This window comes from Streptomyces sp. NPDC002779 (assembly GCF_042888685.1).
Lineage (GTDB): Bacteria > Actinomycetota > Actinomycetes > Streptomycetales > Streptomycetaceae > Streptomyces.
Genome location: NZ_JBIAQC010000004.1, coordinates 113822 through 225747 on the forward strand (window position 1 = coordinate 113822; position 111926 = coordinate 225747).

Consider the following 111926-nt stretch of genomic DNA (forward strand, 5'->3'; position numbering starts at 1 on the left):
TGTGGAAGGCGTCGGCGAAGGCCTGCCCGCCCGGCAGGGTGTATCCCGCGCCGATGCCGCCCGCGCCGGAGTAGCCGGGGCCGTGGATCGTGCCGTGGACCGTGGAGGGTTCGAAGCCGACGTTCTCCATGATGTCGATCTCGCCCGAGTCCGGCCAGTTCACCGGGGTGCCGAGCATCCAGAACGCGGGCCACATGCCCTGCCCGCGCGGCACCTTGATGCGCGCCTCGATGTGCCCGTACTGCGCGGTGAACTTCCCCGCGGTGTTCAGCCGGGCCGAGGTGTACTGGCAGGTCCCGTACCAGCACTGGTAGTTGGCGGGGTTCTCGCGCCGGGCCGTGATGACCAGGTTGCCCTGGCCGTCGAGGGCGGCGTTGCGGTTGCCGGCCGTGTAGTACTGCCGCTCGTGGTTGTTGACGTTGTCGCCGGTCTCCATCTGCCACTTCGAGGAGTCGACCGCCGATCCGGCGGGCCCGTCGAAGGTGTCGGAGAACGTCACCGCGGTGACACCGGCGTCCGCGTCGGTGTCGGCCCGGGCGGGGCCGGTCGCGGCGGTCGCGACCAGTACGGCCGACAGGGCAGCCGGCAGCCAGGCGCGTGGGCCGCGGGTTCTGCGTGATTCACGGGATCTACGGGAAGAGGGCACGACTCTCCCTTCTGTCGGCACCCCAGGGGGAAAGGGCGCCGAACCGAGGTGGGGGGGTGAAAGTGTCGCCTCTTGATTTAAGGAGTGAGGTAACGGGGCGTCAATACCTTGGTACGGACCAGGAGTTACCGTTACCGACTAGCGAGCGTGCACCGCCCGGCCCATCCGTCGGCCCAGCAGCAGGTAGCCGATGAGCGCGCCCGTGGTGTTCAGGATGACGTCGTCGATGTCGAACGCGCGGCCGGTGATCATGGCTCCCTGGGCGAACTCGACCAGGAGCATCACCGTCGCGGTGAGCAGCAGCACCCGGATCACCCCGCGGGTCTTGGGAGCGACGACCGGGGCGAGCACCCCGAAGGGGATGCCCAGGAGCAGGTTCCCGCCGATCTGCTTGACCGCGTCGCGCAGTTCGGGCTGGTCCAGATAGGCCCTGAGCGACCGGCCCGGACGCAGGTTGGTGTGCGTCAGGGACTCCGAGGCGGGGGACGGTTCGAGCGTCAGCTTGGCGAGCACCACCGCGAAGCCCACCATGAGCGTGAACGCGCACAGCATCGCAAGCAACCGGCCGAGGAAGCGGAGTGGGTGGGCGGAGCGGGGTGTCTTCTCGGGTTCGGTCACCGGCGGGGGCTTGCGCGGGCGCGGCCGGAACATCTCGGCGCGGGATCGAAAGGCTGCACGGGCCATGCGGTTGGTCCTCCGGTCTTCCATGTCCCTTTGTCGCAAGGCGGTTACCCGCTGACTGCCCGAGGATGCCGCCGAGCCCCCTCGAACCCGAGGCCGCCGCCCGCGTCCTGAACGGCCGACTGCTCACGGCGGTCGCGGAGGGCCCGCCCGGACCGGCGGCTTGCCGCGGCGGTCCGGGCGGTTCCGCTCAGGCGTCTTCAGGTCCGCCCCGGTGTGGACTGCTTGGCCTGGCTGATCGGCGCTCCGCACAGGGCTCGGGTGTCCGGTCACGTGGTGCCGAAGACGACCTTCACCTCCTTGAAGCCGAGCGAGCGCAGCAGGCCCTTGAGCATGCCCGTGGTGTTGCCCTCGGCGCGCCGGGTCAGCTCGCTCTCCTTCGCGGCGTCGCCGATGTGCTTCGCGGCGAGCTTCTGCACCGCCTGCTCGCTGTTGGGGTTGTCCGAGAACAGGTCGCCGAACCGGTCGAGCAGCCCGCGCTGCTTGGAGACGGCGTAGGAGCGGTCGGGGTCGAGCGCGGGCTCGCCGAGTTTCGCGTGCGGCAGCCGGATCGTGGCCGACGTCCGGTCCTCGTTGACCTTGACGTCGTTGTCGCCGACCTTGCCGAGGTCGACATAGGCGTCCACGCTGCCCGCCCCGACGTACAGCGTGCGCGAGCCGCGGATCGCGTCGGGCAGGTACTTGGCGTCCTTCTCCAGGTCCACCACGACCTGGAAGTTGCCCGAGGCGGCGTCGTAGCGGCTGATGTCCTGGATGGACTGCAGCAGCGCGGGACCCGATCGGTCGTGGGTCTCGGTGCCGAAGAGGTCCTTCAGCCCCGGGAGCACGGTCAGCCCGATCCCGGCGAACAGCACGGCCAGCACCAGCACTACGGCGCTCACGGCCTTCGCCCAGCCGGGCATGCGCCTGGGGAGGCGTCTGATGGGAGTCGACATGGCGACGGCCCTCCTTCCTACCGTTCGAATGCCCCCCAAAAGCCGTGCGAGACCCGGGGCTTGTCCGAAGGGCACACCCGGCGGAGGCAGGCGGGGGCGCAGGGGCGTGAAGCCGGTCAGTAGCATGAGGCGCGCCAGCCGGAGTGATCATGCGAGGAGCGGTTCGTGCGAGACATCGCGGTGTTCAGCGGTAGCGCCCACCCCGACCTGGCGGCGGAGGTCTGCGCGCACCTGGGCGTGCCGCTCAGCCCCACCCGGGTCAGCCGGTTCGCCAACGACTGCCTGGAGGTGCAGCTCCAGGCCAACTGCCGGGAACGGGACGTCTTTCTCGTCCAGCCGCTGGTCGCCCCGGTCCAGGAACACCTCGTGGAACTGCTGCTGATGTGCGACGCGGCCCGCGGCGCGTCCGCCGGCCGGATCACCGTCGTCATGCCGCACTACTCCTACGCCCGCTCCGACAAGAAGGACGCGCCCCGGATCTCGCTCGGCGGGCGCCTGGTCGCCGACCTGATGGTCGCGGCCGGGGCGAGCCGCGTGCTCGCCATGACACTGCACTCGCCCCAGGTGCACGGCTTCTTCTCGGTGCCCGTCGACCACCTGCACGCGCTGCGCGAACTGGCCACCCACTTCCGCCACCACGACCTGTCCCGCACGACCGTCGTCTCGCCCGACCTCGGCAACGCCAAGGAGGCCGCCGCGTTCGCCCGGATGCTCGGCGCCCAGGTCGCCGCGGGCGCCAAGCAGCGCTTCGCGGACGACCGGGTCAGCATCAACTCCGTGATCGGTGAGGTCGCCGGCCGCGACGTCATCGTGCTGGACGACGAGATCGCCAAGGGCAGCACGGTCCTCGAACTCCTCGACCGGTTGCGGGAGCTGGGGGCGCGGTCCATCCGGGTGGCCTGCACCCACGGCCTGTTCACGTCCGGCGCGCTCAAGCGGATCGGTGAGCAGCCCGACGTACTGGAGATCGTGTGCACCAACACCGTGCCGGTCCCGGACGAGGAGCGCACCGACAAGCTGCGGGTGCTGACCGTCGCCCCGCAGCTCGCCGAGGCCGTACGGCGCATTCACAACGGTGAGTCCGTCAGCGCCCTGTTCGACGCGCCGCGGAGCGAATAGACAGGGGACAGCGGGTATCCGGCGATCCGCGAGGGCGGGCGGACCGTGGGCGCCGGACAGGTCACCAGGGTCGTGACGTAGCCGCCGGGTCACACCGAGCCGGACGCGGCCTCGGGCCGGCCCAGGGCCGCGTCCAGCGTCGGATGCGGAGGCAGCAGCCGGGAGAGCCCGGTCAGCCGCAGCACGCGCAGGGTGAGCGGATGGACGCAGACCAGGAAGAGCTGGCCGCCGTGGTCGAGGACCCGGCCGCGCGCCCGGTACAGCAGCCGCAGCCCTGAGCAGTCGAAGAACTCCGCGGGCCGCAGGTCGATCACGATCCGCGGGTGCGGGCCGGCCGTCAACCGGTCGAGCCAGGGAAGGAGTTCGACCGCCGCGGCGATGTCGATCTCGCCGTGGAACTCCAGGACCGTGTGCCCCCGGTCCTGGCGGACGCGCAAGTGGCGGGTGAGCGGCGCAGGCTCCTGCTGCACGACGACATCGCCTCCAACTTGCGGCCAGGGCGGCGGGGTTGTGGGTGGAACGAAAGCGTTCCCGCACTGCAAGTTACCCTCGATGGCGTGCATTTGAGCATGTTCGATTGACATATGTCTTTGAATCGAGCGCCGGAGTGCGCCGGGTGGCGCGGTCGACGACTCGAACCGCACCGCCCGATCGGCGGCCGTCCGTTCGCGGACCTCGATCAGGCGGTGCGGGAGACGAGCGCGCGGGCGGCGCCGGTCGAGCCGGCGCCGCTGGTCCGGGCCCGGTCACTCGCCGAGCAGGACCAGCTTTCCGGTGGTCCGGCCCGTGTCGCCGAGCCGGTGCGCCTCGGCGGCGTCGGCCAGCGGGAAGGTACCGGCGATCGTGGCCCGCAGGGCGCCCCGCTCGACCAGGTCCGCGACGGCCCTCATCCCGGAGTGCGAGGCGTCGACGAGCATCCGCAGGGCACGCACGCCCAGCCGCTCGGCCTCCTGGTACAGCTCGTCCGAGCCGACCGGCAGGATCGACACCAGCAGCCCGCCGGGGCGCAGCACCCGCAGCGAGCGCAGGCTGTAGTCGTCACCGATGGTGTCCAGGACGACATCGACGTCCCGCACGGCCTCGGCGAAGTCCGTCGACCGGTAGTCGATCAGCTCGTCCGCGCCGAGCTCGCGCAGGAAGTCGTGCTTGCCCTCGCTCGCCGTGCCGATGACGTAGGCGCCGCGCGCCTTGGCGATCTGCACGGCCACGTGCCCCACCCCGCCGGCCGCCGCGTGGATCAGCACCCGCTGCCCGGCCTGCAGGTCGGCCGTCTCGGCCAGCGCCTGCCACGCGGTCAGCGAGACCAGCGGCAGCGCGCCCGCCTGGACGTGGTCGATCACGGCGGGCTTCAGGGCGAAGGCGCGGGCCGGACCGGTCACGAACTCGGCGTGCGAGCCATGGCCGAAGGGGTACGGCAGCATGCCGAAGACCTCGTCGCCGGGCTGGAAGCGGGCGACGCCGATGCCGACCTCCTCGACCACTCCGGAGACGTCCCAGCCGAGGACGAAGGGCGGCCGGCCCAGGAAGCCGCCGTGGGCGCGGTGCTTCCAGTCGGTGGGGTTGATCCCGGCCGCCCGCATCCGGACCAGGATCTCGTTGGGGCGTGGCGACGGCCGCTGCAGCTCGACTTCCTTGAGGACCTCGGGACCGCCGAGGACGTCCTGACCGATGGCGCGCATGGTGTTCACAGTGTTCATGGTCATCCAGCCTGGCGGGTGCCGCCCATCCGGACAATGGCAAGATTGCCACCGTTCGATAGGATCGTGCCATGCAGCGAGAACATGCGGAGCGGGGAGTGGAGCGGGTCGTCGTCCTGGCGCTGGAGGGTGCCTACCCCTTCGAGCTGGGCATCCCGGCCCGGATCCTGGGCGCCGCGGAGGGCCGGTACGAGGTGCTGACGTGCAGCGTCGACGGACAGCCGGTGCGCACCAGCGCCGACTTCACCATCGGCGTCGCCCACGGTCCGGAGATCCTGGCCACCGCCGACACCGTGGTGATCACCGCGATCGAACCGGCGCACATCCCCGACGAGCTCCCGGACGAGATCGGCGTCGCCCTGGCGCTGATCCGCCCCGAGGCGCGCGTGGTCTCCATCTGCACCGGCGCCTTCGTGCTCGCCGCGGCCGGACTGCTCGACGGCCGCAGGGCCACCACCCACTGGCAGGTGACCGACTGGTTCCGCCGCAGATTCCCGCGGGTCGACGTCGACCCCGATGTGCTGTTCGTCGACGACGGCCGCATGCTCACCTCGGCCGGTGCCGCCTCCGGTGTCGACATCTGTCTGCATCTGGTCCGCAAGGACCACGGCAGCGAGCTGGCCAACCGTGTCGCCCGCCGCTGTGTCGTGCCGCCCTTCCGGGACGGCGGCCAGGCCCAGTACATCGAGCAGCCGGTCCCCGACCAGGGCGCCGCCGGCACCGCGGCCACCCGGGCCTGGGCCCTGGAGCGGCTCGGCGAGCCGCTGACGCTGGCCGACCTCGCCGCCCACGCCCGGATGAGCCGGCGCACCTTCGCCCGTCGCTTCAGCGACGAAGTGGGTCTCAGCCCCGGCCGCTGGCTGATCCAGCAGCGGATCGTCCGGGCCCGTCATCTGCTGGAGGCCAGCGACCTGCCGGTGGACCACATCGCCGGCGAGGTCGGCTTCGCCACGGGCGCCTCCCTGCGCCAGCATCTGCACGCGGCGATCGGCGTCTCACCCCAGGCGTACCGGCGCACGTTCCAGGAATCGCGCCGCGCCTGAACGTTCCCGGTGCGGCGTGCTTCGAGACCGAGCAGCCGAATGTGCCTCGCACCGGCTGCCGCGAGGGCGGCAGGGTGCTGCACTCGAGCCGGTTCCTGCTTACTCCCCTTGAGCTGCGTAGACCCGCGCGCCCCCCACATAGGTCCGTGCCACCCGGGCCTGCGCGATCTCCTCCGGCGGCCCGGCGAACGGGTCGCGGTCCAGGACCACGAGATCCGCCAGCGCCCCCGGCCGCACCGCACCGGTGTCGTCGAGATGGTTCACGTACGCCGATCCGGCCGTGTAGGCGGCCAACGCCTCGGCGAGCGCGATGCGTTCGGCGGGCAGGAACACCGGCCCGGTGCCGCCGGGCGCCACCCGGTTCACCGCCACATGGATGCCCTCCAGCGGGTCGGGGCTGCTGACCGGCCAGTCGCTGCCCGCCGCGAGCCGGGCACCGGAGCGCAGCAGCGCGCCGAACGGGTACTGCCATCCGGCCCGTTCGGGCCCGAGGAAGGGAATGGTCAGCTCGTCCATCTGCGGTTCGTGCGCCGCCCACAGCGGCTGGATGTTCGCCGTGGCCCCGAGCGCCGCGAACCGCGGTACGTCATCGGGGTGCACGACCTGGAGATGGGCCAGGTGCGGCCGTGTGTCGCTCGGCCCGTTCGCCCCGCGGGCCGCCTCGATCGCGTCCAGGGCGTCGCGTACCGCCCGGTCGCCCAGCGCGTGGAAATGGCACTGGAAGTCGAGCGCGTCCAACTCGGTCACGTACGCCGGGAGTCGGCCGGGGTCGATGAAGCTGGTGCCCCGGTTGGCGGTGGCGCAGCCGCACCGGTCCAGGTAGGGGTCGAGCAGGGCCGCGGTGCCGTTCTCGGCGACCCCGTCCAACATCAGCTTCACGGTGCCGGCCCGGAATCGGCCGTCGCTCAAGGCCCGTCGGCGCTCGACGAGTTCGGGGATCTGCTCGGCGCCGCGTCCGCGGTCCCACCACAGGGCACCGACGACGCGCGCGGTCAGTGAGCCGTCGCGGGCGGCCGCCAGATACGCCCCGGCCGGGTCGTCCATGCCGGGGAAGTCCCCGACGAGCGCGTCCTGCCAGGCGGTGATGCCGAGGGAGTGCAGATGGCGCTGGGCGTGCAGCAGCGCGGCGAGCCGGTCCCCGGGCGTGGCGGGCGGGGTGAGCCGGCCGACCAGATGCATCGCCCCCTCCTGCAAGGTCCCGCTCGGCTCGCCGGAGGCGTCCCGCTCGATCCGCCCGTCGGCCGGGTCGGGCGTGTCACGGGTGACCCCGGCCAGTTCCAGGGCGCGGCTGTTGACCCACGCGCCGTGGTGGTCGCGGTTGGGCAGATACACCGGCCGGTCGGGCACCACCGCGTCCAGCAGCTCCTTGGCCGGCGTACCGCCCTCGAACGCCTCCATGGACCAGCCGCCCCCGGTGATCCACTCCCGCTCGGGGTGCGCCTCGGCGTACGCGCGCACGGCGGCGACCGACTCGGCCGCGGTCTTCGCCCGGGTCAGATCGCACTGAGTCAGTTCGAGCCCGGCCGGCACCGGATGGACGTGCGCGTCCTGGAAGCCGGGCAGCAGCAGCCGTCCGGCCAGCTCCACCACCTCGGTGCGCGGCCCGGCGAGTTCCAGGACCTCGTCCCCTCCTACGGCGGTGACGCGGTCGCCGGTGACGGCCACGGCGGTGGCGGTGCGGCCCTCGGGGGTGAGGACAGGGCCGCCGGTGAAGAGCAGATCTGCGTGCATACGGGGTTCCTTGCAACTAGGAGGGTGACAGCGCCGCCTCAGGCCCGGTGACCGCACATGAAACTGGCCGCCCGCTGCACAAGTCAACAGTGTTGTCATAAGGTGCGCCCACCAGGCCACAGGGCATCCGGCCCCCCGGTCCCCAGGAGGCACCCATGAGCGACCGCGTCGTCCCGGCCGGCGGCCGTCGGCGTCGGCGCCCCACCAAACAGGGCGTCGTGCTGTCCGAGGAGCTGATCGTCGCCACCGCGCTCCGGCTGATCGAGGAGCACGGCGCCGACGCGCTGTCCGTACGCCGGCTCGGCCGTGCCCTGGGCGCCGACCCCAGCTCCCTGTACCGCTACTTCCGGCACACCGACGACCTGATGCTCGCCATCGCCGACGAGTTGATCGGCCGCACCCTGCGGACCTGGCGGCCGACCGGCGACTGGCGCGCCGACCTGCGCGACCTGGGCCTGCGCATGCACGCGGGGGCGCTCGCCCACCCCCGGGCCGCGGTGCTCAGCGCCTACCGGGTGACCGGGCGGGTGCACGAGATCCGGGCCGTGGAGACGATCCTCGGCGTGCTGCGCGGAGCCGGCTTCCCCGACCCCGACGCGGTGCGCGTCTACCACGCCTTCGTCGACCAGGCCCTCGCCTTCGGCGCCCTGGACTCGGCGAGCACCGCCCTGCCGAAGGCCGCCCGGGACGCCGAGAGCGCCGTCTGGGAGGCCACGTACGCCCGGCTGCCCGCCGACACCCACCCGCACATCGCCGCGACCGCCCGCCATCTCGTCGCCGACATGCGCCGCAGCTCCTATCCGGCCGCGCTGGACCTGCTGCTCGGCGCGGCGGCGGCCCGGCTCGCGGAAACCCGGGGACGTACGTGATCACCCGCTGTCACACTGGTCCGCACCGACCGACGTCCCGCCAGGAGGCTGTCCCCGATGACCCCGCCGCCCGCACGTCCCGCGAAGCAGCGCAAGCTCGACACCCTGCGCCGCCTGGAGCACGACGAGGATCTGTGGGTCGCCACCGCCGGCACCGGCGGAGGAGCGCCGTACCTCGTGCCCCTGTCCTTCCTCTGGGACGGCGAGACGCTGCTCCTCGCGACGCCCGCCGCCAGCCCCACCGGCCGGAACCTCAAGGCCACCGGCACCGTGCGGATCGGCCTCGGGCCGACCCGGGACGTGGTGATGATCGACGGCACTGTCGACGCGCTCACGGCCGACGGACTCCGGGCGGGTGAGGGGGACCGGTTCGCCGCCCGGACCGGCTTCGACCCGCGCGAACTCACCGCGGAGTACCTGTACTTCCGGGTGCGGCCGCAGCGCGTGCAGGCCTGGCGCGAGGCGAACGAGCTCGCCGGGCGGGAGCTGATGCGCGACGGGGTGTGGCTGGTCGCGGACTGATTTCCGCGGGCGGGGATATCCGAACGGGTAAGGGCGGCGGGGCAGTTCGGCTCCGCGCCCGCGACCGTACGGAGGAGACATGACGCTGGTGAAAGCGGGGGTCTTGGTGCTCGACTGCGCCGAGCCCGAGAAGCTCGCGGTGTTCTACAAGGAGCTGCTGGAGGCCGAGCAGACCGAGGCGAACGCCAACCGGGTGGAGATCAGGGGCGCCGAGGGTACCCGGCTGGCCTTCCGACGCGACGTGAACGCGACGCCGCCGAGCTGGCCCCGCCCGGAGAACTCCCTCCAGACGCATCTGGACTTCGTGGTGGAGGACCTGGACGAGGCCGAGCGCAGGGTGATCGGCCTGGGCGGCCGTCCGCTGGAGACCAAGGACGCCTCGGGCCCCTTCGAGGAACGCGGATACGCCGACCCCGCCGGCCACTCCTTCACCCTGCGCCTGGTGACGCCGACGGCGCCGAAACAGGGCTAGGGGTTGTTGCCGTCCTTGTTGACGTCGGACGGCCACACTCCAGTGGTCCGTTCGACGGCCTTGGCGCCCGTGCGGTTCAGGGCGCTGCGCACCACCGCGAAGATGGCGCCCTGAAGCGCGGAGGCGAGCAGGATCTCGCCCCAGCCGCGCTCCCGGTCCAGGGCGTCGGGGGCGTCGTCCTCGTCCCGGATCGCCTTCCACGTCTTCTGGAAGGCGAGGCCCGCGAGCGCGCCGCCCGCCCAGCCGATCGCGAATCCGAAGGGCTTGTAGGCGAGCGGAAGATTCAGCTTCTGTGCCTTCTTCTTGGCCACGTGTGTCTCCTAAAGGGTCAGGTCCGGAACCTGCTCGGCCGCGGGCACCGGCCCGGGCGGGGTGCCGGTGCCGAAGGGCCGGCCGCCCAGCCTCTCCCGGCCGTGCGGGGCGTGCCAGCCGGACAGGTCCGGGCCGAGCGGCACGATGCCGGTCGGATTGATGCCGGTGTGCACCTGGTGGTAGTGCCGTTTGATGTGATCGAAGTCGACGGTGTCACCGAACCCGGGCGTCTGGTAGAGATCGCGGGCGTACGCCCACAGCACCGGGTTCTCCGCCAGCTTCCACAGGTTGCACTTGAAGTGACCGTGATAGACCGCGTCGAAACGCACCAGCGTGGTGAACAGCCGGATGTCCGCCTCGGTGATCGTGTCGCCGACCAGGTACCGCTGCCCCTCCAGCCGCCGGGACAACAGCTCCAGCCGCCGGAACACCCCCGCGCAGGCCGCCTCGTACTCCTTCTGGTCCGTGGCGAACCCGGCCGCGTACACGCCGTTGTTGACGTCCCGGTAGATCTCCGCCATGACCGTGTCGATCTCGTCCCGCGCCTCGCGCGGGTACAGGTCCGGCGCCCCGTCCCGGTGCAGGGCCGTCCACTCGGTGGCGAGGTCCAGGGTGATGCGCTGGTAGTCGTTGGTGACCAGCTGCCCGCTCGGCACGTCCACGAGCGCGGGCACGCTCACCCCGCCGGGAGCGTCCTTCTCGCGCGCGTCGTAGGCCTCCGCGAGGAAGCGGATGCCGAGGACGGGATCGCGGTCGTCCGGGTCGAGGGTGAAGCGCCAGCTGCGGTCGTCCTGGATCGGGTCGGTGACGGCCATCGACAGGACGTCCTCCAGGCCCAGCAGGCGCCGGGAGATCACCGCCCGGCCAGCCCACGGGCAGGCACGGCTGACGACCAGTCGGTAGCGGCCCGCCTCCACCGGCCAGCCGTCCCGGCCGTCGGCGGTGACCCGGTCGGCGAAATGGCTCGCGGACCGGGTGAACGACTTGTGGCCGTAGGCGGCGTTGCCGTCGTCGGGCATCGCGCCCCTCCTCTCCTGTCGGACCTCCACCAAGTCCTCCACCGGGTCCCCCGATTTCACCGGACGGCACCGTGTGACCGGCCCGGTCCCGGGCATCCGCCGAAGCATGAGTGGCACGACTACAGAAGCGGACCGCAGGACTACGGATGCGGACCACAGGACGCGGGTCACGGTGCTGGTGGCGCTCGCGGCCAATCTCGTCATCGCGGTGGCCAAGGCGCTGGGCGGGCTGGCCGCGCAGTCACCGGCGCTGCTGTCGGAGGCGGCGCACTCGGTGGCCGACAGCGTGAACGAGGTCTTCCTCCTGGCCGCGCTGCGCCGCAGCCGCCGTCCCGCGGACCGCCGGCACCCCTTCGGCTACGGCAAGGAACGCTTCTTCTGGTCGCTGCTCGCCGCCGTCGGGATCTTCGTCATGGGCGGCTGCTTCTCCTTCTACCAGGGCGTCGAGGCCCTCCGGAGCGGCACCGAGGAGAAGCTGGAGGGCTATGTGGCCGGCCTGATCGTGCTGGCCCTCGCCCTGCTCGCCGAGGGTGCCTCGCTGGCCCGGGCGCTGTACCAGGCGCACCGGCAGGGCGGCCTCGACGGCGGGCTGCGCGACCCGGCGCTGCGCACGGTCGTCGCCGAGGACGGCACCGCGGTGCTCGGCGTGACCCTCGCCCTGACGGGCATGGCCCTGCACATGGTCACCGGCCAGGTCGTCTACGAGGCGGCCGCCTCCCTCGCCATCGGCGCCCTGCTGGTCTACGTCGCCTACCGGCTGGGCCGCGAGGCACGCGACCAGCTGATCGGCGAGGCGGCCGACCCCGAGGCGGCCGAGCGGATCCGGGCGCTGCTGTGCGAACAGCCCGAGATCGACAGCGTGGAGGCGCTGTTCACCATGAAGACGGGTCTGGAGAGCGCGCTGGTCGCCGCGCGGGTCGACCTGGTGCCGGGCCTGGACAGCGAAGAAGTGGAACAGGTCGCCGTACGGATCAAGCGGGCCGTCGGCGAGGCCGTGCCGGAGGCGGAGCAGATCTTCCTGGACATCACCGACCGGGCCGCCCAGGAGGCACGGCAAAGCCCCGCCGCGACGGGGGAGCGCGGCGGGGCCTGACGCTCGGGTGCCCGGCGGACGGGGGTTCATGCGCCCCGGAGGAAAAATCTCCCGCGAGGCCCGTCAACCACCCGTCAGCCGCCCGATAGCCGCCCTGGAGATGCCGGAACCCCCGACCTGTACAAGGCTGACGGGCATGCACATCGACATCGACAAGGACGTCTGCATCGGCGCCGGCCAGTGCGCCCTGGCCGCGCCCGGCGTCTTCACCCAGGACGACGACGGCTTCAGCCTCCTGCTCCCCGGCCACGAGACCGGCTCGGGCGACCCGGTGCTCCGCGACCCGATGCTCCGCGAGGCGGCCCGCGCCTGCCCGGTCGGCGCGATCACCGTGTCCGGCTGAGCCGCGGCGGACCGAGCACACCCACCTCCACCCGGCTGAGCCGGTCCGGGCCGGCGATCACCTCGTAGGAGCCGATCCGCTCGTCCTCGACGGTGACCCGCAGGGCCAGCAGCAGCCGTCCCTGCGGGGCGACGACGATCCCGGCCCGCCCGTCGACGAGGGCCACCGCCGCGTACCGGGAGCGCTCCCGCAGCAGTACGGTCCCCTCCGCCACGGCCCGGGCGCCGCGCAGCTCGGGTGCCGCCCCGGGCGGCAGGGCCGCGGGGTCGGCGCGACGCACCACGTCGGGGGCCAGCACATCGAGCAGCGCATCCATGTCCCCGCCCCGTGCGGCGGCCAGGAACGCCTCGACGACCCGTCGGTGCCGGTCGAGTTCGGCGCCGGACACCGCCGGTGTGCCGCGCACCTTGTGCCGGGCCCGGCTGGCCAGCTTCTTCGCGGCGGGTCTGGACCGGCCGACGACGGGGGCGATCCGGTCGAAGGGCACGCCGAAGAGGTCGTGCAGCACGAAGGCGACCCGCTCGGCCGGGCCCAGCCGGTCCAGGACCACCAGCAGGGCGAGCCCCACCGAGTCGCCGAGCAGCGCCGTGTCCTCGGGGCCGTCCGCGGCGCGGTTCCGCTCCGGCGGCTGCTGCCCGTACGGCTCCTCCCGCCGGGCCGAGGGCGCCCGCAGCATGTCGAGGCAGATCCGGGAGACGACCGTGGTCAGCCAGGCCGGGAGATTGTCGATGCCGTCGCCGCCGGTGCGGAACAGCCGCAGCCAGGCCTCCTGCACGGCGTCGTCCGCCTCGTCGGGCGAGCCGAGCATCCGGTGCGCGATGGCCCGCAGCCGCCCGCGCTCCGCCTCGAAGCGCCGCGCCAGCGTCTCGTCCCCGGCCATGGGTCACCTTTCCTCGTCGTGTGCCGTCACCCCTGTGACGCATCCCAGCCCACAGAGGTGACCGACATGAACCTGCTGCACATCGACTCCAGTGCCGACACCGCCGACGACTCGGTGACCAGGCGGCTGACCGCACTGTTCGCGACGACCTGGCGCACTGCCCACCGCACCGGGCACCACCGTCACCGCGACCTGTGCGCCGACCCGGTGCCCCCGCTCACCGCGGCCCAGGCCACCCTCGGCCGACGCGTGGAACTGGCGGGATTGGTCGCGCCGGAGAAGGTTCCCGCGCTCGTCGAGAACCCCGCCGAGGAACACGCGTGGGCGCTGACCCGCCCCCTGATCGAGGAGGTGCGCGCCGCGGACACCCTGCTGCTCGGCGTGCCGATGTACAACTTCTCGGTGCCCGCCTCGCTGAAGGCGTGGATCGACCGCGTCACCTTCCCCGGCGCCTTCACCGAGCCCGACACCGGCGAGAGCCTGCTGCGGGAGCTGCGGGTGGTGGTGGTCATGGCCCGCGGCGGGGGCTACGGCCCGGGCACCCCGCGCGAGCACGACGACTTCCAGACGCCGTACCTGCGGGCCTACTTCGGCCATCTCGGCGTACGACCGGAGAACCTCCACCTCGTCGCCGCCGAGCTGACCCTGGCCGGGCTGCTGCCGCACCTGGCCCCGTTCGCACCCCTCGTGCAGGACTCCCTGGCCCGGGCCCGTGATGCGGTGACGGCGCTCGCCGCCGCCTGACCTCAGCGGGACTCCAGCAGCCGCCACGCCGCCTCGCGGGCCTCGGCCGCGGGCTGTGCGCCGCCCGTGATGCCCGCCGTCACCATGGCGCCCTCGGCCAGCAGGAACAGCGGCCCCGTCAGCTCGTCCGGCAGGCCCGCGTCGGCCACGAGGGCGCCCAGGTAGTCGCGGAACGCCCGCTTGTGCGCCCGGACCTGCTCCGCCACCCGGTGCGAGCCGGCGCCGAGTTCGCCGTAGGCGTTGATCCAGGCGCAGCCGCGGAAGCCGTCCTCGGCGAACCACCGTGCCAGCCAGTCGAAGACGGCGAGGACCCGCCGGGCGGGATCCGGCTCGCGTTCCACCCAGGCGGCGAGACGGCCGCGCCAGCGTCCGTCGCGGCGCTCCAGGTAGGCCTCGACCAGCTGCTCCTTGGCGGGGAAGAGCTGGTAGAGCCGCTTGAGGGAGACGCCCGAGGCGCCGCGCAGCTCGTCCATGCCGACCGACTGGATGCCCCGGCGGTAGAACAGCTCCTCCGCGGCGTCCAGGGCCCGCTCCCGGGCGGTCGTGCTGTCCATGTCCGGCCACTCCCCGTCCGACGGCTCCTTGACGCGAGAACGTGCGTTCTCCTACCGTGCCGAGCGTAGCGGAGAACGCTCGTTCTCCCGTAGTCAGGAGGCCCCGTGCCCGACCGCCCGCCCCTGCCCCCGTTCACCCGCGAGAGCGCCGCGCGGAAGGTGCGCGCCGCCGAGGACGCCTGGAACACCCGCGACCCGCACCAGGTGGCGCTCGCCTACTCCGAGGACTCCGTCTGGCGCAACCGCGACACCTTCCTCACCGGCCGGGCGCAGATCGTCGAGTTCCTCACCGCGAAGTGGGCCCGGGAACACGCGTACGCCCTGCGCAAGGACCTGTGGGCCTTCGACGGCAACCGCATCGCGGTCCGCTTCCAGTACGAGTGCCAGGACGCCGACGGCCAGTGGTGGCGGTCGTACGGCAACGAGCTCTGGGAGTTCGACGCGCACGGTCTGATGACCCGGCGGGAGGCCAGCATCAACGACCTGCGCATCGAGGAGCACGAGCGCCGGATCCCCGGCCCGCGCCGCGAGGAGCCGCTGCCCGTTCAGTAGGGTTCCGGGATGACCGAACAGGCCGGGACACCCTTCCTCTACGTCGTCGTCTGTGCCGCCGGAATCGCCGCCGGCGTCGGTGAACTCGTCCTCGCCGCACGGCAGCGGGACTGGGAGGTCGGGGTCATCGCGACGCCCGTGGCCATGAACGGCTTCTTCGACACGGCCGCCGTGGAGACGCTCACCGGCCGCCCGATCCGCTCCGCCTGGCGCACTCCCGGCGATCCGCGCCCCTTCCCGCCACCGGACGCGATCGTGGTCGCGCCCGCCACCTTCAACACCGTCAACAAGTGGGCGCGGGGCCTGGCCGACACGCTCGCCGTGGCCACCCTGTGCGAGGCCCCCGGCCTGGGCGTCCCGGTCGCCGCCCTGCCCTGTGTGGCCGACGCGCTCGCCGCCCATCCCGCGTACCAGGAGAGCCTGGACCGGCTGCGCGGGATGGGCGTCCGCTTCGGCGAGCCGTACACCGGCGACCCCCGACCGGACGGCAGCCGGCCGGAGTTCGGGTGGGAGCGCGCCCTGGACCTGCTGGACCAGGTGTAGCACGGCAAGCAAGTTGCCGAAATTTGCAGCAAGTTATTGCAGTCCCGGGTGCCGGGCTGTTTGACTCGCCTCTCCGAGCCGAGAGGAACGACGCAACGCCATGAGCACCGAGACCGACGTCCTGGTCCTGGGCGGCGCGGGCGTGGACACGATCGTCCACGTCCCCGAACTGCCCCTGCCCTACGCCGACAGCTACATGATCCGGCCCGGCATCACCAGCCGCGCGGGACAGAGCGGGGACTTCGTCGCGCTCGGCCTGACCGCCCTGGGCCTGCGCACCCACCACCTCGACATGCTCGGCGAGGACCCGGAGGGTGACCTGGTCCGTGCCCTCCACCGCGACCACGGCATCCCGCTGACCGCCGTACCGCAGCCCGCGGGCACCAAGCGCGCGGTCAACCTGGTCGACCCCGACGGCCGCCGGCTGTCCCTGTACGACGACACCCGCTCCCGGGACGCCGACCGCTTCCCGGCGGAGACCGTGCGCTCCTTGGCGGCCGCCGCCCGTCACGCGCACGTCGTCATCACCCACCCGTGCGCCCACGCCCTGTCCCTGCTGCGGGAGTCGGGCCTGACCCTCTCCACCGACCTGCACAACTGGGACGGCGCCAACCCCTATCACGAGCCCTTCGCCCTCGCCGCCGACGTCGTCTTCCTGTCGACCACCGCCCTGCCGGACCATGAGCGCGCGATGCGGGACATCGCCGCCCGCGGCCGGGCCAGGGTCGTCGTCGCCACCGCCGGAGCCGACGGCGCCCACCTGCTGAGCGCCGGCACCCTCACCCACATCCCCGCCGTGCCCCCGCCTGCCCCGGTCGTCGACTCCAACGGCGCGGGCGACGCCTTCGCCGCCGGCTTCCTGCTCGGCTGGCTGAACGGCGAGGACCCCGTCCGGTGCGCCCGGTACGGAGCCGTCGCCGGGGCGTACGCCTGCACCGTGCCCGCCACCCGCGCCGACGCCATCGGCCGCGCCGAACTCCTCGCCCGCGTCGAGGAGTTGGCCGCGGACCCGGTATGACGCCGGACGGTCAGACGCAGTCGACCGTCGGCCCCGCCAGCATGCCGCCGGTGTAGAGGGCCTGCCCCTGCGGCATCCAGTAGCCGAGCTTGGAGACGACCGTGGAGCAGGTGTCCCGCAGGGCGACCCGGACGACCACGGTGGCCGGGTGGCCCGGCTGCAGGTCGGTCAGCGCGCAGTCGAGGGCGTACCGGTTGCGGCTCGTCGAGGGGTGCCGGCCGACCAGCGGGTTGACGCAGCGGGCGTCGTTCGTGGTGAGGACCACCCCCGAGGCCTCCTCACCGATCAGCCCGAACCGCGCGCTGCCGTCGCCCCGTTCACTGTCCCGGTGCACGGTGTACGTCAGCGTCGTCGCCGCACCGCGCCGCAGCGTCGACCGGTCCACCTCGACGCGGTGCGTGGGCGCCGCCTTGGGCGCGCTGAGCGTGAGGGTGGCCCGGACCGTGCCGGTCAGATCCACACCGGCGGGATCGGAACGGACCCGGACCTCGGCCTCCATGTCGTAGGTGCCGGGACCGGGGTACTCCCGCGACCCGGGCAGCGTCCCGGAGGCGACGGTCGCGCCCTTCCGCCGGGCGGTCCAGGAGCCCGAGGTCAGACAGGCCGACCGCGCGGACGAACCGGCCCGCCGGCAGGTCGCGGGCGCCGAGACCGACATCATCGGCGTACCGCTGCCCAGGCACAGGGACACCGAGGCCCGCTGCCCCTCCGGGCCGTGCAGCATCCCGGCGGGCGCGCACAGCGTGGCCGGGCCCGTGACGGCCGGCGCCGGGGGCGGGTCCGGCAGGCCCCACGCGGGTGCCACGAGCCCCAGCGGCAGCACCAGGGCCGCTCCGAGCAGAGTCCTCAGCCTGTCAAGACGCACCGCATTCCTCCCGCAGGGCCGTGACCGGCCGGTGGCCGGTCCTCTGCGCCGAGAATGCGGGAGCGATCCGGCCCGCGAGCCGCTCCCACGCCGCACGGTCACCTGCGGGCAGCAATGCGCGGCCCGTCCGCGTCGTACGCTCCCCCTGATACCGACCCCGAAAGCAGGAGCAGCAACGATGCAGTACGTGAAGCTCGGTTCGACGGGCCTGGACGTGTCGCGGATCTGTCTGGGCTGCATGACCTACGGGCTGCCCGACCGAGGCGTGCACGAGTGGACACTCGACGAGGAGGCGTCCCGCCCGCTGATCCGGCAGGCGCTCGAGGCGGGCATCAACTTCTTCGACACCGCGAACGTCTACTCCGACGGCACCAGCGAGGAGATCGTGGGCCGGGCGCTCGCCGACTTCGCCCGGCGCGACGAGTATGTGCTGGCCACCAAGGTGAACGGCCGGATGCGGCCCGGCGCCAACGGCGCGGGCCTGTCCCGCAAGGTGATCATGACGGAGATCGACCACAGCCTCAGCCGCCTGGGCACCGACTACGTCGACCTGTACCAGATCCACCGCTTCGACCCGCACACCCCGGTCGAGGAGACCATGGAGGCGCTGCACGACCTGGTGAAGGCCGGCAAGGTCCGCTACATCGGCGCGAGTTCGATGTACGCCTGGCAGTTCTCCAAGATGCAGTACACGGCGCAGCTCAACGGCTGGACCAGGTTCATCTCCATGCAGAACCACTACAACCTCCTCTACCGCGAGGAGGAGCGCGAGATGCTGCCGCTCTGCGCGGACCAGGGCGTGGGTGTCCTGCCCTGGAGCCCGCTGGCCCGCGGCCGCCTCACCCGCGACTGGGGCACCGTCACCGACCGCAGCGCGGCCGACGACTTCGGTGGCCGCCTGTACCGGGAGAGCGACCGCACGATCGTCGAGGCGGTCACCCGGGTGGCGAACGACCGGGGCGTCCCCCGGGCCCAGGTGGCCCTCGCCTGGCTCCTGCACCGGGAGACGGTGGCGGCCCCGATCATCGGCGCGGCCAGGCCCGGGCACATCGAGGACGCGGTCGCCGCGGTCGAACTCAGGCTGAGCGACAAGGAGATCGAGGAACTGGAACAGCCGTACACGGCCCGGGACATCGTCGGTCACTGACACCGTGCGGTCCGTGCGGGACGCCGGTTCCGGTTCCGCACGGGCCGTTCCTTTTTCACTGCAACAGAGTGTTCAACGCCTTTATTGACGCGTATTCGATTGCCGCGGAGCGCGCGCAATGCACAAAACCGCGGGAACTCTTGTTCCCTGTCGCTGACCTGTGCAAAGGTGAACCCCGCCCCCTCACCTCGCATGATGCCGCATGCCCTCCGGAGGAATGCCGCGTGCACGACGCAGGCTTGCCGAATTCCCCAGGAAACGCCCGCCTCCTCGAATTGACCGACGCGCAACTGAGCGCCGAACTCAAGAAGTGGACGGGCGCGTCACCCGCGCTCCAGCCCGTGGGTGAACTCCTCGACCGGCACTGGGCGGCGGGCTTCGCCTACGCGCGGCTGTGCACGAGTACGGCCCGCGCCGCCGGCATGCTCACCACCGCGGCGTTCACCCGGCTCTTCGGACAGACCCTGCGGCAGACCGGTCCGACCTCCGCCTGGCGCCCTCATCTCCTGGTCACCGTGCGTCAGGTGGCGGGGGAGTGGGACACCGACCAGCGGCGCGAACTGCTCCACCCCGAGCTGCGCTCCGATGCCCCCGGCGGCGAGCGCGTCGCCGCCCGGCTGCTGCCGCCGGCCCACCGCCGTCTGCTGTCCGGCGCCTTCCAGCGGCTGCCCCAGTCGGCCCGTTGCCTGCTGTGGCACACCGAGGTCGAGGCCGAGCCCCTGGAGACACCCGCGGGGCTGCTGGGCCTGGACGTGGAAGGCGCCCGCGTCGAACTCGGCCGCGCCCGCGAGCGGTTGCGCGAGGAGTGCCTCCAGCTCCACCGCGAACTCGCCCCCGACCAGGACTGCCGCCGCTACCTCCGGCTGCTCGACGTCACCTACCGTCGCGGCGGTGTCGACGTCGACCCCGATCTCCGTGCCCACCTGGACGGGTGCAGGCACTGCCGGGACACCGCCGGCCAGCTGGCCTGCTTCCCCCACGGACTCGGCCCGGCGCTGGCGGAGGCGGTCCTCGGATGGGGAGCACGGGAGTACGTCGAGTCCCGGGCGCGCAGCGCGGACGACGAGAGCGCGCCGGTGGCTCAGGCGGCGACCGTCCTCGGCGAGGACTTCGGCGCCGGACCGGCACCCGAGACACCTGCCGGACCCGCACCCGAGGCGCCCGCAGGGTCCGCACCCGATTCCTCCCCGGCGGTCTCGCGGCCCGGGTGCAGCCGTCGGGCCCGCAAGGCCGCCCGCCGTGCCGTGCGCCGACGCCATCTCACCGTCGCCGGGGCGGCCGTGGGCGCGCTGGTCGTGGTCCCCGTGGTGCTGTGGTCCGCCCTGGGCCCCAAGGACGGCACCGGCTCCACCGGCCGCGGCTCCGAGCCCGCCGGCTCCAAGGGCCCGACCCCGACGACCGGGCCCTCGTGGGCCGGGGCCGAGGAGGCCGCGCAGGGCACGCTGACCGGGCGGCTGCGCAACCTCGCCTCCGGGCTCTGTGTCGGCATCGTCGGCGGCACGGCCCTCAAGGGCGCCGAGACCGGGCTCGCGGAGTGCTCCGCGCAGGCCGGCCAGCAGTGGGTGTACGAGACCGACGGCCGGCTGCGCAGCGCCGCCGAGCCCGATCTGTGCCTGGACTCCCGCCTCGGCTACTCGGTACGGCTCGCGCCCTGCACGCACACCGAAGAGGTCCGCTACGACTTCACCCTCCAGGGCACCCTCGTCCCGCGCCGGGACCAGGAGCTGGCGCTGACACCCGCCGCGACCGACGGCTCCGGCGCACTGGTCCTCAAGACCCGCACGGACGACCCGGCCCAGCGCTGGGTGATCGACACCTCCACGCCCGAGCTGCAGCTGAAGGCCGTCAACTGGGCCGAACCCACCACCCCGGCGGCGCCCACGCCGAAGCCGTCCCCCACCCCGTCGAAGCCCCCGAAGGCAACCGCATCCCCGGCTCCCTCGCCCACCCCGACACCCTCCGCCACGGACGACTGCACCGCGGACCCGTACGCCTGCCGGGGCGACGACGACCACGACGGCCGGGGCGGTCACGGTTACGGCGGCGGACGCCGCTGACCCTCGGGACGGCCGGGCCGTCAGGGCCCCGAGCCCGGCGCGAGCACCGTCAAAGACACCGACGACGCGTTCCCGGCCACGGCACCTCGATCGGCCCCGAGCGTCCGGCGGGGGCACCAGCAGTGCCGCCGGACGAGCGGTGCGCGCCCCGCTGACCTCCGGACTGGAGTACGACAGACCCGCCGAGGCACTCTCCCCGGGCGCCATCGTCACCCGCGCCGGTGAACCGGGAGCGCGCTCGGGGTCAGGCCGAGCTGCTCACCGGACGCGTCGACGAAGGCGGCGCCCGGATGGCCGTACACGGTGCAGGTGCGCGCGGAGGTGTTGGTCAGGACGACCGGGAAGTTCCGCTGGCCGGCTCAGGGGTCCATGCGGCCGACCTCGCGCGCAGTTCGCCGGTGCGGCAGCGGCCCGACCGCCGCGCGTCTGCGGCCGTGGAGGGCGCCGGTTCAGTCGTGGTGGCGGTTTGTTCGCCGGGAGCGGTTCGGTCGCTCCGGTCGGGCGGCTGCCGGGGCGCGGTCGCCGCGCCGTCCGTGTTGGCGCAGGCGGTCAGTGCGCCGAGCGTCACGACCGCACCGGCGGAGGAGGAGGTGTTCGCCATGGCCTGCACGCTCCTGAGGGCTCGTCATCTACCCGGGTGCCCGCCGTGCGTAGGGGAAAAGCGGGGAGCCCGCGGCCGCTCAGCCCTCGCCCTCGTCGAGCAGGGCGATGTCCGCCCAGATCGTCTTGCCCTGCGCGGTGTGCCGGCTGCCCCAGCGCTGGGTGAGCTGGGCGACCAGCAGCAGCCCCCGGCCGCCCTCGTCCCAGGTCTTGGCCCGGCGCAGATGCGGGGCCGTGTGACTGGAGTCGGACACCTCGCAGATCAGCGTGGCCGCGTCATGGATGAGCCGCAGCCGGATCGGCTTCGAGCCGTACCGGATGGCGTTGGTGACGAGTTCGCTCACCACCAGTTCGGCCGTGAACGACGCCTCGCTCAGCTGCCAGGAGCCGAGCTGGTCGACGACCTGCTTGCGGATCGGCGCCACCAGTGCCGGATCGGCCGGGATGTCCCAGGTGGCGACCTGGGAGGCGGGCAGGCCCCGGGTGCGGGCCAGCAGCAGGGCCACGTCGTCGGAGGCCCCGCCGGGCGGGAGCAGCGTGCGCAGGACCCGGTCGCAGATGTCGTCCAGCGAGTCGTCGGCGGTCGTGAGCGCGTCGAGCAGCAGGGCGTGACCGGCGTCGACGTCGCGTCCGCGGTGCTCCAGCAGACCGTCGGTGAAGAACCCCAGCACACTGCCCTCGGGAAGATCCAGCTCGGCCGGTTCGAAGGGCAGTCCGCCCAGGCCCAGCGGTGGCCCGGCGGGCAGGTCGACCGACCGGGGCGCACCGGTCGGCGGGACCAGCACGGGCGGGGGATGGCCGGCCCGGGCCAGGGTGCAGCGCCGCGACACCGGGTCGTAAACGGCGTACAGGCAGGTGGCGCCGACCTCACCGGGGCTGCCCTCGCCGCCGGCCTCCTCGGAGAGCCGTACGACCAGGTCGTCGAGGTGGGTGAGGAGTTCGTCCGGGGCCAGGTCGATGTCGGCGAGGGTGCGGACGGCGGTGCGCAGCCGGCCCATGGTCGCCGACGCCTGGACGCCGTGGCCGACCACGTCCCCCACGCACAGGGCGACCCGCATCCCGGACAGCGGGATCACGTCGAACCAGTCGCCGCCCACACCGGAGCGGGCGGCCGGGAGGTAGCGGGAGGCCGCGTCCACCGCGGGGGTGCGCGGGAGCCCCTGGGGGAGCAGGCTGCGCTGGAGGGCGAGGGCGGTCTCGCGTTCGCGGGAGTAGCGGCGGGCGTTGTCCACGCACACGGCCGCGCGGGCCGTGATCTCCTCGGCGAGCAGCACATCGTCGGGGGTGAAGGGGTCGGGGCGCCGGAACCGGGTGAGCACCGCGACGCCGAGGGTCACCCCGCGGGCCTGGATCGGCACGGACATCGTGGAGTGGATGCCGTGCTCCCTGACCCGGTCGCTGCGCTTGCGGTCCCAGCTCAGCCACGCGTCGAGATCGCCGGAGGGCACCGAGGCGACGACGGTGCGGCCCGCGGTGAGGGAGGCGGCCTGCGGGGACTCGGCCGGGTACAGCTCCAGACGGCCCGGCTCGACCACGGCCTCCGGGTTGCCGGGGCTGATCGACCGGTGCGCGGCGCGGCGCAGCCCTACCGGCGCGGCGATCGGCGCGGGCGCGGTCGTGCCCTCGTCGTCGGGGTCGAGCAGGTCGACGCTGACGAAGTCGCCGAGCGCGGGCACGCACACATCGGCGAGTTCCTGTGCGGTGCGGGTGACGTCGAGGGTGGTGCCGATGCGCACGCTGGCCTCGTTGACCAGCTGGAGCCGTTCCCGGGAGAGGTAGTTCTCGGTGAAGTCGTGGGCGGCCAGGCACACTCCCCGCACCCGGCCCTCGGCGTCGGTGACGGGCGCCATCCGGGCCAGCCAGGCGTGCGCGCGGCTCTCGCCGCCGGTGCGCATGTACGTCTGCACGTCCCGGGGCCGGCCGGTGGCCAGCACGCCGGCCATGTGCTCCTCCAGCTCCTCGCTCTGCGCCCGGCCGCCGATCTCGGAGATCCTGAGCCCCTGGATGCGTTCCTCGGGCAGGCCGAGCACCTCGGCCATGGCGTCGTTGATCCGGCTCAGCCGCAGCCGCTCGTCGTAGACGGCGACGGCGCACGGCGACTGGGTGAGCGCGGCCGTGGCCAGCGGGTCGTCGGGGGAGCGGGGACCTTCCGCCTCCAGCGGGGTGACCACCAGCCAGTGCGCCGCGCGGTCCTCGCCCGGCGGCCGGTGGTGGGCCAGCAGCCATACCCGGACCCGGTGGCCGTCCTGGTGACGCAAGGCAAGCGTGCCGTCCCAGCGCGGGCCCGCCGGGACGGGCACCGAGCCGTCGGCCAGCAGCTCGGCGGCCGGGCGGCCCACGACGTCGGCTGCGGACCAGCCCAGCAGCCGCCGGGCACCGGCGTTCCACTCCACCAGGGTGCCGTGCTCGTCGATGACGGCCCGAGCCGTCGCGGCGTCGTCGATCGGGTCGTGCGGGGTCATCGTCGCCACTCCAACGCGGACACTCACAGTGACCGGTGGTCACATGCGTTCCAGCGTAGTGCGTCCGCGCCCGGGACGGACCAGGATCCCCGGCGCGGGCGGCCGGAACCGTCAAGGCCGCATTCCGGCCCTTGTCCGGACAGCCCCGCGGGGCAGGGCAGTTGCACGAGCTCTGTCCGGACCGTTGACGGGATCCCACGGCTGCCACAAGCTGTCCTCCGACCGTTTTGGGAGCGCTCCCATGGGAGCGCTCCCGCACCTCCGCCGAGGAGCCCAGACGTGAAACCACGCAGAACCGCCGTGTTGTCCCTGACGACCCTGCTCGGAGCGGCCCTGGTCGCGCTGCCCGCCCCCGTGGCCGGCGCCGAGGAGATCGAGCAGGTCAAGAACGGCGCCTTCGACACCACCGCGGAACCGTGGTGGACGAACAATGTCACCGCGGGCCTGTCCGACGGACAGCTCTGCGCGGACGTGCCCGGCGGCACCACCAACCGCTGGGACGCGGCCATCGGCCAGAACGACATCACCCTGGTCAAGGGGGAGTCGTACCGCTTCTCCTTCACCGCCTCCGGGCTGCCCGACGCGCATGTGGTGCGCGCCATCGTCGGCCTCCAAGTGGCCCCGTACGACACCTACTTCGAGGTGTCACCGCAACTCAGCGTCTCCGGGAACCGTTACTCGTACACCTTCACCGCACCCGCCGACACCGCTCAGGGCCAGGTCGGCCTCCAGGTCGGCGGCAGCGACGACCCGTGGCGGTTCTGCCTGGACGACGTCTCGCTGCTGGGCGGGGTGCAGCCGGAGCCGTACGAGCCCGACACCGGGCCCCGGATGCGGGTGAACCAGGTCGCCTATCTGCCCGCGGGGCCCAAGAACGCCACCCTCGTCACCGACGCGACCGAGCGGCTGCCGTGGCAGCTCCGCCGGGCCGACGGCACCGTGGCCGCCCGCGGCTGGACCGTGCCGCGCGGCACCGACGCCTCCTCCGGGCAGAACGTCCACTCCCTGGACTTCGGCTCCTACCGCACCCGCGGCACCGGCCTCACCCTGGTCGCCGACGGCGAGACCAGCCGCCCCTTCGACATCGACGCGAGCGCCTACGAGCGGCTGCGCCTGGACGCGGCGAAGTACTACTACACCCAGCGCAGCGGCATCGCGATACGCGACGACCTGCGGCCCGGTTACGGCCGCCCCGCGGGCCATGTGGACGTCGCGCCGAACCAGGGCGACGGGGACGTGCCCTGCCAGCCCGGCGTGTGCGACTACACCCTCGACGTCACCGGCGGCTGGTACGACGCCGGCGACCACGGCAAGTACGTGGTCAACGGCGGCATCTCGGTCTGGGAGCTGCTCAGCACCTACGAGCGCGCGCTGCACGCCCGCACCGGGGACCCGGCGAAGCTGGGCGACCGCACCCTCGCCATCCCCGAGAGCGGCAACAGGGTGCCCGACCTCCTCGACGAGGTCCGCTGGGAGCTGGAGTTCCTGCTGAAGATGCAGGTGCCGGAGGGGCAGCCGCTGGCCGGCATGGCCCACCACAAGATCCACGACGAGAAGTGGACGGGCCTGCCGCTGCTGCCGAGCGACGATCCGCAAAAGCGCGAACTGCACCCGCCGTCGACCGCGGCGACCTTGAACCTCGCGGCGACGGCCGCGCAGGCCGCCCGCCTGTACAAGCCCTACGACCGGGAGTTCGCCGCCGAGGCGCTGGCCGCCGCGCGCAAGGCATGGGCGGCCGCGCTCGAGCACCCCGACCGGTACGCCTCGGAGAGTGACGGCATCGGCGGCGGCGCCTATGCCGACAACAACGTCACCGACGAGTTCTACTGGGCCGCCGCCGAGCTGTACCTCAGCACCGGCGAGGCGAAGTTCCGGGACCGCGTCCTCAACTCCCCGGTCCACACCGCCGACATCTTCGGCCCCCTCGGCTACGACTGGGCCCGGACGGCGGCAGCGGCCCGGCTCGACCTGGCGACCGTGCCGAGCGCACTGCCCGGCCGGGACAAGGTGCGCCAGTCCGTCCTCAAGGGCGCGGACGCCTACCTGGCCACGCTGCGGGCACACCCCTACGGCATGCCGTACGCCCCCGAGGACAACCGCTACGACTGGGGCTCCAACCACCAGCTCCTGCACAACGCGGTGGTCATCGCGACCGCGTACGACATATCGGGCGCCTCGAAGTACCGGGACGGCGCGCTGCAGAGCATGGACTACGTGTTCGGCCGCAACGCGCTGAACATCTCGTACGTGACCGGCTACGGCGAGGTCAACGCCAAGAACCAGCACGCCCGTTGGTACGCCAACCAACTCGACCCGAGCCAGCCGAACCCGCCGGCCGGTACGCTCGCCGGAGGGCCCAACTCGAGCATCCAGGACCCCTTCGCGCAGAGCAAACTCCAGGGCTGCGTCGGCCAGTTCTGCTACATCGACGACATCCAGTCCTGGTCGACCAACGAGCACACCATCAACTGGAACTCGGCGCTGACCCGGATGGCCTCCTTCGTGGCGGACCAAGGATGACCCGCTGAGGCCGCTCGGGCGGCACACTGGGCGCATGAACCCGCCCGCACCGCAAGCCGATCCCCGTCGCACGACCGTCGTCGTGGTGGGCGTCGACGCCTACGAGGCGGGGGCGCGCTGGGCACTCGACGGACCCGTGTCCGACGCGCTGCGGTTCGCGGACTGGTTCCTCGCCCGGGGTGTGCCGCCCGAGCGGATCACCGCGCTGCTGTCCGCGCCGCCCGAGCGGACCGGCGCCGCGCGCGAGGTGCCGTACAGCGTCCTCCGCGCGGACCGGGCCACCGTGCACCAGACCCTCCTGCGGACCGTCGCCGCCGGGCAGAGCGAGCTGCTGTGGGTGGTGTGGGGCGGGCACGGCGTGGTGGACGCGGAGGGCAGACGGCGGCTCTTCTACGCGGACGCCACCGCGGAGGACCCGCTCAACCTGGACTTCGACGCGCTCCTGACGTACTACCGCGCCGTGCCCCGCCACCCGCGCCAGATCTGGCTGGTCGACGCCTGCCAGCTCCTGCACAACCCCTGGCGCGGCCGGCGCCATCTGCCGCGCGAGGACTACGGCACCCCGATGCCGCGCACCGCCCGCGACCAGGCGGTGCTCTTCGCGGCCCGCCCGGGAGAGGCCGCGACCAATCTGAGCGGTACCGGGACCGGCCTGTTCAGCCGGGAGACGCTGGCCGTGCTCACCGGCGACACGACGCTCGGCACGGGCTGGCCACCGGACCCCGGCGCGGTCATGGACCGCCTGCGGGAACGGTTCACCCACCTTCGCGCCGAGGGCCGCGCCTCCCAGACCCCGACCTACCTGTGGTCCCGCACCTGGGACGGCGACGAGGGCCAGCTGCTGTCCCGCGGCGGCCCCGACCCCACGAGCCCCTTCCACCCCGACCTGCCCCCCGAACGGCTCCGTGCCCTGACCGACGCGCTCCTGGCGGTGGAGGAGTTCGTGGAGCCGCAGGGCCGCGAGGAGATCCTCGGCCTGCTCAGAATCGGCGTCCGCGCCGCGATCCCCCGGCACAGCCGCCCCCGCATGGACACCATCAGCATCCTGCGCACCTGCGCCCGCCGCCCCGGCGCGCTCCGGGAGTTGGCGGAGGCGGTGCTGTTGTGCGCGGGGGGGAGTCCGCAGGCGGAGACGGCACACGAGCTGATCGTCCAGGCGTCTGCGTGAGCCGTCCCGCTTCCCTTACGATCGGGCCTCATGTACGAGTCCTGTGCTGCGGCGGAGTCCGCGAGCGTCGAGTCCTGGCTGCCCCGCCTGTCCCACCTGTCGCTGGACGAACTCCCTCGCGTCGGCCATGCCGCGCTGCGGCCCGCGGTGGACATGCTCCTGGCCGGCGTCGACCGGCCGTTCAGCACCAGGGGCGGCAGCGAGCCCAGTTGACCGAGATCCGACTCACCGTGAGGAAGCGTTCGTGGGCACGTCATGTGAAGCCGCCGAGGAACCCGAGAACTCCGCGCATCCCTTGCGGCCTCACCGTCTGGACGACGTCTCGTTCGGCATGCTCTGCTCGGCCGGGGAAGCGCGCCCAGCCACCCGGACCCTGCTGGACGCCGAGTACAGCCGGCGCCTTCTGCTGCTGCGTGTCCTGGTCGACGAGGTCTGCGCGCACCCGGCGTCCGTCGGGGACCTAGATCCGGCGCGCGAGGCGTGGGACCTGCTCGCGCGGGCCCAGCGGCAGCGCCCGGAGGCGGTGCACCGGCTGCTGATGGCCCCGCAGACCGGGCTGTGGGCCGCCCATGCGCTGCGTCGGCTGCGCGGCGCGCAGGACGAGGAGGCCCCGCTCTGGTCGGACGTTGGCGGGCTGCACGCATTGGCGGCCGCCGGTGCCGTCCTCGCCGGCCTAGACTTCCGGATTCGGGTCCCGGCCCGCGAGGGCGCCGTACTCCTGCCGTGCCTGGGCCAGGCGCAGTGGGACGCCCGCGAGCCGTGGGGCGTGGCCGAGGTCGGCGCGCACGACGGGACGGCGCGCGTGCGCACGCAGGGCGAGGGACCCGTCGTCCAGGTGCCGACGGACGCCGCCCAGGACGGGCCCGGCTGGACCGGCCTGCGCCGGCTGTCCCTGAGCCACCGAGGACTGACGCTCACCCTCACCGTCGACGACCTGGCCCGCTACCCCGTCATCGCCGGTACCGCCGGTCCCGGCCGGCTGGACGAGACGGCGCTACGGCGCTGGCGGCGCGGCCTCGACCGGGCGTGGCGGCTGCTGGTCGAGGACCACCGGGACAGCGCCGAGGCCCTCGCCGCGGGACTGTTCTCGCTCATCCCGCTGCCGCCCGCCGAGCGCTTCCGGCCGCGCAGCGCTTCCGCATCCGAGGCGTTCGGCTGCGTGATGCTCTCCGCGCCCGAAGCTCACGTGCCGGACGCCGAGGCCGCGGTGGAGCTGGCGGTCACCCTGGTCCACGAGTTCCGCCACACCCTGCTCAACGGCCTCATGCACCTCACCCCGCTGGCCGAGGACTGCCCCGACCTCTTCCACGCTCCCTGGCGGGACGACCCCCGACCGCTCAGCGGGGTGCTGCACGGGGCCTTCGCGTTCTCCGGCGTCGCCCGCTTCTGGCGCGAGCGCTGCGCCCGCGACAGCGGCAGCGCCCGCGAACGCGCCCACTTCGAGTTCGCCCTGTGGCGGCGGGAGGCGCGCGCCACGCTGGAGATCCTGCACCCCCACCCCGCCTTGACCGCGACCGGCCGCCGCCTGGTCCGCGCCCTCCTCGCGGACATCCGGTCCTGGGACGCCGATCCGGTGCCCGAGACGACGCTGCGGCTCGCCGAGCGGGCCGCCGCCCACCAGCGTGCCGCCTGGCGCGCCCACCATGTCGTGCCCGCGGAGCCGACGGTGCGGGCCGCGGCGGACGCCTGGCTGCGCGGCACGCGACCGCCGCTCGCGGTGACCGACGAGACCGGCGGGGACGTCGTCACCGACCCCGCGGGCTGTCGTCTGGACGCGTTCGCGCACCTTGTCCGCCTGCGGATCACCGACCCGCAGGCCTTCGCCGGGGCACGAACCGGCGGCCCCCGGCCGAAGGACGTCACCCCGGCGGACCTGGCCTGGGTGGCGGGCGAGCGGACCGAGGCCGCCGCGCTGTACGCCGAGGAGACCGCACGGCCCGCCGCCTGGGGCGGGCTCGGGCTGCTCCACGGCCGGCGCGGGGTGGCCGAGCGACCCGAACTGCTGCGCGCCGTCTCCGCGGCGATCGCCCGCGGTTCGGGGCGGATCCCGCCACCGGCCGAGCTCGCCGACTGGCTGGCCGCCGCCTGGGACGACGACGGCGGTCACAGCGGCAGCGGGTCGATGTCGCAGTCCGCGCGATGGTCCCAGTCCACGGCCTGACGCACGGCGGGATGGTCCGCCCCGAGCGCGCGGTTGAGCCGCTCGGCGGTGGCGCTGTGCAGACGCTCGGCCTCCTCGTGCCTTCCCAGCGCGCTCAGGTCCATCGGCAGGTTGGCGGCGCAGGCCAGGGTGGAGGGGTGGTCCGCGCCGAGCACGTCAGTGGAGAGCGCCAGGGTCTGTTCGTCCAGTTCGCGGGCGGCTTCGTAGTCGCCGAGCGCGTAGAGATCGCTGGCCAGGTTCGTCGCGCAGACCAAGGCCGAGGGGTGGCGCTCCCCGAGGTCGCGGCCTAGGACCCCGAGCACCCGCTCATCGATGGTTCGTGAGGCCTCCTCGTCGCCCAGGAGCCGGTGCGTGACAGCGAGATCGATCTCCGCCGACAGGGTGTGCGGATGCGCGGGCCCGTACAGGTCGGCGTACTGCCGGTGGATGCGTGTGCCGAGGTTCCGGGCGGTGATGAGCTCGCCCGCGTGCCGGAGGTCGATCGTCAGCTCCAGCGTCGCCGCCATGGTCTCCGGGTTGTTCTCCCCGTACCGGTTGACCAGATCGGCCTGAACGCGCTCGGCCGTGGCGCGGGCTTCCGCGTGGTGGCCCGCCTTGCGCAGCGCCACGGCCAGGTGACGGTGGTTGGCCAGGGTGAACGGCTTGTCCGGGCCGAGCAGTCTCAGGACCCTTTCGGTCACTTCACGTTGGTAGGAGAGGGCGGTGTGGTAGTCGCCCAGCTCGCGCATGTCGAGGATGAGGCTGACCCACGTCACCAGGGACACCACGTGGTCCTGGCCGTATTGCTGCTGCTTGGAGTGCAGGGTGTGCTCGTCCAGCTCCCGGGCCCGGGCGAAGTCCCCCACGAGCCTGAGACTGACACCCAGGTTGTGGGCCGCGCGCAGGGTCTCGGGATCCTCGGCGCCGAGCAGTCGCACATAACGCTGATGCACCGACTCCGACAACTCCAGGGCAGCCGCGAAATCACCCTTGATCCGCTGGTCGACGGCCACGTTTCCGAGCGCGTCAAGCGTGTCCTCGTGGTCCTCGCCGACCGCGCTCCGGCAGGCGTTCAGCACCTGGTCGTTGACTGTCGACGCTTGGCTGTACCGGCCCATTCTGAACAGCACCACCCCGAGCCACCGGCCCGCCGCCAAGGTCTGGGGATCAGCCTCCCCGGTGTCCCTCGCCCACGTGGTGTAGGCGGACTCGGCCAGTTGCAGAGCCGCCTCGAAGTTCCCCCAACGCGTCAGGTACCTCACCTCGTTGACGATCAGGCCGCGCACCCATGAGTCGGTGGAGTTGACCGCGTCGGAGACGATCAGGTGCGGGTACAGCTCTCCGTAGCGCGGCCAATGACTCGCATTGTGCGGGTCGACGGGATCGTTGGCCGCCAGCAGCAAGTGCGTGCCGTGCCGCATGCGCTGCCTTTCGGCCTCCGTCATCCGGGAGACCAGTGCCGCCTGGACGAGCCGGTGCATCTGGAGGCAGTTGGTGCGCAGGTCGAATCGGGCCAACGAGAACCGGCCGATCTCCCGGATGGCCTGTGCGAGGCGAATCGGATCGCGCAGCACGGTGTCGAGTTCAGGAGTGATGGCGGCGCCCCGGCGGCCTGCGAACAGATTGCGGGGGATCGACTCGGGCGCGCAGAAGGCGCACAGCTGCAACAGCTGCATGGCCGCGGGGTTCTTCGTCTCCAGCTGGTCCAGTGAGACGTTCCAGGCCGCGATGACCGGCAGCTGGTAGTCGACGGGCGCCGCGAGGCTCAGCAGATCGACCTGCTTCTCGTCCAGCAGCCGCAGGTACTCGTCCGTGGGCATTCCGGTCTCGGCCCGCCAGGCAGCGGCCTGTTCGACGGCCAGCGGCAGATCGCCGAGGGCCTCCGCCAGCCGGTCCGCCTCGTCGTCGGTGATGACCGGACCGCGCCGGCGCAGCAGCTCCATGCTCTCCTCACGCCGGAAGACGTCCACCTCCAGCGGCTTGGCCACGCTCGCCCACTGCGGATTGCGTGAGGTGACGAGGATGTTGCCGGGCCCGCCGGACGGGAAGTAGGGGCGCACCGCCTCCGGGCTGTCGGCGTTGTCGAAGACCAGCAGCCAGTTGTCGTACGGCTCACCGCGGCGCAACGCCTCCAGGACCGCCGTCACCGACCAGGTCGCGTCGCTGCCCGCCTCCAGGCCGAGCCGTGGCGCCAGCTCGACCAGGGACAGCGCGATCTGGGCCGTGCGTTCGGCGGAGATCCACCACACGAGGTCGTAGTCCCCGAGGTGGCGGTAGAGGTACTCCACGGCGAGCAGTGTCTTGCCGACCCCGCCCATGCCGTGCAGCGCGTTGGGCAGCACGGCCGTCGCCTGCTCCTTGCGGAGCCTGCGGTGCAGAGCGTCCAGCAGCTCTGTGCGGCCGGTGAAGTTGGGGTTGCGCGGTGGCACGTTGCCCCACACGGCCGGGGTGCCGCGGCCGGTGCGGCGGTCGGCCGGATCCGGGGGTGTGCCCGGCGGGATGTCGGTGCGCGGCTGCGGCGGTGTGCTCGGCTGGTTCACCAGGTCCTCCTGCTTCCGCAGGTGTGAAGGGGCTCGGACGGAGTCCTGCCGGATGGCGGCATGCGGGCGGGATACGGCGGTCATGCGCTCCAGGGCCCGCGCCTGGGCGGCGTGCGGGCCCGACAGGGCGTGCAGTACGGCGATCTGCGGCGCGGCCCAGGCGCGGGTCTCGGGGTCGGTGCCGAGCGGGCGGGGGAGCTTGCGCCCGGCCAGTAGTTCGGGGACCTGCCACAGCCGGTGGGCGGACGGGTCGAGGGCCTCGCCGACCAGGCCGACGACCCGCCGCAGCTCCTGCGTCCGTCCGGCGGCCAGGAGCTCACCGCGGACGTCGGGGGCGAAGTCGTAGGCGATGCCGGGTCCGGTGACCGGGTGGATCAGCCCGTGGGTGAGCAGGTGGGTGAAGTCGGAGATCCGCGCCTCGGGGCACAGCCGGGTCAGCACCCGCTGGATCACGGGGACCGTCAGCGGGGCGGCGGCGAGCAGGGTGGCGAGGCCCGACACCCGGGGCGACACCGAGCGGCGGAAGGACGCGACGCGCTCGGCGGGTCCGGGCCCGGGGTCGGTGGGTGCGGGACGGGTGCCCTCCGGGCGCGGGGCGGCGAAGGTGAGCGGGAGCCGGGTCCAGGTGCCCCGAGCGGCGGTGACCAGCCGGACCCAGGACTCCAGGCCGCGGGGGGTCAACTCCAGTACGGGAACGGGCAGGTAGGGGCCGCCCTCCTCGGGTGCGCCGAGGCCGAGCTGCCGTGGCCGGGTGCCGTGCCGGCGGTTCGGCACGCCGGGTCCCGCCGAGCGCAGCGACAGCGGCCAGGTCGGGACACCGGACTCGGGCCAGGCCGGATGGGGCAGCAGATGGACGAGGGCCAGGGTGCCGGAGGCCGCCCAGCGGTGCAGGGTCTGGCCGAGGGCGCCGGTGCGCCAGCCGGGCGCGTTGCCGTCGGTGACCGCCAGCGTCAGGCGCCCGGGGGAGGGGTGACCGGGTGGCAGGGCGCGCAGGGCGCACCGGTCCACCCGGCCGAAGGCGCGTGAGCGGCGCAGCAGTTCGGTGAACTCCCGGACGGTGTCCCGCCAGACCGCCATGCCGGGGTCGGGGTCGACCGCCACGACCACGTCCCAGGAGCGGTGCCCGCGCAGTCCGCGCAGCGCGTGCAGGACGCCCTGCGGGTCGGTGATGTCCGTCCAGCGCGCGGACGGGGCGTCCCGGCGGTCTTCGGACGTCGTCATGGCCCCTCCATGGCGACCCGCCGCCACAGGGTGTCGAGGGCCGCGCTCCCTTCCTCGTCACCTTCCCGGCTTCCGCCGAGGGCACCCGTCCGCACGAGGTGCAAGACGTCGAGGAACCGGCCGGCCCCGGAGGGTTCCCGCTCGGCGCGGTCCAGGAGGGCGTCGAGCCATCCGGCCGGGATGTCGGGGAATCGGGTGCGGGCGAGTTCGGCCAGCCGCTGCCGTGTCATCGGGGGCAGTTCGAGCCGGACGCAGTGGCGCCCGAAGGCGGGTGACAGGTCGCGCTCGCCGCCGGTCGTGACGACGACCAGGGGCGGCTCGTGGCACCGGACGAGTCCGTCGCGGACCGTTGCGGTACCGCCCGGCTCGCAGGTGTGGACGAGGGCGTTGTCCTGGCCGGCGAGTCCCGGGATCGTGAACTCCCCGTCATACAGGACCGCCAGCAGCTCGTCGGGGAGGTCGAAGCCGCCCCGGTCGAGGTCGTCGACGAGGACGACACGCGGTAATCGGCGCGGGAGCAGAGCGGTGCCCAGCGGCCCCAGGCGGACCGGGCCGGGCCCGGCCGGACCGTACAAGGCCTCGGCGAGGGAGGTGGCGCCGGTGATGCGCCAGCGCAGGACCGCGCCCAGGCCGAGTTCCCGGGCGATCCGATGGGCGATCGCCGACTTGCCGGTGCCCGGTGCGCCGCCGACCAGCAGCGGACGGCGCAGGTACAGCGCGGTGTTGACCGCCGCCACCTCGTCGGGGTCCGGCGTCCGGGCGGTACCGATGGCTCCGAGGATCCGGGTGGCGGCCTCGTCCGGGGGCGCCGGTGGCTCGTCCGGGCCGCCGGGGTAGGTGCGCCAGGGCGGCGGGGCGGGCCATCGGCGGTCCCGGTCGCCCGGATCGAGCGGGATGCCGGTGCCCCGGTAGAGCCACCAGGAGTCCATGGGCGTTTCCTCTCTGCGCAGCGCGATCACAGCGGTTTGCGGTCGGGGTCGTCCCACAGCACCGCGAGATGCCGGCCGATGTGGTGCTCAGGGGCGCCCGAGCCGAGCGCGGCGGCCTGCCGGCGGAAGCGGGTGATACGGGGCAGCAGATCCGCGAAGCCACCGGCGAACAGCTCGCTGAGCACCTGCCGGAACTCCGTCGTCGACTCGCTGGTGCGATGCCACACCACCACCGGATAGCCGGTGCGCAGTGCCGTCCTGAACTCCAGACAGCCGTGCGGACGGCCCTCCTCGGGCGGTTCACTCAGGACGGCGGCGACATGCTCCTCGTCCAGCAGGCCGGCCACCACCCGGCGCGGATCCTGGGGGCCGGTGTTCGGGATGCTCATGTAGACGGAGCCGGTCTGCGGCTCCTGCCGCAACTTCTGCCAGCGCAGCCGCCACCAGCCGTGCCAGCGCTGATCCAGCAGCCGGTCCAGACTGCGGATCACCACCGCCGGATAGGTCATGCCGAGGGGCAGATGCGGATCCTCGGCGGCGTCCAGGGGCCAGGACTCGACGGGCAGGTTGATCAGTTCCAGCGGCAGCACGAACTCCAGCCGCAGGTGCCCCGGACGGTCCCCCTCGGCCCGCTCCACCTCGGAGATCACCTCGCTGACCGTGCGCTGGAGCTCGGCGAAGGGGATCACCGCGCCGTCCCGCCGTCCCTCGAAGTCGGGCCCCCGGGCGTCGGAGTGGAACCAGTACGACACCGTGTAGTGGCCCTCGTCTAGGGGCGCCGGCATGATCCGGATGGCCAGGTGCTCGTCATGGACGGGCGGCTGCCGCTCTGCCTCCCGGCCGTAGCGTCTGCGGTCGAGGGTCTGCGCCAGCTCCCAGTGCACGGCGCGCCGCCGGTTGATCGCGCGGATCTCCTGGCGGTGCGGGGCGTCCATCCAGGCCGAGACCTCATCCAGGTACGCCATCCAGGGCGGCACCTGGCCCGGTGCCGTGTTCTGGCCCACCAGGTAGAGGAAGTCCGACCAGGGGGTGGTGCAGTGGTCGGGCGGGGTGCGTAATCGGGACAGTGTCGCCCGCGCCAGCAGACGGCGGCGCTCGTCGTCGGGCAGCCGGAGCGCGGCCAGGCAGTCCCCCAACAGGGCCCAGGATGTGGTGAATTCGGGTGGCAGCGTGCGCGCGGCCCGCCACTCGTCGCAGAGCCGGGCCATCAGTAGGGACTCCGCGGAACCGGGGTCCAGCAGGTCCAGGACCGCGGCTAGACAGGCCAGGCCGTCCGGGGCGGGGCCGCCGGGGGTGTCCTTCATGCAGAACAGCAGCAGGGCGACGTACTGCTTGCGCGGGATGGAGTGGCGGGGGAGCCGGCCGTTGCCGCCGAGCCGGTCGAGAACCAGGGCCAGGAACTGGTCTCGGTCCTCGGTCGAACGCAGACCGTCGCAGTCCACCAGGACGTCCACGGCGGCGCGCCGTATCCGGTCCTCGATCTCCTCGCGCAAAGGAGGCCCCCCTCCGACGCCCCGCCCGGGGGCGCGCTTCCTCGCCCTGTGCGACGACTCGCTCGTACCGCCAGTGACACAAGATTAGGGGTCACCGCCGCTGACGGAAGGGGATCGGCGAACAGGGCGGGGGAGGGCTAGGGAAGCTCCACCCGGGACTCGTGCTCGACGAATTCCCGGGGCCGTTCGTGGGCGGTCAGGGTGTGCAGGCGGGCCTGGGTCAGGGGCTCGTGGAGTTCGGCGTACTCGCCGTGCGGGAGGCGTTTGACGATGCCTGTTTCGCGGCCGTGTTCGATCAGTTCCCGGTCCCTCAGCTGCAGGCCCAGGCAGATGCGGCGGGTGAGGGCGAAGACCGCCACCGGGAGGACGAAGACCGCGATCCGGATGACCCAGGTCACCGTGTTGATGGACAGGTGGAGTTGGGTCGCCACGATGTCGTTGCCGCCGCCCGCCAGGAGGATCAGGTAGACGCTGATCCAGGCCGCGCCGAGGCCGGTGCGGACCGGGTGGTTGCGCGGGCGGTCGAGGAGGTGGTGCTCGTGCCGGTCGCCCGTGACCCAGGACTCCAGGAACGGATAGACCCCGATCAGGATCAGCAGCAGCGGGAAGACGAGGATCGGGATCAGGACGCCGAGGACCAGGGTGTGTCCCCACAGGTTGATCTCCCAGCCCGGCATCACGCGCACCAGGCCCTCCGCGAAGCCCAGGTACCAGTCGGGCTGGGCGCCGGTGGAGACCTGGTCGGCGCGGAACGGGCCGTACGCCCAGACCGGGTTGACCGTGGCGATCGCGGCGAGGAGGGTGAGGGCGCCGAAGACCAGGAAGAAGAAGCCGCCCGCCTTGGCCAGGTACACCGGCATGAACGGGGCGCCGACGACGTTGCGTTCGGTCCGTCCGGGGCCCGCGAACTGGGTGTGCTTGTGGTGGACGACCAGCACGACGTGCGCCACGATCAGGGCCGCCATGATGCCGGGGATCACCAGGATGTGCAGCGCGTAGAAGCGCGCCACGATGTCGTCACCGGGGAACTCCCCGCCGAACAGGAACATCGACAGGTACGTCCCCACGATCGGCACCGCCAGCAGGGCGCCGTTGACGAACCTCAGCCCGGTGCCGGAGAGCAGGTCGTCGGGCAGCGAGTAGCCGAACAGGCCCTCGAACATGCCGAGGAAGAGCAGCAGCCACCCGAAGAGCCAGTTCACCTCGCGGGGTTTGCGGTACGAGCCGGTGAAGAAGTGCCGCATCATGTGCGTGAGCATCCCGGCCACGAAGACCAGCGCCGCCCAGTGGTGCACCTGCCGGATGAGCAGTCCGCCGCGCACCTCGAAGCTGATGTCGAGGGTGGAGGCGTACGCCTCCGACATGCGCACGCCGTTGAGCGGGACGTAACTGCCCTGGTAGGTCACCTCGTTCATGGACGGGTGGAAGAAGAAGGTGAGCCAGACGCCGGTCAGGATCAGCACCGCGAAGCTGTACAGGCAGATCTCGCCGAGCAGGAACGACCAGTGGTCGGGGAAAACCTTGCGCAGGTACGTGCGGCCGAGCGCGTGGCTGCCGAGGCGGCCGTCGAACCAGTCGGCGACGCGTTCGCCGCGGGACGCCTGCTTCATGCCCCCTCCTCCGCTTCGCCCCGCTCGACGTGTGCGAGCTTGTCGGGGTTGCTGACGATGTAGACGCCCGAGATCCGGTCGCCCTCCGGGGTGAGGTCCATGACCATCACGGCGAACGGCGAGTCACCCTCGAACAGCACCGCCGCGTCGTCGCCGTTGACCCGCCGGTAGCGCACCTCCAGGGCGCTCACGTCCGGCCGTGCCCCGTGCCCGGTGAGCAGCCGGACCACCTTGTCCCGGCCGTGCACCGGGCGCAGTCCCGACGGTTTGCGGTTGCCGCCGCCGTCCGACCACACCGTGACGTCCGGCGCGAGGATCTCCATCAGGGCGGCGATGTCCCCGCCGAGCGCGGCCCGCACGAACCGCTCCGTCGCCTCCCTGCGCACCCGTGGATGCGCCTGGTAGAGCGGCCGCCGCGCGTGCACATGGGCGCGGGCGCGCCGGGCCAGCTGCCGTACCGCCGCCGGGGTGCGGTCGAGGATGTCCGCGATCTCGGTGTGCGGGTAGCCGAACACCTCGTTCAGCACGAACACCGCGCGCTCCAGCGGGGACAGCGACTCCAGCACCACCAGCAGCGCCAGGGACACGGACTCGGTGCGCAGCGCCGGGTCGTCCGCGCCGTCGTCGGACGCGACCAGCGGCTCGGGCAGCCATGGGCCGACGTAGGTCTCCTGGCGGCGGCTGATCGCGGCGCGCCGGCGCAGGGCGTGGTTGACGGCGACGCGGACGAGGTACGCCCGCGGATTGTCGACCCCGGCAAGCGGGTCGCCGCCGCCCCGGGCGGTCCAGGACAGCCAGGTCTCCTGAAGGACGTCCTCGGTGTCGGCGACGCTGCCCAGGACGTTGTAGACGACGCCGAACAGCAGCTCGCGATGGTCGACGAAGACGCCGGTCGCCTGGTCCAACCGGTCGTCGGTGTCGGGAAGGGGTGCCTCGGACATGACGGTGGCCTCCGCTGCGGTGCGCTCACCCCTGGGAGGCCATGAGGGGGTCCGTTTGTGACACCCGAGCGGGGTAATGTGACCCAGCTCTCACGCCGCGCCATGGCAGACGATCCCGAGCGCGTGCCGACGGCCCGGGCGGACGGTGCTCACCCGTGCGGTGTACTGCACCCCACCAGGTACCGTTGCACACCACATCTGACCTGGCCGTATTTACGGGTAAGTACCCGCGCGGTACCGTGAAGTCATGCCAGCTCTCAACGTGGAGTTCAGCGACCGCGAACTTGAGGATCTGCGGCAGATCGCCAAGGAGCGGGGTACGTCGATGAAGGCGCTCGTACGGGAGGCCGCGACGGCCGACATCGCCCGGCACCGGGCACTCCAGGAGGGTGCGGAGGCCTTCCGCCGGTTCTTCTCCGCGCACGCCGACGAGTTCGCCGCCGCATTCCCGGAGGACGAACCACCCGCCAAGGGCGAGGGGCGGGCCGCCTGAGCGATGGCAGCCGTCATCCACATCGACGTGCCCTGGCTGCTCCAGCGGCACGAGGAGGTCCTGCCGGACCAGCCCGTCATCAACGACTTCTCCGCGCTGGTCGCCGCCGTGGCCCGGCACCGTGTCGACCCGCCGCGGCTCGGCGTGGACTCCGACCCGGCCTGGCGGGCGGCCGCGCTGCTGCACACCCTGGCCCTGCTCAAGCCGCTGCCCTCGGCCAACGCCCGGTTCGCCTGCGCCACGGCCGTGGCCTACATGTTCGTCAGCGGCGTCGGCATCGATCCGCCGTACGGCGCGTTGGTGGACCTCGCCCGGGATCTGATCGACGGCAGGGTGGATGTGTTCGGCGCCGCCGACCGGCTGCGGTCCTGGCAGATCTGAGGTTCAGGGGCCGCCGGCCGGGCCCGTCCCCCTCGGGGCCGCCGACCCAGGGCGGGAGGATCGAGGTCGGCGGCCCCTGCGCACAGGAGCCGCTGTCCTGCGCGGGGCCTTCCTACGGGCCGCTCCCAGTTCACCGCGCGTTCGTGCGCGCCGGGAGCGTGCGTGGCGCTCCGGCGCGGGTGCGTGATTCACACGGGGTGCGGGGCAAAGCCGAAAGCCGGTGCGGGTGACGGGAGTTGCCACTGTTTCTGACTTTCTTTCAACGGTGCGGATGTTGCCCGAGTGCCTTGTTGGGCGTGAGTGGGTTGTGCGAGGGTTAAGTGCCCGTGCGGGGGGTTAAAAGCCGGGTCGCATTCGTACCGATGGGGGATCGGGACCGGATGAGAAGTGGTGAATTCACGCTCCCCGCGCTGTTCTCCGCGCGTGGGAAGGAATCCGCTCAGTGCCCACCCCCCACCCCCCTCGCCCCCCTTACCCCCCGCCCGCCGGCGCCCCCGAGGAATCGGACGACGGTCTCGCCGCCCGCCTCAGAGGCAGACCGGACGGCGAGACCTCCCCCGCGGTCGCCCTGCTGATGGCGCGCCACTGGCGCACGGCCCAGGAATACGCGGTGATCTGCCTGGCCTCCCGCGCGGAGGCCGCCGCGATGGTCACCTCCGCCGCCTTCCACCAGCTCCTCGACCGGCTGGCGCGCGGCGAACCGGGCACGGCTTTGCGGCCCCGGCTGCTGGTCGCCGTACGGGACACGGTCCGGCTGTGGGCCGCCGAGGAACGGATATCGGCCGTTCTGCCGGACCTCGGGAAACCGGCCGGCGGTCGCGGTATACGGACCGCGAAGTCGATGACCGCGGAAAATCGGAAGTTGGCCGGACGTTCATTCCACGCCCTTCCGGGACCGGCCCGGTGTCTGCTGTGGCACACCGAGGTGGAGGCGGAGGCGATAACCGTGCCCGCGGGACTGCTGGGCATGGATACCGACACCGCGTCGGTCGCACTCGAACAGGCGCGTGAAAAATTCCGGGAAGGCTGTGTCCTCGCGCATCGGGAACTCGCCCCGACGAAAGACTGCCGCTTCTACAACCGTCTGCTCGACGTCCCCATGCGGCGCGGCGGAGCCCTGCTGCCGGACGTCCAGCAGCATCTCGCCCAGTGCCGATACTGCCGTTCCGCGGCCGAACAACTGAGCCATTTCGAGGGCGCTTTGGGCACCCTGCTCGCCGAATCCGTGCTCGGCTGGGGCGCCCGCCGCTATCTGGACTCCCGCCCGGGCCGCACCCGGCCGAGCCCCCGTCCCCGCGGTCCCGCCCGGCACGGCGGCGGACGCCGGCGCCTGCTGCCCAGGGTCCCCCCGCAACTGCGCGGGGCGGCGGACGGACCGCGTCCGTCCCGGGCGCTGCTCACCGGCGTGGGGATCGCCTCCGCCGGGCTGCTCGCGTCCGTCCTCGCCGCCAGTGTCTGGTCCGACGACGACGGCTCCGCTCCGCCCGGCTCCGCGGCAGACGGCGGCACCGGCACCCAGGCCCCGCCCACCGTCTCCACCGCACCCCCGGGCACCGCCCGACTCCCCGTCCCGCCACGGCGGACCGGTCTGCGCAACGCCGCCGCCGACCTGTGCCTGGACATCCGCGACACGCCGAAGCCCGGCGCCGGCACCGAGCTGGCGGCCTGCTCGGCGGCGGACACCCAGCAGTGGTCGTACGAGGAGGACGGGCTGCTGCGCAGCGCGGCGCAGCCCGGCCTGTGCCTGGACTCGAAGGTGGACGCCGGGGTCGTCGTCCTCGGGCGGTGCGCCGACGAGGACGACGACCGGGCCGACGACGTGCGCTACGACCTGACCGTGCAGGGCGAGTTGCTGCCCCGCTGGGACGAACGGCTCGCCCTCACCTCCACCAACGGCACGGCGGGCGCCGACATCGTCGTCAAGGTCCGGGACGGCACCGATACCCAGCGCTGGCTCGCCGATCCGGGCCGGTCGGCGCCCGCGGACCCGCTGTCGGTCGCCGCGCCTCCGGCTAGGGCTGACTGACCACGTCCCGGGGGGGGCTCCCCCGACAGGAACCCGGTCACGTTCTGCACGGCGGCCAGGGCGATCCGCACCAGGGTCTCCCGGGTGACGCCCCCGGCGTGCGGGGAGAGCACCACGTTCGGGGCGCGCAGCAACCGCAGCGCCGGAGTGGGTGGTTCGGGCTCGAAGACATCGATGCCCGCCCCGGCCAGGGTGCCCTTCTCCAGGGCGTCGGCGAGGGCGTCCTGGTCGATCAGGGCGCCCCGCGCGGTGTTCACCACGAACGCCGTCGGCTTCATCAGCGCCAGCCGCGAGGCGTCCAGGAGATGCCGGGTGCCCTCGGTGAGCGGAGCGTGCAGGGAGACGTAGTCCGAGGTGCGCAGCAAATCCTCCAGCGGGAGATGGCGGGCGCCGCCGAGCCGGGCCTCCGTGCCGGGGTCGGCCCGGGTGCGTCCGGCGTAGACGACGGTCATGTCGAAGGCCACCGCGCGGCGGGCGACTTCGCGGCCGATCCCGCCGAGGCCCACGATGCCGAGCGTCTTGCCGGACAGTTCGGTCAGGGAGCCCTGGAGGCGGGGGAGGGCCCAGTCGGCTTCGGTGAGCGCGGTGTGGGCGGGGATCAGCTGTTTGGCGAGGGCGAGCATCAGGGCGAAGGTCTGCTCGGCGACGTTCTGTGCCTCCGCGCCGCTGGAGCCGATGGTGCACACCCGCACGCCCCGCTCCCGGGCGGCGGCCAGATCGACGTAGTCGAAGCCATGGCTCGCGCACTGAACGAGCTGCAACTCCGGTGCGGCGGCAAGGTGTTCGGCGGTCACCGGGGCAAGGCCGGTGATGATCGCATGGGCCGCGCGCAGGGCGTCCGGGTCCTCGCCCGTGCTCTCCACGACGGTGACGTTCGCCTCGGCGGGGAAGAGCGTGGCGAGCCCCGCCCCGGTCCTGCGGCCCCCGACGTGCGCGGAGATGACGGCGAGGACGTTGCGCGGGGCGGTCATGCGGACTCCTCGACGAGGTCGGCCGGGCTCAGGGAGGCCGGGCCCGCGTGTCCCGACAGCGCGAGGGTGAGGTCGAGTTCGGCGAGCAGACAGCGGATGACGTGCTCGACGCCGGCCTGTCCGTCCAGGCCCAGCCCGTACACGTACGGCCGGCCGACCAGTACCGCCCGCGCGCCGAGGGCGAGCGCCTTGACGATGTCGTCGCCGGTGCGGATCCCGCTGTCGAAGAGGACGGTGAGCCGGTCGCCGACCGCCGCCACCACCCCGGGCAGCGCGTCGGCCGCCGCGACGGAACCGGCCACCTGCCGGCCGCCGTGGTTGGAGACGACGACCCCGTCCATCCCGGCGTCGGCCGCCGCTCGCGCGTCGTCGGGGTGCAGGACGCCCTTCAGGACGACCGGGCCGTCCCAGTGCTCCCGCAGGAACGCCAGGTCCGGCCAGGTCTTGCCGGGGTCGGCGAACATGCCCACGAAGTGCATCACGGCGGCGTTCGGGTCCTCGTGCACCGGCTTGGCCAGGCCCGCCAGGAAGGCCGGGTCGGTGAAGTAGTTGGCGGTGCCCACCCCGTGCAGGAACGGCAGGTACGCCTGGTCCAGGTCGCGAGGCCGCCACGCCAGCAGCGGGGTGTCCAGGGTGACGACGAGGGCGGTGTACCCGGCCGCCTTCGCCCGGTCCAGGAAACTCCGGGCCACCTCGGGGTCCTTGGGCCAGTACAGCTGGAACCAGCGCTCGGCGTCCCCCATCGCCTCGGCGACCTGTTCCAGGGGCGTGCTGGAGGCCGAGGACAGGATGTACGGCACGCCCTGCGCTGCGGCGGCCCGGGCGGCGGCCGGCTCGGCGTCCGGATGCATGATCGACAGCACGCCGACCGGGGCCAGCGCGAGCGGCGCGGGCAGGGCGCGGCCCAGCACCTCGACGGACAGGTCCCGTTCGTGCACGTCCCGCAGCATGCGCGGCACGATCCGGCGGCGCTCCAGGGCGGCCCGGTTGGCGCGGGCGGTACTGCCGTCCCCGGCGCTGCCCGCGACGTAACCGACCGGACCCGGGCCGAGGCGCTGCTCGGTCAGCTCCTCCAGCCGGGTCAGATCGGTGGGCAGCCGGGGTACGGCACCGGTCATGCCGTTGAGATAGATCTCGTACTGGAAGTCCGCCCAGTGCTTGGCCATGTCGTCCATCCCGCCTCTCGTCGCTGAGAACGCGCAGTACGCAGACCATACCGACCAGTAGGGAGGCGTGACCGGTCAGGCTCCCCACGCGGACTGCGCCGGGATTACGGCGAGTTGGCGGGGGCGCCGTGACGGTTCATCCATCTGTCGTTACGTCAGTGGATGAATCCTCCACGGCTTCGAGGGGCCGTTTCGATGTCAGGAAGTGATCGAGCGAGGGCAGAATCGGAATGTTTCAGGCCTATTGCAGAGCGCGGGGTATTCGGCCAGTTGGCTGCTTCGGGCGATCAAGATCCGGCCGTTGCAAGGGTTGGAACGTTCGAATTCCGTTACTTCACGCCACTGATTCAATACGCAAGGTTACTGAAACACATGGGGTCGATGTGTGTTCCGGCGGCGGACTCGGCAGACTCGCGGTCGCCGGTTCCGGTCCGATCGGGCGGGCTCCGGCACACCCCCGAATCGAGCGGAAGGATGCACACAATGCGGAACACCGCGCGCTGGACAGCAACCCTCGGCCTGACGGCGGCAGCCGTCTGCGGCCCTCTCGCCGGAGCCGCCCCCGCGGCCCCCGGCAATGCGACCGGCTCGCTCTACGCCCCCTCCGCGCTCGTGCTCACCGTGGCCCACGGCGAGAGCGCGGCGCTCACCGCCCCGGAGCGCGCCGTGACCCTCGTCTGCACGCCCGCGCCCTCCGGCACGCACCCGGCGGCCGGCCGGGCCTGCGCCGAACTGCGCGCGGCCCAAGGAGACTTCGACGCGCTCGCGAGCGACGACGACATCATGTGCACCAGGGAGTACGACCCCGTCGTCGTCACCGTCGACGGTGTCTGGCGCGGAGAGCGCGTCTCCTACGAGCGCACCTTCTCCAACGAGTGCGTGAAGAGCTCCCTCGGAGCGAGCGTCTTCGCGTTCTGAGGGACCGGGATCGCATGGCCGGCGTGATCATGTGCAGCGGCCCGTGACTGGGGAGTGCGAGTCCTGTCACAGTGGCCTGCGATCTCGTATCGGGGGCCGGCCGGGCGGAGTGGGGCCGCCCGGCCGGCACCTCGTGTGTTCAGCTCTTGACGGGGGTGAGCACCACGAAGTCCGCGCCCGCCGGGTCGACGCACACCGCGAGCCGGCCCACGCCCTCGGCGTCCTCGGGGCCCATCTGCACACTGCCGCCGTTCCCGGTGACCCGGGCGACCGCGGCGTCGCAGTCCTCGACGTCGAAGACCGGGTGCCAGTACGGCTTCCCGCCCGCCAGGGCGAGGGCCTCCTGCGGCAGGCCCATGATGCCGCCCTGCATCCGCTCCTCGGGCAGGTCCGCCGGGGTGATCAGGGAGTACGTGCCCCCGCCGCCCGGCAGTTCCATGTCGCTGTACCACCAGCCGAAGACATCGCCGTAGAACTTCTTCGCGCCCTCGGGGTCGCTCGTGTACAGCTCGGTCCACGACAGCGCGCCCGGGGCGTCCACCAGCTCCACACCGCCGTCCGTGCCGGGCTGCCAGATGGCGAACTGGCCGCCGAGCGGGTCGCTGAGCTGTGCCATCCGGCCCCACTCGCCGAGGTCCCGGGGTGCCACCCGGACCGTGCCGCCCGCCTTCTCGACCGCCTGGGTGGTGGCGTCCGCGTCGGCGACGTTGTAGTAGATCATCCAGGCCGAGCGGGCGCCCTCCTCGGTGAGCTTGCCCAGGCCGGCGACGACCTTGCCGTCCTTGCGGAACATGCCGCCTTCCATCTCCTCGGCGCCTTCCGTCTCCTCGCCGCCCTGCATGGCCTCGTAGTCCCAGCCGAGCACGCTGCCGTAGAAGGCCGCGGCGGCCCGCACGTCAGGGGCGCCGAGGTCGAGGAAGCACGGCACGCCGTGGACGGGGTCCGTGGTGATCATGAGGATTCCCTTCGCAGGTCCGTTCCCGTCAGCCTGGCACCGGCCCGTCGGCCGCGCACGGCGGACGGGTGGCCAGGCTGACGGGTGCCTTACGAAGGGATGGACCCCGCGCGCCCGCAGAACTCATCGGCGGGCGGGAAAGTCAGGCCTTCTTGCGGTGACTGGTGTCGCACCAGGGATAGCGCCGGCTGCGCCGGCAGGTGCACAGGGCGACCCGGAAGCGGTCGGAGACGACGGTGCTGCCGTCCTCCAGCTCGATCTCCACGGGCCCTTCCAGCATCAGCGGACCCGCGCGCTGGACCTTCACCCGGCGGGGCGGCTCAGACGGTGCGTTCGGCACGGACGACCACCAGCTCTTCCTTCTCGTCGGCGGCGGACAGCAGCCCTCGCTGCCGCAGCCACTCCTCACGGGCACGCATCACCGGCCCGAACGGGATCCGGCACCGCCGGGACACGGCGGCCTTCAGCCCGGCCGCCCGCAGCCACTCCACGGTCCGGTCGGGACCGCTGAGCGAGGAGTGCACCAGCAGCAGGACCCCGCCGGGCCGCAGCAGCTCGGGCCCCTCCCGGCAGATGCGGTCCAGGACGAGCCGGCCGTCGTGGCCCGCGTCCCAGGCCCGGGCGCTGCCGCGCGGCTCGGTGTCCGCGGCGGGCGTCGGCATGTACGGCGGATTGGCCAGGATGAGGTCGTACGACCGTCCGCGCACGGGCTCGAAGAGGTCGCCGTGCAGGAACCGCACCGGAAGGCGGGTCCGCCAGGCGTTCAGCCGTGCCGTGCACACCGCCCGCCGCGACACGTCCACGGCGGTCACGCGCGCGCCGCGCCGTGCCGCCTTCAGGGCCAGTGCGCCGGAGCCGGTTCCCACTTCGAGGACCTCGGCGCCGGTCGGCAGCGGTTCGTCGGCCAGGGCACCGGCCAGCAGCTCGGTGTCCTCCTGTGGGGCGTAGACGCCCGGTAGCACCAGAAAATTCACAGCGCTCGAGTACCCCGACATTCAGGAAATAAGGGAGGTTTCAGAAGTTTGCGGGCGCCCTTCGGCGTCCAGGGGCTCGCGCAGCGCCGACCGGCCGGCCCGCCAGTGGGTGAGCAGGCGTTCGCCGAGCCGGTCCTCCAGATAGCCGGTGACGTCGATGCCGAAGGCGATGTCCGGCGCCAGATGCGGCTCGTCGGTCAGCAGGCCGTCGATGACCTCGTGCCGGACGACCTGCTCGTGCACCGCGTCCGCCTCGACGTGCTCGTCGTAGAAGTGCTCGGCGGCGGGTCCGGCGCCCGTGCGGCGCATCGCCTCGGCCAGCCGCCGGGAGCCGGGCGAGGAGGTGATCTCCACGGCGGCGAAGTGGCCGACGAGCGCGCCCCGGAGCCTTCGGTGCAGACCGAACAGGGACATCATGTTGACCGTGGCCAGCGTCTCGGCGTCCGCCGCGTCCAGGTAGTGGCCGTACGTCGTGTCCAGGCCGAGGTCGGTCATCAGGTCGGCGAAGAGACGGGCGTGCACCCGCTCGGGGCGTCCACCGCCGAACTCGTCGAACTCCACCGCCGCCATGGCCGCCTTGGCCCGGCCCGACAGCCGGGGCAGCACCCAGGCGTGCGGGTCGGCCTCCTTGAGGTGGTACAGCGAGCGCAGTGCCGCGTATTCGCGCAGCTGCCACAGCTCGCCCTCGTCGCGCAGGAAGTGGGAGACGCCCGTGCCGTCGACCGGCTCGACCAGCAGGTCGTCGATCGCGTCCGGTACGCCGTCGTGGGCGGGGGTGTCCGCGCGCAGGGCGGCCTCGAAGCGCTGCTCCAGCGCCGCGCGGGTCCGCAGCAGGTCGGGGTCCCATTCACGGTCGGCGGACAGGCCGGCGAAACCGCGGTAGTGCAGCTCGTAGCAGACGTACAGGGCGAGCTGGAGATCGTCGCCGTAGACGTCGGCGCTCGCCAGGTCGTCCTCGCCGGGCAGGGGGCCCGTCCCCCGCAGATACCGGATCACCGCTGCGGAGACCGGGCCGCGGGCAGCGGGCAGACGTGGTGTGTCGTGCTGGTGTGGCATGTGGGCCCGGGTACCCGCGTGGGGCGCGGCCATCCGTGCCAGAACCATTACGGCGTGGCGCGCCCCGCGCGGAGCGGTCCCTCAGCCGCCCTCGGATTCCTCCTGGGCCCGGGTGCTGGGGGTGATGGCGTCGGCGGCCTCACCCTCACGGCGGTGCCGGCGCGCCGGATCACCGGCGTCGCCGGGGCGCTGCTGCGCCTCGGACATCTCGCGCAGGACCTCGTCCAGCGCCGTCTCGGACTCCTCCGGAGAGTCGTGCCGGTTGTCGCTCACGGGATTCTCCTCTCTCCGGTCCTCATGCTCAGCTGCTCGCGCCCGCCATGCCGTTCGATCCCGCGAGGCGCAGCGGCACCGGTTCGGGCGGCGTCGGCTCCTCGCCGGCCCGGGCGACCCGCGTCCACCAGGACGCGCCGTCCTCGATGTGGCGCAGCAGGATTCCCTCCCGGATCGCCCAGGGGCACACGGTGACCGTCCGCAGCCCGGTGAGCTTCATCGCGGTGTGCGCGACGACCGCCCCGGCCAGGCTCTGCGCGGCCCGGGGCGCGGAGATGCCGGGCAGCCGGGAGCGCTCGGCCGCGGGCAGCGCGGCCAGCCGTTCCACCGCACCGCGCAGGTCGCGGCTGTGCAGCGGCCGTTCCACGAAGGGGCCGTTGCGGCCGGGCGCCGCCCCGCACAACCGGCCCAGCTGCTGAAACGTCCGTGAGGTCGCGACTGCCGTACGCGGTCCCTCCCAGCGGATCCGGGCCGCGACGTCCCGCAGCTGATGCCGCACCCGGCGGCGCAGCGCCCGTACCTGCTCGGGCGAGGGCGGGTCGTCGTCGCCGAAGAACTCATGGGTCAGCCGTCCCGCGCCGAGCGGCAGGGAGGCCGCGAAGTCCGGCAGCCGGCCCCGGCCGAAGGCCACTTCCAGCGAGCCGCCGCCGATGTCCAGCAGGGCGAGCGGTCCCGCCCGCCAGCCCATCCACCGCCGTGCCCCGAGGAACGTCAGCTCGGCCTCCAGCTCGCCGGGCAGGGTGCACAGATCCACTCCGGTGCGGGACCGGACCGCGCCCAGTACCTCGCGCCGGTTCGGGGCGGCCCGCACCACGGCCGTGGCGAAGGCCACGGGGTCGGTCGCCCGCCACCGGGCGGCGGTTCTGCTCGCCTCGGCGACCGCGTCGACCAGCCGTTCGACCGCCTCGTCCGGTATCGCGTCCCCCGGTCTGACGTGCTGGGACAGCCGTAGTCGCCATTTTGCGGTGTGCACCGGGAGCGGTACGCCGTCATTGGCGTCGGCCACCACCAGACGGACCGTATTGGAGCCCACATCCACCACGCTGATTCGCATGGCGGCGTGAGTACCCGTTTTCCCCGCGAACGAACGGGGAAACGCCGTCTCCCGGCGGACGGGGGTCGCACTTCGGCCAGTGCCGCGCACCCGTCAGGCGAGCTGGCGCCGGACCAGCTCGTGCAGCCGTCCGCCGGTGTCCGCCAGGAGCTGCGCGGGCGGCCCCTGCTGGGCCACCTTGCCGTCCTCCATCACGATCACCCGGTCCGCGTCCAGCACCGTCGACAGCCGGTGCGCGATCACGATCCGCGTCGCTGCCAGCGCCTTCGTGCTCTCGATCACCGTGCGCTGGGTCTCGTTGTCCAGCGCGCTGGTCGCCTCGTCGAAGAACAGGATCCGCGGGCGGCGGATCAGCGCCTGCGCGATCATCAGGCGCTGGCGCTGGCCGCCGGAGATCGCGCCGCTGCCCGAGACGATCGTGTGCAGTCCCATCGGCATCCGCTTGATGTCCTCGGCGAGCCCTGCCAGCTCGGCCGCCGCCATCGCCTCCTCCGGGGTGTACGGCTCGGTGCCGCAGATGACGTCCAGGATGGAGCCGGTGAACGGCTGCGCGTGCTGGAGCACCACCCCGCACTGGCGGCGTACGGCGGACTGGTCCAGCGCGGCCAGGTCCTGGCCGTCGTAGAGGACGCTGCCGGAGAGCGGCTTGTCGAAGCCGATCAGCAGGCGCAGCAGCGTCGACTTGCCGCAGCCGCTCGGGCCGACGATCGCCACGAACTCGCCCTGCCGGACCGAGAAGGAGACGTCGTCCAGGACCAGCGGGCCGTCGTCGGAGTAGCGGAAGGACAGGCGGCGGGCCTCGATCGCGCCGGTCAGCGGGCCGGGGCGGGTGCTCGCCGTGCGGACCTCCGGGGTCGCGTCCAGCACCGGCTTGATCTCCTCGAACAGCGGCAGCGCGGCCACCGCCGAGACGAACGCGCCGGTGAGCTGGGTGACCGAGGTCAGCAGCATCGTCACCGAGGTGTTGAAGGTGAGGAACGCCGCCGCCGACATCGAGCCGCGCGCCGGGCCCGCCAGCAGCATGAACATCAGCAGGGTGCACAGCGGGAGATAGACCGCGCCCAGCACCGCGGTGAGGTTCTTGATCCGGCCCACCTTCTGCTGGAGCTCGCGGCTGCGGGCGAACTGCGCGGCCCAGGCCGCGTACGCGTAGTTCTCGGCGGCCGCCACGCGCAGCTTGGGCAGTCCGCGCAGGGTCTGGAAGGCCTGATTGTTCAGCTTGTTGCCGAGCACCACGAGCCGCCGCTGCCAGCGCACCTGCCACAGCCCGAGCCCCAGGAACACCACGGCGATGACCACCAGCATGCCGATCGCCGCGAGCGCCATCGGGACGCTGAACCACAGCAGCAGCCCCAGGTTCATCGCGCCGACGGTGACCGACTGGGCGACCGTGGGACCGACCCCCGCCAGCAGCCGCCGGATCGCGCTCACGCCCATCGCCGCGCTCGCCAGCTCGCCGGTGGACCGTTCGGTGAAGAACTTCGTCGGCAGCCGCAGCAGCCGGTCCCAGACGGCCGGCTGGAGAATCGCCTCGATCCGGCCCTCCAGGCGCAGGATCGTCAGATTCTGCAGCAGCATGAAGGCGGCGGCCACCACACTGCTGACCAGCACCGCCAGACACACCTGCACGATCAGATCCGTCTGCGCCTTCGGCACGAACTGGCCGAGCACCTTGCCGGTCGCGACCGGCACCAGCGCCCCGATCGCGACCGTCACCAGGCCGCTCAGCAGCAGGTTCGTCAGATCCCCGGCGGTGCCGCGCAGGCAGAACCTGACCAGCCGCAGCGGGCTGAGCGCACGATCGGGCAGGGGCCGGTAGAACATCACCGCACGCGGCTCGAACTCCTCCGCGTTGGCCTTCTCGATGGGTGTCTCGCGGCCCGTCGCCGGGTGCACGGCGACATACCCGCCGCGCCGCCACAGCAGTGCCACCGGCGCCCCGGACAGGGCCCGGCGGCCCACCAGCGGGCCGGCGTCCTCCCGCCACCAGCGGCCGTCGAGACGGATCGCCCGGGTGCGGACACGGGAGGCGAGGGCCACCCGCTCGACCGGGTCGAGCCGGTCACTCTCGGTGCCGCTGTGCGCGGGGTCGGCCAGCGTGATCCCGGCCGCCTCGGCGACCAGCTTGCAGGCCGCGTGAGTGGCGTCCGCGTCGGCGGCCGTGGCCCGCGTGCCGCCGCGCTTGCCGATCGAGGCCAGCAGCGTCCGGTCGGCCTGGGCGCGCACCGCCTCACCGGCTCTGATGCCCTCCGCGGTGCGCGTCTCGTGGGTGCGCTCCAGCTGCTCGATCCAGCGGTCCAGGGTGGTCAGCAGGCGGTACTGCTGGTCGACCATGGACTGCCAGACCGCCGGGTCGATGAGCAGGTCGGCGGCGGCTTCCTGGCCGTACAGGGAGCCGTACTGGACGCTGCCGGGCGGGACCTGCATCCAGAGGACGTCGTCGTCGCTGATCTCGGCGGCGCGTTCGGTGGCCATCGGGGCCTGGAAGAGGATGGACAGGCTGCGGCCGACGCCGAGGGCGAGGGCGTACTCCAGCGGGCTCGTTGTCGGCGGGACGTACTGCGGGTTGCCGTACTCGTCGTAGGACCAGGTCTGGGTGGGGGCGGGCTGGTACAGCTCGCGCAGGCCGATGCGGTGCACGACACAGTCGCGCAACGGGCGTGCCACCAGGGTGTGTTGCGGGCCCACGACCGGGCCCAGCAGCACAGAGCCCGCCTCCAGGCGGCCCAGGTGGTGCCAGTGGCCCTGTTGCCCGGCGTCCACCGCGAACAGGTCCACGGCCCCGGACGCCACCAGCCACAGCACCTGCGGGCCTTCGAGGTCGAGCCGGCTGAACCCGGCGCAGTCGATACGGCTGCCCATCGAACCGAGGGCGCTCAGGACGAGGTCGCCCTCGTGCACGGAGGTCATCTCACCGCTCCCTGACCAGGGTCGCGTAGGCGCCGCCGCGTGCGACGAGGTCCGCGTGCCGGCCGCGCTCCACGATCGTGCCGTGCTCCAGTACGACGATCTCGTCGCTGTCGCGCACGGTGCTCAGCCGGTGCGCGATGACCACACAGGCGCAGCCGCGCTTGCGCAGGTTGTCCATCACGGTCAGCTCGGTCTCCGCGTCCAGCGCGCTGGTCACCTCGTCGAGGACGAGGATGCTGGGCCGGCGCACCAACGCCCGAGCGATCTCCAGGCGTTGGCGCTGGCCGCCGGAGAAGTTGCGGCCGTCCTGCTCGACCCTGCTGTGGATGCCGCCGGGGCGGCGCATGACCACGTCGTACAGGGCCGCGTCCCGCAGGGCCTCGGTCACCGCGTCGTCCGGGACGGAGGGGTCCCACAGCGCCACGTTGTCGCGGACGGTGCCCTCGAAGAGGAACACCTCCTGGTCCACGAAGGAGACCGAGGACGCGAGCGCGCCGCGCGGGATGTCCTCCAGCCGCTGTCCGTCGATACGGATCACACCCTCCCAGGGCGTGTACAGGCCCGAGATCAGCCGGGACACGGTGGACTTGCCGCTGCCCGAGCCGCCGACCAGGGCCACCTGCTGACCGGGACCGACGGTGAGGTCGAACCCCGTCAACAGCGGCTTGTCCAGCGGGTTGTAGCCGAAGGTGATGTTCTGCAGCTCCACGTGCCCGTGCAGCCTGCGGGTGGAGTCGGCGCCGCCGGGGCGGTCGTAGAGCGGGTCCGCCCGGAAGTTCTCCACGTCCTTGAGGCGGGCCACGTCGGCCGCGAAGTCCTGGATGCGGCCCGCGACGCCGTTGAGACGGGTCAGCGGGGCGGTGAACCGGGTGACCAGGGCCTGGAAGGCGACGAGCAGGCCGACGGAGATATGGCCCTCGACCGCGCGCATGCCGCCGATCCACAGGATCAGCGCGCTGTTCAGGGTGGCCAGCGTGGGCGCGACCACACCGAGCCAGGCGCTCGGCACCCCGAGGCGCTGCTGCTCCTCCAGGGTGGTGGCGTGCTGTCCGGCCCACTTGCGGAAGTAGCCGTCCTCGCCGCCGGTCGCCTTCATCGTCTCGATCAGCTGAAGGCCGGTGTAGGCGGTGTTGGTGAGCCGGGCGCTGTCGGCGCGCAGCTTCGCCGTACGCGTCGCGCGCAGCCGGATCACCACCCGCATCGCCACGATGTTCAGCAGCGCGACCCCGATGCCGACGACGGTGAGCTGGGGGTCGTAGGTGTACAGCAGCAGCGCGTACAGGACGACGACCACCGCGTCCACGCCCGCCGCCGCCAGGTCGCGGGCCAGGGTCTCGGCCACCGCGTCGTTGGACTGCAGGCGCTGCACCAGGTCGGCCGGGCTGCGCTGGGAGAAGAAGGTCACCGGCAGGCGCAGCAGATGACGCAGGAAGCGGGCGCTGGAGAGGGTGGAGGAGATGATCCGGCCGTGCAGCAGATTGGCCTGTTGCAGCCAGGTCAGCACCACCGTGAGCAGGACGGACGCCCCCATCGACGCGAACAGCACGTCGAGCAGGGAGGTCTGGCCCCCGATCAGGAACATGTCGATGTAGGTACGGCTGAGCGCGGGCACCGCCGCGCCGACCACCACCAGCAGCAGGCTTGCCAGCACCGCCGCGGGCAGCGTGCCCGCGGTGCCGCGCAGCCGGGCCGGCATGGCGCCGAGGACACCCGGCTTGCGGCCGCCCCTGCGGAAGCCGTCGCCGGGCTCCATCACCAGCACGACTCCGGTGAAGCTGCCGTCGAAGTCCTCCATGGGCACGAAACGGCGGCCCTTGCCGGGGTCGTTGATGTACACCCCGCGGCGGCCGAAGCGGCGGCCCATGCCGTCGTAGACGACGTAGTGGTTGAACTCCCAGAACAGTACGGCCGGGGTCCGCACCTCGGCGAGGGCGGCCGTGTCCATCTGCATGCCCTTGGCGGTGAGGCCGTAACTGCGGGCGGCCTTGAGGAGGTTGCTGGCCCGTGAGCCGTCGCGGGAGACACCGCAGGCGATGCGCAGTTCCTCCAGCGGGACGTGCTTGCCGTAGTGGCCGAGGACCATGGCGAGCGAGGCGGCGCCGCACTCCACGGCCTCCATCTGGAGCACCGTGGGCGTACGGACCGTCTTCGCCCCGCCCTTGGGCACGGGTCTCTTCGGCGGGGCGGCGCGGCGGCGGCCCCGGGTGTCCTGGGCGGCGCTCACGGCAGCAGCCAGTCGACGGGACGCTCGTCGGCGAGCCGGACGGAGGCGTCGGCCAGGGTCATCGAGGTGAGGGAGAAGGGCGGTCCGTCCGCGGACGACCAGCGGTAACCGCTCTTCGTCCGACGGGACTTGTCCAGCTTCACGAGTACCGCCACCGGCCTGCCGTCCTTCGTGAACTGTTCGCCGAGCTGGCTGTCCCCGAGGAAGGAGGTGATGGACTGCGCGGACTGGGCGCCGCGGTCCACCGACGCCACCCGGCCGCGCAGCACGCCGTACTCCTCGGTGGGCACCGACTGGACGGTGAGGTCGACGGCTGCGCCGTCGGGGACGGCGGCCGCGTTCTCGGCGGGCACGTACACCGTCGCGTACAGCGGATCCTTGGCGTGGGCGACCTTCTCCACCGCGGCGACGTTGGCGCCGGTCCGGATGATCTGCCCGATGGTGGCGGCGAGCGCGGTGACCCGGCCCGCGGCGACCGTGCGCACGATCGTGTCGCCGTCGGCCGTACGGACCTTCAGGACAGGGGAGTCGGCGGGCAGCCGCTCGCCCTGCTCGGCGAGGACCGCGGTGACCTGGCCCGCGACCGGGCTCTGCAGGAGGTAGCTGCCCTGCCCGTGGGTGAGGATCGCGGGCGCGCTGACCGTGGAGGCGACCGAGCCGGTCACCGCCCACACGGAGGCCGCCGCCATGACGACGATCGTCACGGACAGCGTGAGCCAGCCCTGCGGACGGGCGAAACGCACCGGAAGATCGAGCTCCTCCGGCGACTGGAGCCTGGCGAGGGCCTGTTGGCGGAACTGCAAGGAACTTCCCTCACCTGTGCGGGAGAGCTGTTACGGCATACGGGAGAGCTGTTACGGCATTTACGGGAGCGCTGTGGCACCCGAAGAGCCCGGAGCCGGGGGGAGGCTCCGGGACTCGACGTCACAAAAAGGCGCGATCAGAGACCGGCGACCAGGTTCGTGACCGGGGCGGTGTTCAGGCCGGTGGCACCCTCGACCGTGCCGACGACCGTGTTGACCAGGCCGGAAACCGGGGCGATGCCGTCCACCAGGCCGGTGACGGTGCCGAGGGCGTTCACGGAAAGGCCGCCGGAGACGTTGTCCAGCTCGGCGTCGGAGATCTCGACGGTCTCAACCTGGGGGGTGGAGTTCATGATGGAACTTCCCTTCGTATGGGTATGTCACAAGGGGGGGCGGCCCCCTCTGGGGACAGATGACGGCCGCGACCGCAGGGCGCCCGGCGCCCGTTTCCGGGTGCCGTAGCGGCCCCCGCGGTGCGATGGATCAAAGCACGCGGCCGGTGCGCGCTTCCAATCAACGCACGCCCTCACCTGGGCACTTGAGCCTCAGGGGCGGTAATCCGTGACGGTGCGGGCACGGCTTGTCGGCGACTTCTTCACATCGGTCACGGCATCGGCTCGTGTGCGCTCTTGCGGGGCGGGAGGCGAAAGCGACACTCCCGCCCCAATGGTGTGACCGGCGGTAGCGGGTTGTGGGGGAGTGCGGTCCCCGGTGACGTGGTTGGGCATTCGATGTGCAGATTCGCTGAAGCAAGGATTCCGCTCCTTGGCCGCAGCGGAGCGTCACTGTCCGGATGCGGTGCGTGTCAGCCCAGGATCGCGTAGATCGTGCTCGCGTGGGCCGCGATCTCGCCCGTGCTGCCGTCGGTCATCGTGATGTCGGCGAACGCCATCCGGCGGCCCAGCTTGGTGACCACCGCCTCGATCAGGACATCCGAGCCGGACACCGCCCGCTGGAACGACGTCGACTGCTGCACCGTCGTCATCGGCCCGTAGGCCCCGCGCGCCGCCGACACGGCGATCACCGTCGCGGTGTCGGCCGCCGCCATCAGGGCCTGCCCCGACATCGCCCCGCCCTCCCGGGCCAGCCGGTCCGACCAGGGCAGCCGCAGGACCGCGCGCCGGTCGTCCAGCCCCTCCACGGTCAGACCCAGTTCGAGGACCCAGGCAGCGAAATTGTCGGCGAGGATCTTGTCGGCTTCGGCGGTGGTCATCGTCATGGGGGGAGTGTTCCCGGACCCGGCCGCCGGGACGCGGACCGTGGCCGAAACGGCGTTTCGAGCGGTGCGCGCGGCAACGGAATTGAACGCCCCGAGTGACCCGTGCGTACCACTGGCCATCCAGGCGCCCCGAACAGCCGTCGCACGCAAGGCGGCACGGACCCCGTCCCCCCAGGAGGTCGAGAAGGTTGAGTCACAAGCGAATGCCGAAGCGGAAGGCCGCGATAGCGGCGGGCGGTGTGGCGGCGCTCGGAGCGGCGGCCATCCTGCTGCCCCACGCCAACGCGTCCCAGGACGGCGCCTCGGACGACTCCGCGGCGCCCCGGACCCTGAAGGCGGCGGACGCCTCGGACCTCGCCTCACAGCTCGCCGGACTGCTCGGCGACGCCTTCGCCGGTTCGTACTATGACGCCGGCAGCCGGCAGTTGGTCGTGAACGTCGTCCCCGGTGACAACAACAACGTCATCGTCCAGGCGAAGAAGGCGGGCGCGAAGGTCCGCGAGGTCGACAACAGCCTGGCCGAACTGGACGCCGGGGCGCAGACCCTGAAGTCCGAGGCGACCATCCCGGGCACCGCCTGGGCCGTCGACCCCCGCACCAACAAGATCCTGGTCACCGCCGACAGCACCGTCACCGGCGCCAAGTGGGACCGGCTGGAGTCGACCGTGCAGAGCCTCGGTTCCGGCATGGCGACCATCAAGAAGTCCCAGGGCACCTTCAAGACCTTCCTCTCCGGCGGCGACGCCATCTTCGCGGGCGGTGCCCGCTGCTCGGCCGGCTTCAACGTCACCGCGGGCGACGGCGCCCCGGCCTTCCTGACGGCGGGTCACTGCGGGGTCGCCGCCGCCGAGTGGTCCGACGCCCAGGGGGGAGCGCCGATCGCCACCGTCGACGCGGCCACCGCCACCTTCCCCGGCACGGGCGACTTCGCCCTGGTCACGTACGACGACCCGGCCACCGAGGCGCCGAGCGAGGTCAACGTCGGCGGCGGTCAGACCGTCCCGATCAGCCAGGCCGCGGAGGCGGAGGTCGGCCTCCAGGTCTTCCGGATGGGCAGCACCACCGGGCTGAGCGACGGTCAGGTCCTCGGCCTCGACGCCACCGTCAACTACCCCGAGGGCACCGTCACCGGGCTCATCCAGACGAACGTCTGCGCCGAGCCCGGCGACAGCGGCGGTTCGCTCTTCACCCAGGACGGACTCGCGATCGGCCTGACCTCGGGCGGCAGCGGCGACTGCACGGTGGGCGGCGAGACCTTCTTCCAGCCGGTCACGACCGCGCTCGAAGCGGTCGGCGCCACCCTCGGCGCGGGTGACGCGGCAGGCGGCGACGCCGGGGCGGGCGAGGAGGCCGGTGCCGGTGAGGAGGCGGGAGCCGGTGAAGACGCCGGTGTCGGCGAGGAAGCGGGTGTCGGCGAGGACGCCGGTGTCGGTGCCGGTGGAGCCGATGACTCCGGGCTGACCGAGACCCACTGACCCCCGTCACCGTACGACCCCGGGTGGCCGGCCCTTCGGCGGGAGGGCCGGCCATCCGGATATGACGTAATCCTTACGCCCACCCCGAGGGACTGACGTGGACGGATCCAGCGGTGTGAACTCTTGATCGACACGATCGTCGATCTTGCGATGGAGCACTCATGAGATGGATGCGTTACGTGGTCGCCGTGGCCGCGGGCCTGGCCACCGCCCTCCTCGGTCTTCCGGGCGCCGCGTGGGCCGCCACCCCCGACGTCCCCGAGGCACTGCGGATATCCAACGGCCCCTACGCGGGCTTCCAGCAGTGCGGCGCCCCGACCCCGCCGACCTTCAGCACCACCAACGGTTCCGCTCCCCTGTTCGCGGCCTCGGTCAAGGGCCTGGACCCCCAGCCCCACCTGGCCGGGACGCTGGAACTCGCGCGCCCGGGCGAACCGCCGCTGCGCACCTACCCCCTGACCACGGGCCCGGTCGGGCACGAGTGGGGCATACAGATCCCGACCAGCACCTTCACCCCGGGTGACTACCAGTGGCGGATCCGCGCCGAGAACGGCGACGGCCCCTCCGCCTGGTCCGCCTGGTGCGCGTTCACCGTGACCGGCCCCGCCACGCCCACGGCGTACACCTACAGCCCCGACGGCGGCGCGCACTGCCTCGATGTCAGCGGCGCGAGCAAGGAGAACGCCGCCAGGGTGCAACTGTGGGACTGCAACGGTTCGCTGGGGCAGACCTGGCGGATCACCCCCGAGGGCACCCTGGTGAACCCGAACTCGGGCAAGTGCCTGGACGTGGCCAACGGGGGCACCGCCAACGGCACCAAGGTCCAGATCTACACGTGCAACGGCACCACCGCCCAGCAGTGGCGCTACGACGCCCCCGGCCCGGCCGCCTTCACCAACCCCCGGTCCGGCAAGTGCCTGGATGTTCCCCACAGAGACTTCCGCAACGGCGTCCAGCTCCAGATCCACGACTGCAACGGCACCGGCGCCCAGCTCTGGAAGCAGCTCACCCCGGCCTGACCACGCGCGCACCCGGGTCCGCACGTCGTCCGCTTCATCCCCGGGCCCGGGCGCGCAGCAACAGCACCGCCACGTCGTCGATCCGGCCCCGGGGTGTCGCGCAGGACTCCACCAGATGGTCGGCCAGCTCCTCCAGCGGAAGATCACCCGCCTCCGCCAGCACCCGCCCGAGATCGGCGAGCGCGTCCTCGATGTCGGTGCCCGGCGACTCGATCAGCCCGTCGGTGTACAGGACGAGCACGGATCCGGGCGCGAGATCGACCTCCGTCGTCTGGTACGTGGCCGAGCCGTCGATGCCCAGCAGCGGACCCCCGGCCAGGTCCAGCACCCGTACCCGCCCGTCCGGCCGTCTCAGCAGCGGCGGCGGATGACCCGCCCGGGCCATCACGGCCCGCCCGTGCTCCGGGTCCAGCCGCAGATACAGACAGCTCGCGAAGAGATCGGCGCCCAGATCGATCAGCAGCCGATTGGTGCTGCGCATGACCTCCCCGGGCGACTGCCCGACGGTCGTGTACGCCCGTACGGCCGTGCGGATCTGTCCCATCAGACCGGCCGCCGTCACGTTGTGTCCCTGCACGTCCCCGATCACCGCCGCGGCCTGCCCCTGCGCGGGCATCAGATCGTAGAAGTCGCCGCCGATGTCCATGCCCTGAGTGGCCGGCAGATAGCGGGCGGCCGCGTCGATGCCGGGCAGCGGCGGCAGCGAGTGCGGCAGCAGCGCCGCCTGGAGGCCATGGGCGACGTGGTGCTTGGCGTCGTAGAGCACCGCCCGCTCCAGGGCCTGCGCGATCAGCCCGCCCAGACTCGTCAGCACGGCCCGCTCGTCGGCGGGGAAGGGATGCGGCTCGGCGTAGGCGAGCACCAGCGTGCCCACCGGACGGCCGGAGGCGATCAGCGGCAGATAGGCCCAGGCGGCGAACCCGTCGGGCGTGGCCTGGCGGGCCGGGTACAGCCGCTGCAACTCCTCCTCGTCCTCGTAGAACGCGGGCACCCCGGTGGTCAGGGCCTGGGTGCCGGGGGTCCGTTCCTGCAGCGGCAGCCCGTCGAACCGCTCGACCACGCGCGGGTCGGGATAGCCCTGGTGGCCCAGCACATGAAGGCGGCCCGCCCGGGAACCGAGCATCACCAGGGCCTGGCTGCCCACCGCGGGGGCGATCTGGTCCGCGACCAGCTGGACGACATCCTGCACACTCACCGCCTCGGTGAGCGCGCCGGCCAGGCTCAGCACCTGGGAGATGGTGACCAGCCGGGTCGGGGTGCCGCCGCCCGTCGGGCGGTGCGCGCGGTTCATCTCGGTCACCGCCCGCGCCCGGGTGACCCGGACGGTGAGCCCGCTGGTGCTCGGGTACAGCCGGAACGACAGCCAGTCGCCCGGCGGACGCAGCGCCACGAACGAGGTGGACTGCTGACTGAACAGCGCGGCCCGGTAGCGGTCCTCGTAGACCGGGTCGTTGAGCCACGGCACCGACGCCCACAGCTGGGTGCCCAGCAATTGGCTCACCGGTACGCCGATCAGCTCGGCCGCCGCCGCGTTGGCGAACGAGATCCGGCCGTGCAGATCGAGCGAGCAGAGCCCGTAGGGCAGCCGTGCCACCATCCGCGCCGACTCGACCGTGCCGAGGGTGCCGGCGGCGCCGGTCAGGGCGGGGGCGGCGAGCAGATCGGGCTCCGGCAGCAGCGGGACGCTCTCCTGCAGGGCCCGGGACAGCCGGGCGGCGAGCCGGTCGCAGGCGGCGCTCAGCGTGGTGCGCTCCCGGTCCGACAGCTCGGGCGGGTGCGATCCCGGCCAGGTCACGAAGACCGCGCCGTACGCCGTGGACTCGGTGGCCACCGGCAGCGCCGCGAGCGAGAAGGGGTAGGGCAGCACCACGGAGATCCGCGGATACAGGCGGGCCATCTCCTCCTCGCCGCCCACCCAGACCAGCCGCCGTTCGCGCAGTGCGTCGGCGACCGGGATCGGCGCGCTCAGCCCCACCCGCTCCCAGGGCGCCGCGAACGCCCGGGGGAGTCCCGCCATCACCGCCATCTCCAGGACCGGCTCCTGGGGCGCCAGCAGATAGACCGCGCCGGAGTGCGCGTGGACCTCGTCCATCATCGAGGCCAGCGCGAGCGAGAGCAGCGGCCGGCCGACCCGCGTCCTGGCGGTCGCCGGTGCCTGGTGGGACGGTTGCCCGTCGGACACGTCGACCACCTCCTCGCACGGCTGGCGACGGGTCCCAGAGGTCAAATCTGCCCCTTTGCGGCTCATCGCGCACGGCGAGAGCCGTCGGGGGCCGGGATTCGGGGCGGGCATGGACGCCCGTGCCGGGGGAGGCGCGCGTGATACCCCGTTGCCGTGAGCCCATGCCCCTACATTCGATGCGCGCGGTGGGGCGCGTGAGCCGGGTGTGCGCCCCCGCGCACCCCGATGGCCGGTTCTGCGCGCACGGGAGGTGTGAGGGCCGCTAAGAATGGGACACGCGCTCAACACCGAGAACCGGCGACACATGTTGAAGGGGCGGTAGTGATCACGGTGCTTCTGGTGCACGACGCGTGTCTGGTGCGGTCGGTCCTGGCGGAGTGGCTGTGCCGGGAGCCGGACCTCAGTGTGTTCGACAGTCCTTGGGGGAGCGCTCCCACGCATGTGAAATCCCTGCGGCCGGACGTCTGCGCGGTCGATCTGGAGTGCGCGGACACGTACGGCATCCCGCCACTCGGCGAGTTATGCGTGCGTGGCTCCGACCCGGTGCACCCGAGGCTGCTGGTCCTGGCCACCGCGAACCGGCCCGGGCTGCTGAAACGGGCGGTAGAGGCGGGGGCGCTCGGCTACGTCGACAAGGCGGGCTCGCCGGAGAACCTGGTCGACGGCATACGCCGGGTCGCCAAGGGTGAACGCTTCGTCAACGACTCGCTGGGCTACGGGTTCCTCAAGGCCGCGGAGATGCCGCTGACCAGGAGAGAACTGAGCGTGTTGTCCCTGGCCGCCGGGGGCGCCTCGATCGCCGAGATCGCCGGGAGCCTGCATCTGTCCAGCGGGACCGTGCGCAACTACATGGCGGCCATCACCCGCAAGACCGGGGCCCGCAACCGCATCGAGGCCATCCGCATCTCGCAGGGCGAGGGCTGGCTCTGAGCGCCCGGCGGGCACGGCGGTCCAGTCGCCGACGAGGTCCCGCTACGGTGCCGGGCGGGCCATCAGCTCCTCGGGTTCCGTAGGCCGTGTGCCGGCCGTCCAGGACGAGGACCCGGTCCGCGCGGCGCGCCGAGCTGATGCGGTGCGCGACGACCACCAGCGTGCCGCCGGGACGGGCCGCGAAGGCCCGTTCCGCCCGTGCCTCCGCCGTCGCGTCCAGATGGCAGGTCGCCTCGTCGAGCAGTACCAGGGGCGCGGGCGACAGATAGGCCCGGGTCAGCGCGATGAGTTGCCGCTCACCCGCCGACAGGGCCGCCGGGTCGACCGTCGCCCGCAGCCCGCATTCTGCCGCCCGCCGCCCGCCGCCCGCCGCCCGCCGAGCGTCTTCAGCAGCGGGGTCGGCCCCACCGCCCGCCCGCGCCGCGGTGAGCAACTCCGCCTCGGGTACCGGGTCAGGGCTCCCCGGTGTTCGGGGAAGGCCAGTCGGCCCCGGCAGGGCATGGCGAACCAGCCGCGCCCGGTGATCTGCTCGGCGAGCGGCTGGTCGCCGGTGCCGGGGCGGTGGTGCGGGCCGGACGGAGGATCATTCCGGCGCGGCCCCGGAGGAAACGAGGCTTCGCGCCGGCACCAGCCCGAGGCCGACGAGGCCGCCGTGCAGGTCGGAGGCGAATTCTGCCGGCGCTCGCTCGGGGTCGTCTCGACCACGTCGGGGCCCGCTGCCGGTGGCCGAGCCGTTCCAGGACGTGGGCGACGCCCGTGAGACCGCCGTAAGGGCCGAGCGGGGTGCCGACAGGTGGCGACGCGGTACGGGCCGGCGGCCGGTCGCTCGCCCTCCTCCTACCGCTCGGCGCTGACCGCGTCCAGCGCGAGCCGCACACCCGACGCCGAACGACCCTCCCGGGTGCACGCGGCCTCGGTTACCCGTGCGTACTGCATGGGCGAGAGGTGACAGCGGCGACTGTTGGGGCCCTCCCGGCCCGTGACAACGTCGTTCCGTCACCGACCGAGGGAGTGCGTTGTGAACAAGGGGTACGCGGTCTTCTGCGACGCCGACCGTCACTTCTACGACGCGCCGCACCGTCTCGTCTTCGCCGACGGAGCGGGCGAGTCCCTCTACCCGGCCGCCACCCTCCCCGTGCCCGAAGGGTGGACCAGCCATCGCACGGGTGACTGGCTCGCCCTGCGTCCGGTGGGCTGCACGCTCCCGTCGCAGGGCTGGAAGATCCACGTCGCGGCCTGTCTCGACAACGCGGAGCGGGTCCTCGCAACGGTCCGGGAGTACTGTCTGCGGCACGAGGTGGCGTTCAAGTTCGTCCCGAGCCGGTACCTGCTGCACCAGCGGAACGCCAAGTACGCCGACCGGGCGGCCAGTGGCAAGTTCATCACGGTCTACCCGGCCGACGACGAGCAGTGCGAGCGCCTGGCGACCGACCTCGCGCGGCTGCTCGACGGCGAGCCGGGCCCGTACATCCTTAGCGACCTTCGCTGGGGGAAGGGCCCCGTGCACCTGCGGTACGGCAGCTTCACCCGCCGCCACTGCTACGACGAGCACGGTGAGCTCCGGCCGGCCATGGAGGACGGCTCCGGCACCCTCGTACCCGACCGGCGCGGGCCCGTCTTCCGCGTGCCCGACTGGGTCACTCCTCCGCCGTTCCTGCGACCGCACCTCGATGCGAGAGCCGCGGTGACGGTGCGGGAGATGCCGTACGAGATCGACAAGGCCCTGCACTTCTCCAACGGCGGGGGCGTGTACGAGGCGCGGCACCGCGAGACCGGACGGCGGGTCGTCCTCAAGGAGGCGCGTCCGTACGCCGGCCTGGCCGCCGACGGGGCGGACGCCGTGACCCGGCTGCACCGCGAACGTACCGCGCTGGAACAGCTGTCCGGGCTCGCCTGCACTCCGGAGGTCCTCGACAGCTTCAGCGTCGGCGACCATCACTTCCTGGTCCTCGAGTTCGTGGAGGGCAGCCCGCTCAACACGTTCTTCGCCCGCAGGCATCCGCTGATGGAGTCCGACCCCCCGGCGGAGCGGCTCGCCGAGTACACGGACTGGGCCCTGCGGATCCACGGTCTGGTCGAGCAGGCCGTCGCCGCGGTGCACGCCCGGGGGATCGTCTTCAACGACCTGCATCTGTTCAACATCATGGTCTCCGAGGACGAGAGCTCCGTGGTGCTCCTGGACTTCGAGGCGGCCCAGCCGGCGGCGGAGGGCGGGCGGCAGACCGTCGCCAACCCGGCGTTCGTCGCACCCGCCGACCGGCGCGGCTTCGACGTGGACCGGTACGCCCTCGCCTGCCTGCGGATCGCGCTGTTCGTCCCGCTCACCAGTCTGCTCGCCGTGGACCGCGGCAAGGCCGCCCACCTGGCCGAGGTCGCGGCCGCGCAGTTCCCCGTGCCCCCGGGCTTCCTGGACGAGGCGGTGCGGGAGATCCTGCGGGAGCCCGTCGTCGCCTCCTCCCGCGTCCCCGCACGTCGCGCGACCGCGCCCGGCAGCGGTGTCCCGTTCCTGCCCGTGGAGCCGGGACAGTGGCCGGACAGCCGCGACTCGATGGTCCGCGCGATCCTCGCGTCCGCCACGCCCGACCGGGAGGACCGCTTCTTCCCCGGCGACATCGCCCAGTTCGCCACGGCCGGGGGCGGCATGTCCGTCGGCCACGGCACCGCCGGGGTCCTCCATGCCCTGCACGAGAGCGGGGCGGCGCGGATCCCCGCGGCGGAGGAAAGGCTCCTACGGTTCGCCAAGCAGCCCGAGTCCGGCACACCGCTCGGCTTCTACGACGGGCTCACGGGCATCGCGTGGACCCTCCAGCGACTCGGGCACACGGCGTCCGCCCTCGAACTGGCCGAGCTCGTCCTCGCAGAGGACCACGACGCGCTCGCGTCGGACCTTTACGGCGGTACGGCCGGAATGGGCCTCGCCCTGGACGCCCTCGCCGACTCCACCGGCGAGTCCGGCCTGCACGCGGCGGCGCTGAGGTGCGCCGAACTGGCGGCCCGGCCGCCCAGTGCGCCGACGAGGTCCGCCCTGCCCGCGTCGCAGGGCCGGGTGCGTACCGGGCTGCTGCACGGTGCGGCGGGTCGAGCCCTGCTGTTCGTACGGCTCTACGAACGCACCCGGGACACCGCGCTCCTCGACCTCGCCGCCGAAGCGCTCCACGACGACCTCACCCGCTGCGTGCGCGGAGCCTCCGGCACCTTGCAGGTCGACGAGGGCTGGCGCACGATGCCGTACCTCGGCGCCGGCAGCGTGGGCATCGGCATGGTGATCGACGACTACCTCCTCCACCGCCACGACGAGGATCTCGACCGGGCCCGGCGCGACATCGTGCAGGCGGCGCAGGCCACCTTCTACGCCCAGCCGGGCCTCTTCCGCGGCGTCGCGGGCATGGTCCTGCACCTCGCCCGCACCCACGCCGACGGGCCCGGCACGGCGCCCGAGGACGTACGCCGTCAGGTCGGCTGCCTGACCTGGCACGCCATGTCCTACGACGGCCACCTCGCCTTCCCCGGCGAACAGATGATGCGGCTCTCGATGGACCTCGCCACCGGCACGGCGGGCGTCCTGCTGGCCCTCTCGGCAGCCCTGGGCGACCGCCCGGCGCAGCTGCCCTTCCTCCCGCCGCTCCGGCGGGCCCACGAACCGGCCCCACTTCGGGGTCGCACCGCACCACCGTCCCCTAACGAAAGGAAACGATCATGAACCTGTTCGACCTGCAGTCGCTGGAGACCCCCAAGGACGAGGCCATCGGCGACGTCGAGTCCGGCAGCCGCGCGAGCCTGCTCCTCTGCGGCGACAGCAGCCTCAGCGTGACGACCTGTAACTGACCTGATCCGACTCCGCGAACGGCCCGTCGAGGCGCCGGCGCGTAGTCACGGTGCCCCGGGAGCCCAGCTCCCGGGGCACCGGTCATCGCGCCACCGGCCGCCGTGGCGGGCGGCGCGGGAGCCCGGGCCGGGCCGCCCGCGACGATCGTGCCTGGCGCACTCGTCAGGAGAAAGGGCATCGGATGGCCTCCCCGACCGGGTCCGACCGGCTGCTGCGCGGCGCCGCACGTCACACCGCCGGCAGCACAGCGGCGCTTCTCGTCTGCTCGGTCGCCGGTGCGGCCTGCGCGCTCGCCCTACCGGCGGTGGTCGGCCGCACGCTGGACCTGCTGCTGCATCACCATCCCGCCGGGGGTACGTGGCTGGCCTGGGCCGCCGTACTGCTCGCTGCGGAAGTCCTGCTGGAGACCGCTTCGGTCCTGCTGACACAGCTCACCACCGCCCGCGCCGCCGCCTGGGTCCGCCTCCGCGCGCTGACCGGTCTGCTGGGCACGGCCCCCCACCGGGCCGCACCGTACTCGGGCGGCGACGTCGCCGCCCGGCTGTGCGTCAACGCCTCGGACAGCGGCGCCGCCCCGGCCGCCCTCGCGACCTCGGCGTCCTCCGTCCTCGTCCCGGCCGGCGCCCTCGTCGCCCTGGCCCTGATCGACCCCTGGACCGCCGCCGTCTTCGCGGCCGGCCTGCCGCTGCTCCTGATGCTGCTGCGGACGTTCGCGCACCAGTCGTCCGACTCGGTCGGCCGGTACCAGCAGGCTCAGGGAGCCATCGCCGCCCGGCTCACCGAGGCGCTGAGCGGCGCGCGTACCATCGCCGCCGCCCACACGGCGCGCCGCGAGGAGGAACGCATCCTCGCCCCGCTGGAGGACATGACGCGGTACGGCACGCGCATGTGGCTCGTCCACGGCCGCGCGGTAGCACGCAGCGGCGTCCTTCTTCCGTTGCTCACCACGGCCGTCGTGGCAGTGGCCGGGGCCAGGCTGGCCGCCGGACAGCTCAGCGTCGGCGATCTGCTCGCCGCCTCGCGGTACGCCGCCCTCGCCGCGGGAATCGGAGGCATCGCGGCACCGCTCGGCACGCTGGTCCGCGCCCGCAACGCGGGCCGCCGTACGGCCGCACTCGCCGATCTGCCACCCATGGCCCACGGCCTCGCCGCCCTGCCGGCCGACGGGCCCGGCCGGCTGGAACTGAGGGGGGTGGGGGTGGTGCGCGACGGCGTCCCGCTGCTCACGGACGTGACGCTCGCGATCGACGGCGGCTCGACGGTCGCCGTCGTGGGCCGCTCCGGCGCCGGGAAGTCCACCTTGGCCGCTGTCGCGGGCCGGCTGACGGACCCCGACGAGGGGCGCGTTCTCCTCGACGGGACGGACCTGGCCGAGCTGGCCCGCGCGCAGCTGCGCGGGGCGACGGCCTACGCCTTCGCGCGTCCCGCCTTCGACAGTGGCGCCACACCAACGGTCCGCCGCGCGATCGCCGCAGGGCGCGGGCCCACCGCGCGCACCGCCGAGGACGGGGCGGAGGAGGTCCGTCACGCCGCGGTCGCGGCGAGCGCCGACTCCTTCGTCGGCCTTCTCCCCCAGGGGTACGACACTCCCCTGGCCGACGCGCCGCTCTCCGGCGGCGAGAGTCAACGCCTGGGCCTGGCGCGGGCGTTCATCGGCGCCGGGCGGCTGATGATCCTGGACGACGCGACGTCGAGCCTGGACACCGCGACGGAGCGGCAGGTGGAACTCGCGCTCGCCTCGTCGCTGCGGCCGTGCACCAAGCTCGTCGTGGCCCACCGGGTCTCCACGGCGGCCCGCGCGGACCAGGTGGTCTGGCTGGAGGCGGGACGAGTACGCAGATGCGCGCCGCACCGCCTGCTCTGGGAGGACCCGGACTACCGCGCGGTGTTCCTGGCCGAGTCGTCTCCGGTGCCCCCGGGGAGGGCCGAGAGTGAGGCGGTGGCTCCAGGAGCGGCGGTCGCGCAGGACACCCCTCGTGCCGGGCGGCCCGACGACACCGGGAGCGGCACATGACGTCTGCTGCGGAGAGGGGCCGGACGACGACGGGCCCGAAGCCCCACCCGGGCACGGAAGGAAGCGGACCGGCTCCCCGCCCGAAGCCTCAGCCGGCCACGGGAGGCCCCGGGCCGGCGCCGGGCGGACCCGGGACGGGGGCCGGCGGGCCGGGGCCGGGCCCGGTAGCGGCCGAGACGACCTCCGCCGACCCGGGACCGGTCACCGGCCGGACGTCCCGGCGGGTCATGGCCTCGGGGCGTACGTTCCTCGGGCGCCGTAAGCGCGTCCTGGCCAGACTGGCGGCATGGTCCGCGGCCGAGTCGGCGCAGACCTTCCTCGGCGGCTACTGCGTGGCCCGGTCACTGGACGACGGATTCCTGCGGGGCAGCACCGCCACCGGTCTGCTGTGGCTCACGGCGGCGGCCGTGGTCATCCTGCTCGGCGCGCCGGTCGTCCGTGGAGTCTTCGCCCAACTCCCGCATCTCACCGAACCGTTGCGGGACCACCTGGTCCGTCGCTCGGTCGTGCGCGCGCTGCGCATGGCCACCGCCGGGGGCGGGACCGTGGACACCACCGCGGTCTCCCGGCTGACGAGCCAGACGGAGATCGCCCGGGACAGCTTCGCCGGACTGGTGCTCGCGGCCCGCTCCTTCGTCTTCGTCGCCGCCGGAGCCCTGGTCGGCCTGGTGTCCCTCGCCCCCCAGTTCCTCCTCGTGGTCCTCCCGCCGCTCGTGCTGGGCGTCGCCCTGTTCATCGCTTCGCTGCGTCCCATGGCACGGGCCCAGCACCGCTACCTCGACGCGGACGAGGCCGTGGGACGGCGCGCGGAGATCACCCGTACCGCCCTGCGCGACATCGTCGCGTGCGGCGCCCAGGAGCCGACGGCCGCACGGAACCGCCGTGCGGTCGAGGAGGCCGCCGCCGCCCAGCGCGCCCTGGCCCGCTGGGCGGCGGTCCGTACGCTCTCCGTGGCGACGGCGGGGCAGTTGCCCGTGTTCCTGCTCCTGGCCGCGACACCGTGGCTCCTGCGCCAGGGCGTGACGGCCGGGGCGCTCGTGGGCGCGCTCACCTACGTCCTCCAGGCGCTGCTGCCGGCCCTGCACACGCTGATGACCGTCCTGGGTGCCGCGGGGGCGCGTCTCTTCGTCATCCTCGACCGGCTCACCGGGCCGCTCCCCGTCCCGTCGGCCACCCTCGCGGCACCTCCCGCCGCCGCGCCCGGCGAACACGGCCACACCCCTGCGGCTCCGGCGACGGCGGCGCTGCGGCTGCGCGGCGTCCGAGCCGCGTACGGCCCGGGCGCCCGTGCCGTCCTCGACGCGCTGGACCTGACCGTCGAGAACGGGGAGCACATCGCGGTGGTCGGTCCGAGCGGCATCGGCAAGTCGACTCTCCTGCAGGTCGCGGCGGGCTTGCTGGCGCCGGACCGGGGCAAGGTGCTTCTCTCCGGCCGGCCCGTCGGCTGCCTCCCGCCGTCCGAACTCGCCGCCCTGCGCATGCTGATCCCCCAGGAGGCGTACGTCTTCACGGGCAGCCTGCGGGACAACCTCCGCTACCTGCGACCTGACGCCCGCCCGTCCGATGTCGACGACGCCGTACGGGCCCTCGCGCTCGAACGGCTGGTCGAGCGCGTCGGCGGGCTCGACGGACAGGTCCGGCCGGACGCCCTGTCACTCGGCGAACGGCAGCTCATCGCCCTCGCGCGCGCCCACCTCTGCGCCGCCCCGCTGCTGCTGCTCGACGAGGCGACCTGCCACCTGGATCCGGTCGCGGAGGCACGGGCCGAACACGCCCTGCGCACCCGGCCCGGGACCTTGGTCGTCGTCGCCCACCGGTTGTCATCGGCGTTGCGCGCGGACCGGATCCTCGTCCTGGACGGCACTCGCGCCCAGTACGGCACCCACGAGGACCTGCTCGTACGGTCGGCTCTCTACCGCGATCTGGTAGGGCACTGGAACGACGTCCAGCGCTGAGGCGGGGATCCGTGCCCGCGGAGACGTCACACGGCGGCGGTCACGTCCCCCCGGCTCCCTGGGCGATCCGGATGGCGTCCACCCGGTTACGGGCGCCGACCTTGCGGATGACGCTCGCCATGTAGGTCCGTACGGTCCCCTTGGAGAGGTACAGCGGCGTGGAGCAGCCGGACCTTCGAACCGTTCTTGTCGACGAAACCGGTCGCCCCCGCCGCGTGCGCCCGCCGCAGTACGCCGGGCCGCTGGGCGGGGATCAGAGCCGGCAAGGGCCGAACCGCCGACCGCGAGCGACGCCGGCACCGCTGTGGTCACCGTGCCCGACTCCGCCCCGGAGGGCGGCAGACACTCGGCATCGGCGACGTACACGTCCGGCGCCGGTTCGACGGCATCCGAACCCGGTGGCCGGTGGGAGACCGAGGAGACGACCAGGACCTCGTCGTCCGACCGCAGCAGATCCACCAACGCGGCACGCAGAAGCTGCGCCTCGTACACGACCGTCACTCTGATCATTCCCAGCCCTTCGGTCTGCGTCGTGCGCAGGCCACCCGGGTGCGGGGCCGGCAGTCGCGACCCGGAAATGTCCAGCTCCCATCTCACCCACGTGGGCGTCTCCGGGCCGGGGTGCCGGGGCGTCGAGAAGGGGCCCCGCCGACGTCCGAGTCCTGGGACCGTACGGCCGTCGAGCGGTCACAGGGGCTGCGCCGGTGTCTCATTAGCGCTGTAATGGCCAACGTGGGCGGTGAGGACGGGACGGGACGCAGATCGCGAAGGCAGCGTGCCGACGATGCCCTCATCACGGTCGGCGACGCCCCCGACGCCCCTGACCGGCTGCGCCGCATCCTGGAGCAGGCGCTCGTCTTCGCCCACGCGTCCCTCGCGGCCGTGTACACGCTGACCGAGGACGGCGAGCTGCTGTGCCTGGTGGAGTGGGCCGGCGCCCCGCGCACCCAGTACGGCCTGCGCGACAGCTACGCCGCCACCGGTGGCTCCGTGGTCGCCGACGCGCACCACACCGGGCGGCCCGCCTTCCTCGGGCCGAAGGAACTCGCCGAGCGGGCCCAGTCCCGGCGGGCGACGGCGGGCGACTTCCAGCTGGCGGTGCTGCCCGCGCGGGGCCAGGACGGCGGCGGCTGTCTGGTCGCAGTGAGCGAGCACCCCGACGGATTCGACGCCGAGGACCGCCGCTGTCTGGATCTGATCGCCCGCGCCCTCGCCTACCCCGTGCCCGTCGCGCGCGCCGAGGGCGGTGAGCTGCCCTCCAACGCCTTCAGCCTCGCCATGGACACCGGCCGCGTGGAGGTCGGCGACGACATCCTGGACCTGTTCGCGATCACCCCGGACGCCTTCGACGGCAAGGTGGAGACCCTGCTGGGCCTGACCGTGCCCGAGGACCTGCCCTCGCTGATGTCCGTGGTGGAGGCCGACCACATGTCCATCGGCGACCGGGAGCTGGAGTTCCGGGTGCTGCAGCCGGCCGGCCCGCCGAAGTGGCTCAGGCTGCACGGGCGGCTGGTGCCCGGCGGCGAGGGGCGGCCCGCCCGGCTGGAGGGCACCGTCGCCGACGCCTCCAAGCTGCGCTCCGACGTCACCGACGTGGCCCGCGTCCAGCGCCTGGCCGCCGCCCTGGCCACCGCCGGCACCGTCCGCGACGTCAGCCATGCCGTCGTCGCCGCCCTGCGCGCCCCCCTGCGCGCCGACCGGATCGCGCTGGCGGAGCTGGAGAACGACCGGCTCGTCGTCACCGTCCTCGACCCGCCCGCCCCCGAGTCCTGGCCCGAGCTGTGGCGGCTGGAGTGGCGCACCGAGTGGCCCGACGCGCCGCTGCGCGCGATGCCCACCCTCGCCACCGCCCTGCGCGAGGGCCGCGCCCAGATCTGGCCCGCCGGCGCCACGCTGGAACCCGCCCTCGCCGAGGTCGGCCCCGGCGGCCTGGCCGTCCTGCCGCTGCCCGCCGGGGGCCGGATGGCGGGCGCCTGCCTGATCGGCTGGGACGCCCCGCACCACTTCGGCCCCGACGAACGCGCCCTGCTCACCGCCTCCGCCGGACTCGCCGGGCAGGCCCTGATGCGCGCCCACGCCTTCGACGCCGAGCACGAGCTCGTTGGCATGCTCCAGCGCCAGCTGCTGCCGCGCAGACTGCCCCGGCTGCCCGGCGCGAAGGCCGTCGCCCGCTATCTGCCGAGCACCGCGGGGCTCGAACTGGGCGGCGACTGGTACGACGTGATCCCGCTGCCCGACAATCACGTCGCCCTCGTCATCGGCGACGTGCAGGGCCACAGCGCGGCCGCCGCCACCCTGATGGGCCAGATGCGCACCGCCCTGCGCGCCTACGCCGCCGAGGGCCATCCGCCCGACGTGGTGGTCTCGCACGCCAACCGGCTGCTGATGGAGCTGGAGACCGACCTCTTCGCCACCTGCGCCTATGTCGACGTCGACCTGGAGGAGGGCACCGCCTGGGCGGTGCGTGCCGGACACCTGCCGCCGGTGCTGCGGCATCCGGACGGCAGCACGGACATCGCCGAGGCCGAGGGCGGCCCGCCGCTCGGTGTGATGACGCAGGCCGATTTCCCGATGAGCCCGCTCAGGCTCCAGCCCGGCACCCTGATCGCGCTGACCACCGACGGGCTGGTGGAGTCCGTCGAGGCCGACATCGACGCGGGCATGGACCGCTTCGCCCGCGAACTGGCCGCCGCCGACCCCGCCCACCTCGGCCTGGTCGCCGACGCCCTGCTCGGCAACGCCCGCCGCAGCGACGACGTCGCCCTGCTGCTGATGCGCTACGACGGGATGGCGCTGCGCCCGCTGCGGGAGAGCTGGACCGTGTGGCGGGTGCCCGAGGCGGTCGGCCACGCCCGCCGCTTCACCCGGCGCGCCCTGCGCTCCTGGGGCCTGGCCGGTGACCGGGACGCCGTCCTGCTGGTGGTCTCCGAACTCGTCACCAACGCCCTGGTGCACACCGAGGGACAGGTCCGCCTCGACCTCACCCTGATCAACGGCCGGCTGCGGGTCGCCGTCGCCGACACCTCCCCGCGCAGCCCGGTCAAACCCACCAGCATCGGCTGGGAGGCCACCGGAGGCCGCGGCATCCTCCTGGTCGAGGCCATGTCGGATTCCTGGGGCACGCTCCCGGTCAGCGGCGGCAAACAGGTCTGGAGCGAGATTCAGCTGAACCGCTGAAGGGCGGGTACTCGGAGGTTCACGTCCCTTCGACGAAGGAGTACGTCATGACCCAGCACGTCCGCGACATCATGACCGCCGCCCCGGCGACGGTGGAACCACAGGCCTCCGTGGCGTCGGTGGCCCGCCTCATGCGCGACGAGGACCTCGGAGCCGTCCTGGTGGTGGACGACGACCGGCTGCGCGGCCTGGTGACCGACCGCGACCTGGTGGTCAGGTCCGTCTGCGAGGGCGGTGACCCCGAGCAGACCACCGTGGCCGGAGCGTGCAGCGACGACCTCGTGACCGTCGGGCCCGACGAGGACCTGGACATCGCGGTGGGGCTCATGCGCGAGCACGCCGTACGCCGTATCCCGGTCGTCGACGACGGCCGCCCCGTGGGGATCGTCTCGCTCGGGGACCTGGCCATGGAGCGCGACCCGGAGTCGGCGCTCGGCGACATCAGCGTGGCCCGGCCCAACATCTGACCGTTCGGTTACGCCGGATCGGCGCTAAGGTGAACCAGATGAAGGCTCTCGTGCTGTCCGGCGGAGCCGGCACACGGCTGCGGCCGATCACCCATACATCGGCCAAACAGCTGGTCCCGGTCGCCAACAAGGCTGTGTTGTTCTACGGGCTGGAATCCATCGCCGAAGCCGGCATCACCGATGTCGGGGTCATCGTCGGCGACACCGCCGCGGAGATCGAGGACGCGGTGGGCGACGGCTCGAAGTTCGGTCTCCGGATCACCTACATCCCCCAGGAACACCCCCTGGGCCTGGCCCACGCGGTGCTGATCGCCCGGGACTACCTGGGTGACGACGACTTCGTGATGTACCTCGGCGACAACTTCATCGTCGGCGGCATCAGCGCCCTGGTGGAGGAGTTCCGCCGCCATCGCCCCGACGCGCAGATCCTGCTCACCCGCGTCCCCGACCCCCGCGCCTTCGGCGTCGCCGAACTCGACGGCGCGGGGCAGGTGGTGGGCCTGGAGGAGAAACCCGAGCACCCCAAGAGCGACCTCGCGCTGGTCGGCGTCTACCTCTTCACGCCCGCGATCCATGAGGCGGTGCGCGCCATCGAGCCGTCCTGGCGCGGCGAGTTGGAGATCACCCACGCCATCCAGCACCTCATCGACGCCCGCGCCGACGTCCGGTGCACCGTCATCAAGGGCTACTGGAAGGACACCGGGAACGTCGACGACATGCTGGAGGTCAACCGGACGGTCCTGGAAGGGCTCGACCGGCGGATCGACGGCGAGGTCGACGAGGTGTCCGAGACGGTCGGCCGGGTGATCGTCGAGGAGGGCGCCCGGATCGTGAACTCCCGCATCGTCGGGCCCGCCGTCATCGGCGCCGGGTCGCTCGTCGCCAACTCCTACGTGGGACCGTTCACCTCCATCGCCGAGAACTGCCGGATCACCGACAGCGAGCTGGAGTTCTCCATCGTGCTGCGGGACTCCTCGATCGCCGGCGTGGGCCGCATCGAGTCCTCCCTGATCGGCCGGCACGCCGAGGTGACCCCGGCGCACCACGTCCCCAGCGCCCACCGTTTCGTCCTCGGCGACCACAGCAAGGTGCAGATCCATACATGAACCTCCTCGTGACCGGTGCCGCCGGGTTCATCGGCTCGGCCTACGTCCGCATGCTGCTCGCCGCCGACGCTCCCGGCGCGCCGCGGATCACCGTGCTGGACAAGCTGACCTACGCCGGCAGCCTCGACAACCTCCCCCTGGACCATCCGCGCCTGGAGTTCGTGCAGGGCGACATCCGCGACGCCGAACTCGTCGGCAAGCTCACCTCCCAGGCCGACCAGGTGGTGCACTTCGCCGCCGAGTCCCATGTGGACCGTTCGATCACCGGGGCGTCCGACTTCGTGCTGACCAACGTGGTGGGCACCCAGACCCTGCTGGAGGGCGCGCTGCGCGGCGGCGTCGCGACCTTCGTGCACATCTCCACCGACGAGGTGTACGGCTCGGTCGACACCGGCTCCGCCACGGAGGAGGACCTGCTGCGGCCCAGTTCGCCGTACTCCGCCTCCAAGGCCTCCTCCGACCTGCTCGCCCTGGCCTACCACCGCACCCACGGCCTGGACGTGCGGGTCACCCGCTGCTCCAACAACTACGGCCCGCGCCAGTTCCCCGAGAAGGTCATCCCGCTCTTCGTCACCAACCTCCTCGACGGCCACCCGGTCCCGCTCTACGGCGAAGGCCTCAACGTCCGCGACTGGCTGCACGTCGACGATCACTGCCGCGCTGTCGAACTCGTGCGCACCAAGGGCCGGTCCGGCGAGGTCTACAACATCGGCGGCGGCACCGAGCTGAGCAACAAGGACCTCACCGGACTGCTCCTTCAGGCGTGCGGGGCGGACTGGGACCGGGTGACCCGGGTCGAGGACCGCAAGGGGCACGATCTGCGCTACTCGGTCGACTGGAGCAAGGCCCGCACCGAACTCGGCTACCGTCCCCGGCACGACTTCCGCGCCGGGCTGGCCGCGACCGTCGACTGGTACCGGGACCACCGGGCGTGGTGGGAGCCGCTCAAGCGACGCGTGGGTGAGGAGCACGGATGAGGTGGCTGGTCACCGGAGCGGGCGGGATGCTCGGTCACGACGTCGTCGGCGAACTGCGCGGGCGCGGCGCCGACGTGACCGGTCTCGGCCACGCCGCCCTGGACATCACCGAACCCGACTCCGTGGAGCGGGCGTTCACCGCGCACCGCCCGGAGATCGTCGTCAACTGCGCCGCCTACGCCGCCGTGGACGACGCGGAGTCCGACGAGGGCACCGCCCTGCGCGTCAACGGCGACGGCCCTCGCCTGCTGGCCCGCGCCTGCGCCGCGCACGGCGCCCGCCTGATCCACGTCTCCACCGACTACGTCTTCTCCGGCAAGGGCCGCACCACCCCCTACCCCGAGGACCACCCGCCCGCCCCGCGCACCGCCTACGGCCGCACCAAACTCGCCGGCGAGCGGGCGGTGCTGGAGGAACTGCCGGGCGCGAGCGCGGTGGTGCGCACCGCCTGGCTCTACGGCGTCCACGGCCGCAACTTCGTCCGCACGGTGATCGGCATCGAGGCGAGCCGCCCCACCGTCGACGTCGTCGACAACCAGACCGGCCAGCCCACCTGGTGCGCCGACGTCGCCGCCCGCATCGCCGACCTCGGCCCGCGCGTCGGCCCGGACGCGCACGGCGTCTTCCACGCCACCAGCTCCGGTGAGGCCACCTGGTGCGAGCTGGCCCGGGAGGTGTTCCGGCTGCTCGGCGCCGATCCCGAGCGGGTGCGCCCCACCGACACCACGCCCTGGCCGCGGCCCGCCCCGCGTCCCGAGTACAGCGCCCTCGCGCACGACCGCTGGCAGAGCCTCGGCCTGCCCCCGCTGCGCGACTGGCGTACCGCCCTGCACGAGGCACTTCCCCGCATCCGCAAGGAGTCCCCTGCGTGAAACGCCACGAGTTCCTGAAGGAACTGCACAAGGTCACCGCCAACCGCAACTACCTGGAGATCGGCGTCAACGACGGCCGCAGCCTGAGGCTGTCCCGGGTGCCCAGCATCGCGGTCGACCCCGCGTTCAAGGTGGTCACGGAGATCCGCTGCGACGTCCACCTGGTGAAGGCCACCAGCGACGACTTCTTCGCCCGCGCCAACCCCCTGGCTCACCTCAAGGGCGGCCGCCACCCGGTCCGGAACCTGCGCCGTGGCCGCAGCCCGGTCGGCCACTGGCGGCGCACCACCCTCGACCTGTCGTTCATCGACGGCATGCACCTGTTCGAGTACGCGCTGCGGGACTTCATCAACGTGGAGAAGTACTCCGACTGGGCCAGCGTGATCGTCTTCGACGACATGCTGCCCCGCAACCTCGACGAAGCGGCCCGCGACCGCCACACCGGCGCCTGGACGGGCGACGTCTACAAGCTCACCGAGATCCTCGCCCGCCACCGCCCCGACCTGGTCACCGTCCTGGTCGACACCCAGCCGACCGGTCAGCTCGTGGTGTTCGGCGCCGACCCGCACAACACCGTGCTGCGCGACAAGTACGACGAGATCGTCGCCGAGTACGACGTGCCCGACCCGCAGAAGGTGCCCGAGACGATCCTGGACCGCACCCGAGCGGTACGGCCCGAGACGCTGCTGGGCGCCAGCTTCTGGCGTCCGCTGGCCCGCGCCCGGAACATCGGCGTACGACGCTCCCGGGGCTGGGAGCCGCTGCGGCGCGCCCTGGCGGATGTCACCGGCCGCTGACCACCGGGAACTGCGGTGGTGGGCCGGTGCTAGGCGCCTCGCAGCGACCTGTAGTGGGCGGCGCAGTCCTCGTACGACGGCAGGAGCCCGGTGCGCAGGGCCTGGGCCAGGGACGGCGACTCGGCGTCCTTGGGGGAGAGCACCGGCTCCACGTCCTCGGGCCAGGGCAGGGCCAGGCCGGGGTCGAGCGGGTGCACGCCGTGCTCGCGGTCCGGGGCGTAGCCGGTGGAGCACAGGTAGATGACGGTGGCGTCGTCGGTGAGGGCCATGAAGGCGTGTCCGAGGCCCTCGGCGAGGAACACCGCGTGCCGGGTGTCGTCGTCGAGGCGGACCGCCTCCCACTGCCCGAACGCCGGGGAACCGGTGCGCAGATCGACCACGACGTCCAGGACGGCACCCCGCACGCAGGTCACGTACTTGGCCTGACCGGGCGGCACGTCGGAGAAGTGCACGCCGCGCACCACGCCCCGCCGGGAGACGGAGCAGTTGGCCTGCGCGAGGGTCAGGTCGTAGCCGGTGGCTTCGCGGAACTCCTCGCCGCGGTACCACTCGTGGAAGGTGCCCCGGTCGTCCGGGAACACCTTGGGCTCCAGCAGCCAGGCACCGTCGATCCCCAGTGAGCGCACTCCGTCACCTCCGTCGGGCCCTGAGCAGGGCCTTCGCCTTGCGTCCCAGGCGGCGCAGCACCCCGGGCCGGGGAGTGCGCCGCACCCGCACCCCGTGCGCCCCGGCGCGCAGCGCGAACGGCAGCGCCAGCAGCCGCTGTTCGGCCGCGTCCGGGGCCGGGATCAGCGCGGTCCGCCAGGTCGTGCCGCCCATCACCAGGGCGGGCAGCGCCGCCGTCAGCAGCGCCCCGGAGCCGTCGGGCGCCGCGCGGAGCGTGCCGTTGGCGTCCAGTGCCTTGCCCCGCGCGGTCAGCCGCACGAGTACGTCGGTGTCGTGCGGCACGTACAGCGGCACCGGGGCGCTGAGCCGGTCGTCCGTGACCGTGACCGACTCCGGCGGGATCCGGCCGAGCCCGAGGCTGCGGCTCGCGCGGTCGACGTCCAGGGCGAGCGAGAGGTGCCGCGCGGTCCAGTACGGCAGCACCACCCGCCCGGCGACGACTCCGGCGGGCACCGTGGGGCGTTCGGCGCGCGGGGCCGGGGCGAGCCGGCACTCCTTGGTCCAGCCGCCCAGCTTGACCCGGACCACGGCGTCCCACAGTCCGCCGGCCGGCGGGGCGCCCTCGGCGGCCCGCGCCGGGTCCACGTCGGCCGTGGCCCGCAGCATCAGCCGGAAGCGTCCCGGGTCCTCGGTCGGCACGGTCTCCCGGGTGAACTGCACCGGCTGGAAGTACTGGGCGGCGTCGGAGCGCCGACGCAGCAGCAGGTCCGCGGTCGCGGCACCGAACCGGGAGACGGTGTCGGCGCTCACCCAGGCGATGGCCTCGGTGACGTCCTTCGGCGGGGCCTGGAGCGGATCGCCGCCGCCCGGGGCGCCGAACGTCAGCGGCGCCCCGCCGAAGTGGTACTCCGCGGCGAAGGAGACCCGCAGCGTGCCGTCCGCCCACTGCAGCCCTTCCGGGACGGCCTTGAGGACGATGCCCGCCTCCCACTCGGCGAACGCCTCCACGTCGTCGTAGCGGTCGGCGGCGATCAGCGCCGCCACGACCTGCTGGGTGGGCTGCAGTCCGGCCGCGACACCGGGCGCGAACCGCTCGACGACGACGGAGTGGATCTCCCGGAACAGCTCCTTGCGGTAGTCGGGGGGCAGGGCCAGCAGCCGCTTGCCGCGCATCCGTTCGACCATCTCCACCCGCAGCCAGCGGCGGAAGAGGCGGTCGCGCAGCGGTCCCGGCTCGGTGTGCCGCTCGACGACGTCCAGGGCCTCGCGCAGGTTCTTGAAGTAGCCGACCGGGTCGAAGCGCTGGAAGCCCGCGTTGGCGTCGTCGTCCCGGCGCACGTGGTAGTAGCAGACGTAGTCGCTGAGCACCGAGACGTTGTCCGCCCGCAGGAAGGCCTCGGTGACGAAGACATGGTCCTCCAGGCGCCGCCTGCCCTCGGGGAAGCGCAGGCCGATGCGGTCCAGGAAGGCGCGGCGGAACATCTTGTGCGGGGTGAGGCTGTCGATCAGCGGCGCGCTCTCCACGGTGGCCCGCGGATGGTTGCGGCGGAACAGCTCCACCGGCACGCCACGGCCCTGGCCGGCCATCTTCCCCACGACGACGTCGGCGGCGTTCGCCACGCCGTAGTCGTACATCCGCTCCAGGGCCTCGTCGCCGAGGTGGTCGTCGTTGTCCACGAACATCACGTACTCGCCGCGCGAGGCGGCGATGCCGACGTTGCGGGGCTTGCCCGCCCAGCCGGAGTTCTCCTGGTGCACGACCGTCACCCGGGGCTCCTCGGCGGCGAGTTCGTCGAGCCGACCGGGTGTGTCGTCGGTGGAGCCGTCGTCGACGAAGATCACTTCGTATTCGTCGGGAGGCAGGGACTGTCGCAGCAGCGAGGAGATGCAGTCCTCGATGTACGCCCCCGGGTTGTACACGGGAACGATGACGCTGACCTTGACCGGCATCGCGCTCCAAGTCCCCTCGGGTCGTCGCCTGCGTCTGCTGGGTGCGGCACGGTGCGCCTCCCGATGCTAACCCGCTCCCCGGCGCTTGCACCTTCCGCCCGGCCCGAGTCGTAGCCTGGCAGGGTGCGTCTGCTGCTGATGTCCGACACCCACCTGCCCAAGCGCGCCCGCGCCCTCCCCGGTCCGCTCCTCGCTCAACTGCCGGACGCCGACGTGGTGATCCACGCCGGGGACTGGGTCGACACGGCCACCCTCGACCTGCTGGAGGGCCGCAGCCGCCGGCTGATCGCGGTGTACGGCAACAACGACGGCCCCGAACTGCGCGCCCGGCTCCCCGAAGTGGCCCGTGCCGACCTCGGCGGCCTGCGCTTCGGCGTCGTCCACGAGACCGGCCCCGCCCAGGGCCGTGAGGCGCGTTGCGCCGCCCGCTTCCCGGACCTGGACGTGCTGGTGTTCGGGCACAGCCACATCCCCTGGGACACCACCGCGCCGACCGGGCTGCGCCTGCTCAACCCGGGCTCGCCGACCGACCGCCGTCGCCAGCCGCACTGCACCTATCTCACCGCGACGCTCGCCGACGGCTCCCTCACGGACGTGGAACTGCACCGCCTGCCACCGCGCTGACGGGGGCGGCTCCCGGGCGGGACGTCAGGGCGCCGTATGGATCGCCCCTTCCGTGGCGGTCAGCGGGGCGCCGGTGCCGCCCCAGCGCAGGGCGACGATCTCGGCGGCGACCGACACGGCGACCTCCTCGGGCGTACGGGCCCCCAGGTCGAGTCCCACCGGTGAGCGCAGCCGGGACAGCTCGGCCCCGGTGAGCCCGGCCGCGGCCAGCCGCCGCATCCGGTCGTCGTGGGTGCGGCGGCTGCCCATCGCCCCGATGTAGGCGGCGGGTCTGCGCAGGGCCTCCTCCAGCAGGGGCACGTCGAACTTGGGGTCGTGGGTGAGGACGCAGATCACCGTGCGGGCGTCGGTGTCCGTGCCGTTCAGATAGCGGTGCGGCCAGTCCACGACGACCTCCACGCCCTCGGGGAAGCGCTTCGGGGTGGCGAACAGGGGGCGGGCGTCGCAGACGGTGACCCGGTAGCCGAGGAAGTCGCCGATCCGGGCGACGGCGGCCGCGTAGTCGATCGCGCCGAAGACCAGCATCCGCGGCGGCGGCGCGAAGGAGTGCAGGAAGACGGCGACGGCGTCCTCGCGGCGCTCGCCGTGCGGCCCGTAGTGGCGCAGTCCCGTGACCCCGAGGGCGAGTTCGCCGCGCGCGTCCGCGGTGACCGCCGCGTCGAGTCCCGCCGTGCCCAGGGTGCCGAGGACCCGGTCGGGCCAGACGGCGAGGGTCGCCCCGCGCGGCGCGGGCCCGTCGGTCACCGAGGCCACGGTGACCGGCTCGCCGGCGGCCACGGACCGCGCGACCGCGCCGAAGGACGCGTCGAGGGCGGCCGTCACCGGACGTACCAGCAGGGTGATCTCGCCGCCGCAGGTCAGCCCCACCGCGAAGGCGTCCTCGGCGCTGTAGCCGAAGGTCTCCAGGCGCGCCTCGCCGCTCGCCACGACCTCCTGGGCCAGCTCGAACACCGCCCCTTCGACACAGCCGCCCGACACACTGCCCACGACTTCGTCGTCCGGCCCCACGGCCATCGCGGCCCCCGGATCGCGCGGCGCGCTGCGGCTCGTCGCGACGACCGTGGCCAGGCCGAAGGGCGATCCCGCCGCGTACCAGGCGCCCAGCACCGGAAGTACGTCACGCATGGCCGGCTCCTTTCACCCGCGCCGCACCGAGTACCCCGACCGGGTTCGTTGAACGTTAATCCATTGCCGGTGCGGGGCCGCTGCTGCTGCACTGCACGGGACCGACATCGCACCACGAGGAGCTTCCATGCGCACTGCGTTCATGTCCCCCCAGGAAGGAATCACCCCCTCATCGAAGGACATGACGCTTCGTGCCGTTGCTCAACCTCGGAATCCTCGCCCATGTCGACGCCGGTAAGACCAGCCTGACCGAGCGGCTGCTGCACTCGGTCGGGGTCACCGACGAGATCGGCAGCGTCGACGCCGGGACCACCCGGACCGACACCCTCGCGCTGGAGCGCCGGCGCGGGATCACCATCAAGTCCGCCGTCGTCTCCTTCCTCGTCGACGACGTGACGGTCAACCTCATCGACACCCCCGGCCACCCGGACTTCATCGCCGAGGTGGAGCGGGTGCTCGGCGTCCTCGACGGGGCCGTCCTCGTCGTCTCCGCCGTCGAGGGGGTCCAGGCGCAGACCCGGGTCCTGATGCGGACCCTGCGCAGGCTGCGCATCCCCACCCTGATCTTCGTCAACAAGATCGACCGGCGCGGGGCCCGGGAGCGGGAGCTGCTGCGGGCGCTCACCCGGCGGCTGGGTGTCGCCGTGGCGCCGATGGGACGCGCCGCCGGGCTCGGCACCCGCGAGGCCGCCTTCACGCCGGGACTCGGCCCGTCCGCGCTCGATGTCCTCGCCGACCACGACGACGCCCTGCTCACCGCGTACGTCGAGGACACCGTCGGCGACGACCGCCTGCGCGCCGCCCTCCTCGACCAGACCCGGCAGTGCCTGGTCCACCCGGTGTACTTCGGCTCGGCCGTGACCGGAGCGGGCGTGGACGCGCTGATCGGCGGCATCAAGGAGCTGCTGCCCCCCGCCGAGGGGGACCCCGGGGGCCCGGTCTCGGGCACCGTCTTCAAGGTGGAGCGCGGCCCGGCGGGGGAGGAGATCGCCTACGCCCGGATGTTCTCCGGAACGCTGCGCGTCCGTGTCCCCGTCCTGTTCGGCGCCACCCGCAGGGAGGGCAAGGTCACCGCGGCGAGCGTCTTCGAGCACGGCAGCGACGTCCGCCGCGACGAGGTCCCGGCGGGCCGGATCGCCAAGCTGTGGGGCCTCGCCGACATCAGGATCGGCGACGCGCTCGGGCGGCCCCGCAAGGCGGAGAGCCACTTCTTCGCCCCGCCCACCCTGGAGACGGTCGTCGTGCCCGCCCCGGGCACCGACCCCAGGGCCCTGCATGTCGCGCTCACCCAGCTCGCCGAACAGGACCCGCTGATCGGCCTGCGCCACGACGAGGTGCGCCGGGAGACCTCGGTCTCGCTCTACGGCGAGGTGCAGAAGGAGGTCGTCCAGGCCACGCTCGCCGACGACTACGGCCTGGAGGTCACCTTCCGGGAAACAACTCCGCTGTGCATCGAGCGGCCGGTGGGATCGGGGGCGGCCGTCGAGTTCAACAAGAAGGACGCCAACCCCTTCCTGGCCACGGTCGGCCTGCGCGTCGACCCCGCCCCCGCCGGAACCGGCGTCACCTTCGCCCTGGAGGTGGAACTCGGCTCCATGCCGTACGCCTTCTTCAAGGCCGTCGAGGACACCGTCCGCGAGACCCTCGGCCAGGGCCTGCACGGCTGGCGGATCCCCGACTGCGCGGTCACCATGACGCACTGCGGCTACTCGCCCCGGCAGAGCCACGCCCACCAGGGCTTCGACAAGAGCATGTCCAGCACCGGCTACGACTTCCGCGGCCTGACCCCGCTGGTCCTGATCGAGGCGCTGCGCCGCGCGGGCACCCAGGTGTACGAGCCGATGCACCGCTTCCGCCTCGAGGCCCCGGCGGACACCCTCGGCGCCCTGCTGCCGGTGCTGGCCGCGCTCGGCGCGGTGCCGGGGTCCACCGAGACCCGCGGGGCGGCCTGTCTCCTCGACGGGGCGGTGCCCGCGGCCCGGGTGCACGAGCTGGAGCAGCGGCTGCCGGGGCTCACCCGGGGCGAGGGCGAGCTGGAGAGCGCCTTCGACCACTACGCACCGGTCACCCGCGGCACGGTCCCCGAGCGGGCGCGCACCGACCACAACCCGCTGAACCGGAAGGAGTACCTGCTGAACGTGACGCGCCGAGTGAACTGACCGACAGTCAACTTACTTACGAGTCAGAAGTGTTGACGGCACCCCGGAATCCCCGGACTGTAGGGAACATGCCGACTACACGTGCGCGTGTGCTCGTTGTGCTGGTCCTCCTCCTCGGATGCCTGACGGTGACCGGCCCCCGGCCGGCCACCGCCGCCCCCGCCCTCCCCGACTCCCTGTGGTTCGACGAGACGGCCCTGACCGTGCGGGACGGCCGCTTCACCGACGGCCACGGCCGTGAGGTCGTGCTGCGCGGCTACAACGTCTCCGGCGAGACCAAGCTCGCCGAGAACAGCGGCCTGCCCTTCGCCTCCGTCGCCGACGCGCGCAAATCCGCCACCGCGCTGCGCGCTCTCGGCGGCGGCAACACCGTCCGCTTCCTGCTCTCCTGGGCCTACGCCGAACCGGTGCGCGGCCAGGTGGACCCCGCCTACCTGTCCGCCGCCACGGCCCAGATCCGTGCCTTCCTCGACGCCGGCATCCGCGTCTACCCCGACTTCCACCAGGACCTCTACTCCCGCCACCTGTTCGACGCCGACAGCTGGTACACCGGCGACGGCGCCCCCAAGTGGGCGGTCGAGGCGGGAAGTTACCCGGACGAGTTCTGCGGCATCTGCCTGTTCTGGGGTCAGAACATCACCCAGAACGAGGCCGTCAAGCGGGCGTCGTACGACTTCTGGCACAACGCCCACGGCCTCCAGGACGCCTTCCTCACCACCGCGCAGACGACCATGGCGTACATCCGGCAGAACGTCAGCGTCGCGCAGTTCACCAGCATCGTCGGCTTCGACCCCTACAACGAACCGCACGCGGGCGTCCTCGACTCCGGGCAGACCAGCCGCACATGGGAACGGGACGTGCTGTGGCCGTTCTACGAGCGGTTCCGGGCGCGCATGGACGCGGCAGGCTGGCAGGACAAACCCGCCTTCGTGGAACCGAACCTCTTCTGGAACGCCAACCTCGACTTCCAGAAACAGGAGGGCGGCCTGCTGGACGCCGGGCGACTCGGACCGCGGTACGTCTTCAACACCCACTTCTACGACCAGAAGGCCATCTCCGGGGTGTTCATGTGGGGCAAGGCCCAGGACGGGCAGTACACGGGCGACTTCGGCACCGTCCGCGATCGGGCAGGGGCGGCCGGGACGCCCGCGATCGTCAGCGAGTTCGGGCATCCGCTCGCCGGGCCGGTCTCCGACAAGGCGCCGACCGTCCTCAAGGCGATGTACCAGGCCCTCGACTCCCGGGTGAAGGGCGCGAGTTGGTGGTCCGACCCGACGGCCTCCGGTCCCGTCCTGTCCGGCAGCCAGTGGCAGTGGGACATCTACCACGGCCGGCACCACGAGCTGATGAACGGCAACCCCGACAAGGTGCTCACCGCCGGCGACGCCTGGAACGACGAGGACCTGTCCGCCGTACGCCTCGACGACGCCGGCACCCCCGTCCTGCGCCAGGACCCCCGCCTCCTGGACCGTGTCTACCCGAGCGCCACCTCGGGCACCACCGTCGCCTTCACCTACGAGGACCGCTCCCGCGACGGCTCCACGACCCTGACCTGGAACCCGGTGCCCAGCTCGCTGCCCCAGGTGGCACGGCTGGTCGGGACCGGCCAGTACGGTCTGCTGCTGTGGCGCTCGAACAGCGGCTCGGCGCCCACCGAACTCCACCTGCCCGCGTCCTTCCCGACCGCCGCCACCACGGTCGTCTCCGACCTGGGCACGGCGTACGCGCCGCCGTCGTACACCCCCGCGGCCCCCGTCGCCGCGGCCCCCGAGCCCGGCGGCACCGGCAGCCGGCGCCTGCTCCTCACGGACCGGGACTCCGGCGTCCTGCACTACGCCTTGGTGACCAACGGCGCCTCGGCGCCCTCCCCGGAGCTGCTGACCGCGGCCCGCGCCGAGCTGTCGGCGTGGGCCGCCGGGCAGTGACCGGAGCTCGTTCTTCGTCCTCCGGCCTCGCCCGGTGCCTCGCCGTCTCAGCCGCCCGCGATCGGGTTGCCGCCGCTGTCACGCTGGATGTCCCACGTCACCCGCTTCTTCCGCGGGCCGCGCAGGAAGCCCACGGATTCGGCGAACATGGCGGCCAGCGCGTTGATCGTCCAGTACGCGAGGGGATAGAACGGCTCCAGCAGGTAGGACCTGGCCAGCACCGGGTCGCGGCGCAGGACGATGACCGCGGCCACGGTGAGCTGGATCGTGGACATCACGGCGATGCCCACACCCCAGCTCAGCGTCCACCACATCTCGGTCACCTCCTGGAGGACGATCATCCGGACGATCTCGTAGAGGGTGGTGCCCAGCAGCGTCAGCACCCACAGGAACGACAGCAGCGCCTCCCCCGCGATCGGCCACAGGCCCAGGTGGCGTGGCCGGAAGACGGTGCTTCCGTGGGTGCGCAGTACCTCGCCCTGTCCTCGTGACCACCGGGCACGCTGCTTCCACAGGCTGCGCACGGTGACCGGCACCTCCATGCCCACCAGGGCATTGGGCTCGAAGCTGGTCCGGTACCCGTGCAGCAGCAGCCGCCAGGTGAGTTCGATGTCCTCGGTCGCCATCCTGGCGTCGTAACCGCCGACAGCCAGCACGGCCTCCCGGCGGAACAGGCCCAGCACTCCGGCGACGGTGCCGACCCGGCCGACCAGCGCGTGGGTGCGGCGCATCAGCCCGATCAGCGACGCCGTCTCCAGTACCTGCATCGCACTGATCAGCTTGCCGCGGTTGGTCACGAGCGGGCAGCCGGCCACGGCGGCATACCGGCGGGACCGGGAGATCCGCGCGACCAGGTACTTCAGGGCCTGGGGGTGCACATGGGTGTCCGCGTCCGTCACCATCACCAGGTCGTGCCGCGCCCGGTGCATCCCGTCGTTGAGCCGGTCCGCCTTGCCGAGGTTGGTGCCGTCGTCCAGCACCGTCACGCGTGGATCGTCACCGGCCGCCTTCCGCGCCACGGCCACCGTGTCGTCACGGGAACCGTCATTGAGGATCAGCAGCTCCAGCACCGGGTAATCCATGCGGCGCAGGGCCTCGACACAGCGGGAGATCACCAGCTCCTCGTTGTACGCCGGTACCAGCACCGTCACCCCGGGCCAGCCGCCGGGCGGGATCAGGATCCTCTGCCGCTCCTCCAGCAACCGGAAGAGGATTCCCCCGGCGATCCACACGGCGGCGGTGGCCACCGGGTAGAAGACGATGAAGTTGAAGACCAGCAGCTCAACGGGGTTCACGGCGCTCCTCGCGTCGTCTCAGCCACACGCCGCCGAGCAGGACGATCCACGCGACGGCGAAGGAGACCCCGGCGACGAAGAAGATCTGCTCAAGGATGTGCTCACGCCCCAGGAGCAGCAGCGCCAGCCAGATCGCCACGACCCACATGACGAGAGCGAGAGCGGTCAGCACCACCGCCCCCTGCCGGGAGACGAGACGAGTGGGCTCGAACCTGATGTCGTAATGCTCCTGCGCCCGCCCCATGCCGCACTCCGTTCCGTGTGCTGACCGGCCCGCAGCCGATTCCAGGAAGGCCGCCGGATCTGCCGGGGGTGGTCTCCTCACAAGGTAGGCAGCCCCTCGCCCGGCGGCGACAGGACCGGGCGATACGGGTGAGACGCCCCGGCCCGCACAGGTCCTGCCGGTGCCCACGACGACGTGAGCAGGCGTTTCTCGACATCCTCACCGCCCCCTGGGCCGGGTGGGTGAACCGAGGTCGGCAGCCGGGTGCATCTCGAGCGCTGACCCGGGCGGAGCGCACCCGGACGGGTGGAACAGCGTGTGTGGGCGGCGGTGAACGGGGACCACTGGGCTTGACCAAGCACCACCGCGAGAGGAATCCCATGCGCATTCGTTCCGCTTTGGCCGTCATCGCCCTTACCGCTGCCGTGACCGCCACGGGTGCGGCGACCGCCGCGGCCGACGACGACGGCTCCAAGGACCGCGACCACGTCGCGTGCAGCCCGTACTTCGGTACGCTCGAGGCCGAGACCGCCGAGATCAAGTGGGGCGGCGCGGTCTGCCACAACGGCCCGTTCGACATCTGAGCCGGACAGGCCCGACGCTCCGACGGACCGGGGCCCCTCGCCGTGCACGAGGGGCCCCGGTCCGTTCACGCCGACAGCGGGAACTCCCCGCGCAGCGCGCGGAACACCGCGTAGTCCAGCTCGTACGCCCGCTTGCACTCGGCACGATCCGCTGCCGCTTCGACTCGCCGCCTGCTCGAGAAGCCCCAGGCCCCGCTCAGCGCCGCTCTGCGGGCTGAGGCCCCCGCGTCCTACTCCGCCAGCCGTTCGACCGCCGCCAGCACCGGTGCCGTGCCGTCCTCCTCGCGGATCCGTACGCCCAGCGCCCGCGCCCGCTCCCGGTGGCCGGGATCGCGTACGGCCCGGGCGAGGGCCGGGGCCAGGGCGTCCACCGTCAGACCGCGCAGCGGCACCGGGCGGGGCGCCACGCCCAGGGCGACCAGCCGCTCCGCCCAGAAGCCCTCGTCGAACTGGACCGGCACCGGCACGGCAGGCACCCCGGCGCGCAGCCCCGCCGCCGTCGTCCCGGCACCCGCGTGATGCACCACGGCGGCCATCCGGGGAAACAGCACGGAGTGCGGCAGCTCGCCGACGGTCAGCATGTCCTCGCCGTCCGCCGCCAGCCCGCCCCAGCCGCGCTGGATCACCCCGCGCAGCCCGGCCCGCCGCAGCGCCCGCACGATCCGGGCGCTGAGCCCGCGAGGGTCGGGCACGGTGGCGCTGCCCAGTCCCACGAAGACCGGCGGCTCCCCGGCGCCGAGGAAGTGCTCGACCTCGGCGGGGAGCCGGGTGTCGACGTCGTACGGCCACCAGTAGCCGGTCACGTCCAGTTCCGGCCGCCAGTCGCGGGGGCGGGGCACCACGAGCGGGCTGAAGCCGTGGAGGACCGGCAGGACACCGGCGCCGCCCGTACGCGGCAGCCCCAGCCGGGTCCGCACCGAGGGCAGCGTGGACGCGAAGATCCGGTCCATCATCCAGTTCACCCCGTGTCCGGCGACCCGGTTGCCCACGGCGCCCCAGGAACCGCCTCCGAGCACCGGGGGCGCGAACTCCCCGGTGGGAGCGAGCGGTTGGAGGTAGACGCCGATGCCGGGCAGCCGAAGCCCTTCGGCGATCGTGCGCCCGAGCGGCGCGAGCGAGCTGGAGAGCAGCAGGACGTCACTGCGGCGCGCCGCCGCCACCAGGTCGTCCGTCATCCTCCCCACCAGCGCCCGCGCCAGTGCGGACACCCGCATCAGCTTCCCCACACCGGTCGTACTGCTGTGCAGCCCCCGTCCGCGGGCGGACTCCAACTCCGCCCGCGGATCGACGGGCAGCGGATGGAAACCGAGCCCCGACCCCGCTACCAGCCGCTCGAAACAGCCGTGGGTGACCAGAGTGACCTCATGTCCCGCCCGGGCCAACGCATGCCCCAGACCGGTGTAGGGCGCCACATCGCCCCGGGACCCCGCCGTCATGATCGCTACGCGCACGACCGCCAGTATGGCCCGGCGCATCGTCGCCGCGCGCTCAACTCGCGGGGGCCCCGGCCCCGTTACTCGTCCCAGGCCTGGATCATGGTCTGCTCGACGATCTTGCCGTCCCGCACGGACGCCATCGACTCGGCGAGCACGCGCACCCCGTCCGTGTACTGGCACGACTCGGTGAAGGCGACGGTGTCGCCCTCGACGACGCACCGCTCCAGCTTGTGGGACATGTCGCGGCTGTAGACGTCCTCCAGCAACTCGCCGATCTCGTCCCGGCCGTGCAGCACCCGGGGACTGCTGGGCTGGGTGTTGCGGTCCACGACGCGCAGTTCGGCGTCGTCCGCGTACAGCGACATGAGCGTGGTCGCCGTGTGTCCCTCGATACCCCGGCGCAGGGCTTCGGTGTCGAAGCCGGGGCCTGCCGCGCTGCCCATGGTGACCTCCTCGAAGGCCCGCGGCCTCGGGAGCGTGCCGCGAGAGCCTCTCCTTCGAGGCTCCTCCGCCCCGGCTGCCGCGGCAAGCCCAGCCGCGGCGGTCCGCCTGACGGGTGAGCCGCATCCCGCGGCCGTGTCCGGCGGGGCCCCCGCGGCGTTGCTCCCGACATGATCTCAACACGACGTATCGTCGCCGCCGTCGGTCTGGCCGCCGCTGCCACCGGCTTCGCCGCTCCGCTGGCGAGCGCGGCCGAGGCGAAGGCCCCGGGTGCCGGGCTCAGCCCGACGAGGATGCTCGACTCACTCGCCGTGAGCGACATCCCCAAGGAGCACAAGACGGCGATCCCGCGGCCCTCCGTGCAGCTGAACCAGCTCAACCGGGTCCGGGATCTGAACCAGTTGCAGCAGGTCACCGGCATGGTCTCCCCGGTCACGGGACTGCTCCCCGGTATCCGGTAATGACCCGTCGTACCCCCGAGGGCCGCCCGGACCGCCGGGCGGCCCTCGGCATGTCCCCCGGAGAGCGTGAGCGATGCCGCAGCCACCGGACCGGTCGGTGCACTGGCAGCCCGGCTTCCCCGTCGACGCCCGCCTGACCCTGAGCAGCCTGCGCCGGGGCCCGCGCGACCCCACGCACCGGCTGGAGCCCGACGGCTCGCTGTGGCGCACCGCGCTGACCGCCTCCGGACCGGTCACCTACCGCGTCCGCCAGCAGCGCCTGGACGACCTCCGCATCGACGCCTGGGGGCCCGGAGCGGCCGAACTCGCCGACTCCGTGCGTCGCGAACTGGGCGCCGACGACCGGCCCGAGCTGTTCCGGACCGGCCACCCGGTCCTGCGCGGCGCCGTGCGCCGGCTGCCCGGTCTGCGGGTCCCGTGCACCGGACGCCTCTTCGAGGCCCTGGTACCTGCCGTGCTGGAGCAACGCGTCGTCGGCCTGGACGCCTTCGCGTCCTTCGCCCGCCTGGTCCGGCGGTACGGCGATCCGCCGCCCGGCCCCGCTCCCGACGGCATGCGCCTGCCCCCGCCCCCCGAGACCTGGCGGACCGTGCCCAGCTGGGAGTGGCGCCGGGCGGGCGTGGACCTGCACCGGTCCGCGACCCTCGTCGAGGCCGCCCGTCACGCGGCGCGGCTGGAGCGGGCGGCCGGTGACCCGGCACGCGCCTACGACCTGCTGGCGAAGCTGCCCGGCGTCGGCGTCTGGACCGCCGCGCAGGTCGGCCACCGGGCCCTGGGCGACGCGGACGCGCTGCCGCTGGGCGACTACCACCTCGCCACCATGACCGGCCTGGCCCTCCTCGGCCGCCCCCTGGCGGACGAGGAGGTCGAGACGTTCTACGCCCCCTTCCGCCCGCACCGCTACCGCGTCGTCCGCCTGCTCGAACTCAGCCCCGGCACGGCCCCGCGCAGGGGCCCGCGCGCACCCCGTGCCGGGCCGTTCGCCTAGCCGGCCCTCCGGCGAGCGGGCCGCAGCGTGTCGCCTCCGGCCGACCGCACACCTGTCTGATACGGATCGAACGCTCTGATACGGATCGATGGCCCTCTCGCCCCCGCAAGGAGAGTCACCATGGCCCCCACCTACGCCGTCACCGGCGCCTCCGGCCGCCTGGGCGGACGGATCGCCCGCCGCCTGGCCGCCGCCGGAATCCCCCAGACCCTCCTCGTCCGCACCCCCGCCCGCGCCCCCGAACTGCCCCGCGCCACCGCGGTACCCGGCGCCTACGACGACCACGACGCCGTCGCACGCGCCCTGCGCCCCACCGACCGCGTCCTGATGGTCTCCGCCTCGGAGACCCCCGACCGCGTCCGGCAGCACCGCACCTTCATCGACGCCGCCGCGGCCGCCGGGGTCACCCACCTCGTGTACGTCTCCTTCTACGGCGCCGCCCCCGACGCCACCTTCACCCTGGCCCGCGACCACTGGCACACCGAGCAGCACCTGCGCGCCAGCGGGGTGCCGTTCACCTTCCTGCGGGACAACCTGTACGCCGACTTCATGCCCGCCCTGGTCGGTGAGGACGGCGTCATCCGCGGTCCGGCCGGCGACGGACACGCCGCCGTGGTCGCCCAGGACGACATCGCCGACGCCGCCGTCGCGGTCCTGCGCGACCCGGCCGGGCACGTGGGCCGTACCTGGGAACTGACCGGGCCCGAGGCGCTCGGGCTCAGCGACATCGCGGCCACGATCGCCGCCGTCACCGGCCGCCCCGTCTCCTACATGCCGGAGACGGTCGAGGAGGCCTACGCCTCCCGCGCGGGCCACGGCGCACCGGACTGGCAGCTCGACGCCTGGGTCTCCACCTACACGGCCATCGCCGACGGCTCCCTGGCCGGGGTGACCACCGCGATCGAGGACCTGACCGGCCATCCCGCCATGTCGCTGGAACAGGTACTGCGGGGCTGAGCCGTATCCCGGAGTCGCGTGCCGTTTCCGATCAGTCACGCGTAGGGTCGGAAAGACGGACACCGCTTGACGGAAGAGGGGTCGCCACCATGGCTCAGCAGGTACGCGGCGTGATCGCACCGGGCAAGGACGAACCGGTACGGGTGGAGACGATCGTCGTCCCCGACCCCGGTCCCGGCGAGGCCGTCGTACGGATCCAGGCCTGCGGTGTCTGCCACACCGATCTGCACTACAAACAGGGCGGAATCTCCGACGAGTTCCCCTTCCTGCTCGGTCATGAGGCCGCGGGCGTGGTCGAGTCGGTCGGCGACGGCGTCACCGAGGTCGCACCCGGCGACTTCGTCGTCCTCAACTGGCGTGCGGTGTGCGGGCGTTGCCGGGCCTGTCGGCGGGGGCGGCCCTGGTACTGCTTCGACACCCACAACGCCGGGCAGCGGATGACGCTGACCGACGGCACCGAACTCTCCCCGGCCCTGGGCATCGGCGCCTTCGCGGAGAAGACGCTGGTCGCCGCGGGACAGTGCACCAAGGTCGACCCGGCGGTGTCCCCGCAGGTCGCGGGGTTGCTGGGGTGCGGAGTGATGGCCGGCATCGGGGCCGCGATCAACACCGGGAACGTGAGCCGGGGCGACACGGTCGCGGTCATCGGCTGCGGGGGCGTCGGGGACGCGGCCGTCGCCGGGGCCAACCTGGCCGGCGCCGCGAAGATCATCGCCGTGGACATCGACGACCGCAAACTCGACAAGGCCCGCGCCATGGGTGCCACCCATACCGTCAACTCCCGTACCACCGACCCGGTCGAGGCGATCCGCGAACTCACCGGCGGCTTCGGCGCCGACGTCGTCATCGAGGCCGTGGGCCGCCCCGAGACCTACCGGCAGGCCTTCTACGCCCGGGACCTGGCCGGCACGGTCGTCCTGGTGGGCGTCCCCACCCCCGAGATGAAGCTCGAACTCCCGCTCCTCGACGTCTTCGGCCGCGGCGGCGCCCTGAAGTCCTCCTGGTACGGCGACTGTCTGCCCTCCCGGGACTTCCCGATGCTGATCGACCTGCATCTCCAGGGCCGCCTCGACCTGGAGGCGTTCGTGACGGAGACCATCGAACTCACCGATGTGGAGAAGGCGTTCGAGCGGATGTACGAAGGCGACGTCCTGCGCTCGGTGGTGGTGCTGTGATGGCCGCCCGCATCGAACGCCTCGTCACCTCCGGGCAGTTCAGCCTCGACGGCGGCACCTGGGACGTCGACAACAACGTCTGGCTCGTCGGCGACGACCACGAGGTCGTCGTCATCGACGCCGCCCATGACGCCGACGCCATCGCCGAGGCCGTCGGCGACCGCCGGCTGACCGCCATCGTGTGCACGCACGCCCACAACGACCACATCGACGCCGCGCCCGCGCTCGCCGAGCGCACCGGCGCCATGATCTGGCTGCACCCCGACGACCTGCCGCTGTGGAAGCAGACCCACCCCGACCGCGACCCCGACGCCCACCTCCTGGACGGACAGGTCATCGAGGCGGCCGGCGCCGATCTGCGCGTCCTGCACACCCCCGGGCACGCGCCCGGAGCGGTCTGCCTGTACGACCCCGGACTCGGCACCGTCTTCACCGGCGACACCCTCTTCAAGGGCGGCCCCGGCGCCACCGGCCGCTCCTTCTCCCACTTCCCGACGATCATCGACTCGATCCGCGACCGCCTCCTGACGCTCCCACCCGAGACGAAGGTCCTCACCGGCCACGGCGACCCCACGACGATCGGCGCCGAGGCCCCGCACCTGGAGGAGTGGATCGCCCGGGGCCACTGACGGCACCGGCGTGACCCGCCGTAAAAGGTGACAGGAGATGTCCGGCTTGCCGGGGAGGGTGGAGGCAAAGCCGTCACACGGAAGGCCGGACATGTCACAGTCACTCAAGGGCAAGGTCGCCCTCGTCGCCGGAGCGACCCGCGGGGCCGGGCGGGGGATCGCCGTCGAGCTCGGCGCCGCCGGGGCGACCGTCTACGTCACCGGGCGCACCACCCGCGAGCGGCGCTCGGAGTACGACCGCCCGGAGACCATCGAGGACACCGCCGACCTGGTCACCGAGGCGGGCGGCCACGGGGTCGCCGTACCCACCGACCATCTCGAACCCGACCAGGTCCGCGCGCTCGTCGACCGCATCGCCGACGAGCAGGGCCGGCTGGACGTGCTCGTCAACGACGTCTGGGGCGGGGAGCACCTCTTCGGCTGGGACACCCCGGTGTGGAAGCACGACCTCGACAAGGGCCTGCGCCTGCTGCGGCTCGCGGTCGAGACCCACGCCATCACCAGCCACCACGCCCTGCCCCTGCTGCTGCGCCATCCCGGCGGCCTGGTCGTCGAGATGACCGACGGCACGGCCGACTACAACCGCGACCACTACCGCGCCTCCTTCTTCTACGACCTCGCCAAGTCCTCCGTCCTGCGCATGGCCTTCTCCCTCGGCCATGAACTCGGCCCGCGCGGCGCCACGGCCCTCGCGCTCACCCCGGGCTGGCTGCGCTCGGAGATGATGCTCGACACCTACGGGGTGCGCGAGGACAACTGGCGCGACGCCCTCGACCGCGTCCCGCACTTCGCCATCTCGGAGACCCCGCGCTACGTCGGCCGCGCCGTCGCCGCCCTCGCCGCCGACCCCGGCGTGGCCCGCTTCAACGGCGCGTCCCTCTCCAGCGGCGGCCTGGCCCAGGAGTACGGCTTCACGGACCTGGACGGCAGCCGCCCCGACGCCTGGCGCTACCTGGTCGAGGTCCAGGACCAGGGCAAGCCGGCCGACACGACCGGCTACCGCTGAGGCGGCACCGGCTCCGTCACCGGCAGCCGCCAGCGCGCCGAGTGGCCCGGCGGCAGGCCCAGGTCCTGCCGCACCGCCGTGTAGTAGCCCTCACGGCCGGCGCGCTGCCGTACCAGCAGCGCCTGCCACGCGTCCGGATCCCGCCGGCCGTCGCGCACGAACCGTTCCATCTCCATCACCGTCACGACCCAGGCGCGTGCCTTGTCCACCACCTCGACACTGCCCAGCATGAGCAGTGCCTCGCCCGACGGATCCCGTCCGTTGTTCGCCTCGGCCAGCAGGGGCTTGGCCTCATCCAGGGGGAGGGGGTCGGGGTGCGTGCCGCAGCCCAGCACGGCGGCGACCCGGTACGTCACCGTGACGGTCTTCTTCACCGACCGGGCGTAGTCGGAGTACACCGCGAGCCGCCGCTCCTCCCACCGTGCCGCCTCCTCCCGCCGGAACCGGGCCTGGTCGCTGCGGACGAGGGCCAGATACGAGCCGAGGGCCCCGATCACCACACCTATCAGGGCGGGCAGTTGCTGGAGGAAGGCAGACATGGGTGCACGGTATCTGCCGAGTTGATCTCGACGGCATTACGGTGCTGCCATGACCGACACAACACGCTTCCAGGGGTACGCAGTTCTCGTCACCGGCGCCGCCCGCGGCATCGGCGCGGCTACCGCCCGCCGGTTCGCCGCGGAGGGCGCGCGGGTGCTGGTGACGGACGTGGACGAGGAGGAGGCGCAGCGCACGGCGGCCGCGCTGCGGGAGCAGGGCCTCACGGCGGAGGCGTACGTCTGCGACGTGGGGGACCGGGCCTCCGTCGAGTCGGCCGTGGCCCACGCGGTGACGGCCTTCGGCGCCCTGGACGTGCTGGTGAACAACGCCTACGGGTGCACCCCCGACGCGCCCCTCTTCGAGGACGAACCGGACGAGGTGTGGGCCCGCGACCTCGACCTCACCCTGACCGGCGCCTACCGCTGCTGCCGGGCCGCCCTGCCCCACCTGGTGGCCTCCGGCCGCGGCGCGATCGTCACCATCGGGTCCGTCAACGGCATCCAGAGCTTCGGCAACCACGCCTACAGCGCCGCCAAGGCGGGCCTCGGCTCCCTCACCCGCACCCTCGCCGGGCACGCGGCGCCCCGCGGAGTCCGCGTCAACCTGGTGGCCCCCGGCACGGTACGCACCACGGCGTGGGCGGGCCGCGAGGACCAGCTCGAGGCGTTCCGCCAGGTGTATCCCCTGGGCCGGGTGGGCGAACCGGAGGACATCGCGTCCGCGGTGACCTTCCTCGCCTCCCGCGACGCCTCCTGGATCACGGGCACGACCCTGGTCGTCGACGGCGGCCTCACGTCGATCAACACGGGCTTCCGGTCGGCCGTCACGGCGGACGACGGGGAGTGAGTTCCGCCTCCCGCAAGCGCGTCCCGAAGTTCACCGTTTCGTCACAGCCGGGGTCGCCCTACAACCTCCGCCCCCGCGCGCCTGTCTAGCTGGCAGAGATCGCGGGAGAGCGCGACGCACCGGCGGAAGGGAAGGGTCGACCATGGGGGACATACGCAGACGAGGAGCCGTCATCCTCGGTATCACCGCGCTGACGGCACCGCTCACGTTCGCGCTCGGGGCCGCGCCGGCGCAGGCCGCGAGCTGCACCTCGCAGACCGGGCCGTACCAGAAGCAGGTGGAGAAGTTCCTCGGGCTGCCCGTCGACGGCAAGCAGTCCAGCTCCGACTGCAAGGTCATCCAGGCCTTCCAGACCAAGCACGGCATCACGCCGAACGCCGGCTACGCAGGCCCCGTGACCTGGGGTGTGATGGACCTCATGAACAAGCAGAAGGCGGTCGGGAGCACGCCCAACAAGGACGGCAAGTGCCCGGTCAACAAGGGCCGGATCGCCTGCGTCAACCTCACCCTCCAGCTCAGCTGGATCCAGGACGGCGGCAAGCTCGTCTACGGCCCCGTGCCGGTGCGTACCGGCCGTAACGGCGACGAGACCCGCACCGGCCTGACGAAGATCTACTGGCGCAACATCGACCACGTCTCGTCCCTCTACAACGTGCCGATGCCCTACGCCCAGTTCTTCGACGGCGGCCAGGCCTTCCACTCGGCCAGTGTCAGCATGTGGAACCCGCCCGGCTCCCGCGGCTGCGTCAACATGACCAAGGCCACGGCCCAGAAGTACTGGTCCCTGCTGAAGAAGGGTGACGACGTCTTCGTGTACGGCCGCAAGCCGGGCACCTGAGCCGGTCCTGGGCACAAGCGGGGGGGCGGGGCTTGACGTATGGCCGTGATCGGACGTGATCAGCAACACGGTCCGTTATGTCCATATTGGGCGTGCTTACTCACATGGCCTTCACCTCCGTGGCCGTATGCTTCACAGCATGTCCACCAGTGTTGAACCCGTTTCCGATCGATCGGCTGACGAGGTCAACGAGGAGATCCGGGCCCTGTGGCGCCGGGCGGGCGGGACACTGAGCGTCGAGGAGCGCGAGGAGTACCAGCGACTCGTCCTGGAGTGGGCCGCAGTGGCCCCGTAGCCGGTACACACGGCCGGGCGCTCCCCGAGGACCGCTAAGCCTCGAAGACCCCCTGGGCACCCTGAGAGATCACGGGGTGCCCCCTTCACTTTTCCCTACGGCCTTCTCCGGACGGCCTCATCCCCAAGTCGCCGAGTAGTACCGCTGATACGCCTTGCGGTCCTGCTCCGCCCGGATGAACCGCGTCGCGACCAGAGCGACCAGCGACCCCGCGACGATCAGCAGCCCTGGGCCCACATTGCGCGGATCGGCCAGCCGTGCCAGCAGCTGCGCCCCCTCGCCCCCGCCGCCGACCGGCGCCGAGGAACCCGGCGTGGCCGCGCCGGGTGCCGCCGCGCCCTGCGGGTCCGACGGCTCGGGCGCGGGTGCCGTGCTCTGCTGCCCCGCGCCCTGGGAGGCAGCCGTGATCAGCTGGACGCCGACCTCGGCCATGGCCTTTGTCACCGGCTGGAAGAAGGTCGTGCCGCCCGAGGCGCAGTCCCCGCTGCCGCCCGAGGTAAGACCCAGCGCGATGCCCTCCGAGAACATCGGCCCGCCGCTGTCCCCGGGTTCCGCGCACACGTTCGTCTCGATCAGCCCGGTCACCGTGCCCTCGGGGTAGTTCACCGTCGCGTTCAGCGCGGTCACCGTGCCGCCGCGCAGCCCGCTGGTGCTGCCGCTGCGGAAGACCTGCTGCCCGACCGACGGGTCACCCGCTCCGGTGATCCGCACCCCCTGCCCGTCCCCGATGGCGACCACGTCGGCGCCCGCCCCGGCGTCCCCGCCCTCGTATCGCACCAGCGAGAAGTCCGCGCCGGGGAAGTTCTGCCGGACCGTGCTGCCGACCTGGTCCCGGCCGCGGTTGTCGGCGAACCAGACCGAGCCGTTCGGGCCGCAGTGCCCGGCGGTGAGGATGAAGTCCCGCTGCCCGTCGGTGACGTTGAAGCCCGCCGAGCAGCGCCCGGCGGTCGACAGGATGGGCAGGGCGCCGTTCAGGCGGGTGGTGAAGGTGCCCTCGGTGCGCTCCATGCGGACGAAGGTGCCGATACCGCCCGCCACGTGGGTCAACTTCGACCAGTCGCCCGCGGAGACGGTGCTGTCACCCCGTACCACCACCTGGTTGGACCGGTAGTCCAGCGCCCAGGCCGTCCCGGGCACCCGGGGCGCGGAACCCAGTGTCCGCGTCGCCGACTTGAGCTCGTTCATGCTGTGCGACACCGTCTTCGGCCGGCCGCCCGCGCGGCGTACCTCGGCGGCGGCCTCCTCGTCGGTCACCGCGACGACCGGCCGCCCGTCGGCACCGAGCCAGCTGCCCGCCGTACGGGAGCCGCCCAGCCGTTCGACGAGCGCGGCGGCCGTGTCGCCCGCTGACCGCACGGTCGCGCCCTGGGCGGCGGAGGGGCCGGGAGGCTCGCTCGCGACGGCGCGTGTCACCATCGCCGAGCCGAGCAGCAGTCCGCCGACGGCCGCCAGCCGCGTCACTCGCCGGACGATCCGTCGTCGCGCGTGCCTCATGCCTGGCTCCCGAACCCGAGCAGCGCGGTGGCAACACCGCGAGGCACTCCTGGAGTTGAGCGCCCGCACTCCATACGTGGCCGGGAGCGGCCGCGTTCACCGCGCGAGGTCCGTGACGTTGCTGCCTAGACTGCCGCCCATGGACGACACGCCGCTGGAGCGGCTCGGCAAGGGTCAGTACCTGCTGATCACCACCTACCGCAAGAACGGCACCCCGGTGCCCACCCCGGTGTGGGTGGTGCGCGACGGCGACGCCCTCGGGGCGTGGACCGTCGCCGACTCCTGGAAGGTCAAGCGCATCCGGGCCCGCGCCGACGTCCTGGTGGGCCCCTGCGACCTGCGCGGCAAGCCCACCGGCGAGCAGATCCCGGCCATCGCGGAGATCGCCGACCGGGACACCGTCGCCCGTTACCGCAAGCTGATCGCCCGCAAGTACGGGATCGTCGGCCGCCTCACCCTGCTCGGCAGCCGGATCCGCAGGGGAGCGGACGGCACGGTCGGCATCCGCGTCACGCTCGCACCGTAGACCCCCGGGGGCCCGACCGGCTCTCAGGTCCAGGCGCGGTAGGGCTCGTCGACCAGCTGGAAGACGGGCTCGCCCCGGACCGGGTCCTTCGCCTGCGAGAGCCGGACCCGGTCCCCGCTGTGGATGCCGATCGGAGGGCCCATCACCCGGCCCCGCACCACGAACCCCTCGGCCATCTCGATCAGCGACACATTGCGCGCGGCCGGGCTGTTGCGGTGCACCACCGTGGAGTGCCGCACCGTGCCGGTGCCCTGGCTGCGCTCCGTGCGCAGATCGCTGCCCTGGCAGACCGGGCACAGCAGCCGGTGGTACATCGCGGTGCCGCACCAGGTGCAGCGCTGGAACATCATGGCGTCCGAGTCCTGGGCCGCGCCGGTTGCCTCCAGCACGCCGACCGCGGAGCCGACTGTCGGACGAGCAACGCTTCCTGAGTGGTGGTACACGCTGGTCAACTCCCTGCGCTCGGCCGGAAATCCCACGCACGCGGGACGGCCGCGCACGCACGTGCCCGGTCGCTGTGCCACCGTGCACGCGGTCAGCGTATGGCACTCAGTGCCACGCGTAAAGGCACTGCGTACCCTCAATCTGCGGCGGCGGCGAGAGTGGTCTCGATCTGCTGGACGATCCGCCACAGGGGCGCGCCGCGGCGCGAGACCACGACCACCACGTCCTCGGGCTGCTCGTCGGCGCGGGGCGGCGACGGGGGCGGGGCCGTGGCGCCGAAGGCGGACTGCACATAGCCGAGGGCGTGGTCGACGGTGGCGCTCGCGTCGCCGCGGCCGTCCGAGCGCAGCCAGGAGCGCAGTGCGTTGTTGTGCGCCGCCACCACGGCGGCCGCGATCACATCGGCCTGGAGCGTGCCTTCGCGCCGGGCGGCGAAGCGGGCCCGCAGATACTCGGCGAGCGCCCGCTCGTAGCGCCATACCACCGACAGCTCGTAGGCGCGCAGGCCCGGCACCTGCTTGGTGAGGCGGTAGCGCTGCACGGAGAAGGTCGGGTTCTCCGCGTACATGCGCAGCACCAGCCGGGCCGCGTCGCACACCCGGCCCACCGGCTCGGCGTCCGGCTCACTGGCGGCCAGGAAGGCCGTCATGTCGGCGAGGCACCGCTCGTGGTCCGGGAAGACCACGTCCTCCTTGGACGGGAAGTACCGGAAGAACGACCGCCGCCCGACCCCGGCCAGCGCCACGATGTCGTCCACCGTGGTCTGCTCGTACCCCCGCTCCAGGAACAGCCGGAAGGCCGCCGTGACCAGCGCCTCCCGCATCGGCGGCTTCGCGGCCGCCTGGTCCTTTCCCTCGCGGCCGGGCGCCGCACTGCTGGAGCTCATGGCCCGGAACGTAGCACCTGAGCACGGCGCGCATGGCACTCAGTGCTGCCCGGGGTGGAACCGAGTGCAATGGGTCTGTACAGGCGAAGATGAAGCCCCTGCCGTCCGACCCCGGGTGGAGCGATGTGCTGGAGTGCGCAGGCCGACCTCGTCGCGGGCGTCGGCATCGCCGCCGTGGGCGTGGCGTGTGTGGCACGGGCGCGCCGCGTCCGGGACCTGCCGCTGGCGGCGCTGCCGTTGCTGCTGGGCGCCCACCAGATGGTCGAGGCGGCGGTATGGGCCCGGGACGGCGGTACGGGCCCGGCCACCGTGCTCTGGGCGGTCATCGCCCTTCCCCTCTTACCGCTGTGGGTGCCCGCGGGCGTCCTCGCCGCCGCGCCCCGCCGGGCCCGGCGGCGGCTGCTCCTGCCGCTGGCCGTCGGCATCGCCACCACGGCGGCGCTCTCCGTCGCCCTGGCCACGCGCCCGGTCAGGGCGGAGATCCGCGGCCACACGCTCGGCTACGCGGTGGATCTTCCGTACGCCGGGGGAGTGATCGCGGCGTATCTGCTCGCCACCATCGGCTCGCTCCTCCTCTCCGGCGACCGAGGTCTGGTCCGTCTCGGATGCCTGGTGACCGTGGGGGCGCTGATCTGTGTGGGGCTGTGGCGGACGGAGTTCATCTCCACGTGGTGCGCCGTCGCGGCGGTGTGCTCGGTGGTGTTGTACGGGTGGGTGCGCGGGGGCCGGGGCCGGGGCCGGGTTGCGGGTCCTGTGGCGTGAGGGGTGCTGAAGCGGGTTGCTGGGCGGGGTCGCGTCCCGGCTGCCGGTGCTCCGGGGCGGGTGGGTGCGCGGGGGTGGGCCTCGGTTGCCGGGTTCTCGGCGTGAAGGGCGCGGCGGTCTGGGGATGTGCGGTGGCCGGGGCCTGCAACTGGTCCTGTGGCGGTGAGTGGCGCGGTGGCGGGGCGGGGCAGCCCGCAGGGGGTCGCATTCCGGCGACTGGTCCCTGGGCGCGTGCCCCCTGGGTGCGTGGGGCCGGGCCGGGGCGGCCGGTCCCTAGGGGTGAGTACTGGCGGAGTCGGTGGGTGCGCGGCCGTCGTAGGGCGGTGCCGGTCCCGCGGTGTGCGTGCTGCCGGAGGTGGTGGGTGCGCGGCCGTCGGACGGTGGCGGCAGTCCCGGGGTGCGTGCTGCCGGAGGTGGTGGGTGTGTGGCCCTGGGGTGCGGGGCGGATCCCACGGGGTGAGTGCGCCGGAGTCGGTGAGTGCGCGGCGGTTGGAGTGCGGTGCCAGTCCCACGGTGTCCGTCGCCCGGAGTCGGTCCGGTGCGCTGCGACAGGACCCCCGGCGTGAAGGTCGGCGCAGCCGGGTACTCGGGGCCGCATCCCAGGCAGCACCTGCCCTGACAGGGGGCGATGCCCGGGACCGGCGTACCGCGAGGGAGAGACCATGACGCAGCAGAACGGTGAAAGCCCGACGCCCACCCGGCGGGCGGCGATCCCCGGGTTCCGCCCGGTCGGGGAGAGCGCGCCGCGCGAACCGGCCGCGCAGGAGACCGTACTGCTGCCGGTGAATGATCTGCCGGCCTCCGCCCTTCAGCAACCGGCGCACGACAGAAGCCAGGCCATCCTGGAGGCGACCAAGCAGGTCGCGGCGCTGCTCAAACGCGGCGACCACCTGTTCGCCCTGGCCGGAAGCGTGGCCGCCTACGCCCACGGCGCCGGCGCGCGGCTCCGGCACGACGTCGACTTCTGCGTCCGGCGCGAGGACACCGAAGCGGTCACCAGGACGCTGGCCGAAGCCGGTCTGACCGTCCGCACACCGCCCGAGGACTGGCTGATGAAGACCACCTGCCTGGGCCAGGAGGTCGACATCATCTTCGAGCTGGCGCACCGACCGGTCACGACGGAGACGCTCGGCAGGGCCGAAGAACTCGCCGTCGACTCGGTGCACATGCCGGTGCTCGCCCCGACCGACCTGATGCGGGGCCTGATGGAGGCCTTCTCCGAGCACTACTGCGACTTCGGGTCCGCGCTCGCCGTAGCCCGCGCCCTGCGTGAGAAGGTCCACTGGGAGGACGTACGACGGGACTGCGGGGACGATCCCATGCCCGCGGCGTTCTTCTTCCTCCTGGAGCGCCTGAACGTCATCGAACCCCCGAAGGAGGAGCGATGAACCACTCCCTCACCGAGCCCCCTCCCGGCCCCGGCCGAGCGCACCAGCTGGACTACCGGGTCGCCCACCTCAACGACCACCTGGCGGCCGGGCCCCTCGCCGAACTGGGCGTACGGATCGAGATCCGGGGCGGGGCGGTGCTGCTGACCGGTACGGTCCCCTCCGCCGACTGCCGCGACGAGGTGGTCCGGCTGGCCCGTGAGGAACTGCCGGACTGCCAGGTCCACGCCGACCTCGTGATCGCGGACGCGTCCGTGCCCGACCATGCGGAGGAGCTCCAGTGATCCGGGTCGCGGCCGTCGGTGACATCCATCTGGGCCCCGAGAGCCACGGCACTCTGCGGCCCTCCTTCGAGACGCTGCCCGAGACCGCCGACGTGCTGCTGCTCGCCGGGGACCTCACCCGGCACGGCACCGTGGCGGAGGCCCGGGTGGTCGCCGGGGAGATCGAGGACCTCGGCGTGCCGGTGGTCGCGGTGCTGGGCAACCACGACCACCACGACGACCGCCCCGACGAGGTCAGCGCCGTGCTGCGGGACGCGGGCGCGCACGTCCTGGAGGGCGAGTCGACGGTGGTGGGCGTCAACGGCACGCGGATCGGGGTGGCCGGTACGAAGGGGTTCGGGGGCGGGTTCGTCGGCCGCTGCGCCGGGGAGTTCGGCGAGCCGATCATGAAGGAGTTCGTCCGCTACTCGCGCCGCTGCGCCGACTCCCTGTGCCGGTCCCTGGAGGACCTCGGTGAGCAGGACTGCGACGTACGGGTCGCCCTCACCCACTTCTCGCCGGTGCCGGACACCCTGGCGGGGGAGCCGCCGGAGATCTTCCCCTTCCTCGGCAGCTACCTGCTGGCCGAGGCGATCGACACCGCCGGCGCCGACCTGGCCGTGCACGGACACGCCCACCTGGGCACCGAGCACGGCATGACCAGCGGCGGGGTGAAGGTGCGCAACGTGGCCCAGCCGGTGATCGGCCGGGCCTTCCACGTGTACCACCTGCCGGTGCGCGAGCGGAGCACCGGCGCGGGTGACAACCGGGTGGGAGCGGCGGTGCCGGGGGTGTCCTGAGCACGCGGGTGGCGTGGCTCGGCCGGGCGGGTTGTCGGCCGTCGTGCGTGCCCCTGCCGGTGCCCGCCTGGGCCGGTCATGAGTGGTGATCGCCCGCAGGTCGCCCGGCTGGGCGGCGGGCAGCCGGGTCGGCCCCGTGGCGCGTGAGCCGGGGCCGCCATGCAAGGCAGGCCGGGGCCCGGCCGCGGCGCGGGGGTGCCTTGAGCATGCAGGTGGCGTGGCGTGGCGTGGCTCGGCCGGGGGGTCTCGGCCGTCGTGCGTGCCCCTGCCGGTGCCCGCATGGCCCGGACGTGCGTGGTGATTGCCCGCAGGTCGCCCGGCTCGGCGGCGGGCAGCCCCCGAGGCGTGAGCCGGGGGGTCGTCAGGCAGGGCAGGCCGGGCCCCCGGTGGCGGCGCCGACGGCTTCTTGAGCGCGCCAACCCCTCTGGCTGGTCGGGAGGTCCGGCGTTCAGGCGGCCGTGCCCAGGGCTTCCTGGGCTCGTAGGTCGCCCGGCTTCGTCGGGAGGAGCGTCGGGGTCGGCAGTCGGCGGGTGCGCCTCAGCAGGCCCGCGCCGATCGTGGCCGCGATGATCAGCCCGCCCGCCACCAGCGCACCGCGCGCTCCGGCCAGCTCCATGAGCAGCCCCAGGGCGGGCGGTCCGCCGAGGCCCCACACCGTGCCGATGCTGCCCCAGACGCCGAGCACGCGTCCGCGCAGGTGGGCGGGCGGGTCGGTCTGGAGGACGGCGGTTCCGGCGGTGTCGGAGACGGACTCCACGACCGCCATCGGCAGGACGAGGATCAGCAGCACCACCAGGGACGGGGACAGGCCCGCCGCCACCTGGAGCAGACCGCCCGCGGCGGCCAGGGTGCCCACGAGCCGCACCGAGGGCCGGCGCAGCCGGGCCCCGAGCACCGCGCCGAGGATGCCGCCGACGGCGAGGACCGTGGAGACCGTGCCGAAGGCACCCGCACCGCCCGCCAGTGGCCCGGTGACCAGCACGGCCAGGGTCAGGCTGTAGTTGCGGCCGAAGACCGAGCTGAGCCCGGTGACGGCGGCGAGCGCGACCAGGCGGGGCCGGCGGGCGAAGAAGAGCAGGCCCTGGCGCACGGTCAGGTCGGTTTCGGCCGTCCCGCCCCGCATGTCGGGGGAGGGGGCCGCGGTCCGGTCGGCGTGGCGTACCGCGCCGGGCGCCGGGCGCAGGAACGGGATGACCGTGGCCACGAAGAGGAACGACAGACCGTTCGCGGCGTACGCGGCGGCCGTGCCGAGGAAGGCGACCGTCACCCCGGCCAGGGCAGTGCCCACGAGCCGGCCCGCGTTGTGCACCAACGCGCCGACGCCGATGGCGGAGGGGACGTCCTCCACCGGCACGAGGTCGTTGCCCAGCAGGGCGCACGCCGGTCCGTCGACCGTGGCGATCACGCCGGTCACCGCGGCCAGCACCATCAGCGTGGTCAGGTCGAGCCGGTCCAGTGCCACCAGCACGGCGGTGGTGAAGGCGACCGCGCCGAGCAGCGCCTGGCTCACCGAAGCCGTCAGCTTCAGCGGCCAGCGGTCCACGGCCCTGCCGCCCAGCAGGCTCATGAACAGGGCGGGCGCGGCCTGCACGGACATCGAAAGACCCGTGGCCGCGGCGGAGCCGGTGATCTGCAGGACGAGCAGGTTCTGCACCGTCAACTGCATCCAGGTGCCGGCGTTGGACAGGAAGTTGGCTACGGACCACCAGCGCATGGCGCGGTACCGCAGCGAGCGCCACGGCAAGCGGGAGGCTTTCGGCGCAAGGGAGGGCAAGGCAGGGGAGGCAGACACAGTGCGGTACTCGAACCAGGGGTCGGGGGAGGACCTGGGGAACGGAGTCACCGGCTGCGTTGCGCGGTTTGTTCCACCGAATCGGTCACGGCGCGGACCATCGTGACAGACGCGGTCCCCGAGACGACCGGCCCGAGCCCCGCCGTCCGGCCCGCCGAGGGCTGTCTGCGCAGGTGGGGGCCGCTGTCCGGGGTTCGAGTGCGGTTGCTCACAGCACGCTGAGCGGGCCCGTCGCCCCCAAGGCGTACGGGCCCGCTCAGCGGTTCGGCGGCACAGGGGCCGCGCGCGAGTCAGTCCGTCTTGCCGCGTCCGCTCAGCGCGTCGCGCAGCCGGTCGACCATGCCGACGCCGGGCGCCAGCAGCTTGTTGGCGGGCGGCTTGTCCGGAGCGGAGGGGTGCGGGCGGGTGGGGGCCGTCTTCTTCGCCTGGCGGACCTTGTCGCCGAGTTCGTCCAGGGCCTCGGCGGGGCACGTCGCGCGCAGCTGCGGGAAGAGGTTCTCCTCCTCGTCCGCGATGTGGGCGCGGATCTCGGTCATGAGCATGCCGATCAGCCGGTCGAACTCGCGGTCGCCCGGGTCGCAGCTCTCCAGGTCCTTCATGATCTGTTCGGCCTTGGCGTGGTCCTCGAGCTCCTGGTCGGCCAGTGCGTCGCCGCCCACGAGGTGTTCCCGCACGGCGGGGTAGAGGTAGGCCTCCTCCGCCACCGAGTGCCGCACCAGCTCCATCGTGACCTGATCCGCGTACACCTTGCGGTTCTTGTCCCCCGGGGGCAGCGCCTCGATCTTGCCGAAGAGCTCCTCGACCTCCCCGTGATCGGTCATCAGCTCCTCGATCACGTTTCCACCGTGACCCATGTCCTTCACCTCCTGCCTGAGACGGCGGCCCGGTCGGACGCGCCGCGAGCTCCGAGTGCCCGCCCGGGGAGGGATCACACAGGAGTCGCGCTCACCCGGCTCACCCCGCACAGTAGGAATCAACATGTGAAACCAACTGCTCCCGGAAGGCCGGAAAACCGACAGCCCAGCTCCATCCGGTGACCTGTTCTTTCACCCCTGACAACAGCTCGGAACAGCTCTCCGAAGCGTTCGATGGCTTTCCGCATCACTCCTGTGCCGCGCCGGACGGTGTGTGCCGGGGCCTGCCGCCCCCCGCCGTCGTGTGCGGACGAAGGACACTCCATGACTGAAATCTCGTCGTGTGCATGGCGGCGTGCCCTGGTGACCGGCGGCGCCGGTTTCCTCGGCAGCCATCTGTGTGAACGCCTGCTGGATTCAGAGGTCGAAGTCGACTGCGCCGACAACCTCTGCTCCGGGACGCGCGAGAACATCGCCCATCTGGCGGACCGGCGCGGATTCCGCTTCATCGAGTGCGACGTCTCCGCCCCCGACGCCCCCGGGCTGCTGTCCGGGCCGTACGACCTCGTCCTGCACTTCGCCTGCCCCGCCTCCCCGGCCGACTACCTCCGGCTGCCCCTGCAGACCCTCGACGTCGGCAGCCTGGGCACCCGCAACATGCTGGCCGTGGCGGAGCGGGACGGCGCCCGCTTCCTGCTCGCCTCCACCTCCGAGGTGTACGGGGACCCGCTGGCGCATCCGCAGCGCGAGGACTACTGGGGCAACGTCAACCCGGTCGGCCCGCGCAGCGTGTACGACGAGTCCAAGCGGTTCGCCGAGGCGCTGGTCACCGCCCATGCCGGGGCCAAGGGCACCGACGCGGGGATCGTGCGCCTGTTCAACACGTACGGGCCCCGGATGCGCGCGCACGACGGGCGGGCCGTGCCCACCTTCGTCACCCAGGCCCTGGCCGGTGAACCGCTGACGGTGGCCGGTGACGGCCGGCAGACACGGTCCCTGTGCTACGTCGACGACACCGTCGACGGGATCCTGCTGGTCGCGGCGAGCCATTCGGTGCGGCCCGTCAACATCGGCGGCAGCGACGAGGTGACCGTCCGCGAGATCGCCGACCGGGTGGTCGAGCTGACCGGCTCCTCCTCCCGGATCGTGTACGTCGACCGCCCCACCGACGACCCGCAGCGCCGCCGCCCCGACACCACCCTCGCGCGCGAACTGCTGGGCTGGTCGCCCCGCGTGCCGTGGGAGGAGGGCATCAAGCAGACCATCGCCCACTTCGCCGCGGCGCAGCCGGCCGGCGACCGGGTCCCGTAGCGCGGGACCGTCCGCTCCCGTACGCCGCTCGGAGGCATCGCATGCGTGTCCTGGGAATCAACGCTCTCTTCCACGACCCCGCCGCCGCTCTCGTCGTGGACGGCCGGATCGTGGCAGCGGCGGAGGAGGAGCGCTTCAGCCGGCGCAAGCACGGCAAGCGCCCCGTCCCCTTCTCCGCCTGGGAACTGCCCGAACTGTCCGCCCGCTGGTGTCTGGACCAGGCCGGCCTGAGCCCGGCGGACCTGGACGCGGTGGCCTACTCCTACGACCCCGAACTCGCCCGCCCGGCGGACCAGCTGGGACTGCACGACCCCTGGGACGCGCTGCGGCAGGAATACGCCCGCCGCGCCCCCGAGTTCCTCGCCGAGGCGCTGCCCGGCCTCGACGCCGGCAAAATCCGTTTCGTCGCGCACCACGTGGCCCACGCCGCCTCCGCCGGGCAGGCGGCCCCGTACCCCGACAGCGCGGTCCTGGTGCTGGACGGGCGCGGCGAATGCGGCTCCCATCTCGCGGGCCGCTACGCCAACCGCGAGCTGACGATCCTCGGCTCCCAGTCCCTGCCCGACTCCATGGGCCTGTTCTACGAGGACCTCACCCAGCACCTCGGATTCCTGCGCAGCAGCGACGAGTTCAAGGTGATGGCCCTGGCCTCCTACGGCGAGCCCCGCTTTCTGGACCGGCTGCGCGCCTACGTCCACCTGGACGGCGAGGGCGGGTTCAGGGCCCGTCCCGTGCCCTGGGAGGAACTGGTGCCGGCGCGAGCGAAGGGCAGCGGCTGGACGCAGGACCACGCCGACATCGCCGCCAGCGCCCAGGCCTGCCTGGAGGAGGTCATGCTCGGGCTCGCCCGCTGGCTGCACGACCGTACCGGCGAGGACGTCCTGACCATGGCCGGCGGTGTCGCGCTCAACTGCGTCGCCAACACCCGCCTGTACCGGGAGACCCCCTTCCGGCACATCTGGGTGCAGCCCGCCGCCGGTGACGCGGGCACCGCGCTCGGCGCCGCGCTCCATGTCGCCCATCAGAAGGAGACCGTGGAGCCGATGCCCACCGCGGCCCTCGGCCGCGGCTGGAGCGACACCGAACTGCGGGCCTGGCTGGAGAGCGCGGCCGTGCCCTACGAGGAACCCGACGACATCGCCGAGACCGTCGCCGCGGCCCTCGCCGAGGACGCCGTCGTGGCCTGGTTCCAGGGCCGCAGCGAATACGGCCCGCGCGCCCTCGGCCATCGCTCCCTGCTCGCCCACCCCGGCCGCGCCGGGAACCTGGAACGCCTCAACGCCGTGAAGGGGCGCGAGGAGTTCCGCCCGGTCGCCCCGATGGTGCTGGCGGAACGGGCCGCGGAGCTGTTCGACGGGCCGTTGCCCAGCCCGCACATGCTGTTCGTGCACGAGGTCGCCGCCGCCTGGCGCGACCGCATCCCGGCCGTGGTCCACGTGGACGGAACGGCCCGCATCCAGACCGTGGACCGGCGCGACGAACCGCTCGTGGCCCGCATGATCGACGGATTCGAGCGCCGTACCGGCCTGCCCGTCGTCGTCAACACCAGCCTCAACACGGCGGGCCGCCCCATGGTCGACGACCCGCGGGATGCCCTGGAGTGCTTCGGCTCCGCGCCCGTGGACCTGCTCGCCCTCGGCCCGTACGCGATCCGCCGCAAGGAGGTGTTCGCATGACCGGCGAACCCGCCTACTCCGTCGTCATCCCGACGATCGGCCGCCCCTGCCTGGCCGACTGCCTGCGCGCGCTTGCCGCGGCCGGCGACCACCCGCCCGAGGAGGTCGTCCTGGTCGACGACCGTCCGTCCCCCGCCGCCGAACTGCCGCGGGAAGCGGCCGGGGTGTTGTGGAGCCGGGTGCGGACCCTGCGCACCGGCGGCCGCGGTCCGGCCGCCGCCCGCAACGCCGGATGGCGCACCGTCAGCAGCCCGTGGACGGTCTTCCTCGACGACGACGTCCAGGTGCTGCCCGACTGGTCCCGCCGCCTCGCCGACGACCTCGCCGCGGCCGACGCCGGCACCGGCGGCGTCCAGGGACGGCTCCGCGTACCCCTGCCCGACGACCGGCGGCCCACGGACTGGGAACGAGGCACGGCCGGACTGGAGAACGCGGCCTGGGCCACGGCCGACATGGCCTACCGCACGGCGGCCCTCGTCGAGGTCGGCGGATTCGATGAGCGGTTCGGCCGCGCCTTCCGCGAGGACGCCGACCTGGCCCTGCGGGTGCGCGACGCCGGCTGGACGCTGCACCGGGGCGAGCGCACCACCCGCCACCCGGTACGCCCCGAGGGCGCCTGGGCATCGGTGCGGGCCCAGCGCGGCAACGCCGACGACGCCCTGATGACCCGGCTGCACGGCCCCGACTGGTGGTCGCGTGCCGAGGCCCCGCGCGGACGCCTGCCCCGGCACGCCCTGGTCACCTCCCTGGCGCTCACCGCCCCCCTGCTCGCGCTGGCCGGCCGGCGGCGCGCCGCGCGGATCGCCGGGACGCTGTGGGCGCTGGGCACCGCCGAGTTCGCGCTCGCCCGCATCCGGCCGGGACCGTGCACGGCCCGGGAGATCACCGCCATGGTCTCCACCAGCGTGGTCATCCCGCCGCTCGCGGTGCGCCACTGGCTGCACGGGCTGGTACGCCACCGCGGGGCCACGGCCCTCAGGAGCACCCCGTGAACACCCGGCCCCGTGACCCGAACCGGCCCGCCGCCGTCCTCTTCGACCGCGACGGCACCCTCGTCGAGGACGTCCCCTACAACGGCGACCCCGACCGGGTGCGCCCGCTGCCCGGCGCCCGGCAGGCCCTGGACCTGCTGCGCGCCGCGGGCGTCGCGACCGGCGTGGTCAGCAACCAGTCCGGCATCGGCCGCGGCCTGCTCACCCACGCCGACGTCCACCGCGTCAACGACCGCGCCGACGCCCTCCTCGGCGGCCTCGACACCTGGGTGTACTGCCCGCACGCTCCGGACGCCGGCTGCGACTGCCGCAAGCCGCGCCCCGGACTCGTCGTCGAAGCCGCCCGGCGGCTGCGGGTGGCGCCCGCCGACTGCGTGGTGATCGGCGACATCGGCGCCGACGTCCAGGCCGCGCACGCCGCGGGCGCCCGGGCCGTACTCGTACCCAACGCCGCCACCCGGCCGCAGGAGACCGCGACCGCCCCCAGCACCGCCCCCGACCTGCTCACGGCCGTGCGCCGGCTGCTCGGCGAAGGGCCGGGTGATCGCCGGTGAAGGCCCTGGTCGTCCGGCTCGACAGCTTCGGCGACGTGCTGCTCGCCGGGCCGGCGGTGCGCGCGGTCGCGGCGCACTGCTCCGAGGTGACCATGCTGTGCGGCCCGCGCGGCGAACCCGCCGCCCGGCTGCTGCCCGGCGTCACCGACGTCATGGTGTGGGAGGCCCCCTGGGAGGGCTTCGACCCGCCGACCGTGGCGGCGGCCGACACCGAGGGCCTGATCCGGCGCCTGCGGGACGCGGCGTTCGACACCGCCCTCGTCCTCACCTCCTTCCACCAGAGCCCCCTGCCCACCGCCCTGCTGCTGCGCCTGGCCGGGGTGGCACGCATCGGCGCCGACAGCGTCGACCACCCCGGCCGCCTCCTCGACGTCCGCCACCAGCGGCTGCCCGGCCGCCACGAGGCCGAGGCCGCCCTCGACACCGCCGCCGCCATGGGCTGGCTCCCGCCCCCCGGCGACGACGGCCGGCTGCGCGTCGTCCCCACCCCCGACACCATCGCGCTCACCGGCAACGGCCCCTACGTCGTCGTCCACCCCGGCGCGAGCGCCCCCGCCCGTGCCTGGAGCCCCGACCGCTGCGCGGAGACGGTGGCACTCCTCGGTGAGGCGGGCCACCGGGTCGTCGTCACCGGCGGGCCCGACGAGGTGGGCCTGACCCGTAAGGTCAGCGGCGACACCGCCGTGGACCTCGGCGGCAGGACCGACCCGCGGACCCTCGCCGGTGTCCTGCGCATCGCCGACGCCGTCGTCTGCGGCAACACCGGCCCCGCCCATCTGGCCGCGGCCGTGGGCACTCCGGTCGTCTCCCTGTTCGCGCCGGTGGTACCGGCCGAGCGGTGGGCGCCGTACGGGGTGCCCTGCGTCCTCCTCGGCGACCAGCGAGCGCCGTGCGCGGACAGCAGGGCCCGCCGGTGCCCCGTACCGGGCCACCCCTGCCTGGACGAGGTGACCGGCCAGGACGTGGTGGCCGCGGTGCACAAACTCCTTGAGGAGAGCCCATGAACATCCTCGTCTGGCATGTGCACGGATCCTGGCTGACGGCGTTCGTGCAGGGCCCCTACACCTTCCTGGTCCCGGTCACCCCCGACCGCGGACCCGACGGCCTCGGGCGGGCCCGCACCTGGCAATGGCCGTCCACGGTACGGGAACTGACCCCCGACGAGCTGCGCGAGGCCGACATCGACCTGATGGTGCTGCAACGGCCGCACGAACTCGACCTCGCCCTGCGCTGGACCGGTCGCCGGCCCGGCATCGACGTCCCCGCCGTCTACGTCGAGCACAACAGCCCGCACGAGTCGGCCGTGGACACCCGCCACCCGCTGGCCGGCCGCAGCGACATCCCCGTCGTCCATGTCACCCACTTCAACCGCCTGATGTGGGACAACGGCAAGGC

General features: G+C 73.0%; 103 protein-coding genes and 1 pseudogene (2 of these 104 running past the window's edge). 58 read left to right on the forward strand and 46 right to left on the reverse strand.

The annotated features are described in order from the left end of the window. The 3 genes from ACFYW5_RS13275 to ACFYW5_RS13285 form a co-directional block, all read right to left on the reverse strand. On the reverse strand, window positions 1–646 hold the 5' portion of the coding sequence (locus ACFYW5_RS13275; protein ID WP_389417067.1) for a lectin. 614 nt of this gene lie to the left of the window's left edge; the window shows 646 of its 1260 coding nt (coding positions 1–646); the start codon lies at window positions 644–646; its stop codon lies off the left edge, out of view. A gap of 138 nt (window positions 647–784) precedes the next feature. Continuing rightward, window positions 785–1330, reverse strand: a complete 546-nt coding sequence (locus ACFYW5_RS13280) for a VanZ family protein (protein WP_389417068.1) — start codon at window positions 1328–1330, stop codon at window positions 785–787. A 266-nt stretch (window positions 1331–1596) separates the two neighbouring features. Then, window positions 1597–2262, reverse strand: a complete 666-nt coding sequence (locus ACFYW5_RS13285) for a DUF4230 domain-containing protein (protein ID WP_389417069.1) — start codon at window positions 2260–2262, stop codon at window positions 1597–1599. A gap of 165 nt (window positions 2263–2427) precedes the next feature. Here ACFYW5_RS13285 and ACFYW5_RS13290 point away from each other — a divergent pair, with 165 nt between their 5' ends. Beyond that, on the forward strand, window positions 2428–3381 hold the full coding sequence (locus ACFYW5_RS13290; RefSeq protein ID WP_389417070.1) for a ribose-phosphate diphosphokinase: 954 nt from the start codon (window positions 2428–2430) through the stop codon (window positions 3379–3381). Window positions 3382–3470: 89 nt separating this feature from the next. Here ACFYW5_RS13290 and ACFYW5_RS13295 read toward each other — a convergent pair whose 3' ends face one another. Next, on the reverse strand, window positions 3471–3851 hold the full coding sequence (locus ACFYW5_RS13295; RefSeq protein ID WP_389417071.1) for an anti-sigma factor antagonist: 381 nt from the start codon (window positions 3849–3851) through the stop codon (window positions 3471–3473). A gap of 276 nt (window positions 3852–4127) precedes the next feature. Continuing rightward, window positions 4128–5078, reverse strand: a complete 951-nt coding sequence (locus ACFYW5_RS13300) for an NADP-dependent oxidoreductase (RefSeq protein ID WP_389417072.1) — start codon at window positions 5076–5078, stop codon at window positions 4128–4130. A 71-nt stretch (window positions 5079–5149) separates the two neighbouring features. Here ACFYW5_RS13300 and ACFYW5_RS13305 point away from each other — a divergent pair, with 71 nt between their 5' ends. Then, the gene (locus ACFYW5_RS13305) at window positions 5150–6121 is read left to right on the forward strand and encodes a GlxA family transcriptional regulator (RefSeq protein WP_389417073.1); all 972 of its coding nucleotides are present in this window, start codon (window positions 5150–5152) and stop codon (window positions 6119–6121) included. A gap of 99 nt (window positions 6122–6220) precedes the next feature. On the opposite strand, the gene ACFYW5_RS13310 is transcribed toward ACFYW5_RS13305, so the two are convergent. Then, on the reverse strand, window positions 6221–7852 hold the full coding sequence (locus ACFYW5_RS13310; RefSeq protein WP_389417074.1) for an amidohydrolase: 1632 nt from the start codon (window positions 7850–7852) through the stop codon (window positions 6221–6223). Between the two features lie 155 nt (window positions 7853–8007). Between ACFYW5_RS13310 and ACFYW5_RS13315 the strand changes: the two genes are divergently transcribed. From ACFYW5_RS13315 to ACFYW5_RS13325, 3 genes are all read left to right on the forward strand, one after another. After that, a complete protein-coding gene (locus tag ACFYW5_RS13315) occupies window positions 8008–8721 on the forward strand; it encodes a TetR/AcrR family transcriptional regulator (RefSeq protein WP_389417075.1) in 714 nt (237 codons plus the stop codon). 57 nt (window positions 8722–8778) lie between these two features. Further along, window positions 8779–9243 (forward strand): pyridoxamine 5'-phosphate oxidase family protein, encoded by a 465-nt coding sequence (locus tag ACFYW5_RS13320; RefSeq protein ID WP_389417076.1) that lies wholly within the window; start codon window positions 8779–8781, stop codon window positions 9241–9243. 79 nt (window positions 9244–9322) lie between these two features. Further along, complete coding sequence (locus ACFYW5_RS13325; protein ID WP_389417077.1) at window positions 9323–9715, forward strand: VOC family protein; 393 nt, start codon at window positions 9323–9325, stop codon at window positions 9713–9715. Here ACFYW5_RS13325 and ACFYW5_RS13330 read toward each other — a convergent pair. Both ACFYW5_RS13330 and ACFYW5_RS13335 read right to left on the reverse strand, forming a co-directional pair. Then, the gene (locus tag ACFYW5_RS13330; RefSeq protein ID WP_389417078.1) at window positions 9712–10026 is read right to left on the reverse strand and encodes a DUF4235 domain-containing protein; all 315 of its coding nucleotides are present in this window, start codon (window positions 10024–10026) and stop codon (window positions 9712–9714) included. The genes ACFYW5_RS13325 and ACFYW5_RS13330 overlap by 4 nt on opposite strands. Window positions 10027–10035: 9 nt before the next feature. After that, window positions 10036–11046, reverse strand: a complete 1011-nt coding sequence (locus ACFYW5_RS13335; RefSeq protein ID WP_389417079.1) for a glutathione S-transferase family protein — start codon at window positions 11044–11046, stop codon at window positions 10036–10038. 172 nt (window positions 11047–11218) lie between these two features. Here ACFYW5_RS13335 and ACFYW5_RS13340 point away from each other — a divergent pair, with 172 nt between their 5' ends. Both ACFYW5_RS13340 and ACFYW5_RS13345 read left to right on the forward strand, forming a co-directional pair. Continuing rightward, on the forward strand, window positions 11219–12139 hold the full coding sequence (locus ACFYW5_RS13340; RefSeq protein ID WP_389417080.1) for a cation diffusion facilitator family transporter: 921 nt from the start codon (window positions 11219–11221) through the stop codon (window positions 12137–12139). 136 nt (window positions 12140–12275) lie between these two features. Further along, window positions 12276–12482 (forward strand): ferredoxin, encoded by a 207-nt coding sequence (locus ACFYW5_RS13345; RefSeq protein WP_389417081.1) that lies wholly within the window; start codon window positions 12276–12278, stop codon window positions 12480–12482. Here ACFYW5_RS13345 and ACFYW5_RS13350 read toward each other — a convergent pair. Beyond that, entirely contained in the window at window positions 12466–13362 is an 897-nt protein-coding gene (locus ACFYW5_RS13350; RefSeq protein WP_389417082.1) for a sigma-70 family RNA polymerase sigma factor, read from the reverse strand. The genes ACFYW5_RS13345 and ACFYW5_RS13350 overlap by 17 nt on opposite strands. A gap of 66 nt (window positions 13363–13428) precedes the next feature. On the opposite strand from ACFYW5_RS13350, the gene ACFYW5_RS13355 reads away from it, so the two are divergent. Then, on the forward strand, window positions 13429–14106 hold the full coding sequence (locus tag ACFYW5_RS13355) for an FMN-dependent NADH-azoreductase (protein ID WP_389417083.1): 678 nt from the start codon (window positions 13429–13431) through the stop codon (window positions 14104–14106). A gap of 2 nt (window positions 14107–14108) precedes the next feature. On the opposite strand, the gene ACFYW5_RS13360 is transcribed toward ACFYW5_RS13355, so the two are convergent. Then, window positions 14109–14660 (reverse strand): TetR/AcrR family transcriptional regulator, encoded by a 552-nt coding sequence (locus tag ACFYW5_RS13360; RefSeq protein WP_389417084.1) that lies wholly within the window; start codon window positions 14658–14660, stop codon window positions 14109–14111. 105 nt (window positions 14661–14765) lie between these two features. Here ACFYW5_RS13360 and ACFYW5_RS13365 point away from each other — a divergent pair, with 105 nt between their 5' ends. The 3 genes from ACFYW5_RS13365 (at window position 14766) to ACFYW5_RS13375 (ending at window position 16773) form a co-directional block, all read left to right on the forward strand. Beyond that, complete coding sequence (locus ACFYW5_RS13365; RefSeq protein ID WP_389417085.1) at window positions 14766–15212, forward strand: nuclear transport factor 2 family protein; 447 nt, start codon at window positions 14766–14768, stop codon at window positions 15210–15212. A 9-nt stretch (window positions 15213–15221) separates the two neighbouring features. Then, a complete protein-coding gene (locus ACFYW5_RS13370; protein WP_389417086.1) occupies window positions 15222–15755 on the forward strand; it encodes a flavoprotein in 534 nt (177 codons plus the stop codon). A 100-nt stretch (window positions 15756–15855) separates the two neighbouring features. Next, complete coding sequence (locus ACFYW5_RS13375) at window positions 15856–16773, forward strand: adenosine kinase (protein WP_389417087.1); 918 nt, start codon at window positions 15856–15858, stop codon at window positions 16771–16773. Between the two features lie 10 nt (window positions 16774–16783). Here the strand turns inward: ACFYW5_RS13375 and ACFYW5_RS13380 are convergent, their stop codons facing one another. Beyond that, entirely contained in the window at window positions 16784–17638 is an 855-nt protein-coding gene (locus ACFYW5_RS13380; protein WP_389417088.1) for a hypothetical protein, read from the reverse strand. Between the two features lie 178 nt (window positions 17639–17816). Here ACFYW5_RS13380 and ACFYW5_RS13385 point away from each other — a divergent pair, with 178 nt between their 5' ends. Both ACFYW5_RS13385 and ACFYW5_RS13390 read left to right on the forward strand, forming a co-directional pair. Then, a complete protein-coding gene (locus tag ACFYW5_RS13385; protein WP_389417089.1) occupies window positions 17817–18785 on the forward strand; it encodes an aldo/keto reductase in 969 nt (322 codons plus the stop codon). Between the two features lie 224 nt (window positions 18786–19009). Then, on the forward strand, window positions 19010–20842 hold the full coding sequence (locus tag ACFYW5_RS13390; protein WP_389417090.1) for a ricin-type beta-trefoil lectin domain protein: 1833 nt from the start codon (window positions 19010–19012) through the stop codon (window positions 20840–20842). A 209-nt stretch (window positions 20843–21051) separates the two neighbouring features. Here the strand turns inward: ACFYW5_RS13390 and ACFYW5_RS13395 are convergent, their stop codons facing one another. Together ACFYW5_RS13395 and ACFYW5_RS13400 are read right to left on the reverse strand one after the other, a co-directional pair. Continuing rightward, entirely contained in the window at window positions 21052–21144 is a 93-nt protein-coding gene (locus ACFYW5_RS13395; protein ID WP_389417091.1) for a hypothetical protein, read from the reverse strand. 378 nt (window positions 21145–21522) lie between these two features. Then, window positions 21523–23904, reverse strand: a complete 2382-nt coding sequence (locus tag ACFYW5_RS13400) for a SpoIIE family protein phosphatase (protein ID WP_389417092.1) — start codon at window positions 23902–23904, stop codon at window positions 21523–21525. Between the two features lie 279 nt (window positions 23905–24183). Here ACFYW5_RS13400 and ACFYW5_RS13405 point away from each other — a divergent pair, with 279 nt between their 5' ends. Genes ACFYW5_RS13405 through ACFYW5_RS13420 form a run of 4 tightly spaced genes read left to right on the forward strand, consistent with a single transcriptional unit; the run spans window position 24184 to window position 29753 of the window. Next, a complete protein-coding gene (locus ACFYW5_RS13405; RefSeq protein ID WP_389417093.1) occupies window positions 24184–26424 on the forward strand; it encodes a glycoside hydrolase family 9 protein in 2241 nt (746 codons plus the stop codon). A gap of 34 nt (window positions 26425–26458) precedes the next feature. Further along, window positions 26459–27592, forward strand: a complete 1134-nt coding sequence (locus tag ACFYW5_RS13410; protein WP_389417094.1) for a hypothetical protein — start codon at window positions 26459–26461, stop codon at window positions 27590–27592. 30 nt (window positions 27593–27622) lie between these two features. Then, window positions 27623–27805, forward strand: a complete 183-nt coding sequence (locus ACFYW5_RS13415; RefSeq protein WP_389417095.1) for a hypothetical protein — start codon at window positions 27623–27625, stop codon at window positions 27803–27805. A 31-nt stretch (window positions 27806–27836) separates the two neighbouring features. Beyond that, window positions 27837–29753: an HEXXH motif domain-containing protein gene (locus tag ACFYW5_RS13420; RefSeq protein ID WP_389417096.1), complete on the forward strand. Its 1917-nt coding sequence runs from the start codon at window positions 27837–27839 to the stop codon at window positions 29751–29753. Here the strand turns inward: ACFYW5_RS13420 and fxsT are convergent. From fxsT to sigJ, 5 genes are all read right to left on the reverse strand, one after another. Next, window positions 29696–33493: an FxSxx-COOH system tetratricopeptide repeat protein gene (gene fxsT, locus ACFYW5_RS13425; protein ID WP_389417097.1), complete on the reverse strand. Its 3798-nt coding sequence runs from the start codon at window positions 33491–33493 to the stop codon at window positions 29696–29698. The two genes, ACFYW5_RS13420 and fxsT, sit on opposite strands and share 58 nt — an antisense overlap. Further along, window positions 33490–34422, reverse strand: a complete 933-nt coding sequence (locus ACFYW5_RS13430; RefSeq protein WP_389417098.1) for a MoxR family ATPase — start codon at window positions 34420–34422, stop codon at window positions 33490–33492. Before ACFYW5_RS13430 ends, fxsT begins: the two co-directional genes overlap by 4 nt. A 26-nt stretch (window positions 34423–34448) precedes the next feature. Then, entirely contained in the window at window positions 34449–35915 is a 1467-nt protein-coding gene (locus tag ACFYW5_RS13435) for a hypothetical protein (RefSeq protein WP_389417099.1), read from the reverse strand. A 137-nt stretch (window positions 35916–36052) separates the two neighbouring features. Further along, the gene (locus ACFYW5_RS13440) at window positions 36053–37525 is read right to left on the reverse strand and encodes a cytochrome bc complex cytochrome b subunit (protein ID WP_389417100.1); all 1473 of its coding nucleotides are present in this window, start codon (window positions 37523–37525) and stop codon (window positions 36053–36055) included. Beyond that, window positions 37522–38466, reverse strand: a complete 945-nt coding sequence (gene sigJ / locus ACFYW5_RS13445) for an RNA polymerase sigma factor SigJ (protein WP_389417101.1) — start codon at window positions 38464–38466, stop codon at window positions 37522–37524. Before sigJ ends, ACFYW5_RS13440 begins: the two co-directional genes overlap by 4 nt. Window positions 38467–38713: 247 nt before the next feature. Between sigJ and ACFYW5_RS13450 the strand changes: the two genes are divergently transcribed. The 3 genes from ACFYW5_RS13450 to ACFYW5_RS13460 all read left to right on the forward strand — a co-directional run bounded on the left by ACFYW5_RS13450 (window position 38714) and on the right by ACFYW5_RS13460 (window position 41366). After that, complete coding sequence (locus ACFYW5_RS13450; protein WP_389417102.1) at window positions 38714–38959, forward strand: hypothetical protein; 246 nt, start codon at window positions 38714–38716, stop codon at window positions 38957–38959. Window positions 38960–38962: 3 nt separating this feature from the next. Further along, window positions 38963–39340, forward strand: a complete 378-nt coding sequence (locus ACFYW5_RS13455; protein WP_389417103.1) for a toxin Doc — start codon at window positions 38963–38965, stop codon at window positions 39338–39340. Window positions 39341–39782: 442 nt separating this feature from the next. After that, window positions 39783–41366 carry an RICIN domain-containing protein gene (locus ACFYW5_RS13460; RefSeq protein ID WP_389417104.1) on the forward strand — a complete coding sequence of 528 codons (1584 nt, stop codon included), beginning with the start codon at window positions 39783–39785 and terminating at the stop codon, window positions 41364–41366. Window positions 41367–41434: 68 nt separating this feature from the next. On the opposite strand, the pseudogene ACFYW5_RS13465 reads toward ACFYW5_RS13460, so the two are convergent. Next, window positions 41435–42337: pseudogene (locus ACFYW5_RS13465) on the reverse strand (2-hydroxyacid dehydrogenase); the annotation flags it as partial. Continuing rightward, on the reverse strand, window positions 42334–43503 hold the full coding sequence (locus ACFYW5_RS13470; protein WP_389417105.1) for a lactate 2-monooxygenase: 1170 nt from the start codon (window positions 43501–43503) through the stop codon (window positions 42334–42336). The gene ACFYW5_RS13470 and the pseudogene ACFYW5_RS13465, both read right to left, overlap by 4 nt. Window positions 43504–43986: 483 nt before the next feature. Between ACFYW5_RS13470 and ACFYW5_RS13475 the strand changes: the two genes are divergently transcribed. Further along, window positions 43987–44421 carry a protease inhibitor gene (locus ACFYW5_RS13475; protein WP_389417106.1) on the forward strand — a complete coding sequence of 145 codons (435 nt, stop codon included), beginning with the start codon at window positions 43987–43989 and terminating at the stop codon, window positions 44419–44421. 139 nt (window positions 44422–44560) lie between these two features. Here the strand turns inward: ACFYW5_RS13475 and ACFYW5_RS13480 are convergent, their stop codons facing one another. The 11 genes from ACFYW5_RS13480 to ACFYW5_RS13530 all read right to left on the reverse strand — a co-directional run bounded on the left by ACFYW5_RS13480 (window position 44561) and on the right by ACFYW5_RS13530 (window position 55889). Then, complete coding sequence (locus ACFYW5_RS13480) at window positions 44561–45376, reverse strand: VOC family protein (protein ID WP_389417107.1); 816 nt, start codon at window positions 45374–45376, stop codon at window positions 44561–44563. A 142-nt stretch (window positions 45377–45518) separates the two neighbouring features. After that, entirely contained in the window at window positions 45519–45716 is a 198-nt protein-coding gene (locus ACFYW5_RS13485) for a CDGSH iron-sulfur domain-containing protein (RefSeq protein WP_389417108.1), read from the reverse strand. Further along, a complete protein-coding gene (locus ACFYW5_RS13490; protein ID WP_389417109.1) occupies window positions 45697–46371 on the reverse strand; it encodes a HemK2/MTQ2 family protein methyltransferase in 675 nt (224 codons plus the stop codon). Before ACFYW5_RS13490 ends, ACFYW5_RS13485 begins: the two co-directional genes overlap by 20 nt. Further along, window positions 46372–47406, reverse strand: coding sequence for an iron-containing redox enzyme family protein (locus ACFYW5_RS13495; RefSeq protein WP_389417110.1), 1035 nt, complete (start codon window positions 47404–47406; stop codon window positions 46372–46374). Between the two features lie 81 nt (window positions 47407–47487). Then, entirely contained in the window at window positions 47488–47679 is a 192-nt protein-coding gene (locus ACFYW5_RS13500) for a hypothetical protein (RefSeq protein WP_389417111.1), read from the reverse strand. 28 nt (window positions 47680–47707) lie between these two features. Then, the gene (locus ACFYW5_RS13505; RefSeq protein ID WP_389417112.1) at window positions 47708–48733 is read right to left on the reverse strand and encodes a Ppx/GppA family phosphatase; all 1026 of its coding nucleotides are present in this window, start codon (window positions 48731–48733) and stop codon (window positions 47708–47710) included. Window positions 48734–48826: 93 nt separating this feature from the next. Beyond that, window positions 48827–51643 carry an NHLP bacteriocin export ABC transporter permease/ATPase subunit gene (locus ACFYW5_RS13510; protein WP_389417113.1) on the reverse strand — a complete coding sequence of 939 codons (2817 nt, stop codon included), beginning with the start codon at window positions 51641–51643 and terminating at the stop codon, window positions 48827–48829. Window position 51644: 1 nt separating this feature from the next. Continuing rightward, the gene (locus ACFYW5_RS13515; protein WP_389417114.1) at window positions 51645–53867 is read right to left on the reverse strand and encodes an NHLP family bacteriocin export ABC transporter peptidase/permease/ATPase subunit; all 2223 of its coding nucleotides are present in this window, start codon (window positions 53865–53867) and stop codon (window positions 51645–51647) included. Next, complete coding sequence (locus tag ACFYW5_RS13520; RefSeq protein WP_389417115.1) at window positions 53864–54670, reverse strand: HlyD family efflux transporter periplasmic adaptor subunit; 807 nt, start codon at window positions 54668–54670, stop codon at window positions 53864–53866. Before ACFYW5_RS13520 ends, ACFYW5_RS13515 begins: the two co-directional genes overlap by 4 nt. A gap of 137 nt (window positions 54671–54807) precedes the next feature. Further along, window positions 54808–55023, reverse strand: a complete 216-nt coding sequence (locus ACFYW5_RS13525) for a type A2 lantipeptide (protein WP_250071740.1) — start codon at window positions 55021–55023, stop codon at window positions 54808–54810. 452 nt (window positions 55024–55475) lie between these two features. After that, window positions 55476–55889 (reverse strand): PaaI family thioesterase, encoded by a 414-nt coding sequence (locus ACFYW5_RS13530; protein WP_389417116.1) that lies wholly within the window; start codon window positions 55887–55889, stop codon window positions 55476–55478. Window positions 55890–56077: 188 nt separating this feature from the next. Between ACFYW5_RS13530 and ACFYW5_RS13535 the strand changes: the two genes are divergently transcribed. Together ACFYW5_RS13535 and ACFYW5_RS13540 are read left to right on the forward strand one after the other, a co-directional pair. Continuing rightward, the gene (locus ACFYW5_RS13535; RefSeq protein ID WP_389417117.1) at window positions 56078–57364 is read left to right on the forward strand and encodes a S1 family peptidase; all 1287 of its coding nucleotides are present in this window, start codon (window positions 56078–56080) and stop codon (window positions 57362–57364) included. A 161-nt stretch (window positions 57365–57525) separates the two neighbouring features. Then, a complete protein-coding gene (locus tag ACFYW5_RS13540; RefSeq protein WP_389417118.1) occupies window positions 57526–58383 on the forward strand; it encodes an RICIN domain-containing protein in 858 nt (285 codons plus the stop codon). Between the two features lie 34 nt (window positions 58384–58417). Here ACFYW5_RS13540 and ACFYW5_RS13545 read toward each other — a convergent pair whose 3' ends face one another. Next, a complete protein-coding gene (locus ACFYW5_RS13545) occupies window positions 58418–60574 on the reverse strand; it encodes a SpoIIE family protein phosphatase (RefSeq protein WP_389417467.1) in 2157 nt (718 codons plus the stop codon). A 312-nt stretch (window positions 60575–60886) separates the two neighbouring features. Here ACFYW5_RS13545 and ACFYW5_RS13550 point away from each other — a divergent pair, with 312 nt between their 5' ends. The 5 genes from ACFYW5_RS13550 (at window position 60887) to ACFYW5_RS13570 (ending at window position 69290) form a co-directional block, all read left to right on the forward strand. Then, window positions 60887–61495 carry a LuxR C-terminal-related transcriptional regulator gene (locus ACFYW5_RS13550; RefSeq protein WP_389417119.1) on the forward strand — a complete coding sequence of 203 codons (609 nt, stop codon included), beginning with the start codon at window positions 60887–60889 and terminating at the stop codon, window positions 61493–61495. A gap of 1018 nt (window positions 61496–62513) precedes the next feature. Continuing rightward, window positions 62514–65195 (forward strand): class III lanthionine synthetase LanKC, encoded by a 2682-nt coding sequence (gene lanKC, locus ACFYW5_RS13555; protein ID WP_389417120.1) that lies wholly within the window; start codon window positions 62514–62516, stop codon window positions 65193–65195. Continuing rightward, window positions 65192–65320, forward strand: coding sequence for a SapB/AmfS family lanthipeptide (locus ACFYW5_RS13560; RefSeq protein ID WP_345491208.1), 129 nt, complete (start codon window positions 65192–65194; stop codon window positions 65318–65320). Before lanKC ends, ACFYW5_RS13560 begins: the two co-directional genes overlap by 4 nt. A gap of 182 nt (window positions 65321–65502) precedes the next feature. Further along, window positions 65503–67335, forward strand: a complete 1833-nt coding sequence (locus ACFYW5_RS13565) for an ATP-binding cassette domain-containing protein (protein ID WP_389417121.1) — start codon at window positions 65503–65505, stop codon at window positions 67333–67335. A 227-nt stretch (window positions 67336–67562) separates the two neighbouring features. Continuing rightward, window positions 67563–69290 (forward strand): ATP-binding cassette domain-containing protein, encoded by a 1728-nt coding sequence (locus tag ACFYW5_RS13570; RefSeq protein WP_389417122.1) that lies wholly within the window; start codon window positions 67563–67565, stop codon window positions 69288–69290. A 40-nt stretch (window positions 69291–69330) separates the two neighbouring features. On the opposite strand, the gene ACFYW5_RS13575 is transcribed toward ACFYW5_RS13570, so the two are convergent. Beyond that, window positions 69331–69411, reverse strand: coding sequence for a hypothetical protein (locus tag ACFYW5_RS13575; RefSeq protein ID WP_389417468.1), 81 nt, complete (start codon window positions 69409–69411; stop codon window positions 69331–69333). A 602-nt stretch (window positions 69412–70013) separates the two neighbouring features. Between ACFYW5_RS13575 and ACFYW5_RS13580 the strand changes: the two genes are divergently transcribed. The 6 genes from ACFYW5_RS13580 to ACFYW5_RS13605 are packed head-to-tail and all read left to right on the forward strand — an operon-like array spanning window position 70014 to window position 76686. After that, the gene (locus ACFYW5_RS13580; protein WP_389417123.1) at window positions 70014–72467 is read left to right on the forward strand and encodes a SpoIIE family protein phosphatase; all 2454 of its coding nucleotides are present in this window, start codon (window positions 70014–70016) and stop codon (window positions 72465–72467) included. 47 nt (window positions 72468–72514) lie between these two features. Next, entirely contained in the window at window positions 72515–72934 is a 420-nt protein-coding gene (locus tag ACFYW5_RS13585; protein ID WP_389417124.1) for a CBS domain-containing protein, read from the forward strand. 38 nt (window positions 72935–72972) lie between these two features. Beyond that, a complete protein-coding gene (locus tag ACFYW5_RS13590) occupies window positions 72973–74040 on the forward strand; it encodes a glucose-1-phosphate thymidylyltransferase (RefSeq protein WP_389417125.1) in 1068 nt (355 codons plus the stop codon). Further along, window positions 74037–75017, forward strand: a complete 981-nt coding sequence (gene rfbB, locus ACFYW5_RS13595; RefSeq protein ID WP_389417126.1) for a dTDP-glucose 4,6-dehydratase — start codon at window positions 74037–74039, stop codon at window positions 75015–75017. The genes ACFYW5_RS13590 and rfbB overlap by 4 nt, the downstream gene beginning before the upstream one ends. Beyond that, window positions 75014–75889, forward strand: a complete 876-nt coding sequence (gene rfbD / locus ACFYW5_RS13600; protein WP_389417127.1) for a dTDP-4-dehydrorhamnose reductase — start codon at window positions 75014–75016, stop codon at window positions 75887–75889. Before rfbB ends, rfbD begins: the two co-directional genes overlap by 4 nt. Beyond that, entirely contained in the window at window positions 75886–76686 is an 801-nt protein-coding gene (locus tag ACFYW5_RS13605; protein ID WP_389417128.1) for a class I SAM-dependent methyltransferase, read from the forward strand. The genes rfbD and ACFYW5_RS13605 overlap by 4 nt, the downstream gene beginning before the upstream one ends. 29 nt (window positions 76687–76715) lie before the next feature. Here ACFYW5_RS13605 and rfbC read toward each other — a convergent pair whose 3' ends face one another. Continuing rightward, window positions 76716–77312 (reverse strand): dTDP-4-dehydrorhamnose 3,5-epimerase, encoded by a 597-nt coding sequence (gene rfbC, locus ACFYW5_RS13610; RefSeq protein WP_389417129.1) that lies wholly within the window; start codon window positions 77310–77312, stop codon window positions 76716–76718. 4 nt (window positions 77313–77316) lie between these two features. After that, window positions 77317–79242, reverse strand: coding sequence for a glycosyltransferase (locus ACFYW5_RS13615; protein WP_389417130.1), 1926 nt, complete (start codon window positions 79240–79242; stop codon window positions 77317–77319). 123 nt (window positions 79243–79365) lie between these two features. Between ACFYW5_RS13615 and ACFYW5_RS13620 the strand changes: the two genes are divergently transcribed. Further along, window positions 79366–79866 (forward strand): metallophosphoesterase family protein, encoded by a 501-nt coding sequence (locus tag ACFYW5_RS13620; protein WP_389417131.1) that lies wholly within the window; start codon window positions 79366–79368, stop codon window positions 79864–79866. Window positions 79867–79890: 24 nt separating this feature from the next. Here the strand turns inward: ACFYW5_RS13620 and ACFYW5_RS13625 are convergent, their stop codons facing one another. Beyond that, entirely contained in the window at window positions 79891–80991 is a 1101-nt protein-coding gene (locus tag ACFYW5_RS13625; protein WP_389417132.1) for an XdhC family protein, read from the reverse strand. A 191-nt stretch (window positions 80992–81182) separates the two neighbouring features. On the opposite strand from ACFYW5_RS13625, the gene ACFYW5_RS13630 reads away from it, so the two are divergent. Together ACFYW5_RS13630 and ACFYW5_RS13635 are read left to right on the forward strand one after the other, a co-directional pair. Continuing rightward, window positions 81183–83150, forward strand: coding sequence for a GTP-binding protein (locus ACFYW5_RS13630; protein WP_389417133.1), 1968 nt, complete (start codon window positions 81183–81185; stop codon window positions 83148–83150). Window positions 83151–83218: 68 nt separating this feature from the next. Then, the gene (locus tag ACFYW5_RS13635) at window positions 83219–85075 is read left to right on the forward strand and encodes a cellulase family glycosylhydrolase (protein ID WP_389417134.1); all 1857 of its coding nucleotides are present in this window, start codon (window positions 83219–83221) and stop codon (window positions 85073–85075) included. Window positions 85076–85122: 47 nt separating this feature from the next. Here the strand turns inward: ACFYW5_RS13635 and ACFYW5_RS13640 are convergent, their stop codons facing one another. Further along, window positions 85123–86370: a glycosyltransferase gene (locus ACFYW5_RS13640; RefSeq protein WP_389417135.1), complete on the reverse strand. Its 1248-nt coding sequence runs from the start codon at window positions 86368–86370 to the stop codon at window positions 85123–85125. Next, window positions 86357–86614, reverse strand: coding sequence for a hypothetical protein (locus ACFYW5_RS13645; protein ID WP_389417136.1), 258 nt, complete (start codon window positions 86612–86614; stop codon window positions 86357–86359). Before ACFYW5_RS13645 ends, ACFYW5_RS13640 begins: the two co-directional genes overlap by 14 nt. A 359-nt stretch (window positions 86615–86973) precedes the next feature. Here ACFYW5_RS13645 and ACFYW5_RS13650 point away from each other — a divergent pair, with 359 nt between their 5' ends. Further along, entirely contained in the window at window positions 86974–87177 is a 204-nt protein-coding gene (locus ACFYW5_RS13650; RefSeq protein WP_389417137.1) for a hypothetical protein, read from the forward strand. Window positions 87178–87407: 230 nt separating this feature from the next. Here the strand turns inward: ACFYW5_RS13650 and ACFYW5_RS13655 are convergent, their stop codons facing one another. Next, complete coding sequence (locus ACFYW5_RS13655) at window positions 87408–88613, reverse strand: glycosyltransferase (protein WP_389417469.1); 1206 nt, start codon at window positions 88611–88613, stop codon at window positions 87408–87410. A gap of 77 nt (window positions 88614–88690) precedes the next feature. Continuing rightward, window positions 88691–89056, reverse strand: a complete 366-nt coding sequence (locus ACFYW5_RS13660; protein WP_389417138.1) for a nuclear transport factor 2 family protein — start codon at window positions 89054–89056, stop codon at window positions 88691–88693. A 168-nt stretch (window positions 89057–89224) separates the two neighbouring features. Between ACFYW5_RS13660 and ACFYW5_RS13665 the strand changes: the two genes are divergently transcribed. The 6 genes from ACFYW5_RS13665 to ACFYW5_RS13690 all read left to right on the forward strand — a co-directional run bounded on the left by ACFYW5_RS13665 (window position 89225) and on the right by ACFYW5_RS13690 (window position 94270). After that, window positions 89225–89515 carry a hypothetical protein gene (locus tag ACFYW5_RS13665; RefSeq protein ID WP_389417139.1) on the forward strand — a complete coding sequence of 97 codons (291 nt, stop codon included), beginning with the start codon at window positions 89225–89227 and terminating at the stop codon, window positions 89513–89515. 73 nt (window positions 89516–89588) lie between these two features. After that, complete coding sequence (locus ACFYW5_RS13670; RefSeq protein ID WP_389417140.1) at window positions 89589–90503, forward strand: DNA-3-methyladenine glycosylase family protein; 915 nt, start codon at window positions 89589–89591, stop codon at window positions 90501–90503. A gap of 120 nt (window positions 90504–90623) precedes the next feature. Continuing rightward, window positions 90624–91460, forward strand: a complete 837-nt coding sequence (locus ACFYW5_RS13675) for an SDR family oxidoreductase (RefSeq protein ID WP_389417141.1) — start codon at window positions 90624–90626, stop codon at window positions 91458–91460. Between the two features lie 89 nt (window positions 91461–91549). Next, a complete protein-coding gene (locus ACFYW5_RS13680) occupies window positions 91550–92635 on the forward strand; it encodes an S-(hydroxymethyl)mycothiol dehydrogenase (RefSeq protein ID WP_389417142.1) in 1086 nt (361 codons plus the stop codon). Then, window positions 92635–93264 carry an MBL fold metallo-hydrolase gene (locus tag ACFYW5_RS13685; RefSeq protein WP_389417143.1) on the forward strand — a complete coding sequence of 210 codons (630 nt, stop codon included), beginning with the start codon at window positions 92635–92637 and terminating at the stop codon, window positions 93262–93264. The genes ACFYW5_RS13680 and ACFYW5_RS13685 overlap by 1 nt, the downstream gene beginning before the upstream one ends. Before the next feature lie 91 nt (window positions 93265–93355). Beyond that, window positions 93356–94270, forward strand: a complete 915-nt coding sequence (locus ACFYW5_RS13690) for an SDR family oxidoreductase (RefSeq protein WP_389417144.1) — start codon at window positions 93356–93358, stop codon at window positions 94268–94270. Here ACFYW5_RS13690 and ACFYW5_RS13695 read toward each other — a convergent pair. After that, window positions 94261–94809 (reverse strand): hypothetical protein, encoded by a 549-nt coding sequence (locus tag ACFYW5_RS13695; protein WP_389417145.1) that lies wholly within the window; start codon window positions 94807–94809, stop codon window positions 94261–94263. The genes ACFYW5_RS13690 and ACFYW5_RS13695 overlap by 10 nt on opposite strands. 49 nt (window positions 94810–94858) lie before the next feature. Here ACFYW5_RS13695 and ACFYW5_RS13700 point away from each other — a divergent pair, with 49 nt between their 5' ends. The 3 genes from ACFYW5_RS13700 (at window position 94859) to ACFYW5_RS13710 (ending at window position 96789) form a co-directional block, all read left to right on the forward strand. After that, window positions 94859–95656, forward strand: a complete 798-nt coding sequence (locus ACFYW5_RS13700; RefSeq protein ID WP_389417146.1) for an SDR family NAD(P)-dependent oxidoreductase — start codon at window positions 94859–94861, stop codon at window positions 95654–95656. A gap of 142 nt (window positions 95657–95798) precedes the next feature. Beyond that, a complete protein-coding gene (locus ACFYW5_RS13705; protein WP_389417147.1) occupies window positions 95799–96494 on the forward strand; it encodes a L,D-transpeptidase in 696 nt (231 codons plus the stop codon). Between the two features lie 139 nt (window positions 96495–96633). Next, window positions 96634–96789 carry a hypothetical protein gene (locus ACFYW5_RS13710; RefSeq protein WP_250071768.1) on the forward strand — a complete coding sequence of 52 codons (156 nt, stop codon included), beginning with the start codon at window positions 96634–96636 and terminating at the stop codon, window positions 96787–96789. A gap of 117 nt (window positions 96790–96906) precedes the next feature. On the opposite strand, the gene ACFYW5_RS13715 is transcribed toward ACFYW5_RS13710, so the two are convergent. Beyond that, the gene (locus tag ACFYW5_RS13715) at window positions 96907–98283 is read right to left on the reverse strand and encodes a S1 family peptidase (protein WP_389417148.1); all 1377 of its coding nucleotides are present in this window, start codon (window positions 98281–98283) and stop codon (window positions 96907–96909) included. Window positions 98284–98422: 139 nt separating this feature from the next. Here ACFYW5_RS13715 and ACFYW5_RS13720 point away from each other — a divergent pair, with 139 nt between their 5' ends. Continuing rightward, window positions 98423–98809, forward strand: a complete 387-nt coding sequence (locus tag ACFYW5_RS13720; protein ID WP_389417149.1) for a PPOX class F420-dependent oxidoreductase — start codon at window positions 98423–98425, stop codon at window positions 98807–98809. Between the two features lie 23 nt (window positions 98810–98832). Here the strand turns inward: ACFYW5_RS13720 and ACFYW5_RS13725 are convergent, their stop codons facing one another. Further along, window positions 98833–99252, reverse strand: a complete 420-nt coding sequence (locus ACFYW5_RS13725; RefSeq protein WP_389417150.1) for a Zn-ribbon domain-containing OB-fold protein — start codon at window positions 99250–99252, stop codon at window positions 98833–98835. Window positions 99253–99389: 137 nt separating this feature from the next. Next, window positions 99390–100139, reverse strand: coding sequence for a TetR family transcriptional regulator (locus tag ACFYW5_RS13730; protein WP_389417151.1), 750 nt, complete (start codon window positions 100137–100139; stop codon window positions 99390–99392). Between the two features lie 123 nt (window positions 100140–100262). Between ACFYW5_RS13730 and ACFYW5_RS13735 the strand changes: the two genes are divergently transcribed. The 4 genes from ACFYW5_RS13735 (at window position 100263) to ACFYW5_RS13750 (ending at window position 103352) form a co-directional block, all read left to right on the forward strand. Next, window positions 100263–100901, forward strand: coding sequence for a DUF6629 family protein (locus ACFYW5_RS13735; RefSeq protein WP_389417152.1), 639 nt, complete (start codon window positions 100263–100265; stop codon window positions 100899–100901). A 662-nt stretch (window positions 100902–101563) separates the two neighbouring features. Continuing rightward, a complete protein-coding gene (locus tag ACFYW5_RS13740) occupies window positions 101564–102289 on the forward strand; it encodes a hypothetical protein (RefSeq protein WP_389417153.1) in 726 nt (241 codons plus the stop codon). Further along, entirely contained in the window at window positions 102286–102573 is a 288-nt protein-coding gene (locus tag ACFYW5_RS13745; protein ID WP_389417154.1) for a BON domain-containing protein, read from the forward strand. Before ACFYW5_RS13740 ends, ACFYW5_RS13745 begins: the two co-directional genes overlap by 4 nt. After that, the gene (locus tag ACFYW5_RS13750; protein ID WP_389417155.1) at window positions 102570–103352 is read left to right on the forward strand and encodes a metallophosphoesterase; all 783 of its coding nucleotides are present in this window, start codon (window positions 102570–102572) and stop codon (window positions 103350–103352) included. Before ACFYW5_RS13745 ends, ACFYW5_RS13750 begins: the two co-directional genes overlap by 4 nt. A gap of 448 nt (window positions 103353–103800) precedes the next feature. On the opposite strand, the gene ACFYW5_RS13755 is transcribed toward ACFYW5_RS13750, so the two are convergent. Further along, entirely contained in the window at window positions 103801–105066 is a 1266-nt protein-coding gene (locus ACFYW5_RS13755; protein ID WP_389417470.1) for an MFS transporter, read from the reverse strand. A 368-nt stretch (window positions 105067–105434) separates the two neighbouring features. Further along, window positions 105435–105998, reverse strand: a complete 564-nt coding sequence (locus tag ACFYW5_RS13760) for a hemerythrin domain-containing protein (RefSeq protein ID WP_389417156.1) — start codon at window positions 105996–105998, stop codon at window positions 105435–105437. Between the two features lie 324 nt (window positions 105999–106322). On the opposite strand from ACFYW5_RS13760, the gene ACFYW5_RS13765 reads away from it, so the two are divergent. The 6 genes in view from ACFYW5_RS13765 to ACFYW5_RS13790 are tightly spaced (at most 41 nt apart) and all read left to right on the forward strand, a layout consistent with a single transcriptional unit that may run on beyond the window. Further along, the gene (locus ACFYW5_RS13765; RefSeq protein WP_389417157.1) at window positions 106323–107309 is read left to right on the forward strand and encodes an NAD-dependent epimerase/dehydratase family protein; all 987 of its coding nucleotides are present in this window, start codon (window positions 106323–106325) and stop codon (window positions 107307–107309) included. Window positions 107310–107350: 41 nt separating this feature from the next. Continuing rightward, complete coding sequence (locus ACFYW5_RS13770; RefSeq protein WP_389417158.1) at window positions 107351–108985, forward strand: carbamoyltransferase; 1635 nt, start codon at window positions 107351–107353, stop codon at window positions 108983–108985. Further along, window positions 108982–109977 (forward strand): glycosyltransferase family 2 protein, encoded by a 996-nt coding sequence (locus ACFYW5_RS13775; protein ID WP_389417159.1) that lies wholly within the window; start codon window positions 108982–108984, stop codon window positions 109975–109977. The genes ACFYW5_RS13770 and ACFYW5_RS13775 overlap by 4 nt, the downstream gene beginning before the upstream one ends. Continuing rightward, on the forward strand, window positions 109974–110531 hold the full coding sequence (locus ACFYW5_RS13780; RefSeq protein WP_389417160.1) for a D-glycero-alpha-D-manno-heptose-1,7-bisphosphate 7-phosphatase: 558 nt from the start codon (window positions 109974–109976) through the stop codon (window positions 110529–110531). The genes ACFYW5_RS13775 and ACFYW5_RS13780 overlap by 4 nt, the downstream gene beginning before the upstream one ends. After that, a complete protein-coding gene (locus ACFYW5_RS13785; RefSeq protein WP_389417162.1) occupies window positions 110528–111535 on the forward strand; it encodes a glycosyltransferase family 9 protein in 1008 nt (335 codons plus the stop codon). The genes ACFYW5_RS13780 and ACFYW5_RS13785 overlap by 4 nt, the downstream gene beginning before the upstream one ends. After that, window positions 111532–111926 carry the 5' end (the start) of a glycosyltransferase gene (locus ACFYW5_RS13790; RefSeq protein ID WP_389417164.1) on the forward strand. Its footprint extends 568 nt past the window's final position, so the window shows 395 of its 963 coding nt (coding positions 1–395); it begins with the start codon at window positions 111532–111534; the stop codon falls past the right edge of the window. Before ACFYW5_RS13785 ends, ACFYW5_RS13790 begins: the two co-directional genes overlap by 4 nt.

Bases quoted from the DNA above. Each gene is read 5' to 3' on its own strand.
- ACFYW5_RS13280 (WP_389417068.1), bottom strand. From the start codon at position 1,330: ATGGCCCGTGCAGCCTTTCGATCCCGCGCCGAGATGTTCCGGCCGCGC.
- ACFYW5_RS13285 (WP_389417069.1), bottom strand. From the start codon at position 2,262: ATGTCGACTCCCATCAGACGCCTCCCCAGGCGCATGCCCGGCTGGGCG.
- ACFYW5_RS13300 (WP_389417072.1), bottom strand. From the start codon at position 5,078: ATGAACACTGTGAACACCATGCGCGCCATCGGTCAGGACGTCCTCGGC.
- ACFYW5_RS13305 (WP_389417073.1), top strand. From the start codon at position 5,150: ATGCAGCGAGAACATGCGGAGCGGGGAGTGGAGCGGGTCGTCGTCCTG.
- ACFYW5_RS13310 (WP_389417074.1), bottom strand. From the start codon at position 7,852: ATGCACGCAGATCTGCTCTTCACCGGCGGCCCTGTCCTCACCCCCGAG.
- ACFYW5_RS13315 (WP_389417075.1), top strand. From the start codon at position 8,008: ATGAGCGACCGCGTCGTCCCGGCCGGCGGCCGTCGGCGTCGGCGCCCC.
- ACFYW5_RS13320 (WP_389417076.1), top strand. From the start codon at position 8,779: ATGACCCCGCCGCCCGCACGTCCCGCGAAGCAGCGCAAGCTCGACACC.
- ACFYW5_RS13325 (WP_389417077.1), top strand. From the start codon at position 9,323: ATGACGCTGGTGAAAGCGGGGGTCTTGGTGCTCGACTGCGCCGAGCCC.
- ACFYW5_RS13335 (WP_389417079.1), bottom strand. From the start codon at position 11,046: ATGCCCGACGACGGCAACGCCGCCTACGGCCACAAGTCGTTCACCCGG.
- ACFYW5_RS13345 (WP_389417081.1), top strand. From the start codon at position 12,276: ATGCACATCGACATCGACAAGGACGTCTGCATCGGCGCCGGCCAGTGC.
- ACFYW5_RS13350 (WP_389417082.1), bottom strand. From the start codon at position 13,362: ATGGCCGGGGACGAGACGCTGGCGCGGCGCTTCGAGGCGGAGCGCGGG.
- ACFYW5_RS13355 (WP_389417083.1), top strand. From the start codon at position 13,429: ATGAACCTGCTGCACATCGACTCCAGTGCCGACACCGCCGACGACTCG.
- ACFYW5_RS13360 (WP_389417084.1), bottom strand. From the start codon at position 14,660: ATGGACAGCACGACCGCCCGGGAGCGGGCCCTGGACGCCGCGGAGGAG.
- ACFYW5_RS13370 (WP_389417086.1), top strand. From the start codon at position 15,222: ATGACCGAACAGGCCGGGACACCCTTCCTCTACGTCGTCGTCTGTGCC.
- ACFYW5_RS13375 (WP_389417087.1), top strand. From the start codon at position 15,856: ATGAGCACCGAGACCGACGTCCTGGTCCTGGGCGGCGCGGGCGTGGAC.
- ACFYW5_RS13385 (WP_389417089.1), top strand. From the start codon at position 17,817: ATGCAGTACGTGAAGCTCGGTTCGACGGGCCTGGACGTGTCGCGGATC.
- ACFYW5_RS13400 (WP_389417092.1), bottom strand. From the start codon at position 23,904: ATGACCCCGCACGACCCGATCGACGACGCCGCGACGGCTCGGGCCGTC.
- ACFYW5_RS13410 (WP_389417094.1), top strand. From the start codon at position 26,459: ATGAACCCGCCCGCACCGCAAGCCGATCCCCGTCGCACGACCGTCGTC.
- ACFYW5_RS13415 (WP_389417095.1), top strand. From the start codon at position 27,623: ATGTACGAGTCCTGTGCTGCGGCGGAGTCCGCGAGCGTCGAGTCCTGG.
- fxsT (WP_389417097.1), bottom strand. From the start codon at position 33,493: ATGACGACGTCCGAAGACCGCCGGGACGCCCCGTCCGCGCGCTGGACG.
- ACFYW5_RS13430 (WP_389417098.1), bottom strand. From the start codon at position 34,422: ATGGACTCCTGGTGGCTCTACCGGGGCACCGGCATCCCGCTCGATCCG.
- ACFYW5_RS13440 (WP_389417100.1), bottom strand. From the start codon at position 37,525: ATGAAGCAGGCGTCCCGCGGCGAACGCGTCGCCGACTGGTTCGACGGC.
- sigJ (WP_389417101.1), bottom strand. From the start codon at position 38,466: ATGTCCGAGGCACCCCTTCCCGACACCGACGACCGGTTGGACCAGGCG.
- ACFYW5_RS13450 (WP_389417102.1), top strand. From the start codon at position 38,714: ATGCCAGCTCTCAACGTGGAGTTCAGCGACCGCGAACTTGAGGATCTG.
- ACFYW5_RS13455 (WP_389417103.1), top strand. From the start codon at position 38,963: ATGGCAGCCGTCATCCACATCGACGTGCCCTGGCTGCTCCAGCGGCAC.
- ACFYW5_RS13470 (WP_389417105.1), bottom strand. From the start codon at position 43,503: ATGGCCAAGCACTGGGCGGACTTCCAGTACGAGATCTATCTCAACGGC.
- ACFYW5_RS13475 (WP_389417106.1), top strand. From the start codon at position 43,987: ATGCGGAACACCGCGCGCTGGACAGCAACCCTCGGCCTGACGGCGGCA.
- ACFYW5_RS13480 (WP_389417107.1), bottom strand. From the start codon at position 45,376: ATGATCACCACGGACCCCGTCCACGGCGTGCCGTGCTTCCTCGACCTC.
- ACFYW5_RS13490 (WP_389417109.1), bottom strand. From the start codon at position 46,371: ATGTCGGGGTACTCGAGCGCTGTGAATTTTCTGGTGCTACCGGGCGTC.
- ACFYW5_RS13495 (WP_389417110.1), bottom strand. From the start codon at position 47,406: ATGCCACACCAGCACGACACACCACGTCTGCCCGCTGCCCGCGGCCCG.
- ACFYW5_RS13505 (WP_389417112.1), bottom strand. From the start codon at position 48,733: ATGCGAATCAGCGTGGTGGATGTGGGCTCCAATACGGTCCGTCTGGTG.
- ACFYW5_RS13510 (WP_389417113.1), bottom strand. From the start codon at position 51,643: ATGACCTCCGTGCACGAGGGCGACCTCGTCCTGAGCGCCCTCGGTTCG.
- ACFYW5_RS13525 (WP_250071740.1), bottom strand. From the start codon at position 55,023: ATGAACTCCACCCCCCAGGTTGAGACCGTCGAGATCTCCGACGCCGAG.
- ACFYW5_RS13530 (WP_389417116.1), bottom strand. From the start codon at position 55,889: ATGACGATGACCACCGCCGAAGCCGACAAGATCCTCGCCGACAATTTC.
- ACFYW5_RS13540 (WP_389417118.1), top strand. From the start codon at position 57,526: ATGAGATGGATGCGTTACGTGGTCGCCGTGGCCGCGGGCCTGGCCACC.
- ACFYW5_RS13560 (WP_345491208.1), top strand. From the start codon at position 65,192: ATGAACCTGTTCGACCTGCAGTCGCTGGAGACCCCCAAGGACGAGGCC.
- ACFYW5_RS13565 (WP_389417121.1), top strand. From the start codon at position 65,503: ATGGCCTCCCCGACCGGGTCCGACCGGCTGCTGCGCGGCGCCGCACGT.
- ACFYW5_RS13570 (WP_389417122.1), top strand. From the start codon at position 67,563: ATGGCCTCGGGGCGTACGTTCCTCGGGCGCCGTAAGCGCGTCCTGGCC.
- ACFYW5_RS13575 (WP_389417468.1), bottom strand. From the start codon at position 69,411: ATGGCGAGCGTCATCCGCAAGGTCGGCGCCCGTAACCGGGTGGACGCC.
- ACFYW5_RS13580 (WP_389417123.1), top strand. From the start codon at position 70,014: ATGGCCAACGTGGGCGGTGAGGACGGGACGGGACGCAGATCGCGAAGG.
- ACFYW5_RS13585 (WP_389417124.1), top strand. From the start codon at position 72,515: ATGACCCAGCACGTCCGCGACATCATGACCGCCGCCCCGGCGACGGTG.
- ACFYW5_RS13590 (WP_389417125.1), top strand. From the start codon at position 72,973: ATGAAGGCTCTCGTGCTGTCCGGCGGAGCCGGCACACGGCTGCGGCCG.
- rfbB (WP_389417126.1), top strand. From the start codon at position 74,037: ATGAACCTCCTCGTGACCGGTGCCGCCGGGTTCATCGGCTCGGCCTAC.
- rfbD (WP_389417127.1), top strand. From the start codon at position 75,014: ATGAGGTGGCTGGTCACCGGAGCGGGCGGGATGCTCGGTCACGACGTC.
- ACFYW5_RS13615 (WP_389417130.1), bottom strand. From the start codon at position 79,242: ATGCCGGTCAAGGTCAGCGTCATCGTTCCCGTGTACAACCCGGGGGCG.
- ACFYW5_RS13625 (WP_389417132.1), bottom strand. From the start codon at position 80,991: ATGCGTGACGTACTTCCGGTGCTGGGCGCCTGGTACGCGGCGGGATCG.
- ACFYW5_RS13635 (WP_389417134.1), top strand. From the start codon at position 83,219: ATGCCGACTACACGTGCGCGTGTGCTCGTTGTGCTGGTCCTCCTCCTC.
- ACFYW5_RS13645 (WP_389417136.1), bottom strand. From the start codon at position 86,614: ATGGGGCGGGCGCAGGAGCATTACGACATCAGGTTCGAGCCCACTCGT.
- ACFYW5_RS13650 (WP_389417137.1), top strand. From the start codon at position 86,974: ATGCGCATTCGTTCCGCTTTGGCCGTCATCGCCCTTACCGCTGCCGTG.
- ACFYW5_RS13655 (WP_389417469.1), bottom strand. From the start codon at position 88,613: ATGACGGCGGGGTCCCGGGGCGATGTGGCGCCCTACACCGGTCTGGGG.
- ACFYW5_RS13660 (WP_389417138.1), bottom strand. From the start codon at position 89,056: ATGGGCAGCGCGGCAGGCCCCGGCTTCGACACCGAAGCCCTGCGCCGG.
- ACFYW5_RS13665 (WP_389417139.1), top strand. From the start codon at position 89,225: ATGATCTCAACACGACGTATCGTCGCCGCCGTCGGTCTGGCCGCCGCT.
- ACFYW5_RS13670 (WP_389417140.1), top strand. From the start codon at position 89,589: ATGCCGCAGCCACCGGACCGGTCGGTGCACTGGCAGCCCGGCTTCCCC.
- ACFYW5_RS13675 (WP_389417141.1), top strand. From the start codon at position 90,624: ATGGCCCCCACCTACGCCGTCACCGGCGCCTCCGGCCGCCTGGGCGGA.
- ACFYW5_RS13680 (WP_389417142.1), top strand. From the start codon at position 91,550: ATGGCTCAGCAGGTACGCGGCGTGATCGCACCGGGCAAGGACGAACCG.
- ACFYW5_RS13685 (WP_389417143.1), top strand. From the start codon at position 92,635: ATGGCCGCCCGCATCGAACGCCTCGTCACCTCCGGGCAGTTCAGCCTC.
- ACFYW5_RS13690 (WP_389417144.1), top strand. From the start codon at position 93,356: ATGTCACAGTCACTCAAGGGCAAGGTCGCCCTCGTCGCCGGAGCGACC.
- ACFYW5_RS13695 (WP_389417145.1), bottom strand. From the start codon at position 94,809: ATGTCTGCCTTCCTCCAGCAACTGCCCGCCCTGATAGGTGTGGTGATC.
- ACFYW5_RS13700 (WP_389417146.1), top strand. From the start codon at position 94,859: ATGACCGACACAACACGCTTCCAGGGGTACGCAGTTCTCGTCACCGGC.
- ACFYW5_RS13705 (WP_389417147.1), top strand. From the start codon at position 95,799: ATGGGGGACATACGCAGACGAGGAGCCGTCATCCTCGGTATCACCGCG.
- ACFYW5_RS13710 (WP_250071768.1), top strand. From the start codon at position 96,634: ATGTCCACCAGTGTTGAACCCGTTTCCGATCGATCGGCTGACGAGGTC.
- ACFYW5_RS13715 (WP_389417148.1), bottom strand. From the start codon at position 98,283: ATGAGGCACGCGCGACGACGGATCGTCCGGCGAGTGACGCGGCTGGCG.
- ACFYW5_RS13720 (WP_389417149.1), top strand. From the start codon at position 98,423: ATGGACGACACGCCGCTGGAGCGGCTCGGCAAGGGTCAGTACCTGCTG.
- ACFYW5_RS13730 (WP_389417151.1), bottom strand. From the start codon at position 100,139: ATGAGCTCCAGCAGTGCGGCGCCCGGCCGCGAGGGAAAGGACCAGGCG.
- ACFYW5_RS13735 (WP_389417152.1), top strand. From the start codon at position 100,263: ATGTGCTGGAGTGCGCAGGCCGACCTCGTCGCGGGCGTCGGCATCGCC.
- ACFYW5_RS13740 (WP_389417153.1), top strand. From the start codon at position 101,564: ATGACGCAGCAGAACGGTGAAAGCCCGACGCCCACCCGGCGGGCGGCG.
- ACFYW5_RS13745 (WP_389417154.1), top strand. From the start codon at position 102,286: ATGAACCACTCCCTCACCGAGCCCCCTCCCGGCCCCGGCCGAGCGCAC.
- ACFYW5_RS13755 (WP_389417470.1), bottom strand. From the start codon at position 105,066: ATGCGCTGGTGGTCCGTAGCCAACTTCCTGTCCAACGCCGGCACCTGG.
- ACFYW5_RS13760 (WP_389417156.1), bottom strand. From the start codon at position 105,998: ATGGGTCACGGTGGAAACGTGATCGAGGAGCTGATGACCGATCACGGG.
- ACFYW5_RS13765 (WP_389417157.1), top strand. From the start codon at position 106,323: ATGACTGAAATCTCGTCGTGTGCATGGCGGCGTGCCCTGGTGACCGGC.
- ACFYW5_RS13770 (WP_389417158.1), top strand. From the start codon at position 107,351: ATGCGTGTCCTGGGAATCAACGCTCTCTTCCACGACCCCGCCGCCGCT.
- ACFYW5_RS13775 (WP_389417159.1), top strand. From the start codon at position 108,982: ATGACCGGCGAACCCGCCTACTCCGTCGTCATCCCGACGATCGGCCGC.